This window comes from Corallococcus terminator, assembly GCF_049194865.1.
Taxonomy (GTDB): domain Bacteria; phylum Myxococcota; class Myxococcia; order Myxococcales; family Myxococcaceae; genus Myxococcus; species Myxococcus terminator_A.
In genome coordinates, this window is sequence record NZ_JBLZWL010000064.1 from 1 (window position 1) to 115,343 (window position 115,343).

Sequence of the window (115,343 nt, forward strand, 5' to 3'; positions counted from 1 at the left end):
CAGACCGCCCGAGGACTCGGCCTCGCCGCGACCCCACGTCATCCGCGCGGCCTCGAACGTCCCGGTGCCACCTACCTTGCCGTTGGTGCAGCGCGCATAGCAGCCCGTCACGAACCCGGGCCGTGAGACCTGGCAACCCATGAGCGCCACCTGTCGCTGGGCGTTCGAGAGCTCGAAGCGGTTGGTGAGGTGGAAGCTGCCCGTCATCTGCTGACGGACGAGGGGACGTCCATCCATCGTCCCTTCTCCGCCGCCTCGGGGAACCCGAAGGCTGACGAAGTCCGGGAAGGCGGCCGAGTTTCGCAGGTCCACCTGATAGACACCATGCGGCTCCAGGGCGGTGAGCGAGGCCGTGTCGCACTTCGACACGTCGAACAGCTCGGGAGAATCACAGTCGAACGTCGTGCCTCGGGGGACGGTGGCGGTGCAGGGCGCGTACTCGCCCGGGTCCTCCCAATCCGTGGGGTCGACGAGCGGCGTGTAGGTTCCATCCCACGGGTCCACCGGCGGCGGCGGTGGAGGCTCGGGCTGTCTGGGTTTGTCGTCCGAACAAGCGAAGCACAGCAGCGTGAGTCCGACGACGACAGCGCGAGGAACGGGTGACTCGAGGGCCATGAGGGTGAGGCTCCTGTCGAGAGGCGGCGTCCGGGGTGGACGCCCGCGCCCGCGGGGAAGCGGGTGCCTTGGAATTACAAGCCACGCGCGGAGCAAGAACACCCACGCCCCGAGGAGCACCCTCCACGGGGCAAGGACCGGTTGGTCGACGAGGACAGCCACGCTACACTGGCGGGTTTGTCTATTATTGGACGCCGCTGAGCTCGTGAATCCGCGCGTGGATCCACGGGAGGTAAGGGGAGACACGTGTGTAGACCCCGGGCAGCCCCGGGCGTCCGCAGCCCAGGCCGAAGCTCGTGAGGCCGTGGAGCGCATAGGACCCATCCGGCTCGGCCAGAACCAGGGGACCCCCACTGTCTCCCTGACACGAGTCCTTGCCCCCTTCCGGAAACCCGGCACCCAACATCAGCGCGGGAGCAATGGGAATCCGCTCCTGGGCGTAGGCGGCGACCAGCGCCTCATCACTGACGATGGGAACCTTCACCTGCATCAGGATGCTGGACGTGTCGTAGTCATCCTCTTTCGTCAGCCCCCAGCCCGCGATGGACGCGCTCGCGCCGACGGGGACCTGCTGCCCGGGTGAAGGCAGACAGACGGGCTGGGCCACCGGCCAACCCCTGACAGGGGGATGTGATGACCGCGAGGAGCGGTGCGGACTGGAGGTTCGTCCACAGGACGTCGAGGTCCCGCTTCCGAACGCGACGGGCGTCTCGAGCTTGAGGACGGCGATGTCGTTCTCCGACGTCTCCGGGTCGTAATCCGGATGATAGACAATCTTCGCCACCCGGGTGGTGACCTGCCTCGCCCCCGGTCCTCGGACGTCGTGCACCCCCGCGACGACCCGGAACTCAGGGATGCGATCATCCGCGACACAATGCGCGGCGGTGAGGACGATGTCCGTCCGGGGCTGGCTCCCCACACGCAGCAGACTGCCACCGCAGAAGTGGTACCCGATGGATTGCAGGCTGACGATCCAGGGCCAGGAGTAGGGCCAGGCCTCGATGCCTCCCACAATCCCCCGCGTCCCCTGCCCCACCCTGTCGGGCGGGTCCGGGTCCAGTGATGAACCCTCGCACCCCAACAGCCCCACCGCGACCACCATGCAGCGGGTCGACCCCGACAAGCTCGTTGTGGTCAATGAGACAGGCAGCCGTACGGATAGGACCCGCACGCACGGGCGAGCGCCTGCGGGAGAGCGCCTGACGGGCGAGGCGGTGCCGCGCAACCGGGGCTGCGTGACAACGGTGCTCGGCGCCCTGTCGCTCCAGGGCATCGAGGCCCATATGGAGGTAGAGGGCGGCACCAGCCTGGAAGTCTGGGGCCGCTTCGTGCGAGGCGCCCGAGTCGTCTTCCTGCCTCCCTACAGTCCCGACTTCAGTCCTATTGAGCTGGCGTGGAGCAAGTTCAAGGCGCTGCTGCGCAAGTGGCGGCTGCGTACCCGGTCTGGACTCCGCCAGGGCATCAAACTGGCCCTGGCTGCCATATCTCCGGGAGACACCTTGGGCTGGTCTACCCACTGCGGCTACTCCGTCGCTCAGCCCAACTGAACTACGCTGTCAGGTGGGGAAGAGTTCGACGGGCAGCGTCCTCGGCCCGCGAACGACGAGGGAGGTCGTCCAGTCGATGCGCTCCGTGCGCAGCTCCATCCGGCTCACGTGGGGGATGAGCTCCTCCAGGGCGATGCTCGCCTCCAGCCGCGCCAGCATCACCCCCAGGCAGTAGTGAATGCCATGGCCGAAGGTGAGGTGCTGCGCGTTCTCCCGCCCCAGGATGAACCTGTCACCCTCGGGGAAGAGCTTCTCGTCGCGGGCCGCGGAGGCGAGGGACACCAGCACCACGCTTCCCTTGGGCAGCTCGGTATCGGCCACCGTCACATCCTGCAGACACGTGCGCAGCAGTGCCACGACGGAGGGCTCGTAGCGCAGGGTCTCCTCGACGAAGCAGGGGATGAGGGTCGGCGTCTCCCGCAGGCGGGGGAGCAGCTCCGGGTGCTGGCAGAGCATCCGGGCGCTCTGTCCGAGCAGATAGGTCGTCGTCTCCACCCCGCCGGTGAACAGCACGAAGAAGAAGCTCATCAGCTCCTGTGGGGTCAGGGCCTGCCCGCCCGCGCTGGCGTGGAGCAGGTCGCTCATCAAGTCATCGCCAGGCGTCTTGCGCCGCGCGTCCAGGGCATCCTGGACATACCGCTCCATCTCGTCGAGGGTCTGGCGGCACTGCCCCATCTGCTTCGTGTCCTCCGGGTGGACACCGCCGATGAGGGCGATGTCATGCGCCCAGCGCTCGAAGTGTTTCAGCAGCGCGGTGTCCAACCCCAGCAGCCAGCAGACAACGGTGGCGGGAATGGGAACGGCGAGGGCTTCCATGTAGTCCACCGTCCGTTGCTCCATCATTCGCGCGATGCGCTCCCGGGTGATGGCGCGGATTCGCGGCTCCAAACGCTTGATGGCCGCGGAGGTGAAGTCCCGCAGGATGAGTGTCCGCAGCCGTCCGTGTTGGGGCGGGTCCAGGAAGGGAAGAGACTCCACCAGGGGATTCGAGCGCCCGAGCCATTCCGGCTGGAACGCCAGGCGCATCCCCGTGGAGGAGAAGAGCTGCGGCGACTTGAGCACGTAGTGTGCTTCGTCGTAGCGGGTGACGGCCCACATGCCGCCCGGGTCCACCTGGACGATGGGGCCCTGGCGTCTGAGCTCCGCCAGGTGCGCGTGGGGATTCTCGATGAATTCGCGAGACAGGCAGTCGAGACGGGTCCTCATGCAGCGACGTCCTTCCATGTCCGCTGAACGTTTCCGCGGGTCGTGTGGGTGGCGTGGTTGTCTGGCTTGTCTTGTGGGGTCCGAGCATGTCGTGATTGGATAGGAATTGCGCGGGAAATGGAGGGCCACGAAGTCCGCCACCGGACACCTTCTCTGCTCCGGCCCGGCGAACAGCCCGCGTGTCACCCTCCCGCGGCCCTTCTTGGCCCCTCTTCACCAGCCCGCCGCCCTCAACAGGGCTCCTCTCCGTCCCATGCTTTTGCGCCTGGCGGCCATCAGGTAGTCGCGGTGCCACTTCTCGGGCAGGTGGGCGAGCACGTCGCCGTCCTTGCGCGTCATGGCGATGGACTCGTACTTCTGCTGAATCTGGCCACCACCCACGACGAAGCCGTTGGCGTAGACGACGGTCTGGTCCGAGGCGAGCGCCAGCTTCTCCGCGTCCGAGCCCACCTTGACGTTGTAGACCTTGCCGGCGTACGGCTCGCGGCTGACCTCGACGAGCTTGCTGGGGCCCGCCCTGGTCATGACGACGTCGCCCTTCTTCAGGGCCTTGGCCTGGACCATGCCGCGCGCCAGGACCTGGATGGGGTGCATCTCCGTCATCAGCAGGGAGCGGCCCGCCTCGCTGCGGATGCGGATGCGGACCATGGGGACGGCCTCCACGCCGATGGCGGTGTCCATGACGGTGAGCGCGGGCTGGTGCGGGTTGCGCACCTAGTCACCCGTCTTGACGGACTCGATGGGTGCCACCTTGCCCGCGGCCAGCTCGATTTCGGTCCCCGCCGCCAGGCAGCTGTTGCTGATGATGATCCTCTTGAAGGGAGAGTTCGGCCGGCCGTTGGGGTCGCTGCTCAGGGTGATGGAGGACTGGGCCTTCACGGTGACGGGCCCCACGACGAGCACGAGTGGCAGCGTGATTCGCGGGTCAAGTCCCGAATCTTGTGTAGTTGGTTCGGAGGGGGTTCGGGGGAGGAAGGCTCCTTGGCGGCTTCAAGCAGGGGCAGTGTCTGGGGTTGAGTTGAGCAGGGACATGTCGAGGTAACGGCGGTCATCCCAGACGCCGGTGACCTCGAGGGCGACGGCGGTGATGAGGCGCAATGCGCTGGCACGGTCCGGGAAGGCGCCGACGCCCCGGATGCGGCGCTTGACCTCGCCGTGGAGGCGCTCCAGGCCGTTGGTGCTGCGCAGGCGCTTCCAGTGGGCCTTCGGGAAGGCGAAGAAGCAGGTGGCGGCGGCGAAGCCCTGGCGCAGGCACTCCATGGCCTCGGGCACCTGACGCCCCAGGCCGTCCTGGAGGGCCTCCATTCGCTTCCTGGCGTCCTGGAGGGTGGGCGCCTCGAAGATGGCCGACGTCTCTTTGCCGAGCCGCCCGCGCAGCCTCCAGGGGGCCTTGGCGAGCACGTTGCGGGTGAGGTGCACCGTGCAGCGCTGCAGCTTCGCCTCCGGGAGCGCCTGCCGGGCCGCCGCGGCCAGGCCCGCGTGCCCATCGGCGATGACGAGCCTCACGCCCGTCAGGCCGCGCTCCAGCAACTGGCGAAGCAGCTCCAGCCACGGTAACCGTCCGGCCAACGACGTGGCGTGAGAGGTTGATGACGGACGAGGGCTGTTTTCGGCGCGCGCCGCGATGAGCTCAGAGGCTGGGGTGGAGGTGTGACTCGGGCGGGTCGGTGGTGTGTCGATGCTTCCACTCGTGAGGAAGCAACTCACCGATGCGCGAGTTGGGATGCGCCTGCACGCGCAGCAGGACGTCGGCGAGGTACGCCTCGGGATTGACGCCGTTGGCCTCGCAGGTGGCCACCAGCGCGTAGAGGCCCGCGAGGTTCTCTCCCGCGGCCTCGTGCCCGACGAAGAGAAAATTCTTACGCCCGAGGGCTGCCTTCCTGAGCGCCGCCTCCGAGCGATTGTTGTCGAGGGGCAACCGCTCATCCTCGACGAAGCGACTCAGCGCGTCCCACTGCTTCATGGCGTAGGAGATGGCCAGCCCCAGGGGGCCCTTCGGCAGGTGGCGTGGGGCCTCTTCCTCGAGCCAGGCGCGCAGTTGCGCGAGGACGGGTACGCTATGGGACTGGCGCAGCTCGCGGTGCGCAGCGGTGCGTACCACGCCCGCGTCATGCGCATGGGCCTCCACCCGGTAGAGGGCGAGGATGAGGTCCAGGACTTCGCGGGCCTCGGGGGCGGTGGCGAGCGCGTCGAAGAAGCGGCGGCGGACATGCGCCCAGCATCCAACGCGGATGCGCCCTGCTGGCAGCGTCACCGCGTTGTACCCGGTGTACCCGTCCACCACGAGTGCGCCCGTGGTGCCACCCAGCACCTGCTTGGGCGTCTTGCCCGCGCGCCCCATGCTGAAGCGGTAGCCGATGAGTGTTACTGAGCGAAGTGGTTGATGGAGATCTCGGTCGCGACGAGCGTGCTGGTTGCCGGGAAGGGATGTTGCAGGCCGCGCGGAGTCCAGCAGCGAGCCGGATTCTGGCGCGCCACGCTGCGTGAGGTAGTCCGCAGGGTTCTGAGAGGACGGGGCGCGGCGGTGTTCGCCAGCTCGCGTGAGAGAAAGGTGACCTGGAGCGTGCGCCAACACGCTCACAGGTCGAGCGCCCCGCTTGACGTGTGAGAGAGAAGCGAGGCACCCAAGGAGTCGTACGGACGCGCGTCGGCGTCAAGTCCTGGGCGGCACAGATGCCGTCCGTGTCGGCGGTACGCCCGGCGAGCTGCGCCGCTTGCGGCGCGGCGAGCCGACCTGTGGGAGGGCCTCTGGGGCTTCATGGGCATGGCAGCCGGAGCCGCCAGGTGCGCGGGCCGCTGGACGCTGGTGCGTCGCCCGTCCTCGTAGAGCTGCGCGTGCGACGCTACCGCTGCCGTGCGTGCGGCGTGTCGCAGACGGTCGTGCCCGCGGAGGTGCTGGCCAGAAAGCTGTATTCGCTCGCGGCCCTCGCCTGGGCGCTCGCCCTGTGGGGGCTCGAGTCGCTGACGGCTGCGGCGGTGCGCAGGCGCGTGAGTCCGTGGGACGTGGTGGGGCCAGGGAGCGCCGGGCGCTGGGACTCCCTCTGCCGCTGGGCCGGGGAGGCCAGGCGCGGGAGGCTGCTCTGCTGCGTGCGGCCGGCGCCCGAGGACTGGACGGCGCGAGCGGTGGCCGCACGAGCAGCGACGACAGTCGCCGCCTTTGCGCTACCGGCGACGGGACCGCCCTCGCTGTCCGCCTGTGCATTCTGGGGAGCCGAGCGCGCTCGCTAAGGGACTCGCTCCGCGGCCATCGGCTCGCCCCGCTTTAGAAGTCCGTCCCACCCGACAAGCCCCGTCCTCGAAGGCCTGCCTCCGGCGGGACGGTAGGCGTCTGCTCTCCCAAGAGGCCCATGCCGGGATGAGGGGGGGTACGGGAAGGGAAGTCCGCGCAAAATGAAGAGCCTCACCCCGAAGTCCCACGCCGAGGCGGTGGCGGTGTTTCGCCACGGAGTCATCGGCGTCCTCACCCAGGCGCAGATGGACCGAGGCCAGCTCGCCTCGGCGCTCGAGTCCCTCGCCCAGCAGCGCTTCGTGCCGCCGGGCGCCAAGGCGAGCCACTGCTACTCGGCGGCCACGCTCGAGCGCTGGTACTACGCGTACAAGAAGCGCGGCCTCTCAGGCCTCGCCCCGCGCGGCCGCAGCGACAAGGGCCGCGCCCAACAGCTCTCGGCGGCCCAGCGCGAACTGCTGCTCGACATCCGGCGGGAGTACCCGTCCGCGTCCGTGACGCTCATCCTGCGCACGCTCGTCACCGATGGCCGGCTCGAGAAGGACGCCGTCTCGGCGACGACGGTGCGCCGCCTCTTCGCGGAAGCAGGACTCGACCGCGTCGGAATGCGTGACGGCAGCGGCACGAAGACGCGCCTGCGCTGGCAGGCCGAGCGCCCCATGGCCCTGTGGCACGCGGACGTGCTGTGTCACGGGCCTGGACTCACCGTCGGGGGCAAGTCGCTGCCCTTGCGCATCCACGCGCTGCTGGACGACGCGAGTCGGTACGTCGTGGCGCTGGAGGCCCACCACACCGAGCGCGAGGTGGACATGCTTGGCCTCATGGTGCGCGCCCTGCGCAAGCACGGTCCGCCGGACGCTCTCTACCTGGACAATGGCGCCACGTACCGGGGCGAGACGCTCGCCACCGCGTGCGCTCGCATCGGCACGTCGCTCTTGCACGCGCGGCCCTACGACGCCCCCGCCCGCGGGAAGATGGAGCGCTTCTGGCGCACGCTGCGCGAGGGCTGCCTCGACTTCCTCGGGCCTGTCGCCTCGTTGCACGACGTCAATGTCCGCCTCTGCGCCTTCCTCGACGCGCACTACCACGTCACGTCGCACGCTGCCCTCATGGGCGCGACACCGAAAACCGTCTTCGAGGCCGCGCCCCGGGCGCCCGATGGCTTCGACGAGGCGAAGCTGCGCGAGGCCCTCACCACCCGCATCCGCCGGCGCGTGCGGCGCGACACCACCGTCGCTGTCGATGGCGTCGACTACGAGCTCGACGCCGGCCACCTCGCCGGGCGCCTCGTGCACCTGTGCCGCTGCCTTGTCGACCTGGGCGAGACTCCCTGGGCCGAATTCGAGGGCAAGCGCTACACACTCCACCCCGTCGACGCGGTGAAGAACGCGCGCCGCACAAGGCCTCTGCGTCGGCCGCCCCTCCACGACGAGACGTACCGGCCACATCCCGCGTTTGACCCGCCCCGCGCGCTCCTCGACCGCGCCGTCGGGCGTCCTCCTCGGCATCGCGATGGAGGTGCTTCATGACGCCCGCCTACGTCACCCACTTCGGCTTCCGCGATGCGCCCTTCTCCAAGGAGATTGCCGACGCGGACCTCTGGCTGCCGGCCTCCAAGACGGACCTCGTCGAGGACCTCTGCGAAGCCGTGCGCGAGCGGCAGAGCGTCATGCTGGTGGGCGAGCCCGGCGTCGGCAAGACGTGCGTCCTGCGCGCGCTGCGCCACCGGCTCCCCCAGGCGGGCTTCCGCCTCACCTACTGTCACAACGCCACGCTGGGCCGCCGCGACTTCTACCGCCAGCTGTGTCTTGCCCTCGGGCTCACACCCTCCGCCACCGCGGCCTCGGTCTTCTACGCCGTGTCCAGCCACGTGGAGGACCTCGGTCGCGAGCGCATCCACCCTGTCTTCCTTCTTGACGAGGCGCACCTGCTCCACCAGGACGTGCTCGACCACCTCCACATCCTCCTCAACTACCAGTGGGACTCCAAGGCGCTCCTCTCCCTCATCCTCGTCGGACTGCCCGAGCTCGACTCGCGGCTCGCGATGCGCCGTAACCGCAGCCTCGCCTCCCGCCTCGCACGCCGCCTCACCATCGACGCGCTTGGGCCCGATGACACCGCGGAGTACCTCCGCCTGCGGCTGAAGAACGCGGGCTGCGAGCGAGAGCTCTTCGCCTCCAACGCGATGGCGATGCTCCACGAGGCCGCCTCCGGGGCTCACCGCGACATCGACCGGCTCGCGACCACTGCGCTTCGCGAGGCCGCGCGTCGCAAGAAAAAGCTCGTCGAGCGCGACGTCCTCGCACGCGTGCTCGACACCGACTCCGCCACTCAGTAGGCCGCTCCCATCTCCGAGCGCGCTCGCTCACGCTCGCGCTCGGTGATGCCCATCAACCAAGCGGATCGCTCGTCCATCAACCAGCTCGCCTCGCAACAATGAGCCACTCGCCTCGCTCGTTATGCGTCAGGAATGTCCAAAGGTAGCCGCGCTTCGTCTTCTTCACGTCCAGCACATGCAGCGGCGTCTCGTCCGCCCACACCACCTCGGCCGAGGCGATGCACTGCAGCAGATGCTCGGACAGCGGCAGCAGCACCGAGGCGGACTGGTGGAAGAGGTCCGTCAGCGTGCTGCGGCTCATGGGGAGTCCTCCCCGCTCCAGCCTCTGCGCCAGTCGGTGAAGCGGCATGGCGTCGGCACACTTGGAGACCACCACGTGCGCCAGCAGGCCCGGGCCATACTCGCCCCTGTCCACCACCCTGGCGGGCGCGGGTGCCGTCACCACGCCCGCACCGCACTGGCACGCGAGGACTTCCTGCACGCGCACCTGTCGCTCGAAGCGGGCCGGCAGGTACTCGTACATCTCGGTGGTGCGGCCCTTGCCCAGCGGCTTCAAGTCCTCACTGCCGCAAGCAGGGCAGTGGCGCTCCTCGGCTGGGACAGCGTGGCGAATCTCGCGGGTGGGCGCCTCCTGGGCCCTGCGGGCCGCGCGCTCCCGTCGCCTTTTCAGCGCCGCCTCGTCCCGCGCGGCCTTTGCCTCCGCGCCCGTCTCTTCCTCGCGCAGCTCGGCTGCCACCGTCGGCAGCTTCTCCGCCTTCTTGCCGAAGACATGGCGCTGGAGGGCCGCCATCTGCCCCTTGAGGACATCCAGCTCCCCGCCGATACGGCCCACCTCCGCTTTGAGCTCCTCGGCTTCCTCGCGCCAAGGGCAATGGTGGTCGAGTGGCAACTGACGGGGCACCCGCGAGCAACAACCCGCCGGGTGGACCATTGCCCTCGTCAGGTGCTCAGCGGCCTGCTGCCCGCCCCGGAGGCGCCCAGGCGGGCTGGCGCTTGACCGCAGCCACGTCAATGCCATCCAGCAGCATCGCCAGTTGCGTGGCGTCCAACAGCACCGACTGGGCATCGGCGTCCACCGGCGGCAGCCGGAAGCGGCCCGTCTCCAGACGCTTGTAGTACAGGACGAAGCCGCCGCGGCTGAAGGTGAGGATTTTCACCCGGTCTCCCGGAACCTGTCAACGCGGATGAGACAGAGAATTGGTGAGAATACTGCGTGGTCTACTGAGAGGCGGAGAGCCGCGCGGGGTCGTTTATCCAGACGGCGTTCGGAAGCGACTGAGGCTTGGGAGGGCCGCGGGGGAAGCGCTCGGGGTGAGAGGCGTAGGCGGCAGCGAGCACTGCGGCTCGGGTGGCGATGCGCTGGGCAGCCAGGCCGTGGTGCACGTCGTAGGGCGTGAGCAGGCCGAGGCCCGCGTGGTGATGCTCCTGGTTGTACCAGCCGAAGAAGTCACCGCAGAAGCCGCGAGCGTCGTGGAGGCAGCCGAAGCACTGGGGGAAGTCAGGCCGGTACTTCATCGTCTTGAAGTGCGCCTCACTGAAGGGGTTGTCGTTGGAGACATGAGGCCTGGAGTGCGTCTTGGTGACGCCCAGGTCGGCCATCAGCAGGGCCACCGGCTTGGAGGTCATCGAGGAGCCTCGGTCGGCGTGAATCGTCAACTGGCCGGGCACTATCCCCTGGCGTTCGCAGGTCTGCGCCAGCAGCTTCTGGGCCAGGGTGGCCGACTCGCGATGCGCCACCATCCAGCCAACGACGTAGCGACTGAAGACGTCCAGGACGACGTAGAGGTAGAAGTACGTCCACTTCGTCGGGCCGTGCAGCTTGGTGATATCCCAGCTCCAGAGTTCATTGGGTTTCGTCGCGTGCAGTTGGGGCACCGGGTGGTTGGGGTGGCGCAACTGGTTGCGTCGCTCGCGCACCTCGTGGTTGCTGGCGAGCATCCGGTACATGGTGCGCTCCGAGCACAGGTAGCGGCCCTCGTCGAGCAGCTGCGCGTAGACTTCCGCGGGCGCGGCATCCGCGAATCTCGGCTCATGCAGCACCGCGAGCACCTCGGCCCGCTGCTCGGGCGGCAGGGCTCGCGGTGGGCTGGCCCTGGGCACCGACTCCTGCTTCGGCTGGGCCCCTCGGTAGAAGGTGGCGCGAGCCAGGCCCAGTGCCTGGCACACGGGCGCCACGCCCCACTGGCCAACCGCCTCCCTCGCCACTTGCATCAGGGCTCCTCGTCGGGCTTGGGCAGTTCCACTCCGAGGATTTCCGATACTTTTTTTTGGAGGTCCAGCAGGGCCTCGGCTCGCTTGAGGCGCACCTGGGCCCGGGCCAACTCCTTCTCCAGCTCCGCGACGCGCCGGGCACTCGCGTCGGGGACCTTCGCCGGCGGGCCGCGCTTCTTCGGATTCTGCGCCGACAGCTCCCCTTCATTGCGCTGGCGCCGCCACACGCTCAGCAGCGACGAGTACAGCCCTTCCCGGCGAAGCAGTGCTCCCACTTCACCGGGCTTCGAGCAGCGGTCTGCCTCCGCGAGCACCCGCAACTTGTACTCTGCCGTGAAGCCTCGGCGCCGCGCCTTCTCCTCCACCTCGGTCTCCCTGACCCGCGCTTCTTCCACCACCGGTTTCATCGTCCCTGCCTGGGTCGCCCTGCACACTAAACTGCTCGGTACGGACTGTCTCACTCACGTTGGCAGAGAGGGTCCGCGCCGACTGACGAAAGCGAAGAGGTGGCCTGAGTAGACGTCCTCGCCCCATGCGGTGCGCACCAGCGTCATGAGCCCATCAATCGACTTGCGCATGTCCACCGGCCCGGTGGCCAGAAGGATTCGCACCGAGGCCGGCAGTGTCAGCACGCGGTGCGCTCCAGCGCCGCCACCAGTCGGGCCACGTAGTCCACGTCCGTGCCGGGGGCGAAACGCACGCGCGCTCCAGCGGAGCCAATGACTTCCAGCGCCAACGCCTCGAACGCTGGCTCCCGGCTCACCTGCACCGGGAGCAGGCGCACAGCCGGCTCGACCTTGGTGCTCACCTGGCGCCGATGGCGGTAGACCCATGACTGCACGGTGCTCAGCCGCAGCCCCCGGCGTCCGGCGAACTCCCGCTGCGTCAGCCCGCTCGCTTCGAACTCCTCCGCGACGCGCACCCACTCTGGCTTCTCAACTCTCCTCCTCATCCGTCGAGGGATGACCTGCCACACTCATCCCGGCAACGCCCCGCAGCACGTCGTCCGTCGGACGGATACCTCTCCCACGCCGTAGGCCACCAACAACCTCGCCGAGAGAGACCTGCGCCATGCCGTCATCTGGCGCAAGACGAGCTTCGGCACCCAGAGTGAGGACGGCAGTCTCTTCGTCGCACGCATCCTCACCGCAGTGACGAGTCTCAGGAAGCAGGAGCGCAACGTGCTCGAATACCTCACGGCTTCCGTCGAAGCTCAGCTCCACGGCACTCCCGCACCCTCGCTGCTGCCCGGCACGTAGCCTCAGTTCATCTTTCCAGCGGCCCGCCCCCGTGAACGGTTACGTGTTAACTACACACGATTCGGGACTGGACCCGAGCCCTCGTGAATGCTTACAACTGGGACACGGTGTTCAGAAGCAGGCACCTAGTGGGGTTGGCGGCATTGGTTCAGGTGCCTGATTCCATCGTCGTGTCACTATTTCGCTGCTCGCCATTCTGCTGTCTTTCGGGGATTGAGGGCGGCGTGGAGAAGAACTCCAGCAATCGCTGAATCTTTTCCCGCTTTGCCCCTCCTGTCTTGATCTGATGCTTCGAAAGCACAGCTTCGAGTTGTCGCAGATCAAGCTCCATAAGGAGCGCGGCTTCGCCCAAACGCGACTCTCGGAGCAATCGCACAAGGTGCTCCTTCGTCCCTGTCACGCGGTTCGCGTCGATTCCCGCGAGGATGTCTGAAAGGTCTTGGCCGCGAAACGCACCAAAGAGGGTGTCAAAGGCCGCCGGAGTCAGTACGCGAGGCTCGAGCGGTGGAGGTGGTGGCTCGGCAGGCTTCGGCCGGATGTCGTAAGCGAGAGCAAAATGACGCACCAAACGAGCGATGAGTTCATCCTTGGGGCCAGCCGCACCAAGGTCGAGGTCACGACATAGATCACGCAAGCTTCCGAGCGACACCACCCCAAGAGCTTCCGATGGCTGAATGTAATTCTCCACCAAACGTTGGCACTTCTCGTCCTTCGTGCCAGTCGTCCGAAGCTCCGCTGCGTCTAAGACAGCACTCGTATCGTTGCCGCTCAGCCGCTCAAATAGGCGTTTGCGAGCATCTGCGCCGGCCTCGATCCCCAAAACCTGCCGAGCAATTGCAACAAGGTCCTCGGGAAATACCAATGAGCCGTTGGTGATGTAGGCCACCCCACTCGAACGCAAGCCGTTAAGAGCGGCTAGGAACGCGTGATCCGTATTCCAGAACGAATAGAAGTCGCCGTGATGCTCGATAAGAAAATGTTCCACCTGCCGAATCTTGAGTTCACGACGAAGCACCCCCAGCAAAGCCGCCTCGGAAGCATCTAGCTCGAGTTCGTTCCGCCGCGCCTCAAGCAGGACGTGCCGATAGACGCTAAGACCCTCGTTTCTCCCGAGAAGTTGACCACTACTCACCCGCCGAGAGAGAGCGAGCGTCTCTGCGATGGCATGCTCCTTTAATCCCGAAAGCTGAGTCGAGTGCGCATCAACATCCAAAAGCTTCTCCAGAATCCAGAATGCCGGCGGCTGGAGATTGTAGATCGTTTCCCGCACATGCTTGGGGCTACGCAGTATGTTCTCAAGGTTCACACAAGCAGCCGCACGGGACTCAGCCTCGCCCAGCTCAAGGAAGTGATGAGAGAGGCGCTCAAACGTATCCTGGTCCAACGCTGCGAGAAGGTCCACGAGTCGCATGCCAACGTTCCTCATCTGGCCTCGGCGAGGGCCGAGGGACCAAATTGCTCGAACTGCTTTGATCAGGGAATTGCCTTCGCACCGTGGCGTTCCGTGTAAGTGAACGATGTACCGCACCTCCGACATGCCGTGAAGTGGGGCTTCTCATCCATATCCCGCGTGGACGGGGCCACGGTCAAAAACTGCGGACATCCAGCTCATTCGCCCGTATCAGCGCTGTCGTTGAACACATGCGCGGGTAGGTCCTCGCGCTCGGGAAGGATTAATTCCGGAAAGATGTACGGAAAGTCGATGTCGACCTTAACGGTCTTCCCGATAGCCTTCAGCTTCCGTGAGTCGTCCTTGAAGATGCAGAGCACTGGGAGGCCGGCCCCACGCAGCATCTGAAGCTCGGAGCCGTAGACCATGCCTTCGGTCAATTTATTGCGCTGCGCAACACGTGCATAGAGGTAAGCAGAATTCCCGAAGAGTTTAGTCGAACTCTCTAGAACGCTCTTCATTGCTTCGGGATCCCATTGTTCCGTACCAAGTTCCTGGTACGGCAGGTAGTCGAGCGCGTCTATGACATCGGCAAGTGCGATCCGGTGCAATTGGTCGCGTAGAATAGTCTCGAACTTCTTGTTCGGGAAAAGAGTCTCCACTCGCGCCAGGGCTTTCCTGTGTTCCTCCGCCGGATTCTTCGCATTGAAGAGGGGCGCAGCCGGATAGAGATGTTCTCCAGGCATGTACGCCACGACATGGGACGTATCGAGCACGTTTGTCCGTGTAGCCCGTAGTTTCTTGGCTACTTGCACCGGAACTCTGGCACGCCTGCCGTTCCTTCCCAAGAGTTCCCTCAGGCGCTCCTCGGCAGTGCATATTTGATGAAACCGCAGCGCCTGAAGCTCAGGGATGTACACGCGAAGGAAAGGGCGTGCTCCGTGGCGGTAGCCGAACATGCGCGCATGCTGGAGCATCGTGTCCATCTGCGCAATCTTGGCGGAGCGCAGGTAGTACGTGACCAGCAGGTTATCGATTGTGAGGCCGCGCCCAAGGATGTTCCCGCCAACAATGAAGTTGAGCTTTGGCCCGAACTTTGCGTCGTCCTGCTCGGAGTTCACTACCTTCACTTCGCGGTCTCGCAATCGGCGCCGCACATACAATTCGACGCTTTCCAGCGAGGGGACGGGGGAAACGCTGCGCGACAGTTCGTGGAGACCACGTTGCAATGCAACGCGAGCAATGTCTCGCGGGCGGTCGCCCTTAAGCGACTCGTAGATCTCCATGAGCAACTCGCGAACGCGGTCGGCGGCAATCTGATGGTCGTTCTTCCGGACGCTGGTGTGGCACAGGTAGTTCTGCGGCCCGAACTTCGACTTTTCGTTGATCAAGCCTTGTGCGGCAGCGGCAACGAGGAAGTAGGCCAGCGAGTTCCGCAGACCCTCGGGCATCTGACCGTTGCCAAGCTGGTCTGCTTCATCGGACGCGACGTAGACGAGCGGGGCACGCCCCTCGTCGATGACGTCTTTCGGGAAGAAGAATTCGCCTCCCGTGTAGCCTTGGCCTGGCTCAAGCAGCTCGGTGAAGAGAGGACGAAGCGGACTGTCGGTACTTTGGAGGAGCAGCGCGTAAGGAGTCGCAGTGACCTGAAGGTAGAGATGATGGGGAAGCGTCTGGCGAATGGAGAGCCCCTGTTCCCCTTCGCGCTCGTTGACGTTCGTCTTGGAGAAGATGGCACTCGGGACAGCCTCGACTCTCGTCTTACCTGCTGCGCGCGCACGAGCGCGTGCTGCGACACTGGTATCGAGTGAAGCTTGGTCAGCCTCATCGTCGAGAATCAAGGCAGGGTAGTTCGCTGCCTTTACAGTCCGGAGGAATTCTACGAAGGTCGATAGATGTGAAGTGTTCTTTGCAGTTATCAAGACAAGGCCCGCCTCGGCGATCGATGCGCGGACATGATCCACATCTGCAAGCCACGATCCGATATCCGTTGACTCCTTGACTACGACACCCTGGAGCATCCCGAAGCGTCCGGCGGTCTGCTTCACGAGACTCACGTTGTCCGACGTGAGGACCACGACGATACGGAATCCGTTATCAATCGCCATTGCAGCCGTCGTGATCATGGCGAGTGTCTTGCCACTCTGCACGCGTCCGTAAAGCAGGCCTGTCGGGCACTCCTCACGAACGGGGCGAGCCTCGGCCGATCTCCCGGACCCGGATGGGCCGACCTCCTCCCGCGCAACGTCGATGTCGTAGCTCCTGAGGATCGACGTCATGAGCTGCGTTACCTGCTGCTTTACGCGCTCAAGCGTTTCGAGGGACATCGGCTGCGAATCGTTCGCCCCTGCGGCAAGCGCATCGAGAGTCTCGCGCAGGACAGGCCCGTCGATGCGGGGCACAAGAGTGGACTCCGCCGCCACAATCGTTGCGGTCTCCAGAACTCCGTTCACCATTGCCTCCTCTTGAACTTGAAAAGCATCGTCATCCGAAGTCGCCAATAGGACGGGCTAAGTCTCATGCTTCGCTGAAGGGCTACGCTGGAAGAGTTGCGCCACATCCACCTCGAAGCCTCCGCACAGGCGCGCCAGCGTCGTGAAGGTGGCGTTGACGTCCTCGCCCTCCACTCGTTGGAGGAGGCGCGTCGTCATGCCACAGCGGTGCGCAGCCTCCTCCTGCGTCCAGCCCTTCACCTCGCGCAGATGACGCACGGCTGCAGCCAGCCGCGCCTGCAAGTCGTGGTAGGCCGGGCTCTCGTATTGATCTGCCCGCTCGGGTCGGCGTTTGCGGGACTGCGCCATCTTGCATCCGACCGTAGGAGCGCCTACAAAGGGGGCGCCACGCCTCTAGCGTCGTGTCGCTAGGAGCGTCATCACAACAGCAACACCCAGGAAAGACCCGAAAGGCGCTGATGAAGTAGATGCACTGCGGCAACGACATGGCACCAACGCGGCGGCCTGCCCGGTCTCTTTAACGAGGACTACGGGACGAAGACCGCCCTACCCACCCGGGCGGAGCCGTCCAATAGTAGGAGAACAGGCTCATGATGAGCGTACTGGTCGAGGACTACCAAGTCGACAATCTGTAACTGGCCTCTCTCGCTACTTACGAAAAGCGAGGGCCAGGGCGGCAAGCGATCGAAGCGGCCCTCGGTCCCCATGCGGAGCATGAGGGGTGTCAGACCCGTATGTCATATTTAGCCCATGGAGCAATCGCTGAACGCCTCATGGATAGGCGTAGGAACGAGCCCATTTTGGACAAGGCCAGCGCATTGAGCACGCAGCCGGCCCGCCTACAGGATGCGGCCTCGGTGCATATTGAGCACCGAGTGATAGCAACCGCTCACCCGCAGTTTTCAGCAGCATTTAGAAGTGCTGCACCTGACCTGAGGCCTTCACCGGCCGTTGGTCTGCTGCGCATATTCCTCAGACGGAACTAGGAGAGGCGCATGAATACGGAACTGGAGCTGACAACAGAGGGGTGGGCTATGCCCTTGAATGCGAACACTTTCCATTACTTCCGTGGTGGCCGCTCGCTTTGTTCGCGTTGGATGTTCACCGGTCAGCTGTCCGGAGACACCGGGCAAGCATCCCTGGATGACTGCAAGACCTGCGCGAGGAAGCGCCAGAGCGAGCGAACGGAACCTGTCAACGCGGATGAGACAGAGAATTGGTGAGAATACTGCGTGGTCTACTGAGAGGCGGAGAGCCGCGCGGGGTCGTTTATCCAGACGGCGTTCGGAAGCGACTGAGGCTTGGGAGGGCCGCGGGGGAAGCGCTCGGGGTGAGAGGCGTAGGCGGCAGCGAGCACTGCGGCTCGGGTGGCGATGCGCTGGGCAGCCAGGCCGTGGTGCACGTCGTAGGGCGTGAGCAGGCCGAGGCCCGCGTGGTGATGCTCCTGGTTGTACCAGCCGAAGAAGTCACCGCAGAAGCCGCGAGCGTCGTGGAGGCAGCCGAAGCACTGGGGGAAGTCAGGCCGGTACTTCATCGTCTTGAAGTGCGCCTCACTGAAGGGGTTGTCGTTGGAGACATGAGGCCTGGAGTGCGTCTTGGTGACGCCCAGGTCGGCCATCAGCAGGGCCACCGGCTTGGAGGTCATCGAGGAGCCTCGGTCGGCGTGAATCGTCAACTGGCCGGGCACTATCCCCTGGCGTTCGCAGGTCTGCGCCAGCAGCTTCTGGGCCAGGGTGGCCGACTCGCGATGCGCCACCATCCAGCCAACGACGTAGCGACTGAAGACGTCCAGGACGACGTAGAGGTAGAAGTACGTCCACTTCGTCGGGCCGTGCAGCTTGGTGATATCCCAGCTCCAGAGTTCATTGGGTTTCGTCGCGTGCAGTTGGGGCACCGGGTGGTTGGGGTGGCGCAACTGGTTGCGTCGCTCGCGCACCTCGTGGTTGCTGGCGAGCATCCGGTACATGGTGCGCTCCGAGCACAGGTAGCGGCCCTCGTCGAGCAGCTGCGCGTAGACTTCCGCGGGCGCGGCATCCGCGAATCTCGGCTCATGCAGCACCGCGAGCACCTCGGCCCGCTGCTCGGGCGGCAGGGCTCGCGGTGGGCTGGCCCTGGGCACCGACTCCTGCTTCGGCTGGGCCCCTCGGTAGAAGGTGGCGCGAGCCAGGCCCAGTGCCTGGCACACGGGCGCCACGCCCCACTGGCCAACCGCCTCCCTCGCCACTTGCATCAGGGCTCCTCGTCGGGCTTGGGCAGTTCCACTCCGAGGATTTCCGATACTTTTTTTTGGAGGTCCAGCAGGGCCTCGGCTCGCTTGAGGCGCACCTGGGCCCGGGCCAACTCCTTCTCCAGCTCCGCGACGCGCCGGGCACTCGCGTCGGGGACCTTCGCCGGCGGGCCGCGCTTCTTCGGATTCTGCGCCGACAGCTCCCCTTCATTGCGCTGGCGCCGCCACACGCTCAGCAGCGACGAGTACAGCCCTTCCCGGCGAAGCAGTGCTCCCACTTCACCGGGCTTCGAGCAGCGGTCTGCCTCCGCGAGCACCCGCAACTTGTACTCTGCCGTGAAGCCTCGGCGCCGCGCCTTCTCCTCCACCTCGGTCTCCCTGACCCGCGCTTCTTCCACCACCGGTTTCATCGTCCCTGCCTGGGTCGCCCTGCACACTAAACTGCTCGGTACGGACTGTCTCACTCACGTTGGCAGAGAGGGGAACACGCAATTCCATGTAGCATAGGAGTCTCGTGCCAGTCGGCAGGCTCAAGCCCGGGTATAGAGGCCCCGCAGCCCAAGCTTTCCCAGTGCGGACTGGAATCTAGGGTCGTAAATCCCAAGGGGACCAACGGTCCATGTTCCGGTGAGCACCCCAACGATTGCCTGACCATGGGCATGAGTGAACCGCGGCGGAACAGCCTCCCCAATCATCGCGCGGACATTCGAACTGCCCCATCGATCTAAGGCATCGCCCCAGTCGAAGGACTCGGGAAACGTTTGCAGATGGGCGCACTCCGCCATGCTGAGCACCCGGTTCTCGTAGGGGTGGAGGGTGATGTCACTGCCGACATGCCCGCTCGCCGTCGTGATCGTTGAAGCCGGGGCGTCCGGACTCATACGGCGGTAGCTGGTCGTGCGAAAGCCGCGAACGAGCCGGTAGCGGCCACCGCGCCCCCGGACGACGGGCCGCAGTAGCGGCACCTTACAATTGGAGCACTCGGCCGCGTCCTCATCAGTCACCGTTTCGGCACATGCTCCGCAGGAGTTGTTCTGCCAAGCACTCCCGCCGCTTCCAGGTGGAATTGCCGAAACCATCGCGTAGCGATGATCCCGTCCCCATATGGGCACGGAATGCAATCCGGTCCCTGCCGTCTCCTGAGAGCTAGCGTCCAAGGCACCCAACCGGAGTTCCTGCAGAGCCTCGGCGACAGTGATGTGAGGAAGTCCCTTAGAGTCTGCAGCGTATGAGGGTCGCGGATATGGTGCCCAACCAGATTCTAGGAGACCACGCAGGCCGCCCTCGTCCCGACGCAAGAAGGTCAAGAAAGCGCGCTTACGGTTTTGTGCCACTCCGAAATCGGCCAAGTTCGCGAGGAGTGGGAACACCTCGTACTCTCGCGCGAGCAGCGTCACGAGGAGAGTGGCTGCCGACACACTACGGCCCGTACGTGGGTGACGCACCTTTCGAGAGAGGAAGGCCTCAACGTTCTCTACGACCACGACCCGAGGCTTCAAGGCATTAGCCACCTTTGCCACCACAACCACCAGGAGGTTGCGCGCGTCACGACTCCCCGCGTCGGCGTCGTCCCATGAGCCCCGGCCGCTGCGTGCCGAGCTCATTCCTTGGCATGGCGGACACGCGGCGAGAAGAGCGGGAGGCGTGGACCCAACGACGTCACGATACGCCGAGACAACCTTACGCCAAGTCGAGCGCAGGTCTCCTGGAACGCCGACAGCGCCAATGTGGTTCCGGAGAGCAATCTCCAATCTGCGCGGATCGAGTTCCGCCATCACCCTGAAGCGAAAACCCGCCTGGGCGAAACCCACGTCACCGGCCCCGCAGTTCGAGAAGAGGCTCACTGCATTCAATGCGTCCGGCCCAACTCGAGCATGGTTCGAGCGAGCCGTCCTCTGACTTGACCGACCAGATTCGGCCTTCTTGTTGTTCCGCACGCCCGTTACCTCAGCGTGCTTCTTTGTAAGCGCCAACTGCCCCTCCCACTGACTGACTACGGTGTCGCCGCAGTCACGGCCCTGTCGCGTGCATCAAGGAACTGCTCGTGCGCGACCTTTGCCCTGTTCAGGAAGTCGACCCAAGTGATGCGCACCACCTGCCCCTTTCCAACCAACTCCTTGAACAGGCGCGCCTCCTTCTTCCCTTTGATGTCGACGTCGTCAGCCACCAGATCGATTTGCCACCCGTTGAACTCATCCATGAGGGTGATATTCGCCTCGAAAAACGCTTCGAAGGCCTCGACGTAGTTGTACATCCGATCGAAGTCCGCATCAGTGAAGACGTGGCCGGCAGCCTTGATCTCAACGATGTGCAGCATTCGGTCCGCACTCACCAGCACGAAGTCTGGGCGCTTGGTGGTGTAGGTGATGGCGAGCGTGACGGTGGTTCCGGTTCTCTTCTTCCAGAACTGCTCGAACATCGTCTTGAACGTCTTGAGCCGCTGATTGATGGTGATGACGCTCCAAGTAGGGTGAACGAGCCAAGGCCCCTCCGTAATGATGCGCTGGAGGTCTTCCTCCTTCGAACCAGTAGACTGAATGATCTTTTCCAGCTCTCCGATAATGCGTACGCGCTCGCTCGCAATCTGCACGTAAGAAGCGAGTTCGGCGAGTCGCGTTTTGCCGAAGAGGTCGGCGAGCTTGTTCATCGAAGGCGCTTTTCCCGTCGCGCTCTTGGAGAACTCCTGGAACGCCTCAATGAGGGCCTTGTGCGGAGCGACCGCAAGCAGCACATCGGACAGGTCTTCGACGTACTGGCTGTCTTCAAGCTCGTCCTCTGCGGCAAAGCCCCCCACCTGCTCGGCCAGGGAGACGGCGGCACGCACGATGGAACTGTCGCTGAAGCGTGCCTTAGCCTTGTTCTCGAAGTCCGCCTTCTCGACGAACATCTTCCGTACTCTTTCTCGGCGGGGCTTCCTGGAAGCGGCGCCAATTTCGCGGATGCGCTCACCACCCCACTTCCGCAAGGCGTTGCCGAGTTCGGAGTCCCAAAGAATGCCCTGTCGGTCGGTGCGAACCAAATCCTCCCCTTCGTCGAAGTCCAGCCATTCGGCATGCACCTCACCAACTAAGTACGAACGAGTCGTGAACTCGCCGGTGAAGCCCGCAGGCTGCTCAAAGTCGCGTGTGGTGGCGACGATCTTGTTACGAGCGTAGACACGCACACCAGCCATCTCCTCGTCCTTGTACGCCTCCTTCGCCAAGCCGAGCCACCCAGTCACCTTGAATTGCTGCCCAGTGTCCGTGGAAACGGGGTAGTTCGACACGTCGACCTTTGTCCCATCCATGAGCGGGATTTCGAAGGGGTCGACCTTCTTCCGCGGGTTGTTCGCAGGGTCTCGCGTGTCCTCGATGAAGATCGCGAAGTCTGTCGTCGCGAACACGAACCGACGAGCGAGCTGGCGGTGGAAGATCTTGGTGGCCGGCACACGCTTGTTGGAGAAATCCCTCAGTAGGATCTTCGTCCCCGTTTTGGGGCTGTACGTACGATCCTGCTTTCCCGGCATGAAGGACACCGGCTCATCCGTCTCCTTAACGATGTCATCGAAGCACATCACGAAGTGCGCCGTGATGTACCCCTCCGGCATCTTCGACCCACCCGAGGAAATCACCTCGATGGTGCGGCAGATTCCGAAAGGGGCAAGCTTGCCGATGCCCTTACGGCCCATTACGGGGCGCTTCTTACCCTGCGACACACTCCCTCTCTGCGGGTCCCTGCGCCGGTCGCGGCCGACCCTGAGGAAGAAGTCGATGGCCTCGCTTGGCGTCATGCCATGGCCGTTGTCTTCGACCTCAATGGAGTACCCATGCTCGTCAAGCTTGCCGTCGGGCTGGCGGGCAGCCAGTTGAGTCCCCAACGGGAGGCGGACCGTGACCTCCTCAGCATCAGCGTCGTAGCTGTTGGCGACGAGTTCAGCGACGACAGCGCTCGCCTGGTCGTAGAGCTTGACGCCCAGCTTATCGACCGTGTTCCTGGAGATGCGCATCTCGTATGGACGAGCATCTGGCTTCTTGGGTTCAGAGGGAGTTGCCATCAGGGTGTCCGAAGAAAGGAGCGCGCATCCTACCATTCCCCAGGGATACCTTCGGCAGCGACCTTCGCCTTATTGGTTCGGCAGGCGCCCACCTGCCGGATTATGGCAGCGATTTTCTGAGTGACTTGCTCAGCAAGCTCGTGTTCCCACACCCGAACCGATCTCCACCCATGCTCGGCGAGCTGCCGGTCGGTGTCCTTATCTCGTCGGCGGTCGTAAGCGATCTTCGCTTCCCAGAAGCCCCGGTTCGAGAGAGGAAGGCTCCAATGTTCCGGGCAACCATGCCAGAAGCATCCATTGACGTAGACTGCGACGGGCGCCCTGCGGAACACGATTTCCGCCCGGCGGCGTCCAGGGATAGGCGCCACATCGACCCGAAAGCGTAGGCCGCTCGATGAAGGGCGGAGCGCAGCGCCACCTCCGGAACGGTGTCTCGCTTCCGCACGGATTGCATTCGATGCTGAACCTCGTCATTCGAGGCTGGCGGAGAGGGGGCATGCTCCCGCCGAATCCAGACCAGGACAACTGGTGCCTTCGGCTTGTTGCCATGAGGGTCCTCCTCCCCGAGGGGAACCAGAAGCAACATTCGAAACCATCCCAGGTCATCGGTCTCCAACTTAGACCTCCACAGGAGAGTGCTTCGGCTCAACCCAGAGTTCTGCTCGGGAGAGCCGCCTCTGCTTCTCCTCGCTTTCCGACATCGAACACACTTCCATCACATCGGGGGTGTCCACAGACGCGGGGGACCTCTCAATCAACTCGACTTCACGGCGCCCACCCCAGCTGAGTAAGTTCCCCTTGCGTTGAAGGAGGGCCGGGAAGAGTGCTACCGCCCCGCCCATGAGGCCGCTGAAAACTCTGGACGACTACCTATCCGATTTCTGCATGAACTGCGCCGAGCCGAAGGCATTTCACGACTTCTCAGCCAATAGCGGGATGTGCCACCTCGCCCTCACCAACTGGGCTCCATGTACCGAGTCGGGGTTGCAGCAGTTCCCCGAAACGGCGCGCAGGACGATTGCCACGGCTCTTGCCCCTGAAATCCGGGCCGACTGGAGCGACAGCCTCCGCGCCAACCCCGCGGACACGCGGGCGTTCTACGACCACTATGCAGACCTTCTTCGGCGCCTCTGCGGATGCAGCGGCATGACCTCGCTGTAGGACGGACTGCTTCGTCCTTCTCGAAGACGCCTGCCGGGCACCGACAGCACCGCTACAGGGCTCCACAGGCCCCGCTTGCTGCTGGAATCGAGTCCTCTCCGAGTGATGCTAGTTTGCTGCTGACGGTCAACGTGGGAAAAGAAAAAGCCCAGGAGCCTCGCGAAAGTCCGCGAAACTCCTGGGCCTCTTTGTTGGTCGGGGAGACAGGATTTGAACCTGCGACCCCTTGGTCCCGAACCAAGTGCTCTACCAGGCTGAGCCACTCCCCGATATGTCCGTCCGCCGGTGGGTCTTCTTCGGGACCGGCGAAAAGTGCGGGCGGTAATACCCGTGCCCCTCGGCTGAGTCAACGTCCTCGGATCACCTTTTCGTTCCACGCCCCCTCGCCTGCCCCTTTTTGCGAGTCTCTCCAGACCCCTCCCACCCCCTTCTCCCACCCTCCCCCTTTAAAAATCCCCGACATTCCGGTACTTCCGGATATATTCACTGATTCTCCGGGCCGAAAAAGGCAGTGGGTTGTGCAGGTCGAAACGAAAATGCCCCCCGTCGTCCTCATCTCCGATGATGAACCGCTCATCGTGTCGGCCCTCGCCCGGGAGGCGAAGCGGTCCGGCTTGACGTGCATCTCGGACACGACGTCGGAGCGCGTCCTGGAGCTGGCTCGGCTCCACCGCCCCGCCGTCATCATCCTGGACATCAACCAGCACCAGGACGGCCGGGACCTGCTCGCCCAGCTCAAGCAGGACCCGTCCACCCGCGACTGCAAGGTCATCATCCTCAGCGGCGTCGAGGACCAGTTCACCCGCCACGTCTGCTTCGAGCTCGGAGCCGACGACTACGAGGTGAAGCCCTTCGACCCCACCTTCATGACCCGCGTCGCCCGGCTCGCCTCCACCGTCGCTCGCACCCGCGCCTGACGCCCGCCTACGGCCTCAGCGAACGGATGGCCGCCGCCCGGTCCTTCGCCCCGAAGACGTAGCTGCCCGCCACCAGCACCGTCGCCCCCGCCGCCACGACGCGCTTCGCCGTGTCGGCGTTGATGCCCCCGTCCACTTCGATGTCCGTGTCCAACCCGCGCGCGTCGAACATCGCTCGCAGCCGGCGCACCTTGTCCACCGTCGCCTCGATGAAGCTCTGCCCGCCAAACCCCGGGTTCACGCTCATCAGCAACACCATGTCCACGTCCCCCAGCACCTCTTCAATCGCCGACAGCGGCGTGCTCGGGTTCAACACCACCGCCGCCTTCGCCCCCGCGTGACGAATCTGTTGCAGAGTGCGGTGCAGATGGGGGCTCGCCTCCACGTGCACCGTCAGCACGTCCGCCCCCGCCTTCACGAAGGCCTCCACGTACTTCTCCGGCTCCACAATCATCAGGTGCACGTCCAACGGCTTCGTGGCTGCTCGCTTGATGGCCTCCACCACCACCGGCCCTATCGTGATGTTCGGCACGAACCGCCCGTCCATCACATCCACGTGAATCCAGTCCGCTCCCGCGGCTTCAATGTCGCGGACCTCCTCGGCCAAACGGCCGAAGTCAGAGGACAGCAGCGAGGGGGAAATCCGCACAGGGCGACGGCTCATGGGGGCGCTACATACCCCCTTCCCTCTCCCTCCGGCACGGGCTGAATTCCCGGACGTCCACTCGAAAGCAGGAAACCGAGTAGGTCGGGGCTGAAGACAGTCACCTGGCTGGGCATGTTACAACCTCGACGTCCTGCACGGCCGCAGGCCACGTCGCCCGGAGCCGCCCGGTGCTCTCACGTTCTCCCGCCGTTCCGCAGCCACTCCCCGACCTCAACCGCCGACTGGCGAAGCTCACGTCCATCCTGGACGTCGCCAAGGCCATGAGCGCCGAGCGCGACCTGGACCTGCTGCTCCCGCTCATCCTCTTCGAGGCCACCAAGGTGGTGGAGGCCGACCGGTGCTCGCTCTTCATCCTGGACCGGGAGACGAACGAGCTGTGGAGCAAGGTGGCCCAGGGCTCGAAGAGCGAAATCCGACTCCCCGCGGGCAGCGGCATCGCAGGCCAGGTGGCCCACACCGGCGCCATCATCAACATCCCCGACGCCTACGCGGACACCCGCTTCAACCGCTCGTTCGACATCTCCAGCGGCTACCAGACCAAGACCATCCTCTGCGTCCCCATGCGTGACGCGAATGGCGAAGTGACGGGCGTCATCCAGGCCCTCAACAAGCTCGATGGCCAGGGCTTCAACTCCGAGGACGAGGAGCTGCTGCTCGCCCTGGGTGCCCAGGCCGCCGGCGCCATCGAGAACGCCCTCCTCCACGAAGAAATCAATCGCCTCTTCGAGGGCTTCGTCTCCGCCTCGGTCGTCGCCATCGAAGCTCGCGACCCGACGACGGCGGGACATTCGGGCCGCGTCGCGGACCTCACCGTGTCCCTGGCCCAGGCCCTGGAGCACCTGTCCACCGGCCCCTATGCCCGGACGCACTTCTCCTCCACGGAGATTCAGGAGATTCGCTACGCCTCGCTGCTCCATGACTTCGGCAAGGTGGGCGTGCGGGAGAACGTGCTCGTCAAGGCGGAGAAGCTCTACCCCTATGAGCTCGACGGACTTCGCGCCCGCTTCCAGCTCGCGCGCAAGGACCTCCAGCTCCAGAGCTACCGCCGCCGCTTCGAGGCCGTGAAGCACCGCGGCGACAAGCACCTCGCGGAAATCGAGGCCGAGGAGACCGAGCGGCTCGGCACCGAGCTGAAGCACCTGCACGAGGTGTTCGACTTCGTCCTCACCTGCAACCGGCCCACGGTGCTCGCCCAGGGAGGCTTCGAGCGCCTGCACGAGTTGGGGCACCTCCAGTTCGAGGACGCCGACGGCCAGACGCAGCCGCTGCTCCTGCCTCGCGAAATCCAGTCGCTCTCCATCACCCGTGGCACCCTCTCCACCGAGGAGCGCCGCGAAATCGAGAGCCACGTCGAGCACACCTACCGCTTCCTCACCCAGATTCCGTGGACGCGCGCCCTGCGCCGCGTGCCCGAAATCGCCTACGCGCACCACGAGAAGCTCGACGGCACCGGCTACCCGCGCGCCATCCCCGACCGCACCATCCCCGTGCAGTCGCGGATGATGTCCATCTCCGACATCTACGACGCGCTCACCGCCAGCGACCGGCCCTACAAGAAGGCCGTGCCCCACACCCTCGCACTCGACATCCTCAAGCGCGAGGCCGACAACGGGCAGCTCGACAAGGAGCTGTTCCACATCTTCGTGGACGCGCAGATTCCCCGCCGCGCGCTGGCCCACCCGCCGAAGTAACGGCAGGGCGGACGCGTCCGCGCGGGCTCGCCGGAATCCTCGGGGCGCCCGGGCCTTGCGCTCCATTCCACTCCTCGCGGCCCTATGAAGCACGAAGGGGAAGCCCCGACCACGGGCCTCCCCTCACGGTGCTTCGATTCGACTCCGGCTCAGCCTTCGATTCGACTCCGGCTCAGCCTTCGATGGTGTGCAGCCGCAGGCTGTTGATCTTCCCGGGCTGTCCCACGGGCGCGCCGTACACGATGACGATGCGGTCGCCCTTGCGACCCAGGCCCCGCGCCACCAACTCCTCCCCCACGCGGCGCACCATCGCCTCCGTGTCCTGGATGGGCTCAAGCACTCGCGGCACCACGCCCCACAGGAGCGCCAGCCGACGACGGACCTCCTGGTTCGGGCTGAAGGCCACAATCGGCACCGACGGCCTGTAGTGCGACAACAACCGCGCCGTCACGCCCGACAGCGTGAAGGCCGCAATCAGCGACGCGCCACTCGCCTTCGCCGCCTCGCACGCCACGCGCGCAATCACATCCGGGAAGTGCGTGGGCAGCCCAAGCGGCGCGTCGATGTTGCGCAACACCGGCTGCACCCGCTGCGACGACTCCGCCGCCAGGATGATGCGCTCCATCATCTGCACGGACTCGATGGGGAACTTGCCGCTCGCCGTCTCGCCCGAGAGCATCACCGCGTCCGCGCCGTCGAACACGGCGTTGGCCACGTCGCTCGCCTCGGCGCGCGTGGGCCGCGGGTTGTCAATCATCGAGTTCAACATCTGCGTCGCCACGATGACCGGCAGGCCCCGCAGGTTCGAACGCCGGATGATGTCCTTCTGCACCGCCGGGACTTCCTCGGGCGGAATCTCCACGCCCAAATCGCCGCGCGCCACCATCACGCCGTCCGTCTTGTCGAGGATGGCGTCCAGCCGGGCAATCGCCTCCGGCTTCTCCAGCTTCGCGATGATGGGCACCGTCCGGCCCACCTCCGCCATCGCCTGCCGCGCCGCGTCCAGGTCCGACGGCTGCCGCACGAAGGACAGCGCGATGAAGTCCACGCCCGCCTTGATTCCGAAGACCAAGTCCTCGCGGTCCTTGGGCGTCAGCGCGTCCGCGCGCACCGCGACACCGGGCAGGTTGATGCCCTTGTTGTTCTTCAGCGCGCCGCCGTGGATGACCTGCGTCTTGATGAGCTTCTGCTTGTCCGTGTGGAGGACCTTCAGCTCCAGCAAGCCGTCGTCCAACAGGATGCGGTCGCCCGGATTCACGTCCGCCGCCAGGAACGGGTACGTGGTGGACACGATTTCGTCCGTGCCCGGCACCGTCTCGTCCGTGGTGATGTGGAAGATGCCGCCTTCCTTCAGGTCCGTGCTGCCCTTGGTGAAGCGGCCCGTCCGAATCTTCGGGCCCTGCAAGTCACCCAGGATGCCCACCGCCTTGCGCACCTTCAGCGAGGCCGCGCGCAGCTTGGCGATGTTCTCCGCGTGCTGCTCATGGCTGCCGTGCGAGAAGTTCAATCTCGCGACGTCCATGCCGTTCTCCAGCAGCGCCTCCAACATCTCCTGGCTCTGACTCGCGGGCCCGAGGGTGCAGACAATCTTCGCTCGTCGCATATGGCTCGGGAGGATGGGTGTCCCTCACGAACGCGTCAAGCACGCACCACGCGTCGCTTCGCTCGGTAAAACGGTAAATGAGCCAGCGAGCAACGGAGCCATCAACCGCGCAACAGCACACCCAGGTTCTCCCGCTCCCAGCGCAGCGACGCCGCGTAGTGAGGGTACGTGCGCTCACGCTCCCGGAAGGCGCGCGGGTGATGGACTCGACGCCCGCTTCGCCCCGTGCTCGGGAAGAGCTGATGCAGCATCTCGTGGTAGACGATGAACTCCACGAAGAAGGCCGGCACCTCGGGCCTGTCCAGCGCGGGATGGATGCGAATCTCCCGCGTCTGGTGGTCGTACACGCCCAGGCGGATGGACTTGCGCCGGCGCCTCGGAGGCATCCGCCCCCAGCCGATGCGCGCCTGGATGACGTTCTCGAAAAAAGTGGCGTTGACGTTGTTGTAAAGCGCCAGCAGGTCGAAACAGCGCCCCAACGGGTTCAGGTCCGCGTCCGATTCACGACGCACCTGCCGGATTCGCGGCTGCTGTCCCCGGATGTACTCGTCCAACATCACGCCCGCCGTACGGTGCCCCCGGCCCGCGTAGTCCGCCACCGCGCGGACGATGGTCTCCGGCGCGTCCAGGAACATGTGGTGCAGGCGCAGCTGCAGCGCGTTGCCCCCTCGACGGAAGGACACCATGGTGGAGCGGTTGTCCGTCACCGCCAGCTTCACCGGCATCCCCAGCTCCGCGCTCAGCCTCCAGGCCAGGGACTCCGCGCGGGTCCACATCTCCTCACGCGGAGAGGGGACGGTGAGCATGCGCGGTGCTTCCTCGGGCACCCGATGCCGGGGCGGAGGCGGCCGTTGCTGGGGAACGAGCACGGGCTCGAGCCGCGGCGCGACCTCCTGTTCCAGGACAAGGGGCTCCGCGACCGCCGCCGTGGCCCGACTGGCCGCGGAGAGGCCGCGTGGAAACAGGGACATCTGACGGAAAAACTCGGAGGTCACTCGGGGCGCATCGTACCCGGCAACCTCCCGGACTCAAGGCCGCCGGCCTTTGCCCGCCTGCCCTCCGTCACCCCGTCAACCGCACCCCACCCCCATGCTCGGGTGATTCACACTCCGGGGGGAGGATTCGTCACGGAGCGGGCACCTCGGTGTGACGGGACTTGAGCAGTCGCTCCAGCCGCTCCGCCTCCATGCGCACCACGAAGGTCTTCTCGCGCGTGTACGTCACCTGCCCCTGCGCCCCTCCCTTCACCTTGCGCACGAACTTCACCTGCACGTAGCTGACCTCGCCGCGCGGCTCGCCCTTCGCCCCCGAGTGGTGCAGCGCCAGGTGCGCCGCGTCCAGGAGCACCTCCTGCGTGGGCTCCTGTCCCTTCTCTAGAGGAAGCACCACGTGACTGCCCGGCACGCCGCGCGCGTGGAACCACAGGTACCAGGGCCGGGCCACCTTGAAGGTGAGCGTGTCGTTGTCCTCCGAACCTCGCCCTACCCAGATGCGCGCGCCCGCGTGGCCCACGTACTCCTTGAAGGGCTTGCCCTCCGGCGTGGCCTCGCCTCCCACCGGGATGTGCAGCACCTGGGCCTGCGCGAGCAGCATCGGCTCGTCCATCCGCTCCACCTGCTCCAGCGAGAGCTGCGCGTGAGCCACTTCCCGCGCCAGCTCCGCCTCGCGGTGGCGCGCCTGCTCCACGCCTCGCAGCAGCCGGCGGTACTGGTGGAAGTTCCAGTCCGCCTCCTCCTTGGGGGTGCGCTTCGGGTCCAGCTTCACCTGGACCTCCTCCGCGCCGGCCTCGGTGTACTCGGTGAGGGTGACTTCGGTGGCGCCCCGCTTGAGGCGGAAGAGGTTCTGCGCCAGCAGCTCCCCCGTGCGACGGTGCTTCTCCGCGTCCGGCCCGCGCGCGGCCTCCGCCCTCACCTTCTCCAGCGTGCGCGAGGAGCGCTTGAGGCGGGCCCGGTACGGCTGCGCCAGTCGGCGACGGATGGACTCCGCGCGGCTCGCCTGGTCCTTGGCTCCGAGCAGCTGCTCCGCCGCGTGGGAATAAGGAAGCGTGTCCCCCTCGGCGGGCACCAGCCGCGAGGGCGCGAGGCGCGCCTTGGCCAGCGCCTCCGGGGGCAGCGACTCCGGAGGCGTCCACGCCGCGCCCGGATAGAGATTGCGCCGGGGACCGAAGCCCTCGCCGGACAGCATCAGCACCCGCCCCTGCTCGCTCAAGAGGAGCAGTCCGCCTGGGGAGCCCAGCTCCATCACCAGACGTCGGCGCACCTCCTCGCGCTCGAAGTCGAGCTCCACCACCCGCTCCGCGTCGCGAAAGCGCGCCGCCACGAGCTTCGCGCCGGTCAGCTCGTGCCGCAGCCACCGTTGGAAGGGCGCGGGCTCGCCGGGAGTGGGGAAGCGCGACTCGGCGACGGCCACCCGGGAGAGGTCTCCCTCGGCGCAGAGGCATAAAAGGATGGATCGCCCGGGGACTCGCAGCTCCAGGTACGCCAGCCTCGGCAGCGGGCACCAGGCCTTCTGGGCCACCGCTCCCGTCAGCTTCGCACCCACCTCCGCCACCACCTGCTCCAGCTCCGAGGGACGCAGTGACATGGGCAAGCTCCTGTCCGGACAAAAGAAAAACGGCCCGGCGGGATTCGCCGAGCCGTTCACCGGACGTCAAATACCGTCCGCGAATGACGACGTGCTGCTCAGGACTCCGGGGTCGCCGGGGCCGCCACCGTCTTCGCCTTGCTGCTCGCGCGCTTGCGGGCAGGGGCCTTCTTGGCGGCCTTACGAGCGGTCGTCTTCTTCGCCGCCGGCTTCTTCGCCGTCTTGCCAGCCGTCTTGCGGGCAGTCGTCTTCTTCGCGGCGGTCTTCTTCTTCGCGCTCTTCGCGGCGGTCTTCTTCTTAGCGGCCATCAGAACCCTCCATGTGATTGGCCCCAGTGAACCAAGGGCCTGCACTCTTCTTTTGATGGAGTGAGTGCTTGAAGTGAATGGTACGGGCGACACACCAGTGTGTCAACGCATGGTGATGTATTGCATCGCGCGGCGAGGCCGATTTTTCGGCATCGAGCGGCGCCGGAGGTCGCGAAAGGCGCTTCGCGGACACTTCCGAAGCGATGCGCGAAAACGCGCGCGAGGCCGAATTCTAGGCTCCGGACGCGACGGAGCCGTTCGTGGCGCGCGCCTCGGAAGCGCACTGTCGGATGCCGCGCACTGGCCTTCGCGACGTTCGGAACTTTTCGCGATGGAGGCGCGCGTCTACGGTGCGCGGCCACGATGAGGACCTCCGAGATGACCTTCCCCGCGGACTTCACCTTCGGCGTCGCGACCTCCGCGTACCAGGTGGAGGGCGGCATCGAGAACGACTGGGCCGAGTGGGAGCGCGCGGGAAAGTTGAAGGAGCCCCACGCCCGTTGCGGGCGAGCGGTGGACCACTGGCACCGCTACGAGGAGGACTACGCGCTCGCCCGCGCCGTGGGCGCCACCGCCTTCCGCATCTCCCTGGAGTGGGCGCGAATCGAACCCGAGCGAGGGCGCTTCGACGAGGCCGCGCTGGAGGCGTACCGGGAGCGGCTCCTGAAGATGAAGGCCCAGGGCCTGCGGCCGGTGGTGACGCTCCACCACTTCACCCACCCGACGTGGTTCCACCGGGAGACGCCGTGGCACTCGGCCGAGAGCGTGGAGGTCTTCCGCCGCTATTCCCGCCGGTGCGCCGCGTTGCTGGAGGGCCTGGACGCGCTCGTCATCTCCTTCAACGAGCCGATGGTGCTCCTCCTGGGCGGCTACCTTCAGGGCGCCATCCCCCCCGGAATCGCGGACGGGGCGCTCACCATGAGGGCGATGGAGAACATGGTCCGCGCCCACGCGGCGGCGCGGCGGGAGCTGCTGGAGCGCCTGGGCCGGGTGGAGCTGGGCATCTCCCAGAACATGCTCGCCTTCGCGCCGGACCGCTGGTGGAACCCGCTGGACCGCGCCCTCGTGCGGCTGGCGTCACCCGCCTACAACCACGCCTTCCACGAGGCGCTCTCCACCGGGAAGCTCCGGGTCAACATGCCTGGGGTGGCGACCACCCGCGCCGACATCCCCGAGGCCCGGGACTCGGTGGAGTTCATCGGGGTGAACTACTACAGCCGCGCGCACCTGCGCTTCGTGCCGCGCCCGCCCTTCATCGAGTTCAAGTACCGCGACACCCGGGGCCGGGGCCTCACCGACATCGGCTGGGAGGACTGGCCCGAGGGCTTCCTCCAGACGCTGCGCGACGTGAAGCGCTACGGCAAGCCGGTGTGGATTACGGAGAACGGCATCGATGACCGCGCGGGCGCCCGCCGGCCCCACTACCTGCACTCCCACCTGGGTCAGGTGCTGGCCGCTCGGGCCCAGGGCGTGGACGTGCGCGGGTACCTCTATTGGAGCCTGCTCGACAACTTCGAGTGGCTGGAGGGCTGGGGCCCGCGCTTCGGCCTCTACCACGTCGACTTCGACACGCTGGAGCGCCGCTCCACCCCCGCCTGCGACTACTTCCGCACCATCGCCACCGGCCGCGTGCTCGTGCCGCCGGGCACGGCCCTGTAAGAACTTCCGCGCCGCGTCAGCGTCAGCGGCTCAGCCGAGCGCTGCGCGGTAGTCGACGTCCTGCTCCTCGGATGAAGCCCCGGAGCGGTCCGCGTCCGCGGCGGAGAAGAAGGCGCGCACCGCGTCCGCCACGGCCTCCGGTCCATCCAGGACGTTGGCGCGCGCACGAAAGGCGGCGGCGCCCGCGAGGCCGTGGGCGTACCAACCCAGGTGCCGGCGGAAGGAGCGCACCGCGGCGAGCGGGTCCCCCACGAAGGCCAGGTGCGCGTGGAAGTGCTCCAGCACCAGGGCGCACCGCTCCTCGGGCTCGGGCGCGGCCCCGCCGGCCAGCTCGCGAAAAATCCACGGGTTGCCCAGGGCCGCGCGGCCAATCATCACGTAGTCGCAGCCGGTGGTCTCCAGCATCCGCCGCGCGTCCTCGGGCGTGTGCACGTCCCCGTTGCCGAACAGGGGCAGCTCCGGGAAGTGGCGCTTCAAGTCCGTGATGACGGCCCAGTCCGCCTGCCCCGAGTAGCCCTGCTCCCGGGTGCGCGGGTGGATGGCCAGGCCCGCGCAGCCCGCCTCCTGGAGCGCGGCGGCCATCTGGAGGTAGTTGCGCGACTTCGCGTCCCAGCCCGAGCGAATCTTGCAGGTGACGGGCAGGCCCGAGGCCTCGCGCATCGCCCGGACGATGGCGGCGGCGCGCTCCGGGTCGCTCAACAGGGCGCTGCCCGCCCCGTTCTTCGTCACCTTCTTCACGGGACAGCCCATGTTGATGTCCAGGAGCTGGGCCCCGTGGGACTTGCCGACCTGGGCCGCGAGGCCCATGGCCTCCGGGTCTCCTCCATAGAGCTGGAGCGAGTAGGGCCGCTCCACCTCCGCGTCGAAGCGCAGGTACATGAGGGTGCGCTGGTTGGCCCGCATCAACCCCTGGGAGCTGACGAGCTCGGTGGGGCACAGGGCGGCGCCCATGCGGAAGGCGAGCACCCGGAAGGGCATCTCGGACACCCCGGCCATGGGGGCGAGGACAAAAGGATTCGGGAGGGAATAAGGGCCGAGTCGCAGCATGGGGCGCGGGGAACCTAGCGAATTGAAGAGGAAGCGGTTGCGGGATGTGCGCTACGGACTGCGCAACCGCGCCTCAACGGTTAAGGTCCGTCCCCATGTTCCGCTTTCGCCTCGGGAGCATTCCCGTCGACGTCCACCCCAGCCACCTGCTGGTCTCCGCCGTGCTCGCCTACAGCTCGGTTCGCGCCGCGCAGGACGGCTGGCCCTTCCGCCAGGTGTCCGAGGCGCCCGCCCTGGGCCAGGCCAGTGCCATGGTGGTGTTCGTCCTGTCGTGGATGCTCATCGTCTTCGTGTCCGTGCTGGTCCACGAGCTGGGCCACGCCCTGGCCAGCCGCCTCTTCGGCTACCACCCCAGCATCGCCCTCGTCTGGCTGGGCGGGCACACCCTGCCCACCGACATGCCCGGTCCCCTTCCTTGGAAGCGGGATTTGGTCATCACCGCGGCGGGCCCCCTCTTCGGGTTGCTGCTCGGCGTGGTGAGCCTGGTGGGCTACCTCGTCTTCAACGGGCACTCCCCCGCGGTGGACTTCTTCCTGCGGACCTTCGCCGGGGCCAACTTCATCTGGGCCATCTTCAACCTGCTGCCCGTGCTGCCGCTGGACGGCGGGCGGCTGGTCTCCACGCTGGCCACCCGGGTGCTCGGTCCCCGACGGGGGATGCTCGCGTCCCAGGGCCTGGCGCTGCTGGTGTGCGTGGCCGTGGTCGTCTACAGCCTGAACATCGGCTGGCTGTTCCCCGCCATCTTCTTCGCCATGTACGGCTTCCAGGCGTTCCGCACCCTGGCGGAGGCCCTCGGCTCCGGCGGCGGCGGCGCGTCGGGCCTCGGCGGTGGCGGCTCGATGGACCATCCGCTGGCGGCGAAGCTGCGCGAGGCGAAAGTCGCCCTGGACGCGGGCCGGATGGACGACGCGCGGCGCCTGAGTGGCTCGGTGCTGGAGGGCGGCGACGGCCTCACCCCCGAGCTGGCGAGCCACGCCCACCACCTGCTGGGCTGGGTGGCGCTGAAGGAAGGCCAGGGCCGTCAGGCGCTGGACCACTTCTCCCAGGTGCAGGGGCAGAAGGTGGAGCCTCACGCGGTGGCCGCGTCCTTCTCCCTCGTCGGGGATGACGCGCGCGCGCTGGATTGGTGGAAGCAGGCCTGGCAGACGTCCTCGGACCGCACGGTGATGCACGAGTACGCCGGCACGTTGATCCGCCTGGGTCGCACGCCCGAGGCCCTGAAGCTGCCCAACGTGGAGGCCGCCGCGGCCTTCAGCTGCGCGGAGCGGGTGCTCTTCATCCGGGGCGTCTACTCGGAGGCCGCCGCCATGGGCGAGGCCGCGCTGGAGCATGTGCCGAGCGCCAGCATCGCCTACGACGCGGCGTGCGCTTATGCCAAGGCGCGCAACGTGCCCGACGCGGTGCGCCTGCTGCGGCGGGCCAGCGAGCTGGGCTTCAAGGACGGGGCCTATGCCGCCTCGGACTCGGACCTGGCGCCGCTGCATGGCCACCCCGCTTTCGAGGAGTGGTTGACGGAGCTGCGGCAATCCGCCGCCTCCTGACAGAGCGATGACAGGAGGGGGTGTTGATGCGGGACGAGGCTGCGCACTTTCGGGTGCGCTCCTGCTCCAGCTCAAGAGGCTCCCTTGCAGACTTCCTCTCCTGCTCCCGCCCTGCCCTCGGACAACGAGCGCCTGAACTGGCTGTCGTCCATCCCCTTCTTCGTCGTCCACATCATGTGCCTCTTCGTCCTCTCTGTCGGGGCGAAGCCAGTGGACGTCGCGGTCTGTGTGGGGCTGTACATCCTGCGCATGTGGGGAATCACGGTGGGCTTCCACCGCTACTTCTCGCACCGGGCCTTCAAGACGGGCCGTGTCTTCCAGTTCATCCTCGCGCTGGTGGGCACCCTGTCGACGCAGAAGGGCGTGCTGTGGTGGGCGGCCAACCATCGCCACCACCACCGGACGTCGGACCAGGCGGACGACATCCACTCGCCGGTGCAGAAGGGCTTCTGGTTCAGCCACGTGGGCTGGATTCTGTGTGACAAGTACGGGGCCACGCGCATGGAGGGCATCAAGGACTTCGCGCGCTTCCCGGAGCTGGTGTGGCTCAACCGCTTCCACCTGGTGCCGCCCGTCCTGCTGGCGGTGGCCCTCTACTTCATCGGCGGCTTCTCCATGCTGGTGTGGGGCTTCTTCGTGAGCACCACCCTGCTGTGGCACGGGACGTTCACCATCAACTCCCTGAGCCACATCTTCGGAAAGCGCCGCTACAAGACGACGGACACCAGCCGGAACAACTGGCTCCTGGCGCTCATCACCCTCGGCGAGGGCTGGCACAACAACCACCACTACCACCAGAACACCGCCAACCAGGGCTGGTTCTGGTGGGAGGTGGACCTCAGCTTCTACTCACTGAAGGTGCTCTCCTGGTTCAAGGTGGTGGAGAACCTGCGGCTGCCCTCCGACTCGGTGAGGTACGCGTACAGGAAGTACTCGGCGGAGGAGCGCGCCGCGCTGGCCGTGCCCGCTCGCTTCTTCGGCGCGGGAGGCACACGCGCACAGCTCGTCGCCGCCAGGACGGCCGCCGAGGGCAAGGTGCGCGAAGCGCTGGCCGCCGCCGCGGACCACCTGCCCTCCTCCGCACCCACACCCCAGCCGATGCTCAAGCAGTAGCGGAGACGGAGCAGCGCGGGGAGGAGGCACACCCACCCCGGGTCCCGGCCAACCGGCTAGAGTGCCTCGCGCGTGACCTCGCCTCCCCCGATGAAACCTGCCTCCGCGCCCGTGCGTACCGGAGACGACTCGGGGCGCACCTCCGTCGCCCCCGAGTCCGACGAGGTGCTGATGGCGCGGTTTTGTGAAGGGCGGGCTCCGGCGTTCGACGCGCTCTTCCAGCGCCACTCCCGACAGGTGCGCGGCTACCTCACCCGGTTGACGGGCAGCGCGGCCACGGCCGAGGACCTGGTGCAGCTCACCTTCATGTCCCTGGTCCGCGCGCGCGGGCGCTTCCAGGCGGGCTCGCGCTTCAAGCCCTGGCTGTACGCCATCGCCACCAACGCGGCGCGGGACTTCCAGCGCCGGGGCCGCCGCCCCGAGGAGCTGACGCCCGAGGGAGAGCTGCCCACGGGCATCGCCGATGACAGTGTCGGCCCCCGCGACGTGGGGCTGGAGCGCGCCGTGCGCCAGGCGCTCGACTCACTGCCCGAGGGCCAGCGCATCCCCATCCTCCTGCACCGCTTCGAGGGCATGGGCTTCGCCGAAATCGCCGACACCCTGGGCCTCACCGAGAGCGCGGTGAAGGTCCGGGCCCACCGTGGCTATACGCGCCTGCGCGAGCTGCTCGCCGCGCTTCGAACGGAGACGTTGGAATGACCCCCGAGTGTTCACGGGTGATGGATTGCCTGGGCGAAGCCCTGCCCCCGGAGCTGGCCGCGCACGTGGCCTCGTGCCAGGAGTGCCAGGTGGTGACGGGCGGCTTCGAGTTCATCAGCGGACCGAGCCCCGCCCCACCGGCGGCGCGCGCCAGGGCCCTCGCGTCCTCGTCTCTCGCGGCCTCTCTTGATGATGACGACAACGAGGACACGCTGCCCGGCCAGTCCGACGCGCGGCGCTTCGCCCTGGAGTCCCTGGCGAAGCAGCCCAAGGCGCGTCCCTGGTGGCATGGACTGGCGCTGCTGGTGGGCGTCCACGTGGCGACGGTGGGGGTGGGACTGGCGCTCTTGAGCCGCGACGCCTGGGTGGGCAACGCGTCGCCCTCCACGCTGGTGGTGGGCGTGGGGGTCCTCATCCTCGCGCTGCTGAGCGCCGGCACGTATGTCGCGCTGTCACCCCAACGCCGAATCGTGCCCTCGGCGGCCGTGCTCGCCACCGCGGGAGCCCTGGGCCTCACCGTGGTGCTCACGGGCTCCGGACAAGCGGGCCGGCCCTTCCTCGAGGGCCTCGTCGGCTGCATGGGCACGGAGCTGGCGGTGACGGTGGTGCCCCTGGCCGTCACGCTGGTGCTGCTGAGCCGCTCCGCCTTCCACCCCGTGCGCGCCCTGGCCGCCGGATTGTCCGCTGGCGCGGCCAGCCTGCTCGTCCTCCATCTGCACTGCCCCGACGGCACCGCGTCACACCTGCTCTGGGGACATGTGGTGCCCTGGCTGGCGCTCGGAGGAATCGCGCTGCTGCTGCGCTCACGCCTGCCCACGAGCAGCTACGCACCCTGAGGACAGGCCTCCCACCGGCCTCCTCCTCGCCCTCTCGCGCCGTGTGTCCGCGAGGAGTGCCACCAGCCCGACAAGCTCCCCAAGAACGTTGAAGCTTCCACGTGGGGGATGGGTTAGTGGGAGGACCAATGAATGCCGATGAACCTCCCCCTGGGGTGATGCCCCAGCGCGCGGTGTGGGTCCGCGCTCGGGAGTTGCTGAGCCGCTTCACTCACGCGGCGCTCCAAGCCTCCAACCGCCTGCGACTGCCCGGTCCGTCGGTGCTGCCCGTGGCGGGCGCGGTGGTGGGGCTCTACAGCGGACTGGCCGCGGGCATCTTCTCCAACCTGATTGGCCTGGTGAGTGGGCTGACGTTCGGCGCGGCGGAGCTGGCGCACACGCTGCGCCGCAGCCAGCTGCTGACGTTGATGGACGCGTTCGGCTCGGCGCGGTGGCATCCGGAGTACGCCATCGTCGGGGCGCCGCTGGCGTTCGGCGCGCTGCTGCTGGCGCGGGTCATCGAGCCCGGAGGCCCTCGGGACGAGGTGAAGCGACGGCTGAAGCTGCTGGCGCTGCTGACGCTGGGGGCGCTGTCGCTCTACTACCCCCTGGTGGCGCTGGCCGCGCTCAACAGCGTCTTCGGCCACGCACACACGCTGGCGGAGGCGATTCCCCAGCTGCCCTGGTGGTTGATGCTGCTGGCGCCGACGCTGGGCGGCGTGGCGGTGGGACGGCTGCTGCGGGACAGGCCAGAGACGCATGGCCACGGCGTCCCCGAGGTGGTGCGAGCGGTGAAGAGCGGCGCCAACGTGGTGCCCGCGGACCGGGGCCTCTTGAAGCTGGTGGCGTCCGCCATCACCATCGGCAGCGGCGGGTCGGCGGGCCGCGAGGGCCCCATCGTCTATGGCGGCGCGGCGTTCGCCTCCAGCGTGGGTCGGGTGCTGGGCTTCAGCCGCAGGGAGCTGTCCATCCTGCTGGCGTGCGGCGCGGGCGCGGGCATCTCCGCGTCGTTCAACGCCCCCATCGCCGGCGCGGTGTTCGCGATGGAAATCATCCTCCGCGAGTTCGAGCTGCGCGTCTTCTCGCCCATCATCCTGGCCAGCGTGGCGGGCACCCTGGTGAGCCAGGGCGTGCTGGGCGAGGCGCCCTTGCTGCGCAGCGTGCCGTATGAGCTGGTGAGCGGCTCGGAGGTCCTCGCCTACGCGGCGCTGGGCATCGGCTGCGGCCTCTTGGCCTTCACCTTCGTGAAGATGCTGCACGGGGTGGAGCACTTCTTCCAGGGGCGCATGGGCGGCAAGCTGTCGCCGTGGCTGGGCCGCAAGTCGCTGCCGTTGCGCGCGGGCGTGGGTGGGCTGTGCGCGGGCACCATGGCCTTCGTCAGCCCCACGGTGTGGGGCAGCGGGCACGACTTCATCAACCTGGCGGCGGTGGGAAAGCTGTCCTTCTTCTTCCTCGTCACCGCCTGCGTGCTGAAGCTGGTGGCCACGGCCATCACCATCGGCTCGGGGGGCTCGGGCGGGACGTTCTTCCCCGCGGCCGTCATCGGCGCCATGGCGGGCGGCGCGTTCGGCACGCTGGTGCACTACTTCTTCCCGGCCAGCACCGGCCCCAGCGGGGCGTACGCGCTGGTGGGCATGGGCGGCGCGGTGGCGGCGCTCAACCGGGGTCCGCTCACCGGGATGATGATGATGTACGAGCTGAGCGGGAACCACGACATCATCCTCCCGCTGATGGTGACGTGCACCATCGCCTCCGCGCTGTGCCACTACCTCATCGAGCGCAACGCGCCCAAGACGCCCAGCGACGCGGACCTGCTGGAGCACACGCCCGTGAAGGCGCTGATGGAGCACCTGGCGCCCGTGCCCGCGGGCCTGCCCATGCGGCCCCTGGCGGACCTGCTGCTCACCTCGGAGACGGGCGCGCTGCCGGTGCTGGACATCCACGGCGAGGTCTACGGCATCGTCCAGGTGGAGCAGCTCCGCGAGGTGTGGCGCGACGAGGCCATGTACCCGCTGCTGGTGGCGAGTGATTTGGCGCGCAAGCTGCCAGCCCTGGCCCCCGACACCGACCTGGCCCACGCGCTGCTCCTCATGGACCAGGAGGACGTGGACGCCCTGCCCGTCGCAGCGCCCGAGGGCATCGCCACCCGAGGCCTGCTGACGCGCGCCGCGGTGAGGCGCTTCCTCTTCGCCCAGCACGCCAAGACTCACGCGAGCGGCGACAGCCCCGTCAGCGCCACGGAGACCTCGCACTGAAGGCCTGGGGTCCTGGACACCCCCCTCTTTCTACGAGGAAGGCTCGTCCTGTTCGTGGCGCGGGGATTGGGACATGCTGGGCGCCCGGAGGCGTCCGTGGAGCTACTCCGTGCGAGTCCAGCCGAGCACCCGCTGCTGCGAAACCTGTACCCGCTCTACCTGCATGACTTGAGCGAGTTCGGCGTGGAGTACCGCATGGACTCGCAGGGCCAGTGGGTGCCGAACTTCCTGCCCACGTGGCTGGCGGACTCCAACGAGGTCCACCCGCTGCTGCTGCGCTGGGAGGGCCGCACGGTGGGCTTCGCCTTCGTGGCGCAGGCGCCCTTCCCGTACATGACGCCCGGGCGCGACTTCCGGCTCAGTGAGTTCTTCATCCTGCGGGGCGAGCGGGGCTACGGCCTGGGCCGGCGCGCGGCCATGGCCGTGTTCGACCGCTTCCGAGGGCTGTGGGAGGTGTCCCAGCTCCCCGCCAACCACGCGGCCACCTCCTTCTGGAGGAAGGTCATCCGCGAGTACACCGACGGCCAGTTCGAGGACAGCTACGTGGAGGACTCCCCGGCCCAGCTCTTCGACAACCGGGGACTGCCGCCCCTGCGCTTCACCCCGCCCAAGGACCGGTAGGCTACGGCTTCGGCTTCGCCTCGGGAGCGGGCTCTTTCGCGGCGGGCTCCGGCGCGGCGGCGGGCTTGCCCTGGGAGCACGAGGTGATGGCGCCCGACGGGTCGATGGCGTCACCGCCCGAGTCCACCTTGAGGACCTTGCGCCCCTCGCCGACGACGAAGGTGTAGCGCTTGGACACCGTCACCAGCGGCATCTTCACGTCGTACGCCTCCACGACCTTGCCCTCCGGGTCCGGGATGAAGGGGAACGGCGCCTTCAGCTCGTCCCTGAAGCGCTTGAGCGTCTCCGCGTCGTCCGTGCTGAAGGCCAGCACGCGCCCCTGCAGCTTCTCGATTTCGGCGTGCCGGGCCGTGAAGGCCTTGAGCTGCTTGGTGCACCCGCCCGTGAAGGCCTTGGGGAAGAAGGCGACGATGACGGGCCCCTGCTTCACCAGCTCCGACAGGATGTAGACCTTGCCGTCCGTGTCCTTCACGGTGAAGTCCGGGGCGGTGTCGCCCACGTTGGGGATGGCGCCAACCAGCAGGCCTGCGAGCAGTACGGGAGCGAGGAGCATGCCGGGCATTTGAGCGGGCCCGCTCCTCCCAGGCAAGCGACGCGGCTTGCCTACTTCGCCTCGGCCATTCGCGCCCACACAGCCGCGGCGGCCTCTCGTGCCTGCTCGGCCACCACGGAGGGATTCACGGACAGCGGCCGGCGCGCCCACATGCGCCACACCCCATCCACCATCACCGCCTCCACGTGCCGGCTGCCCAGGCCGAACACCACGTGCCACGCCAGGTTCTCCGCCGTCAGCGGCGTCGCCGGCAGGTAGTCGAGCACCAACAGGTCCGCCAGCGCGCCCTCCCGCATCGGCCCCACCGGCACGCCGAAGTGCTGCGACACCAGCCGGTGCCCGTTGGCCAGGTAGCGCAGCACGTCGATGGGCTGCCCCGCCTCGCGCGAGCGCAGGTACGCCGCCTGAGCCTCCGCGAACAGGTCCGCCGACACGCCGTCCGCCCCCAGCGTCGCGCGCGCGCCGAACTTCAGCGCCGGCGCGTAGCCCACCTCCAGGCCCTGGTTGGCGCGCGGCGTGTGGACAATCCACGCCCCCGTCGCAATCACCTGCGCCAGGTCCGCCCACGCCAGATGTCCCACGTGCGCCAGCTGACTCCGAGGCGACAACAGCCCCGCGTCCAGCAGCCGGGGCACCTGCGAGGCGCCGTGCCGCTCGTTGGACAGCCGCTCATCCAGCGGGTCCTCCGCGAGCGGGATGTGCAAGCCGGTGTTCGCCGCCTTCAGCGCCTCGGCGAGGCCCTGGAGCGCGTCCGGCCCCAGCGTGAAGCAGGGGGCCGCGCCCACCTGGCCCCGGAATCTCCCCTTCGCCTTCTGCGCGAAGCCCACCGTCTCCTCCAGCCCCTCCTCGCGCCCCATCGCCCCGCCGCGGTCCGACACCGCGTAGGCGAGCACGCCGCGCACCCCCACCTCATGGAGCCCGCGCGCCAGCCGCACCAGCGAGCCCGACACCGCCTTGGGCGAGGAGTGGAGGTTGCACACCGTCGTCGTGCCGCACTGGAGCGCCTCCAGGCCGCCCGCGCAGCCCGCCACCTGGACCGCGTCCAAGTCGAGCGCGTCCTCGTAGGGCCAGAGCACCTTCTCCAGGATGTCCTGGTAGGTCTCCATCGCCGCGTTCGGCATGCCCCGACCCAGGACGGCGTGCAGCCGGTGGTGCGCGCTGACCAGGCCCGGGAAGACGAGCTTGCCGGAGAGGGCCACCACCTCGTCGTCGGGCTGGGGCGTCAGGTCCGGGCCCCGCGCGACGATTCGCTCCCCTTCGACGCGCAAGTCCACGCGCTCCACCACCGCGGGCTCCAGCTCGACGACGTAACCACCCTTGAGGACGGTGCCCAACATCCCTCCGAACGAAGAACGACGCGCGTGGCGGGTCAGCGGGTCGCGAGGTTAGCACTCCACCCGACCCATCGCGCGAGCGAGCAGATAGAGCGCCCACACCCCGCGTAAGGCCCACAGCACCATCCGCGCCAGGTTGGTCGCCAGCAGGCCCCGGAGCGCCTCGGAGTCATACCCACCCCGGAGCACCTCGTGCCGAGGCACCTGCCAGAGGAAGGTGGACAACCACACCCCCACCACCGCCGCCAGGCCCGCCCACGCCATCCATGCGGGCACCCCCGGAGGCAGCGGCGTCAGCACCAGCGCCACCGCGCACCCCAGCTCCACCACCATGGGCAGCGCGACGACGCGGGTGATGCGGCGGCCGTGCTCGGCGGCATAGGCGGCGAAGCCCTCCACCCCCACCCGGGCGAACAGCGGGTAGTGCACGCCCTGGACGACGGCGATGACGCCCACCAGGTAGAGCGTGGCCGCCGCGTGGGTGAGCCACAGGAGCGGCGCGCCTTGCGTCATGCGGGCCTCTGACTTTTCTCAAGCACGTGGAAACCCACGACCAGCCTGGGCCCGCGCGGCACGGTGGCGCAAGGGCCGGGCGGCCGAGTTCGGGGCGGAGACGGGCAGGCGTCCACCCTCGAACTTCTGAGGGGGGACGCGGGGCGGCTCTACACATAGACTGGCGCCATCTTGGAGTCGGGTCCGAACACCTATTGGGTCGGTCGCTACCGTCTGTCCGCGCGCATCGCGACAGGCGGCATGGCCGAGGTGTACCTGGGGCGCCGCTTCGAGGATGACGGCGCGCGCGGGCCCGCGGTGGCGGTGAAGCGGCTGATGCCGCACCTGGCCTCGGACCGGCGCGTGGTGCAGATGTTCCTCAACGAGGCGCGAATCACCGCGCAGGTGCGCCACCCCAACGTCGTCGCCATCCTGGAGCTGGGCATGGAGGGCACCGAGCCCTTCATCGCGATGGAGCTGTTGGAGGGACGCTCCTTCGCGGAGCTGCGCCAGGAGGCCGCCGAGCGGGGCCAGCGCGTGCCGCTGGGCATCACCCTGCGCGTGCTGGTGGAGGCCTGCCGGGGCCTGGACGCGGCCCACCGCGCCGTCGACGAGGCGGGGCGCCCGCTGCGCATCGTCCACCGCGACTTCACCCCCGACAACATCCATGTGGGTGTGAATGGCGCGGTGAAGGTCATCGACTTCGGCATCGCCAAGGCGGACGCGCTCGGGGCGGGCACGGAGCCGGGCGTCCTCAAGGGCAAGTTCTTCTACATGTCGCCGGAGATGATCGCCGGCAAGCCGGTGGACCACCGCGCGGACCTCTTCGCCGCGGGCGTCATGCTGTACGAGCAGCTCTGTGGCCGCAGGCCCTTCACCGGCATGACGGCCGAGGAGGTGCTGGGCCGCATCGCCGAAGGGCGCGCCCGTCCCCCCACCGCGTTCGACCCGTCCGTCCCCGCCGCGCTGGAGCTGGTGTGCCTCACCGCGCTTCAGAGGGACCCCGCCGCGCGCTTCGACAGCCTCGAGTCCTTCATCGACGCCATCGAGGCCATCGGCGGCCAGGCCGAGGTCGCCACCGGGGAGCAGGTGGCAGCCTACGTGGACACCCTCTTCCCACCGGACCGGGACCCGAAGCGCCAGGCCCTGCGCCGCGCGCGGATGGCCGACCCGTCCCATGGCGGCACACCGCCGATTCCGCGCGCCTTCGACCCCAACGCCGCGCCCCACAACGCCATGACCGTACCGGCCGCGTGGCCCACGTTCCTCCTGCCCGATGTGGGCGCCACCCTCCACGGTGGTGAGCCCCCGGACTCCGTGCGCCCGCCCACGCCCACGGCCCCTGGCTCCACCGAGGCCGCCACCGTCGCCGGCTTCCGCGTCAGCTCTCCGGGCGTGGTGCCGCCGCCTCGACAGGACTCGACGCCCCCCACGCGCAACCCGACGGACTCGACGCCGCCCACGCGCAACGACTCCGGCATCACCCAGGGCGGCCCGCGACGACGCTCGCGGCTGGGCCAGGTCCTGGCCGGGGTGCTCGGGCTCGCGGCGCTCGGTGCCGGAGGGACGTGGTACCTGACGCGCACGGAGTCGTCGCCCACGGAGCGACTGGCGAAGGCCCAGGCCGCAGGCACGCCCGCCTCGAAGGTGTCGCTGCTGTCCGGGCTCGGCGCGGACCCTCGCGCCACCGCCGAGGAGCTGGCCCAGGCGGGGACGACGCTGCTGGCCGCTCGCGCCCACCCCCAGGCGCTGGAGCTGGCGGAGGCGTACGTCGCGCGCTTTCCGAAGGACGTGGAGGCGCACCTGCTCGCGGCCCAGGCGGCGACGGAGCTGAACCGGGGCAAGCGGGCGGAGCGCGCGCTGGACGAGGCCCTCACGCTGGCGCCGAAGGACCTGCGCCCCTCGCTGATGCTGGCGGACCTGCGCGAGCGCCAGGGAGACCTGTCCGGCGCGGTGGCCGCGCTGGCGAAGGCCTACTCCCAGAAGCCGGGCACGGCGCGGGTGGCGCCTCGCTACGGGCGGATGCTGTCGCAGAGCGGGCGGCTGGACGAGGCCGCCACGGTGCTGTCAGCCTGGACTCGCGAGCACGACGACGCGACCAGCCTGGCGGAGCTGGGCTTCGTGCGCTTCCGGCAGGAGCGCGTGGACGAGGCCGCCACGCTGCTCCGGCGCGCGCTGCGCAAGGATGGCCGGCTGGCCGTGGCGCACTACTACCTGGGGGCCGTCCTCTTCCGTCAGGGCGACAGCACCGGCGCCGAGCGCGCCTACCGGGAAGCGGACAAGTTGGCCCCGGAGGACCCTCGGGCCCTGGCCGCGCGATGCCAGCTCCATGCCCATGGTGGCAATGCGACGGCCGTCGCCGAGGTGAAGCGTACGCTGGAAGAACGATTCCCCGACCGGGCGAACGTCCTCGCGGCGGAGTGCAAGACGGGGAATTAGCTTCCCGTCCATGCCTCGCGGCCCTCATCTCGTGCTCGTCGCCCTCGTCCTGGGGGCACTCGGCTGTTCGTCCTCTCCCGCCTCGCGTCCGGATGGCCCGGGCGACAGTGATGACCCCGGGTCCGGCACTGGGGAGCCCTCGGTGCCAGAGCGTGCGTCCTGCACCGGACTCTCCGAGGGCCCCGGCACCCATGAATGGACAGTGACGCACGATGGACGGGCGCGGACCTACCGCGTCCACGTGCCTCCCGGCTACGACGCCACGAAGCCCATGCCCACGGTGGTCGCCTTCCACGGTTTTGGCTCGAACCCCGAGCAGTTCGAGGCCCAGACGGGCCTGTCCACGCTCGCGGACACGGAGGGCTTCCTCGTCGTGTACCCGCGCGGGCTGAGCGCCCAGGAGATTTCTGGCGGCACGGCCAACCCCCGGGACAACAGCCGGGGATGGAACGCGGGCGCGTGCTGTGGGTCGTCCCAGCTGTCCAACATCGACGACGTGGGCTTCGTGGACGCGCTCCTGGCGGACCTGGACACCCACGTGTGCGTGGACCCTCGCCGCACCTTCGCCACCGGCTTCTCCAACGGCGGCTTCTTCTCCTACCGCCTGGCCTGCGAGCGCGCGGGGCGCTTCGCCGCCGTGGCGCCCGTCTCCGGCAGCTCGCCGCAGAGCGGGTGCAGCCCCTCCCGCCCGGTGCCGGTGCTGCACATCCATGGCACGGCGGACACCGTCATCCTCTACGGGGGAGGCAACAACATCCCCTTCGGCCGTGCCTACCCTTCCGCCGAGGACTCCGTCCGAAGTTGGGCCGAGCGCGATGGCTGCGGCGGCCCGGTGGTGGAGACGTACCGCCAGGGGGACAGTACTTGTAGCGCCTTCACCGGCTGTTCTCCGGAGACCGCCACCGCGTCGCTCTGCACCGTGCAGGGCGGCGGACACACCTGGCCTGGCAGTCCGGTCAGCGCGGGCAACCCCACGCAGGACCTGAACGCCACGCTCGAGGCCTGGCGCTTCTTCCAAACCCGGCCTCGTCACTGATGCGCAGGAGAGTTCTTCGTGAGTACACGCGCCCTCATCATCAACGCCGACGACCTGGGGTATGACCCCGCCGTCACCCGAGGCATCCTCCAGGCCATGCGCGACGGCGTCGTCTCGTCCGCCACCCTCATGGTCAACACCCCGTTCGCCGAGGCCTCCGCCCACGAGGCCGAGGGCCTGTCCCTGGGGCTGCACCTGAACCTGGCCCGGGGCACGCCCCTGTCGAGCGACTTTCCGCGAGAGATGCTCGGCGCCAACGGGAACTTCCTGGAGTCGCGCGCCGCGAGCATGACCGCCGAGGTGGTGGAGGCGGAGACGCGCGCGCAGTTGGAGCGCTTCACAACGCTGACGGGGCGTGCGCCCACGCATGTGGACGTGCACATGCATCTGCACCTGCAGCCCCTGGTGCTGGAGGGGCTGTCCCGCGTCGCCCGGGAGCACAAGCTGCCGGTGCGCTCCATCGACTCCATCATGCGCCACGCGCTCAAGACGCAGGGCATCCCCACCAACACGCACTTCCTGGGCGACACGGGCTCGGACGCGTACTGGACGCTGGAGCGGCTGGAGGCGGAGCTGGTGTCGCTGCCCTCCGAGGGCATCATCGAGCTGATGTGCCACCCGGGCTATCGCCCCGAGACGGTGAAGAGCGGCTACGGCGCGCAGCGCGAGGTGGAGCTGGCCACCTTCAAGAATCCGCGGGCCCGGGAGACGCTGTCGCGGCTGGGAATCACCCCCGTGGACTACCGCGTCCTCACGCCCGCGAGCTGAGGTCCCCGGTCAGCCCGCCGCCGCGCGCCAGGGGTGCCTCCCCGCGTGGGAGCAGCCCCTGACGAGCCGGGCGCCGATGGAGCCTTTGCTCAGGCCCCTTGGAGTCGCGGGCCCAGCCCCCCGTGCGGAGGCAGGTCCCCCACCGCGGGCGTGACTCCGGAGGGCCTGCGCCGCTCCTGCATGAGCACGTTGCGCACGCGCGCCACCAGCTCATCGGCGACGTAGGGCCGCGTGCACAGGGACGTCTCCTCCTGCGCCCACCACGGCCGCGCATCCCCGGCCAGGAGGATGGGCACCGGCCGCGCTCGGGGCAGCGTGGCGAACGTCTCCAAAAACATCCCCGCCTTGCCATGCGTGACAGAGGTGGACAGCACGATGAGGTCCACCGGCAGGTGCGTGGCCCGGCGCAGCGCCTCCGCGCCGTCCCGCGTCGTGAGCACCTCGAACCCCTCCGCGCACAGCACCCGCTCCGCCAGGGCCTCCTGCGCGGAGTCCTCGTCGAGCAGCAGCACGCGCCGGGGCAGCCGCTTCACCTCGTGCGACGGCATGCGCGGCAGGCACACCGTGAAGGTGCTGCCATGCCCCTCCGCGCTCGCCAGCGACAGCGAGCCCCCGTGCAGCCTCGCGATGGAGTGGCTGATGAACAACCCCAGCCCCAGGCCCCCGAAGTTGCGGTGCGACACGTTGCGCGCCCGGTAGAAGCGCTGGAACACCTGGGACTGGTCCGCGCCAGGGATGCCGATGCCATGGTCCTGGACGTGGATGCGCGCCTCCCCCGCGAGCCGCTCCACGCACACGGAGATGGGCTCGCCCGGCGGGCTGTACTTGTGCGCGTTCTCCAGCAGGTTCACCAGCACCTGCTCCAGCCTGTCGCGGTCTCCGCGCACCCACACGCGCTCGCGCGGCACGTCCACCGCGAAGGGCCGGTCGAAGGCCGCGCGGAAGTGGTCCACCACCTCCGCCACCAGCTGCCCCACCTCCAGCGGCGCCAGGTCCAACGCCAGCTTCCCGACGTCCAGCCGCGAGGCATCCAGCAGGTCATCCACCAGCCCCGCCAGCCGGTCCACCTGCCGCTTGGACTTCAGCACCGTGGCCAGCTCCAGCGGCTGCCCCGCGGCGAGCTTGCGCTCCATGGTGAACAGGCCCAGCTTCAGCGGGGTGAGCGGCGTCTTCAGCTCGTGGCTCGCGATGGACATGAACTCCTCGCGCACCTGGAGCGCCGCCTTCGCCTCGCGGAGCAGGCGCGCGTTCTCCACCGCCACCGCGAGCTGGTTGGCCGCCGCCGTCCACAGCTCCAGCTCCCGGGCGGAGAAGGACGTGCCCTGCTCCTTGTAGAGCAAGAGCAACCCCACCGTCCGACGCGGCGCGCACAGCGGCACCGCGGCGAAGATGGAGCCCATCGAATCCCCATACCCGCGCTGGATGCCGAGCTGCGCCTGTCGCAAGGCCAGCGCCTGCCGGAACGGATCATCCTCCGGGTCGAACGAGTCCTCGGGAGACTCGCTCCCGGCCAGGTCCGACACCGCCGAGCGACGCAGCTCCGCGCCGTCCTCCTCGCGAAGATAGACCTCCGCGCGCCGCACCTGGGCGCAGCGCACCAGCGCCACGACGGCCGCCGCGCACACGCTGTCCACCTCCAGCGTCTCGCCCACGGCCCGGGCAATCTCGCGCACCGCCATGGAGAAGGCGCCGTCGTCATCCACGCCGGAGGGCTCCACCACCAGCCAGGCGCCGGGAGACTCCTCCTCCCGTCCCGGCTTCACCTGCACGCGCACCTGGTGCAGCTCGCGGGTGATGACGTGGCCGGTGTGCTGGCGTCCCTCCCGCACGGCCAATTCCACCGCGTCCAGGCTCCGCCCCCGCTCCAGGGCCTCCAGCAGGTTGGTGCCCAAGGGCAGCGTCATGCCCGTCTTGCGGGCGAACCCCTCCTCACGCCACTGGACGCACAGGTCGGGGCCGACGCGCGCCAGGGCTTGGGGGAGACACGAGAAAGCTTCTTCGACGTCGGGGGGAAGCGTCATGTGCTCGGGAAGGTGGCGGGGGCCTCCCCGGGAGTATGAACCCCGCCCCGAGCGCGCAACCGGCCCGCCCCCCGCATTCCCCGATGGTGGACGACCGCCGCGTTGAGGGGCCGACAGAACCCTCCCGAGGCAGCCCGGAGGGCAGGGAACCACGTCGTGGATGACACGTAGCGATGGTGTGCTAGACGACACCGCCATGCCTTCGCAGCCGACCAAGGAACTCCAGACCTTCGCCAACCCGGCGCCCGAGCGCGATTACGAAATCGCGTTCGACTGCCCGGAGTTCACGTGTCTGTGCCCGCTCACCGGGCAGCCGGACTTCGCCCGGTTCAAGATTTCGTACGTCCCGGACCAGCTCTGCATCGAGCTGAAGAGCCTGAAGCTCTACATGTGGGCCTACCGGAACGAGGGGGCCTTCCACGAGAAGGTCACCAACACCATCGCCGACGACATCATCAAGGCCATCCAGCCGCGCAAGCTGACGCTGGTGGGTGACTGGTTCGTGCGCGGCGGAATCGGCACCATCGTCACCGTCACGCACGAGAAGAAGTAGCCGTGGGAGCAGCGAGCGCCGTCCTCCGGCGCTCGCGCCTCACTCCGCCTTCTTGAAGATGGCGTCGGCGTTCTTGTTCAGGTCCGTCTCGATGCGGTCGGCGGCCTTGTGCACGTTCTGCAGCCTGCGGGCGGCGGCCGCCTCCGGGTCCGTCTTGGCCGGGCGGTTGAGGACGTACCAGGCCGCGCCGGCCAGGACGGCAATCCCCAACACGAAAGTCACGATGCGTCCCATGGACTGCCTCCTCCCGCCTCAGCGGGTGAGCTGTTGCACGAGCGGCGCCCACTGCGCCTGGGTGAAGTAGAGGCCGGTCCCCGCCAACGACGCGAGGACGAGCGCGACGAGCGCCCACTTGAGGCCACCGCCGGAGCGAGAGCGCGAGGTGTCGAAGACCTCCACCGCCGCGTCCAGCTCCTGGGGCCGCAAGAGCTGCTGCGCCTCCGTCTCCGTCAGCTTCTGGCGGTGGCGCAGGAAGGCGACCAGCAGCCCCGCATGCGACACCTGGACTTCCTGGGCCAGGAAGACGTCCAGCTCACGGCGCATGGCGGCGGCGTCCGGGAAGCGGTCCTCCGGCTTGACCTCCATGGCGCGCTGGATGACGCGCACCAGGGGCATGGGCACGTTGGGCGCCACCTTGTTGAGCGGCGTGTACTTGCCGTCGCGAATCTTCGCGAAGACCTCGCCCGCCGTCTTGCCGTGGAAGGGCCGGGCCCCGGAGAGGGCCTCGTAGAGCAGCACGCCGAGCGAGAAGATGTCGGTGCGGCCATCCAGCGGCGCGCCCGTCACCTGCTCCGGGGACATGTACGAGGGCGTGCCCACCGCCATGCCCGCCTGCGTGAGCGCCTCCAGCCCGACGTCCTTGGCGATGCCGAAGTCCATCAGCTTCACGTCACCCGACTTGGTGAGCATGACGTTGGCCGGCTTCAGGTCGCGGTGGATGATGTGGCGGAAGTGCGCGTGGTCCAGCGCGCTGGCGATGCGCGCGGCGATGACGCCCGTGACGTCCGGCGGCAGCGGCCCTTCCTTGATGAGCGTGTGGAGCGTGGGGCCGTCCACCAGCTCCATCACCATGAACATGCTGTCGTTCTTCTCCACGAGGTCGTAGAGCGTGACGATGTTCTGGTGACGGAAGGCGGCCAGCGCGAGCGACTCCCGGCGGAACCGGGACAAGGTCTCCCTGTCCCGCTTGCCCTCGGGCAGCAATTCCTTGATGGCGACCTCGCGCTGAATCATCTCGTGGAGGCCGCGATACACGACGGCCATCCCACCTCGGCCCAGCTCTCCGAGCACTCGATACGCGCCAATCTTGCGATGACGGACGGCTTTTTCAGCGGCAGGCACGGGCGAAGGGTACAGAACTGGACGCGCACCGTCGATGTCTCACGTGGCCACCCCCGGCGCCCATGGGTCTGGACCATGGACTCCCCCACGATTCTCCGGCCTCCTCTCACTCATGAACTTCCGTCTCCTCGTCCCGCTCCTCGCCCTCAGCTTGCTCGGAGGGTGCATCGTCCACCGCGACGTCCACGGCCACGACTCGCATCCGCCCAAGTCGAAGAAGTCCAAGCGCAACAGCAGGGATTGCCATCCGAGCCAGTACTGGGATGGCGACGAGTGCCGACACAAGGGCAAGGGCAAGGGCGCTCGCAAGCACGACGGGTGAAGTCCTGGCGCGCGGGACAGGCCCGCTGTCACTGGGGGCGTGTCCCGCTCCGTCCGGGAGAGTTGTAGGGTGGGTGGGCTCATGCGCACCGAAGCCGCTCTCGTCCCGCAGCCCGCGCCCCCGCTGTCCCAGCCTTCACCGGCCCGGGAGCACGCGAGCGAGCACTGCACGCTGTTGGACGGAGGGACGGAGGCGTTTCCCCGGATGCTGGAGGCCATCTCCTTCGCCCGGCACCGCATCCACCTGGAGGTCTACACCTTCGAGCGCGAGGGCGTGGGCGCGCTCTTCGTGGACGCGCTGGTGGCGGCGGCGAAGCGGGGCGTGTCGGTGAAGGTGGTGGTGGACGGCTGGGGGAGCATCGGCGCCAGCAAGTACCTCACCCAGACGCTGCTGGCCGCGGGCGCGAAGGTGCGCGTGTACAACCCGCTCACGTCGCTGTGCCTGGCCCGCTCGTGGCGCAACCACCGCAAGATTCTCCTCGTCGACGACACGGTGGCGTTCCTGGGTGGCATCAACATCGGCGATGCCTACGCGGCGAAGGGCGACGTGCCCGGTTGGGCAGACCTGGCGGTGGAGCTGCGGGGCGACATCTGCCGGCAGCTCGGGGCGAAGCTGACGGCGGGCGCGGCGGCGCTGAAGGCGGGCGCGGTGAGGCTGTTCCTGTCAGGCATCGGCGGAGGGCACCGGCTGCGCAAGCGCTACCTGTCCGCCATCGACGGGGCCCAGCACGAGGTCATCCTCGCGCACGCGTACTTCCTCCCCGACACGCACTTCGTGAAGGCGCTGACGCGCGCGGCGCGCCGGGGCGTGAAGGTGTCGCTGCTGCTCGCCGGACGCAGCGACGTCATCTTCGCCCGCGCGGCGACGATGCGGCTGTACGCGACCTTCCTGCGCGCCGGGGTGAGCATCCACGAGTGGACGGCCTCCACGCTGCACGCCAAGGCGGCGGTGGTGGACGGCAAGACGCTGCTGGTGGGCAGCTTCAACCTGGACCCGCTGTCGCTCGTGAATCTGGAGACGCTGGTGGAGGCGGAGGAGCCCGGCGTGGCGGCGCAGGCGGCCCTGTGGCTGGACAAGCACGTGGCCCTGTCGCGGCACGTGTTGCCCGAACAGTGTGGCCGCTCCGGCCTCCAGCGGTGGCTGCTGGACGTCGTGGGCCTGGCCGTGGCGCGCTTCGCGGAGCGCTTCGCCAGCTTCATCGGGCGGCGGCGCAAGCGGTGAGCCCGTCACGCTTGCGTCACGCGAGCGCATGAGAAGGCCCCCGCCCGGCCGCAGCCCCCTCATGTCGTGCTGCGCGAGCCGCCAGGGCGCTCTACACTGTCGCACGTCCAACCATGCCCACTCGCCGCCCCGCCCTCCCGCCCGTACTCGCAGCCATCGATGTGGGGACCAACGCCGTGCGGCTGGAGCTCGCCCGGCCGGACGCCGATGGGGCGCTCGAGACGCTGCATCAGGAACGAGACCCCATCCGCCCCGGTGAGGGCGTCTTCGCCACGGGCACCATGCCGGAGGCCACCGCCGAGCGGCTGTTGTCCACGCTCCGGCGCTACGCGGCCCTCTGCCGTCGCCACAAGGCCCAGGTGCGCGCGGTGGCCACCAGCGCCCTGCGCGAGGCCCGCAACAGCCCGGACATCGTCCGGCGCGTGCGCGAGGAGGCGGGCCTCAACCTGGAGGTCGTCAGCGGCAAGGAGGAGGCGCGCCTCATCTGCCTGGGCGTGCTGCACCGCAAGCCCCCCGGCACGCGCTCGCTGCTCATCGACATTGGCGGCGGCAGCACCGAGGTGGCCACCGCCGTGGGCGAGAAGCCCGACAACCTGTGGAGCCTGGGGCTGGGTTCGGTGCGGCTCACCGAGGTCTTCGAGGCGTCGCGCGCCGTGACACCGAAGCAGCTGCGCATCATGCGCAGCTTCGTCCAGGAGGTGCTGGGCAAGACGCTGCCGGAGAAGCTGCCGCTCTTGCCCCGGATGGCGCTCGGCTCGTCGGGCACCATCAACGCCGTGGTGTCCTTCGCCTCCAGCGAGAGCAGCGGCAACGCCACCGTGCGCCAGCTCACCCAGACGGTGGAGACGCTGGCGAAGATGCCCGCGGACCGGCGGCGCAAGCGCTTCGACCCCAAGCGCGCCGACATCATCGTCTCCGGCGCTGTCATCCTGGAGGGCGTGGCGAAGTACCTGGGCATCGAGTCCGTCAGCGTCGTCAACCGGGGCCTGCGCGACGGCATCCTCGTGGACCTGCTCTACCGACAGGACGCCCACCACCAGCCCGACGACCACAGCCTCGCGGACGCCGCCATCGTCATGGGCCAGCGCTTCTTCTTCGACGAGAAGCACGCGCGCCAGGTGACCCGCCTCGCGCTGACGCTCTTCGACGACCTGGCGGCCCTGCACCAGCTCCCGCTGTCGGTGCGCCCGTACCTGGAGGTCGCCGCGCTGCTCCACGACATCGGCCACGCGGTGAACTACGAGCGCCACCACAAGCACAGCTACTACCTCATCCGCCACGCGGACCTGCCCGGCCTCGCGGACCGTGAGCGCGAGCTGGTGGCCCGAGTCGCCCGCTACCACCGGCGCAGTCCACCGGAGCTGGCCCACTCGGGCATGGCGGGGCTGACTCCCGCCGAGGCCCGCACCGTGCGCAAGCTCGCCACCCTGCTGCGCGTGGCCAACTCGCTGGACCACAGCCACCACCAGCCCATCAAGGACTTCAAGGCCACCAATGGCCGCGACGGCGTGGTGCTGCACCTGCACGCGCGCCAGCCGGTGGACCTGGAACTGTGGAACGCGGAGCACGAGGTGGTCTCCTTCCGCCGCGTCTTCGGCAAGAAGCTCTCCTTCCACGTCCATCAGCCCGCCGGCCGCTAGCCGCCCGGCTCCCAGGCCGCTGACCGGAAGAGGAACCGCCGCACCCTGCCCGCCTCGGAGTGGATGCCCACGCTCAAGGGCCACGGGTCCGTCTCCATCAGGACGGCCCCTTCTCGGCTTTGAACGCCAGGGCCCCTCCGGGGGGAAGGAGCGCGCGATGAAGGCCATCGTATTCCATGGGATTGGGGACATCCGGCTCGACGACGTGGAGGAGCCGCGCATCGAGAAGCCGACGGACGCCATCGTCAAGCTGTCGGCGAGCGCCATCTGTGGCACGGACCTGCACATGATTCGCGGGACGATGCCGGGGATGAAGCCGGGCACCATTCTTGGGCACGAGGGCGTGGGCTACATCGAGGCGCTCGGCGACGACGTGCGCAACTTCAACGTGGGCGACCGCGTGGTCATCCCCTCCACCATCGCCTGCGGCAACTGTGTCTACTGCCGCGCCGGCTACCATTCGCAGTGCAACGACGCGAACCCCAACGGCCCCTCGGCGGGCACGGCCTTCTTCGGCGGGCCCGCGCAGACGGGGCCCTTCCACGGCATGCAGGCGGAGAAGGTGCGCGTTCCCTTCGCGAACGCGGGCCTGGTGAGGATTCCGGACGGAGTGAGTGACGAGCAGGCCATCCTCGTCTCCGACATCTTCCCCACCGGCTACTTCGGCGCGGAGCTGGCGGAAATCAAACCCGGTGACACCGTGGCGGTGTTCGGCTGCGGGCCGGTGGGGCTGTTCGCCATCGTCAGCGCGAAGCTGCTCGGGGCGGGCCGCATCTTCGCCATCGACTGCCACGAGGACCGGCTGGAGCTGGCGCGCATCCAGGGCGCGGAAATCATCCACTTCGACGAGGAAGACCCGGTGAAGACGCTCCAGCGCCTCACCAACGGCATCGGCGTGGACCGGGCCATCGACGCGGTGGGCGTGGACGCCGTGCACGCGCACGCGGGCCCCGCGGCGAAGCAGGCCAACGCGCAGAAGGCGGAGCTCAAGCGCGAGACGAAGGAAGTCGCGCCGAAGACGAACCCGGACGGCGACAACTGGGTGCCCGGAGACGCGCCCTCGCAGGTGCTGACCTGGGCGGTGGAGACCCTGGCCAAGGCGGGCACGCTGTCCATCATCGGCGTCTACCCGCAGCAGGTGCGCACGTTCCCCATCGGCATGGCGATGAACAAGAACCTCACGCTGAAGATGGGCAACTGCAACCACCGCAAATACATCCCCCGGCTGCTGGAGCTGGTGCGCACGGGCGAGGTGGACCCCACCGCCATCCTCTCGCACGTGGAGCCCATGAGCGGCGCGCTGGACGCCTACCGCAACTTCGATTTGCGCAAGCCTGGCTGGGTGAAGGTGGAGCTGGAGCCCAATCAGCTCCAGTGAAGCCCTCACGCGTCCAGCACCAGGCACGAGTCCCCGAACTCGTGCCCCAGGTAGCCGCGCGCCTCCGCGTGCGCGGTCGCCTCCTTCAAGAGCAGTGACGGCGCGAAGGCCTGGAGCAGCGCATGGTGGCTGCTTCCAGGCTCGTGCATGCCCGTGAGCAACCCGTGCACCACGCGGGGCACGAAGCCCGGGCCCAGCAGGAGGTCCGTCACCGCCTCGCCCGCCACCAGTCGCCCACCGTTCATCTCCGCCCGCCCCTCCAGCGCGCGCACCACCGTGGTGCCCACCGCGACAATCCGACCTCCCTCCGCGCGAGTGGCCTCCACCCGCGCCACCGTGGCCTCGGGGATGTCCGAGCGCTCGGGCCGCAGCAGCGCCGCGTCCAGCACCGCGTCCCCCGTGGAGGACAGCCCCGCCGCGTGGGTGAGCGACGCCAGCTTCACGCCCCGACGACGAAGCTCCAGCAGCAGATTCCACGTGAGGGGCAGTCCCGCCGACGGGGCCTCCGTGGCCCAGGGACGCGCGCCGTAACCCGTCTGCACGTGCCACAGCGACAGCGGGGCCACGGTGTACGCGTACTGCACGGGCCGCCCCCCTTGGTACAGCGCGGACCAGAGCGCGGCGCCGTCCTCGTCGAAGGCCACGCGCACGAGGCGGGGCGAGGGCGGCAGCACCTCGACGACCTGGACGGGCAAGCCGACGACGGTGAAGCGCGAGCCCACCGGCAGCACGGGCGGAGGCGGGCGGTCCTCGGTGCGCTTGCGCCAGTCTCCCGCGCCGAAGAGGACGGCGGTCCAGGTGCCGTCCTGCTCGCGCGCCATCAATCGCAGCTCGATTCGCTCTCCGGCCGCCGTGCGCCCCAGGAGCGAGGCGGGGAACGTGGCGGCGTCGTTCACCACCAGCAGGTCTCCGTCCCGGAGCAGTGACGACAGGTCCGCCACGCGGGCATCGGAGAAGCGGCGGCCCTGGGGCTCGATGTGGAGCAGCCGCCCCTCCTCGGGGTGGTCCACGGGCCAGCGCGCGGGCTTCATGCGGCCTCCAGACTCGCCGCTTCCAGGCGGGAGCCCGACGGCAGCGACTCCGAGCGACGCTCCACCATCGCGACGATGCGGGCCGCCACGTCCTCCGGCCGAGCCAGCGTCGAGCGGTCCGCCTCCGGCATGGCGTCCGAGTGCATGCGCGTGTCCATCTCCCCCGGGTCCACGTTGAGGAAGCGCACGCCCGTGCCCTCCAGCTCCGCGGCCCAGAGGCGGCCCAGGTGCTCCAGCGCGCCCTTGGACACGCTGTAGGAGCCCCAGCGCGGATACGCGGAGAGGGCCGCGTCGGAGCTGATGTTCAGCACCAGCCCGCCCCCTCGCACCACCATGTTGCCCACCACCGCCTTGGTGAGCCGGAAGGGGCCCACCACGTTGACCTCCAGCACGTGCTGGAGGTCCTCGCACGAGGTGTCGAGCAGCAGGGGCAGCGGCGTGGGCCCCAGGATGCTGGCGTTGTGCACCAGCACGTCCACCGGCCCCACCAGCGACGTGGCCACACCCACCAGCCGGTAGACGGACTCCTTGTCCCCCACGTCAAAGGCCACGCCGTGGGCCTCCAGCCCTTCCGCGCGCAGGGCCTCGGCGGCGGCCTCCATCTCCGGGGCATGGCGGGCCACTCCCACCACCCGGGCACCTCTTCGAGCGAAGTGCGTCATGAGCGCGCGGCCCAGGCCCCGACTCGCTCCCGTCACCAGGACCGCTTTTCCGGTCAGATTCATGTGGAATGCCCTCCTTGCCGGGAGAGATAAACGGGCCGCGTTGATGAGTTGGCGTCGCGGCCAATCCTTTGGCAGATTGCCAACCCATGGCCATCGACGAAGAGGACCTGCCGAGCAGACTGGCGCGCAACATCCGGACCTTGCGGGAGACGCGGGGCGCCACGCAGGCCCAGCTCTCCAAGCTCGCGGGGGTGCCCAGGGCGACGTGGGCGAATCTGGAGTCGGGCACCGCCAACCCCACGTTGTCGGTGTTGCACCGCGTGGCGGCGGCGCTCCAGGTGTCGCTGGAGGAGCTGGTGGCGAGGCCTCGCGCCAGTGCACGGCACTACCCGCGCGACAGCCTGACGACGCGCATCCGGGGTGCGGGGCAGTTGCGCAAGCTGCTGCCGGACCCGCTGCCGGGCATGGAGTTCGACCGGGTGGAGCTGCCCTCCGGAGTGCGCATCACCGGCGTGCCCCATACGCCTGGCACTCGCGAGTACCTGGCCTGTGAGTCCGGGGAGATGGCGCTGGTCGCCAGCGGTGAGCGCTTCGTCCTCAAGCCCGGAGACGTCGTCGTCTTCCGAGGGGACCAGAAGCACTCGTACGAGAACCCGGGGACGCGCACGGCGGTCGGCTACTCCGTCGTCCTGCTCGCGCCCCCGCTGTGAGGTGACGGCTCAGCCCGCGTCGCGGCCGTAGTACCAGGCGGTGAGGGCCAGGCGCGAGGCGTGGGCGGGCAGCACCTCGTGCTCGATTCGTTCGCTCAGGAAGACGACGAGCGTGTCGAGCACGGGGGCCACATCCACCGGCGCGGAGTCCTCTGGATGCAGTCGCAGGACGCCGCCGTGCTCGGGCACCCAGCCTGAGTTGGCGTACCAGATGGCGGTGGCGCGGCGGTTGGATTGGCCGGGAAAGGCGTCGAAGTGGCGCGAGTAGTGCGCTCCGCCGCCGGGGTAGCAGGCGAGCTGGAGGTCGAAGCGTCCCAGGCCGAGATAGGCGGCGGACGAGAGCGCGTGTCCCAGCTGGGTGAAGTGTTCCCAGAGGACGCCGAGCCCTGTTCCGGGCTCCGGCTCCAGCCAGCCGATGAGGTCTCCTCGCACGCGGGAGTCCAGGGTGCGTTCGGCGCCCCGGCGGATGCCCGCGGCATGCAGCACTCCGGATTCAGCCCTCGCCAGCGCTTCAGCCCGCGCGGCGAGGGCGGCCACATCCCCGAGGAAGACAGGGCGCGTGAAATAGCCACGCGTCCCCAGCGCCTCCACTTCCACATCGGTCAGCTCCACACGTGCTCCTTCCAGCAACGTGCCGCCCACACGCGCGCACCGTGCCCCAGACGCGTGCCGCGAGGAAGGGGATACACTGGGCCCATGGCGCACCTCTCGCGAATCCTCACGGTCCTCCTCGGTATCGCCGCTGGAGCGCTGGGCGCGGGCTTGCTCTTGCGGCCCACGTCCCCCGCCCTGCCCGACACCACCTCCGTGGTGCAGCAGATGCGCGAGGTGGCGCGGCTGGAGACGCTCGAGGTCGCCCTCTACAAGAAGGTGTCCTTCTCTCCCCAGCCGAAGGCCACGGATGCGCTGTGGAAGGACGTGGTGAACTGGGCGGCGTACACGCTCCAGAATCCGCGCGGCCGGGCCATCGTCTTCGCGGATGCGCACCTGGGGTTCGACTTCCAGCGCCTGGGCCCGTCGAGCCTCCACGTCGCCGGCACGAAGGTGCACGTCGTGCTGCCGCCCATGGACGTGCGCGTGGCGCTGCGGCCCGGGGAGACGGAGGTCATCGACTCCAACCTGGACAGCGCGCAGACGGCGCAGCTCTTGGAGAAGGCGCGGCTGGCCTTCGAGAAGGACGTGCGCGCCGATGCACGACTCCAGCAGCGCGCCCGTGACTCCGCCGAGCGAGCCCTGCGTGCACTGCTGCTCACGCTGGGCTACCGCGAGGTGGTGTTCGTGGACCGCCTTCCCACCAGTACGGCGGGCTGACGGCCTCACGAACCGTCACTCCTCGGGTGGCAGGGTTTTTTCGGCGTCCTGAAGCCAGCTCTCGAACGCCGCACGTTGAGCCTGCGCGTACTCGGGGTCCTTCACGCGGATGTCCGCGTCGCTGAGGAAATGCCAGACGATTTCCTCCACATCGAAGCTCTCTGGAACGGAGCGAAGTCGCACGTACAGCGCGATGGACGCGTCCACCCACGCCTTGAGGCTCTTCTTGTCCGTGGGGTCATGGTCAAAAAGCCTCCTCATCTCCTTTACGGCGGCGGACCACTCGGCTGATGACATAGGTGATCCTTCTCCTACAGGTTGTTCCACCACTGCACAGGGTCCCACAGAATAATGTGCTGCGCCTCACCCCGCTGCGGCGGGCCGTAGTTGATGTGCAGGATGGGTCGCCCCTGACTGTCTTTGAGTTTATGGAAGTCGAGGCGCGCTCCCCAGGTTCCACCCCAGCGAATGCCAATAATTCGTCCATTACAATAGCGAAGGCCCTTCTGGGGTCCATCGATGCGGGCATTCTTCATCACACTCTTCGCGCCCGCGATGACGGGAGGAAGTAGACGAGGCCCCGACCACGCAGCGGTGTGGATGGCCGCATAGGTCCCGCCCACGATTTGCTGAGCGTCATCAACGGCCGATTGCTCGTCCGGACTCATCTGGTTGTAGGCCAGGATGTCGCCCACACCCGTGTCATAGAGCCCGTTCGGGTCCACCCTGTTGATGGGGTTGTTGCTCGCGTAGGCGTAGGTCGGCGTGCCAGTCCCTCGCATCGCGCGAGACAGGATGAAGCTCGGGCTTTGAGTCATCGGCTCGGGCTGCAGATACCGCCCGATGCTCGGGTCATAGAAGCGGTTCCAGTTCTCGAAGAGGTCCGTCTCCGTGTCGTGGTACTGGCCGGGCATGCGCAGGGGAATCCAGAACGGCTGCGCGCCATTCTGGTAGCGCTGGTACTCGTACGCCTCCACCACCACGCCCGTATGCGCGTTGGGCTGCGGGCCCGCGGGGCTCGAGGAGAAGCCCACCCAGATTTCTCCCGTGGACGGCAGCACCCACTCCGTCACCACCCGCCCCAGCTCAGGTCCGCTGTAGCCCGAGAGCGGCACTCCCGTCCCACTGTCGTACAGCGTCACCGAGTCCGGGCCGTGCACGTCCGCATCCGTGTCCACCAACTGGAAGATGGCCCGCATCCGCACCTTCACCAGGCTGGTGTCCGGCGGCTGGCTGAAGGCGGCAATCGTGTCACCGTCGTCGTCTGGATAGGGATGGGCCGTGGCCTCGTGCTGCGCCCTGCGGTTGACGTGGCCGGACGGCTCGTAGTCCGCCGCGCCCGCCACGCGCCCGACGGAGTCCAACATCAGCACCGGCTTGCCGATGTGGTCCGTCACGATGAAGCGCTCACCGCAGGCCACCTGCTCTTCGTCACGTCCGCACTCCGTGGACGTGTCCGGTAGCCGCACGTTCGCGCTCGCCTCCAGCCGGCCGCGCACCACCATTACCGGGCGCCCCGCCAGCCAGATGTAGTCGTCCACCGTGCGGTAGTCCGGGTCCAGCACGTCCTTCCAGCCCTGGTCCACCAGCAGCGAGTTGGAGACGTCGTGGAAGAACTCGTCCTTCACGTCATTCACCGGATGCGACTTCGCGCGGCGACGGCCAAACGCGTCGTAGAAGTACTGGTACGACAGCCCGTTCACCGACACGGTGCGGAACACCGTCTCGCGCGCCGACCCCTTGCCCGTGGCCGCGTCCGGCCCGTAATCCATGTCCACGACATGGGCAGGGAGGTTCGAGTTATAGAGACCTGACTCCTTGCGCGACACCCGTCCGTCCGCGTCGTACGCATAGGACACCCGCTGCTGGGCGTCATGCTGGGGCGTCACACTCAGCAACCGGTCCACCGCGCTCGGAGCGGTGCCATACGCCATCGTCAGGTTGACGAAGTTGGCCACCTGGGATGTGCGGTTTCCACGCCGGTCATAGCCGAGAGACTGTGAGCCGAAGGCGCCCCCTGTGTCGTAGTCGTTCGTCCCGGGCCGCGTCGCCGAGGTCAGCCGGAGCGTCCGGTCATGGCCGTACAGCTCCGTGCGCGGCGTCGTGCCACCCATGAGACAGGTGTCGATGCGGGCCACCTGGTCGGCCTGCCATGTGTACGTCCGCTTGTACGTACTCCCACTTCCCGAGCCTGGGGTGAAGGCACCCGAGGACACTCGCAGCGAGCGCAAGCGGCCTGTCTTGTCCGAGGTCGTCGACGAGGGGAAGGCAGCGGCGCAGCCCGAAGGCGCCACCGAGCCATCTTCGCCCAGCGCGTACTCCACCGCGTGAGCACTCCCGTTCGCGAAGTCCATCTGGTAGCCGCGCAGCCCGCCGAACGGTTCCCAGGCGATGTTGCTGACCACCGTCCGCTCCGCCACGCCGCCCGCCGCGGTGAAGAATGACACGGCGATGGAGGAGACGCGGTGCATCCTCGCGCCCGTTCCGTACACGTAGCGAACAGCGCGCCCATGGGGATGCGTCATCCCAACCGTCCTCCCGAAGGCGTCATACTGGTACATCGTCTCCAGTTTGCGGTCGCAGGCGGCCTCCCCGCTCCGTTGCCGCATCTCTCCCAGTACACGGCCGGAGGCGTCATAGCGGTACCAGGTGCGGCCGAAGGAGTCGTCCCGGAACCTCAGCCGCCCCACGGAGTTCTGGTTCACCACCTCGCCGTCATACCGGTTGCACGAAGCCGGCAGCGGCCCGCCCTCCGAGTCATAGCCGAGCGCATAGAGGTCCTCTGAGTCACTCCCGGGATTGCTGGGGGCTTCGCGCGTGACGACCTTGGGCCGGGAGAGCAGGTCATGGGAGTACTGCTGCCACTCGCCGGCCTGCCGCATGGTCTCCGTCTGCTTCACCACGAGGTTGCCGCGCGCGTTGTAGTCATAGCGCACCGGGCCCAGCGTGTTGGGCAACTGCACCCTCACCACATTGCCGAAGTCGTCGTACTGGTACGTCGACTCGGGCGTCTGGCAGGTGGCCGCGTCGGTACAGCCGGTGCGCACAGAGCGGACCTGCCCCTGGGCGTCGTAAGCAAGGGTGGACGCCTGAGTGACTCCCGCGGTCGGAGCTTCCGTGAAGCTCGTGAGCTGTCCGCCTCCATCATAGCCAAACCTCGCGCACAGCTCGGACAGAGCCTGCGTCTGGGTGTTCAGGCAGAAGTCCGGGGCGCCGTTGAACGGAAGGCCAAGGCCCGTCACCTCGTCATCCTTGTTGAAGGCGGCGACGCTCGTGAACGCACCGCTCCCCGTCCCGAAGCGCGTGTACGTGGGCCGTCCGTGCGGGTCCGGGTGGTACTCCACCACCCTGCGCGTCTCCACCACGCCACTGGCACTCCGGCTGCGATACTCCGCCGTCTTCAGCGGCTCGCCCGTCGTGGTCCACCGCGTGAAAACGACGGCCTCGCTCCAGTCCACGCCCTGCGCGTCGGCGGCGACCGCCTCCCACTGGACGTGACTCGTCTTGAAGCCCGTGTTGCAAGCGGTCCCCGGCGTGGTCCACTTGCGGTAGCAGCGCACCGAGTAGCCCCCCGTCGGCAGCTGCACCGCGGTGACGTCCGCGCCATCATGCAGGTAGTTCGTCGCCAGCCCGTTCACGGTCGTCCGGTCCAACCGCCCACCCGTGTACAGGTACGAGGTCACCACGCCCGACGGGTCGGTGATTTGCGTGGCATTGCCTCGCGCGTCGTAGTCGTTGAAGACCGTCTCGAGCGCGGGCTGGTTCGTGCAGAGGGTCGGCCCTCCGTGGTTGACGAAGTTCTTCGTCTTCCACAGCCGGTTGGCCCTGTTGGACAGCTCGACCGTGGGCCCCGCGTAGAAGTGGTACTGGGTGATGGGGAAGCCATTGCCGGTGCAGTCGATGGCGCCCAGGCCCGTGACTTCGCAGGGCCCATGCACCTCCAGGACCCGAGCATCGCCGGTGTCCGACTGCCCCGAGCACTTGTGGTGGTTGAAGTAGAACGTCCCCACGTAGCGCTTCACCGGGACGCTCCAGGTCTGCGTACCGACGTCGAACTTCTCCGTGTAGCCCTCGTGGATGGTGGACTTCAGTCGGTGCGTCAGGGAGTCGTAGGCGCTGGTCATCACCGTCTCCTGCCCCGGCACCAGCACGGAGGCGCGCACGTCCCGCTCCGTCACCAGGGGCTTGAACGGCTCCACCGGCGCGCCCGAGGCGAAGCTGCCGTACCCGTACTCGGTCCGCTCGCGGTACACCGCCGACAGGGGATTGCCGGGCGCCGCCGCTCCGAAAGAGCGCGACTCCGAGGCCAGCGGCTGGGGAATCGCGGACGACGCGGTGCTGTTCGTCCCCACCACGGGACTGAAGATGTCGGTCCGCCCCGACTTGCTCATGTCGTACCAGTGGTACAGGAAGCTGCCCGACAGGTCCTCTCGCAGCGAGACGTAGGTGCCGGAGGCGAAGCTCGCGCAGTTGCCTGAGACGCACGTCTCCGTGGCCCCATGGACGTCCAGGTAGGGGAGCTGGGTGAGCCACCGGGTGTTGTACGTCCGCTTCACCTCCACTTGAGTGCCGGCGCTGTCGCCCGCGAGCATGGACTGGGTGGCGGTGGGAGTGCAGTCCGTGGACCCCGTGGATTGCGCGAGGGGACATCCTCCCGTCGACGTGCCCATGGACATCGCGCCGCCCGAGGCCGTCGTCGCGGCGGACACCTTGCCGTCCAGGTAGGTGTGGGCGCCGATCTCCTCCTCGTTCGCGCTCACCGCCCAGGTGGTCCCACCATCATCCGCGTACGTGAGGACATCCCCCGTCTCCGGATAGACGACGGACTGGAGCGCCCCCGCGTACTCATTGACGCCCACCTTGACGTAGTTGAAGCGCGCCACGACGGTCTCCGCAGTGCTGCCCGCGTTGGGATTGTCGCGCAGCGCCAACCTGTCGATGACGCACTCGTTGCCCTGGGGGCTCCCCGCCGGGTCCACCGCGTCGTGGTAGCTCTTCACCTTCTTGTAATAGAGCTTGAGCCGCGCTCCATCCGCCGACGTCACCGTGTCCAGGAAGGGCACGCCGTTGCCCGTGGCGCTCAGGCCAGGACAGTCCGTCAACGGGGGCGCCGCGTACTGCAGCGTCAGGCGGACGCGAGGCGCGCCCGCGCCCGTGAGCACCTCGTCCTCCACCCGCGTCAGGAAGTACCGGGCCGGGTAGAAGGGCTGCGACGACTCCCACACGGAGGCGTAGACGAAGCGGCCCACTCCGGGCTGGATGAGGATGAAGCTGCCCGGAGTACCACCCGTCCAGAACAACTGGGAGGAAGACCACCGCGACGTGGGACGCGGCGTGGCGAAGCACCCGGTGGTGCCTGGATCACACGCCGTATATTCCAACGCGGCGCCATCCGTGTCTCGAACAGCCCAGGTGCTCAAGCTAGGGATGAAGCTCTTGGGACGAACGAAGCTGTAGAACCCGTGCCACCAGCGCAGCGAGGCACGGGACGTGGGGCTCGCACCAAAGGGGCTGGCGAGGAAGGGAGCCGTGCCCGCGTTCAAGATGGACATGTACTTCCACGTCCAATCGCTGGAGACGTATTTGCGAACGAAGCTGAGCTCACCCACCGACCCCTGGAGGCTGACATCCACCTGCGCATAGCGGGTGGTCAGGTCGCTCAGCGCGATGCCCGGCGCTTGCGACTGTGCCAGCGCGGAGCTCGAGACGCCTCCCGCCGCCGGGCCACACTGCTCCGGCGAAGGGATGTTCTTGCGGCCCGTGCCACCTCCACCACCGCCGCCACCACCGGAACGCGCCGCGCTCCCGCCACGTGGGCGCTTGTAGTTCAGGGTATAGCCCGGCACGGGGAGCGTGACGGAAGGCATCGCGGAGCAGGCAGCGCCCTCCACGAAGTCGTGTTCAAGGACCACGTCGACGCAGGCCTCCCGGTCCTCCATGGCCCTGACGCCACCCGAAGAGGACGGCGAGCCCAGCCCTCCCTGCGCCGCGGTGCAGGCATTGCGGTGGTCACCAGGCCGGCACACGGTGCCATGCCCGGAGACCTGACCCGTCGTCACGTTGACGCTCGGAGCAAGGGCCTCACAGGAATTGCCGCACTGGTTGACATCGCCGCAGGAGGCCCCGGGCGCGCACTCGTACCGAAGTTGCTGGTTGCTGCCATAGGCGCACTGGAACTCCCCCGAGACGTAACCCCCGCTGGTGCACGGCAAGCTGGAGACACAGCACTGGAAGTTGCCCCCGCCCTGGGGGGCACCGCTCGTCCCGAAGGCCGGAGCCTTCATGCAGCCGTCGGGGCTGGAGCAGGAGTACTGGGAGTCCGCCGAGCCCAGGCAATAGCCGACATTGAGGTTGTCCCGGCATGAGCACGTCCAGCGCGTGTAGCCCCCTCCGCTCTTCGGCTCGCAATAGTCGAACGTCTCCGAGCCGGCACAGGTCTCATCCGCATCGCCGCTGTTGTTGTCGTCACAGGTGTTGCCGCAGATCTCCCCACCCAGGGGCGTCGCGGGCCTGCAGGGGCCCAGCTCACCGAACTGGTTGCAGACGGCATAGCCCCCCGTGCCGCACTGGCTACAGGCCTGGTGCGCGTAGGTGGCGCCACAGTCGCTCCACTCGCCCACGCTGGGCCGCTCCGGGTCCTGAAGACATATCTGCTGCCCGATGCAGCCACCGTCGGTGGTGCACGAGCGCGATGCCGGGGGAGAGCAACGCTGCGCGTTCGCGGACGCCGCGCACAAGAGTACCGCGAGGAGCAGCAAGCTCCTGAAGAGAGAGGGCATGGAAGGTCGTCCTGTTGGGAAGTCTTGTCAGTGAAACGCGACGGTGCTCAACGCGCGAGAGGGAGGCACACCCGTGCCGAGGAGCCCGGCTGAAGCTGGGCACAGCGCCACTCCGACGGACAGTCCGCGGACACCGCGCAGGGCTTGCTGCACACATACCCTTCGCCCGGCTCCTTGCCCGTGTGCAGACAGAGGCCGGAGGCACACCCGGCCTTCCCGCCCACACCACAGTCCATCCCCACCGCCGCCAACCCCTTCTGGGCGGGCTCCCTCACGCGGTGCTCACCGAAGACAGGGGAGGCCTCGATTTCGCGCTCACGCGCTGGCGACGTGGGTTCTTCTCCGCTGCAACCCAGTGACAGGAGTCCCGTCACGACGAAGACTTCCAGGCTTCGGCTCAAGCGCTTCATGTATCCATTCTTCACGACGTGGGGGATTCACACAGAGTCCATGCCATCCACCTGTCGCCAACCTCGCGCAGGGCGCACGGACGGCGCGGCAGTAACATGAGGGCTCAAGCCAACTCAACATTGAACCCGTGAAGACGCTCACACAATCACTGCCAAATCGCGGAGCTTGCAATTCCTGTGCGTTCTTTCCGCGGACAGCCATTGCGCGCTCGCCGAGACTGGGCGTGCGGGCCGCCCCCAGCCAAGGCCCGCCTCAGTCCCCAGCGGCCCAGTCCCGGGTGAGCCCCTCGTCCGACAGGAAGTACAGGCCTTCGATTCCCTCCAAGGTCGGCTCCAGGTCCGCCAGGAGCTCCCACGCCGCGGAGTCGGAGACCCGGGCCACGAGCGCCAACTCGCGCCGCACCAGGGAGCCGTAGAGAGGCTCGTCCCCCGCCTGCGCCGCCAGCAAGCGCCGCTGGGACGCGGTGAGCAGCCGCGCTCCGTCGAGCCCATCTCCCGCCGCCACCGCCCACAGCCCCGAGAAGGTCTCCGCGAGTCGGACCTCGCCCCGGTCGATGACGACGGGCCTCACGGGCGCCGGATGCGCCTCCAGGTTCCGCCACGCCGCCGCGTCCACCGCCTCCTCCGTCAGCCCGGAGACACGCAGGGCGGACTCAGGCAGGTAGCGCACGAAGTCCGCGTCCTCCAACACATAGAAGACCTCCAGTCGCGCCGGCCCCGGTCGATGCAACGCCCCTACCGCCTTCGCCACGAAGTCCGACGGACGCAGCACCGGACGCAGCCGGGCCTCCAGCGAAGCCCCCTCCGCCTCCAGCCCCGAGTCCAACCCGCCCAGGCGCGCGGCCAGGGCCTCCACATAGGGCCCCAGCCCCGCTGACCCGGGCGCCTCGCGATAGGCCGCGTACAGCGAACCCAGGTCCACGCGCCCCACTCCGCCCGAGGCCAGCTTCACCAGCAGGTCCTTGCCCTGTCGCCGGAAGGCCACCCGCGCTCGCCCCAGCGCTCCCGCCAGCGCGGCCGTGAACTCCGGCCGGAGCACCTGCTCCTCCGGCGCGGCCGGAGGCGGAAGCTCCGCCGCCTCCAGTTCCTCCTTCAACAGCCGCGTCTCCACGTCGAACGGGTCCCTCGCGAGCGCGGCCTGGACGAAGGCCTGTGCCTTCTCCACCTCACCCCGGCGCAGCGCCAGCACCGCGAGCACCTTGAGGACCTCCGGGTCCCCGGGCTCCTGCGCGCGCGCCTGCCGCAGCAGCGCCTCCGCATCCCCATTCCGCTCCAACCCGAGCAGCGCCCGGGCGAGCCCCAACATCACCGGCACATCCCGAGGGAAGTCGCGCCGCAGCGCCTCCAGCAACGGCAGCGCCTCGCGGTCCGCTCCCGCGTTGATGAGGGCATGCGCCACCGCCAGCCTCGGCGTCGGCCCCTCACTGCCCTGTGCCTGCGCGCGCAGCGCCTCCAGCTCCGCGTCACTCAGGACCTCGCCCGCCTCCACCTTGCGGCGCAGGCGCTCCACTTCCAGCAAGCCGTTCACCTCCACGACTCTAGACGCCCCGCCCCATTTCACGAACCCACCCCGCACCGGGCCCGCATTCCATTGCCAGACAAGCATTCCACCCCATCCGGACGCGCCAGGGCCTCCCCATACACAAACACAACAATAGACAACACCCACATACCCCCGGGGTGGATGGCCTGCACAAAACCCGGCAGGCAGGATGCGCCTCCTTCCCAGACAATCTCCCCAAAGCCTCTCGAAAACCGAGGGACCCCCATGCCGGACGTGCCTGCTCCGCAGCCCCAGCGTTGGACCCGGGACTATCTCTTCGACATCCTGCGCATGCTGGAGATTGGCTACATCTTCGGCGTCCCCGGGACGAACGAGATTCCCATCATCGACGGGACGGAGACCGCCGAGAACAAGGGCAAGGTCCGCTACATCGAGTGCCTGCACGAGAACATCGCCCTGGGCGCGGCCATGGGCTACGCCCGGATGACGGGCCGCCCCGGCGTGGTGGAGGTCCACGTCACCCCTGGCATCGGCCATTGCATTGGCAATCTCTCCAACGCGTGGAAGTCCCACGTCCCGCTCGTGGTGCTTTGCGGCCAGCAACAGAACGAGCTCGTCACGCAAGAGCCCCTGCTCGCCTCGGACGTCGTCCAGATTGCGAAGCAGTTCACCAAGTGGTCCCACGAGCTGCGCGCCTGGGAGGAGATTCCCCTCGTCCTCCAGCGCGCCTTCAAGGAGGCGATGGCGCCTCCCATGGGCCCCGTCTTCATCTCCCTGCCCTGGGACTTCACCATCCGGAAGATTGGCGCCGACGAGCGCGTCCGGGGCGTCACCCGCATCCCCCAGCGCTTCACGGGGGACTCGGACGCCGTGGCCCACGCGGCCCAGCTCCTCGCGGGCGCGAAGAACCCCGTCATCATCGCCGGCGACGCCGTGGGCTACGCCGACGCGTGGAAGGAGGTGCAGGAGCTGGCGTCGCGCCTGGGCGCCCCCGTCTACCTGGAGGGCTTCAGCAGCCTGGCCAACTTCCCCAACAATGACTACCACTGGCAGGGCGAGCTGCCCGGGGACCAACAACAGACACAGCAGCGCCTGCTGCCCCATGACGTGGCGTTCCTCTGTGGCTTCGGCGCCCAGGCCCAGCTCGCCGTCTACAAGTACTCCGACGGGCCCCTCATCCCCACGTCCGTCAGGCAAATCGCGCTCGCCAACAACACGTGGGATTTGGGCAAGAACGCCTTCGCCGAGTCCGCCATCCTGGGCGACATCAAGGCCACCCTCCCCGGGCTGAACGCGCTGCTCGCCCAGAACCCGCCCCCGGAAGCCGACGAGCGCAACCAGCAGCTCCATGCCGCCTCCGAGGCGCGGCAGGCCGCGTGGCGCCAATATGCGGCCCAGGCCCAGCAGGCGGAGCACATCTGGGGCGTGCTCGTGGCGGACAGCCTGCGAGAGCTGCTGGTGGCGAAGAACCTCCAGAAGCGCTTCGTCTACGTGCACGAGGCGGTGTCCGACGCCGCCGCGTTCCAGATGATGCTCCCCCTGGGCGAGGGCGAGGCGCCCACCAGCTACTACTGCACCCAGGGTGGCTCCCTGGGCTGGTCCATGCCCGCCTCGCTCGGAATCAAGCTGGCGGGGCCGGGCACCCAGGGCATCGAGCCGGAGCTGGTCATCAACGCGGTGGGAGACGGCTCCTGCCTCTTCTATCCCCAGGTGTGGTGGACGGCCGCGCACCGCGAGCTGCCCATCCTCTTCCTCATCATGAACAACCGGGAGTACCACACGCTTCAAGCGGGGCTTCAGCAGGTGGTGACGGCGTACGGCGACGCACCGGGCTTCGGGTGGAAGCCAGTGACGATGACGCCCGAGTACCTCACCCTGCGCAACCCCGAGTTCAGCTTCGTGGACGTGGCGAAGTCCTTCGGCGTTCCGAACGGCCAGGTGATTCACCGTCCGGACGAAGTGAAGGCCGCGCTGAAAGTCGCGGTGGAGCACGTCCTGACCCGCCATGAGTCGTACGTGCTGGACATCCGCACGGCTCAAGTGACGCCGCCACCGCCCGCTGGGGCGGCCGGCAAGGGTCTCAAGGCGACGGCGGCCCCCGTTGCCCCTCCACCTTTGGACTTCTGGTTCCACCAGCAGCACCCCCAGCGCGCCAACGACAGCGACAGCCCCACGCCGCGAGGCGCGCAGGTCGTCTTCTGATGTGAAGCAGCCCCAACCCCCCGGACGTGAAGTGGAGGCAGCACATGGCGGAGACGGTTCTCGATGTGGCCATCGTCGGCGCGGGTGTGTCCGGCGTGTACTCGGGGTGGAGGCTGCTGACCCATGGCGGCGGCGCGGGGAGTGTCGCCGTGTTCGAGGCGAGCGGTCGCATCGGAGGGCGGCTGCTCTCCGTGTCCCCGCCGGGCATCCCCAACATGAAGGCCGAGCTGGGCGGCATGCGCATCCTCCCCGAGGTGCAGCCGCGGATCAGCGAGCTCTTGAAGCGACTCAACGAGGGCGCCTCCCCCGCGCAGCAAATCGAGACGTTCGCCTTCCCCGTCGACAAGCCCGCCAACATCGCCTTCCTGCGCGGCGTGCACCTGCGGCTCGCGGACTTCGCCGAGCACCCGGACAAGGTGCCCTATCGGCTCAACTTCCTGGAGCACGGCAAGACGGCGGGCAGCATCGTCCTCGATGCGCTGGAGCAGCTGGTCCCCGGCATCACCGCGAAGCACCTCACGGAGTACGAGCGCCGGGAGATGACGCGCACGGCGAGCTTCGCCGGCAAGCCGCTCCACGAGCAGGGCTTCTGGCAGGTGCTGGCCCGGGTCATCTCCGGCGAGGGCTACCAGCTCGCGCTCGACGCGGGCGGCTACGAGTCCACGCTCAACAACTGGAACGCCGCGGACGCCATCCCCTGGTACCTGTCCGACTTCGGCGTCGACTCCGCCTACTACGGCTTCAGGAACGGCTTCCAGCAGGTGCCGCTCGTCCTGGCGGAGCGCTTCAAGCAGGCCGGAGGAGCCCTGCACCTCAACAGCCAGCTCACCGGCTTCGACTGGAAGAACGGCCTGGCGGAGCTGCACTTCCAGGACGGCGCGCCGGTGCAGGCCAAGGCGCTCATCCTCGCGATGCCGCGCCGGGCCCTGGAGCTCATCACCCCCGGCAGCCCCTTCCTCCAGGACGAAGAGGTGGTGCGGCTGGTCGGCAGCGTCACGCCGCAGCCGCTGTTCAAGCTGTTCACCACCTACAGCGACCCGTGGTGGAGGCCCGCGGGCGTGGAGGAGGGGCGCACCGTCACGGACCTGCCGGTGCGGCAGACGTACTACTGGCCCACCGACACCGGCGCGTCGGCCAAGAACGGGCCCGCGATGCTGATGGCCAGCTACGACGACGGACTCAACGCGGGCTTCTGGGACAGCTTCCGTCCCAAGCGCGGCCTGGGCTGGCGCAAGGAGGCGCGCAACGTGCCCCGGCCCAAGCGCTTCGTCGGCGAGCGGGAGAAGGCCGGCCAGGGCAAGGAGATGGACCCCGAGTGGCTGGCCAACGAGGCCCCCGAGGCCATGGTGGCGGAGGTGCAGCGGCAGCTCGGCCTGGTGCACGGCCTCATGTACGTGCCGCCCGCGCTGGAGGCGAGCTTCCGGGACTGGGGCGATGACCCGTACGGCGGCGGCTGGAACAGCTGGAACATCGGCGTGAAGAGCTGGGAGGTGGTGGAGCGCATCGTCCAGCCGCAGGCCAACGTCCCCGTCTACATCTGCGGCGAGGCGTACTCCGACGCGCAGGGCTGGGTGGAAGGCGCCCTCCAGACGGCGGACCTGATGCTCACCCGCCTGGGTGTCCCGCCGCTCGTCGCCGCGGGCCTGAAGCCCAGGGGCTGACGCACGGCCCGCGTCCCGGAGCCCTCAGTGCCGTGGCGGCGGGTCGGGACTGTCGCTGGTGGGCTCGGGCGTCTCTCCGGCGGCCTGCGCGGCCTCACTTCCCGAGCCGCCCTGCGTCTGCGCGAGGAAGTCGTCCAACGCGCCCACGTCGATGGGCTTGCGGAACACGGCGTCCACCAGCGCCAGGTTGGCGCGGTTCTGCCCGCGCACGTCCATGCCGGTGACGATGGCGAGCAGCACGTGGGGTGACTTCCCGCGCAGCTCGCGCGCCAGCTCCCAGCCGCTCATCTCCGGCATCACCGCGTCCAGCAGGGCCGCGTCGAAGCGGCGCCGGTCCCACATGTCCAGCGCCACGCGAGGGTCGTGGGCCACCTGCACCTCGTAGCCCTCTTCCCCCAGCACCTCGGCCATCATCCGCGCGTTGTCCAGGTCGTCGTCCACCACCAGCACGCGGCGCGTCAGCTGGAAGCGCCGGGGCACTGCTGGCGCGGCCTTCGGCGCGCTCTCCGCGGGGCGCGTGGGCTCGTACGTCGACGACTGCTCGTGGATGCGTGGCAGCCGCACCAGGAAGGCGGCGCCCTTCCCCGTCGTCGCGTTCTCCGCCGTCAGCTCGCCGCCCCAGCGCTGCACCTGCGCGCGCGCCACCGCGAGGTACAGCGAGAGCTGCGGCGCCCCGGGGTCCCTGCGCAGCGGGTCGAACAGGTGCGTGAGTTCCTCGGCCGCGTACGTCGGGCCCTCGTCCTGGATGCGCAAGGTGAGCCACTCCCGGCCCTCCGCGCGCGTCGCCAGCTTGAGGTGGCCACCCTCCTCCATCCGGTCCCGAGCCGCCAGCAGCAGGTTCACCACCAGCTCGCGGAAGAAGGCCGCGTCCGCGCGCACCGCGCCCGGGTCATGCAGGTCCAGCTCCACGTAGACCGGGTGCTCGCGCTGCTCCAGCTCGCCGCGCGCCAATTCGAGCGACTCGCGCACCGTCTGGTCCACCTTCACTTCGACAGGCCGCTCCTCGGTGCGCTGGACGTTGAATTCTTGAAGCCGCGCCACCAGTTCGCCAATCTGCTGCACCGTCTTGTCGAGTGCGTCCAGGTGCTCGGGCTTGTACTCGCGCTGGAGCAGGGTGATGCGCAGGCGCAGCACGTTGAGGAAGTTGTTGAGCGCGTGCGCCGCGCCGCCCGCGAGCTGGCCCAGCGCCTGCTGGCGGGTGCGCTGGAGCAGCCGCCCCTGGAGCCGGCGCAGCTCGCCATAGGCGCTCTCCAGGGCCTTGGTCTTGTTCGCGGACTCGGTGCGGTCGGTGAAGGTCTGGATGGCGCCGGCCAGCTCGCCCTCCTCCTCCCAGACGGGCGAGGCGCTCATCTCCAGCGTCACCTCGCCGCCGCCGGGACGCTCCACCACCATCATCACCCCGCGCACCGGGCCCTGCTCCTTGAGCGCGCGCACGAAGGGCATGTCGGCGACCTTGAAGGGCTCGCCCGTCACGTGCCGGGCGTTCACCTGCGTGAGCACCGGGGACACGGTATTCGCCGCGCGCCCGCCCACCACCGCGCGCATCGGCACGCCCATCAGCCGGCTCACCGGCGGCGTGGCGAAGGACACGGTGCCGTCCACTTCGGCCAGGAGGATGCCCACGTCCACGTGGTTGAGCACCGACTCCATCACCGCCGCCTCGCGGAAGCGCACCTCCTCCGTCTTCAGGATGCGCGCGTAGGACGCCTGCGCCGCGGCGTCCCCTTCCCACACCAGCTCCGAGATGAGGCCGGCGACCTCCGGCTCAATCAGCCCGCCGTGGTGGCGCGCGTAGACGTGCAGCAGCACCGACTCGAGGGACTTGAACTCGCGCGTCAGGTCCTCGGGCTCGAAGTTCTGCGTGTACCGGTCCGCGCCGTGGGAGCGGGCGACCTCCGGCCACAGGCGCACCGCGTCCTCGCCCCGGTCCTTGAGCAGGCGCGCCATCTCGCTCACCAGTCTCCGCAGCGGGGCACGCAAGTCCCTGCCCGGAATCTCCACCTCGTAGACTTCCGCGCGCAGGCGCTTGGCCCACAGGCGCGTCACGCGCTCCTGCTCTCCCTGGAGCAGCTCCGACAGGGCTTCGATGGGATTGATTCGGGCCACGCTCAAGTCGCCAAGGTGGGCACGCCCGCCCGCCATGGCCACCCGTGCCCCCGCCTGGACGCCCGCTCCCGAGGCACGATGCCAGGGTGCGAGCCCGGTTGAAGCAAGGCCGCCTGCTCGCCCACCAGGGGGCCGGTGCATCCACGCGGGCATGGAGGCCGGGGGCGAACAGCCGGACGAGCCATTGCATCGACCCGTGGCCCGGCCCACCTTCCGGGAACGGATGCCCCTCAACGAGCCCATCAAGAACGATTTGCTGGAGTCGCCCTGGCTGTCGCAGCAGGCCATGGCGCAGCTCTTCCGGGGCGAGCTGAGCCGCTCCGACACCTGGCGCACGCGCCTGGACACGACGACGAACTGGGCGCTGACGACGACGGCGGCCGTCATCTCCTTCGGCTTCGCGACGCCGCAGAGCTCGCACGTCACCTTCCTCGTCGGCATCTGGATGGTGGTGTCGTTCCTGCTCGTCGAGGCGCGCAGGTACCGCTACTACGACTTGTGGAATCGCCGCGTGCGCCTCTTGGAGGACGGCTGGTGGGCCCCGATGCTGCGCCGCGAGCCGGTGGACCCGGACGCCCTGCGCGAGCTGGCGGTGGAGATGTCCCGCCCGCAGATTCAGCTCTCGCTGCTGTCGGCCATCTCCACGCGGCTCAACCGCACCTATGGGCCCATCCTGATGGTCCTGTTGGTGACGTGGTTCTTCAAGGTCTACAGCCACCCGAAGCCCCCGGTGGACTTCCTGGAGTTCGTCACCCGGGCGCATGTGGCGTGGATTCCAGGGCCCATCGTCATGTTGATTCTGGTGTTCATCACCATCGCCGCGACCTACCTGTTCATCTCCTCGTTCTTCATCCGGGCCCCGCTGGGGGAGCTGAGGACCCGCCCCCGGGGGCGACGCGCCGCGCTGTGGGAGTCGTTCTACCGGCCCTACGCCATCCGGAAGCGCCACCGGCCCACCCGGCGGCCCGCTCGGCGGCCAGACTCGGCGTCCGAGCACTGAGGGCCCGGGGCGGCCCCAGGAGGCCTTGGGCGGGGGGCCTGGCTCATGGACCCCATGCCTGGCCCTGTACGCCCGTCGTTTTCGTCCTTTCGGGTCCAGGGGTTTTATGCTGTGAATCCGCACCCATGGCGAACACGCGCACTGTCACTGTCATCAATGGAGACGGCATCGGCCCCGAGGTGATGGCGGCCACCATCCGCGTCCTCGAGGCGCTCAAGGTTCCGCTCGAGTTCGAGCACAAGGACGCGGGCGCGGAGGTGGTGGCCAAGTACGGCACCAACCTGCCGCACGAGACGGTGGAAGCGGTGCTGCGCAGCGGCGTCGCGCTGAAGGGCCCCACGGGCACGGTGGTGGGCGGCGGTCTGCCCTCCGCGAACGTGGGTCTGCGCAAGCGGCTGGATTTGTACTCGTCGCTGCGGCCCGTGAAGAGCGTGAAGAACGTGAAGACGCGCTACGAGGACGTGGACCTCATCGTGGTGCGTGAGAATACGGAGAGCCTCTACGCCGGCCTGGAGCACATCATCGTCCCGGGCGTGGTGGAGTCGCTGAAGATCATCACCGAGAAGGCGTCCACGCGGATTGCCCGGTTCGGCTTCGAGTACGCCAAGAAGCACGGTCGCAAGAAGGTGACCGGCGTGCACAAGGCGAACATCATGAAGCTGTCGGACGGTCTGTTCCTGGACTGCTGCCGCAAGGTGGGCCGTGAGTATCCGGAGATCCAGTATGAGGAAGTCATCGTCGACAACCTCTGTATGCAGTTGGTGAGGGACCCGACGCGCTTCGACGTGATGGTGCTGGAGAACCTCTACGGCGACATCGTGAGCGACCTGTGCGCGGGTCTGGTGGGCGGCCTGGGCATGGTGCCTGGCGCGAACATCGGCGAGCGCACGGCGGTCTTCGAGGCGGTCCACGGCACGGCGCCGGACATCGCGGGCAAGGGCATCGCGAACCCCACCGCGCTGATGATGTCGGCGGTGATGATGCTGGACTACCTCGACATGGGCGAAGAGGCCCGCCGCATGGAGAACGCCCTCCACAAGGTCTACGGTGAGGGGAAGATCCGCACCGGCGACCTCGGTGGCAGCGCGACGACGCGCGAGTTCACGGACGCGCTCATCGCGGCGCTGTAGTCGGTTCGACGGTCCACTCCGTCACTTGAGCCCGGGTTGCCTCTTGAGGCGCCCGGGCTTTTTCGTGGCCGGACTCGAAGAGTCAGGCCTGGTGCCGCTCCACCGCCCGGAAGAACTGCGTGAGCGAGTAGTCCAGCAGGGACTGGCTGGACTGCATGTAGCGGCGAGCGCGGAGGAAGGGCAGCCAGACGAGCTTGCCGACGCGCACCTGGGACTCCTCCAGTTTCTGCCGGGGTACCCACGTCCCGCCCAGCCGCCGCACCAGCAGGCCACCCAGGTAGGCTCCCAGAGCCGGAGCGGTGTGCTTGTCGATGAGGTCCCGCGTGTACCTCTCTGGAAAGTCCTCCCTCCAGAAGTAGAAGTCGAGGTCCGTGAGGGACTCGGGCGTCTCGTTCATGATGGAGGGCACCTTGGTATGCAGTGCCGCCACGAGGCCTTCGGTCAGGCCAGCGTAGTCACCGAGAAGGCGCTCCGGATTCTCCACGTCCGATGGCAGGGCGACAGGAAGCCACTCCTCCGGCTCGGGTGGCCGGAAGGCGTTGAGCTCCGCGACCTTCCGCTGACGTTCGCTGATGGCGAACTCGTCCGGCAGTCGTGCGAGGAGCGGCGCCAGGTCCGGGTGGAAGCGCGGTTCCACAGGAGCAAGCACGACACTGCGCTCACGCAGCGTGCTCAGCACCGTGTCGAAGTCGAGGTCTGGCCGCAGGTGAACATGGACACGGGCCTGGGCGACACGCGCATCGTCACTCGCGAAGTCGGCGGCGATGGGGCGCAGCACCACGAGGACGGAGCCGTTCGGAAGTTCCTCCACGAGGTGCGCCGGGGTCGTCAGCATCCTCTCGCGGCCTACCTTCTCCACCAGCTTCGGACCGAAGACATTGAGCCAGGAGATTTCGTAGATGCTATCGAACCCGTCTCGATAAACAGTCTCATCATCCCGGCCAAAGCTGGGAGCACCCGACAGTTGATCATCGGCCATGCTGTGAGCCGATGCATGGGAGGCCGGGTAGCGCAGGGCCCACGCGCGAACCATCTTCACGAATCGACCACACACCTCGCCCCCAGCAAAGAGCGGGAGTGAGTTGATAAAGATTGAGACACCCAGTTTTGAAGACAGCGGAGAGAGCTGAAGCCTGAGCGTCATATCCAGCGCGGGCTCTTGCGTTCGATAAAGACCGACAGTCGCGGTCCTCTCCCTGCGCTTCTCCTCGAAAGCCTTCCAGACGGCGTCCCTGGAATACTTGCGGTCATGCTTCCCCCCAACGACATCTGGCATCCACTCGCCCGCCTGCGCCTCCAAGGCATCGAAGAGGGGTCCCAACTCATCCTCAACGGGAGCCGCACCACTGAACGTCGCCTCGAACGAAAGCATGAGACAGTCCGCCGCCCTCGACTCCCACAGGTTCAGATGCCTCATTGAAACCCCACCTCCACTCCCTGAACCGCGTGACGAGTGCCATTCAAGGCTTGCTGCAAGACTCTAATGTCCCTGGGTTTGAACTTTCCACCTTCATAAATCAGGCGAATCCTTTGAACCCGCGCATCCATCTGCATGCCAGGCCGGCGGATGCTCAGTGTCTCGCCGTAATATCTCAGGGCGTTGCTTGCGTCCGTGGTCATCTGGCCTTCGAGTGCACTTGATTCCATTCGCGAGAAATCCCGGCTCTTGAAGCTGAAGGTCTCCACGCGAGGAGACCCGCCGGGAGAGGGCCGCGCCTCGATGACGAGAACATCCGCGAACCGCAGGTCCGACTTGGTCACGCCCACATGCGTCTCGATGCGCGGCTGCTCGAAGTCCCTGAGCCACCGCCGCTGCGCCCTCGGCAGGGCCGCATCCGCCTCCAGGAGGACGACCATGTCCCGCTCGAAGGCGAGGCCCCGGGCAAACAGGTCGCGCACGGACTGGTAGCCGGCCCACGGCAGCGGTCCCTTGGATGCCGCTCCCTGCTCGATTTCGGTGGCCCGCTTCTCCAGGTAGGACAGGTAGTCGGGCCAGAGTGGGTGCGCTGCGGCACCAGGAGGCGCGGCGCTCAAGAGCGCCTCGCGGTGCTTCTTCAGGGCTGCCACGTCCGTCGGCAAGCGGGCCCCTCCAGCCTCGGCTTCCACCTGTCGGAACTTCGCCTCCGCCACCTCGGCGGGGAGGCCGGATGACTCGGGAGGCAGAGAGGGCCTGCCGCTGCTCTTCCCTGCTCCACCCCTCGTTGGCGTGGCCCTCGCGGGCTCTTTGTACCGCACCGCCAGCGTGGCCTGCGCTTGAGCCGGATTGCCTCGTGCCTCATGAAGGGCCAGCGCTCCGGCCTCGCCCCACTCCGCCACCAGGAGCGCCGCCTCCCGACTCTGCTGGACGTGGCGGGCCAACTCCCCCACGGCGCTCGCCCCCGCCCGCGCCTCCAACCTGTCGAGCACGGCCGTCAGCGCTTCCACGCGAGACACCGTCGCATGGAGCCGTGTCCTCTCCTGTCTGGCGGGGCCAGCTTCGCGAAAGCCGCGCGCGCCCTTGCCTCCCGTGTACAGGCCCACCATGAGGGCCGCGGGCGCCAGCTGCCGCGTGGCCTCCTCGTACTCTCCCTTCGTCAGGGAAGCTCCGCCGTGCGCCGTCCCGGCCGCCAGGGAGTAGAAGCCCAGCGGCACGCCGAAGGTGAGGTGGTCGAAGGCCGCCAAGGCTACGTTGCCCGGCGCGAAGGCCCCCAGGTACTGCGCCTTCTCCACCTCCCAGTACGCCTCGCGGTAGACAGGCGGTAACTGCTGAGGAAGCGACGAGGCCCCTACGCTTCGGCTCCCACCCACCAGGGGAATCGAGGAGGCGACGTCATCCGTGGCCCTGCTCAACCCGCGTGCGACGTCGCTGGCGCGGAAGTCCCTCTCCGGGAAATCGTCCAGGCCGAGCCCCCTCTGCTGGAGCTCCGCGCGGACGACTTCCATTCCACCCAGAGCGCGCTTCAGCAGTTTGTCCTCGGCCAGCAGGCGCAGCACGTCCCGCATCTCGTCGTCGAAGGCCGTGTGGAGGACGAAGAGGGCGAGGACTTCCGCCTGGCCCGGCCCGTACTTCTCGGCGGCGGTGGCGAGGAAGACGACGCGCTGCTTGAGGAGAACCCTGGCTGCCTTGGTCTCCAACGGGCCCAGGGCGCCCAGCCGGACTGCATTCCAGGCCGAGAGGCTTTCCACCAGCCGGGCCATGTCCAGCGTGCGCTGCAAGGCCAGGAAAGCCGCTGGAGTCGTGCATGCCAGGAAGGGCGCCAGCACCTGCTCGTCCGTGGACAAGCGCGGCCAACCCGAGGGTACCTCTCCGCAGGCGCCGGACAAGACATCGACGACAGGCAAGGCCGCCATCTCACCTCCGCCTACGCCCGCCTCAAAGGCAACCAACGGGCCTCGACGAAAGTGCAACGGGGGCTCGACCTCACCCGCCACAGGGGACGAGTCGTCAAGCGAGTCGTCCTCTGGAAGGCTCGCGACAGCACTGTCCCCCAACGCCGACGTGAGCATTCGGCCCGAGAAGGACGAGAGGGAGTCCCCTGGGCCAGCCCTCGTCGGCTGCGAGGCACATCCCGCAGTGAGAAACGCCAGGGCCAGCGCCAGGACAACGCCGCTGAGTCGCCGCCGATGAGCGCGCATTGTTCACCCCAGCCCCATGGCCGCGAAGGCTCCCAGCGGCGACACAACGGCCCGACTCCGACGCGCGAACATCGACGCCTCCCGTGAAAGCCCCCGATTGGGGCTGGAGAAGAACAGAGGTTCCCAGTCCGGTCCGACACGCTGTCGAGCGACAGGCTGAGGCATGGAATGAAGGTGGGTGCCGATCGCCTGACCGGGTCAAGCCCACCCTCTGCGTCACGGTGAGCTGCGGGAAATGCACGCCCATTGGAACCACGACAAGGTGGGGTCCTCAACGCCTTCCAGCATCACGGCGAGCGGAGGCCGCGGTGGAGTACAGCCGCGATGAGGAGAGGGCGCTATGCGCCGATGACCGATTCCCGCGCTCCGTGATGACCGCCAACAGTCAGTGGGAGGTGGGTTTCGAGGGACGCAGCGCACGCGCCGCATCATCGAAAGCCTTGGCTCCAATGGAGTCCTGAGGGCGATGTGCCTCGATGACCTCCGCGTCCTCTGGAAGCCCGACGGATTGAAGAATGATGGCGGAGCGCAAGGAGAGGTCGGGATCTTGTGATCCGAGCAGCCCCAGTGCGAGGCTGCGCAGCCTTGTCTGGGCATCGTCGGGCAGACAGGGAAGGACGCGCTCCGAGTGGGCCAGCAGTACGGACAGGAGACACTCCACATATTCGCGCGCGCTCGTACTCGAATCCGAAAGCGAGGACGGGATGAACGCGGCCAGCGAAGGCAGCCATGCCTCGGGCAGGTCCGATTCAAGCACCGTGAGGACTCGCGTCTTGTCGGCCAGGGCAACGGACGCGTCACCTGCCCACTCGCTCAGCGACTCCGGCGACTTCGACAAGAGGACTTGCAGCCCCTGAAGAGGGCCCGAGACGGAGGGCGTGAGGGTGCGTATGGCCTGCTCCACGACCGGGAGCAGCTCGGGGTGCCTCCGCTTCCAGAGCGCATGCGCAAGTGTGTACAGCTCCGACGCCCCTGGTGCACCACGTGTCAGCTGCTCGAGTCGACGCGTCAGGCTTCCGCGAGTCTCGGCTTCATGGAGTTCGCCGAGGGACTGCGTCACCACCTCCGCGACGGCCTTGCCATCCAAGTCGGCGCGAGCCTCTTCGATGACGAGCTGCCGCTCCAGACGACGAAGATTGGAGGCTCCTCCCAACACGCCCAATCCGAAGACCGCGGCACGTCGCAGCCGCGCGTCCGGAGACTCCAACGAGCGCGCCAACCACGCCTCCGCGTCAGCGCCCAGTCGGGCGACTGCTTCGCGCGCGCGCGCCTCGTCGCCTTGATGGAAGGATTCAACCAACTCGTCCGCTGCCTTCGCTGTATCGCCACGCGATGCCATGGAAGCCCCGTCCTCGTCCCGAGCACTCAAGGGAAGCTCAATCCCGGAGGGACGTACCGCCGGACCAACGTCCCGTCGAGCGAGTACAACTCCTGGATGGCCTTCCGGTCCGCGCGAACCATGGACTCGAAGGCCTCAATCTCGCGCGCCAGGTCCTTGGGGTTGGAAACGTAATTGGTGTTGTGGCGGACGCCATCGGGTCGTACGGAGGACGCGTCCGGTCTCCGGAAGCGGATGCCTCCTACAGGGCTCGGGTCCTGGACCGGTCGCCCCTGAGCGGTGACCTGTGACTGATTCTTGCGCAAGTCACCGTGCCCCGCGGACTCTCGTCGGGCCAGTTCCTTTTCGATGGTCTCGTTGTGAGGCGGATTTCGTCGGGTGTGTGCACCACCATAGCGCGTCGACAGCCCGGTCTCACTCGCAGGCGAGCCGACCTCGTCCTGCATCGAGCAGACAGCGGTACCACCACACACCGGGGCCACCATCGTCCCAACCAGGGCTCCGGCCACCACGACCGTTCCATCCGCCACGACATGGGCCACGGCACCGGAACTCAGCGACATTCCCTCGGCGAGGACGTAGCGCGAAGGCCCCCACATCGGCGGTCCCAATCCCCCGGCGGAAACAGGGGGCAGCACCTTGGCGACTCCGAAGCTGGCCACCAGCGCCAGCACCCGCAGCGCGCTGGCTCCCACGGCACCACCGAAACGCTCGGCCACCGCCTCCAGTTCTTCCGCAGTCCGAGCGGCCATGGACTCTTCGTAGAGACGCACGCAGATGCGCCCGAGCTGAATCAGCTCATGCACGCCCACGGCGAGCGCCAGTCTCACGGTCACCGCCGTGGCGAAGGCCTTGGAAAACACCGGTTCTGGCAGTGCCCACGCAGCCACATAGACCAACATCGCGAGGGTGACACTCACGAGGAAGGCCGGGGAACGGAACATCTCCAGCGCCGCATCCCGGAGCCCGGGGGCCATGTAGCCAGGTGAGAGCCGCAGCGCGAGGAGGACCGGGCTGTCCTCCAGTGAAGCAGGCAGCGGCAGCCGGGACGGGCCAAAACGCGTCAAGTACTCCTGACGAAGCCGCGGTTCCCAATCCGAGGGACTGGAGTCCACCGAGGCCACCTGCCGCGAGGACGCCCAGAGCCGCCGTCCCCGGACATTCTCCGCGAGAGGGAAGTCCTGCTGGAACACGGCGAGCAGCGCTCGGGCCTCCTCGACAGAAAGCTCTCGCGCATTCGCTACCGGAGGGAGGGGCGGAAACGAGAGCGCCCAACGCCCATCCGAGAGTTCACGTGCCGCGACACGCACCACCGTCGTGGAGGCCGCACCCGACCTGGGGCCCGAGGCACACGACAACACCAGGCAGAGCCAGAGGGCCAGCGCACCTCGCCATAAGGAAGAGACGTTCCACATGTCGCGGAAGCATGCACTTACAACAACTACCTCGGGAAGTGCTCAACGCCTTCCGGCATCACGGCGAGCGGCGGCGCCGGTTCGTCCTGGAGAACCCCGAGCCCTTCATGTGCTCAACGCCTTCCGGCATCACGGCGAGCGGCGGCCCTGAGAACACCGCCGAGCACAAGGGGAACTGCTAGTGCTCAACGCCTTCCGGCATCACGGCGAGCGACGGTACCTGCCCGGCGGCGTCGGCTGCTCGGGCGTGCGGAGGTGCTCAACGCCTTCCGGCATCACGGCGAGCGGCGGTGGCCAGCTTTCTTCGCAACGACCAGGAGGACGAGTGCTCAACGCCTTCCGGCATCACGGCGAGCGGCGGGAATCATCAGCCTCAATGGCAATGGCGTCATCTTGTGCTCAACGCCTTCCGGCATCACGGCGAGCGGCGGTTGCGTGTGTTGCACTTCGCGCTCGGGGTCATCAGTGCTCAACGCCTTCCGGCATCACGGCGAGCGGCGGTATGCCTTCACGGTGCGTCCCTCCAGAGGCGCCGTGCTCAACGCCTTCCGGCATCACGGCGAGCGGCGGCGACGATGGGCAGACACCGGACCGGCCGCTGAACATGAAGTGCTCAACGCCTTCCGGCATCACGGCGAGCGGCGGCAGAATCTGCTGGAGGCTGTTGCTGTTTTTGCAGTGTGCTCAACGCCTTCCGGCATCACGGCGAGCGACGGCACCTCGCCCGCGCTGGTGGAGGCGGTGGGGCCGTTGTACTCAACGCCTTTCGGCATCACGGCGAGCGGCGGTCCCGATCCACGACTGCTTCAAGGTCCACCCGAACTAGTGCTCAACGCCTTCCGGCATCACGGCGAGCGGCGGCTCCATCCACGAGGGCTTCCACTGGGGCGAGCAGATGTGCTCAACGCCTTCCAGCATCACGGCGAGCGGCAGGCACCAAATGGTGACGTTCGGTCAGTACGGATTCAAGTGCTCAACACCTTCCGGCACCACGGCGAGCGGCGGGAGACCAGGGGTGTGCGGCGGCCTTCATGGGTCGTGCGCAACGCCTTCCGACATCACGGTAGGCGGCGGCCGCACGGATTCAAGGAGACGCCGCAGGTCCCGTTGTGCTCAACGCCTTCCGGCATCACAGCGAACGGGGACGGGGACGGGTGTGCTCAACGCCTTCCGGCATCACGGCGAACGGCGGGGCCGCCCTCGAATCTCCGATGGCTCCGCCATCTTGGCCCTCTGTTTTCAGGCACCCCCACCCTGTTCGTGCACAGCATCACCAACGCCGCGTCCGACGGTCATCCAGCTCACTAAAACTCCAGCGCATCTTCCCGTTCAAGCAACTATTCACCTGTCAAAGAGCTTCAAACGAGCGCTGGGGTTCGGCGTTTTGCCCCGAATCCCCTTACATGCCTCCGCCACGCGTCGGTGCTTGAAAGGCCAACACCTCTCAGGACGCGAAACAGCGGCGGCTCCTCCGACCAATCCTCCTGGGAATTGATGGCCCGCCCCCCACTTCACGTACCCGCCGCGCAACCTCATCACCAGCAACACCACGCCTGACAGGATGGCGGCGATCTCCCTCTGGTTCACGCGGAACCGAAGCCGGTCACGCCCCCAAGAGCATCACGCTCCAGACGTGCCACTCCTCGAAGGGCCCTGCTCACGCTCTCCCCATCAGGAGCTGGAGCAGATCCTCGAGATGTTCCTGAAGCTTGGGGCTCTTCACCAGCGCGCGAAGCGCCTGGGCACACTCCGTACGCGCCTCACGCGCCAGTGTCGCCAGCCTGTCGAGCCACTCCGTCTCGAACGCTCCGAGCACCTTGCGCTGCTCCGTCTTCGCCGCGCGCTGCGCCTCCACCCACGCCTTGAACGCGTCCCGCTCCGGCGAGGGTCGCGACACCGCGCGCGGCGGGTTGACGACAACACTCCCCTCGGGTGCCAGCCGCCCATATCCTGCGGCCGTCTTGCCACCCACGCCCCAGTCACGCAGGGCCTCGCACAACCGGTCAGCAGCCCAGCGCAACAGCAAGAGCGTCTCCGCATCCGCCCCCGGGGCCACACTCAGCGCTACGAGGAACCGCCCCTCGGGACGCACGGACAGGAAGGCCACGGGGTTGGGCGACTCGTAGTCGTTGGGCCAGGACTTCGCGTCTCCGTACCAGTTCCGCTGGTGCACCGTGAGAACATCGCGCGCCAGCATCTTCGACTCCGCGCCCTCCTTCCCACGGCTCGACACCCACGGCGCGTCATGGAAGATGACCTGCCCCACGCTCGCTGCTTGGCCGAGTTGCTCGTCCCCGGGCACGCCGAACAGCCGACGACACGCCTCCGCCACCTCGGAGGGCTCGAAGCTCGCGCGCAGGAAGGCCGCGAGCACGCCCTTGAGCGAGGAGCCCGGAATCACCGGCACGCCCCAGGTGTGGTGCAGCGTCAGCCCCACCCCCGTGGGCGAGGCGTTCCCGTGCCCCGCCAACAGCCGGCTCGTCGCCCGCATCGTCACGGAGGCGGTGTGCCATTGGGCCAGCGACTCGCGCCAACGACGGTGCGCCACGCCGTAGTCCTCCGGCTCCCGCGCCGCGTCCATCCAGCTCAGCCAGCGCCGCCACGGCGAGTTGTCTTCCTTCGGCTCGTCGTCCTTCTGGGGCGCATACCGCTCATGGGCCAGCCCCGCATGACTCGGCCCCTTGTCCGTTACACGGGGAAGCCCTCGCAAGGCGTCACGCATCGCGAGCCTCCTTGAACGTGGCCTGGACGGCGCGACGGAACCACACCACCAGCCGCAACATCTCACGCGTGGCCAGCATGTACTCCTCCAGCCCCAGCCCCCGCACCGCACCAGGCAGCGTGTCTCCCGTCAGCGTCGAGGGCAGCCCTGGCAACCGCGCTTTCATAAGCGCCACCGACAGGTCATGGAGCAGCAGCATCGCGGCGTTCGTCTCGAGCGGCTTCGCATCCTTGTCATCCCGCTCCCGCTCCAGGAACGTGAGCGCCGCGGCCAGACCGTCGCGCAGCACCGATGCGCCCAAGCCATGCACGCGCGGCTTGTAGTCCGCCTGGATTCCTGAGGGGACCGCCGTCACGCGGGCATACGCATCCGTGGCCCGCTGCTGCTCTCGCGTCGCGCCGCTCATCGCCGAGCCTCCCCGCCACCGGCCTTCCACGACAACAGCCGGCACCAGCCGCGCCCCACCGTCGCCTTGCCCCCCAACTGGAGCATCGTCCCCTGCCCGCCGAGCGCCGCGTCCAGCACCTCGCCCGCCTCCAGATTGCGCTCCGGATGCCAAGCCCGCGAGGCGGCCATCACCCCCATCAGCAGCGTCTCGGCCGGCAGGCTCTCCTCCGTCCAGAGCTGCCCCTTCGCGGCCGTGCCCGTCACCGGGTCGATGCTCACGCGGGTGTCCACCTGCATCGCCGTCTCCCAGAGGAAGCTCATCGTCTCATCGTCCACCAGCACCAGGCGCCGCGTGAGCATCTCCCGCTCCTCTGTGGGCAGCACGCGCTGGAGCGCCTCCGCCCAGGCCCCGAGCGCCGCGTCGTCCTTCGCGTCCACCTTCAGGTCCAGGTCCTCCAGGTAGACCCGCGCCCCGTCCGCCTGCTGGTGAAGACAGACACAGGACTTCAAGGAGGCCACCCGTGCGCTGTGTTTCGGCAGTGAGGCCACCGGCGGTGGAGCCTCGCCGCCGCCACGGCGTCCACCCCAGTCCCGGCGCGCCAGGGTCAGCAGCAAGGGCGACGTCACCAGCGCGAACGTGCCCACAAAGCTGCGCACCGGCAGCGCGAGCAGCCGCGCGTCCCCCACCACCAGCGCGCCCGCGTACTCACTCGGCTCGTCTCCCGGCGGCCCATTCTGCTTGCGCCGGGGACCGAAGACCGCGTCGGTCCGGACGTTGTCGCTCGCGCTCGCGTCGCGCAGCACGCCCTTGAGCGACGAGCCGGGGATGATGGGGATGCCCGTGGAGCGCATCCGCATCAGCGGCAGGTCGATGACTCCCACGCTCTGCCCCGTGCCCACGTGCAGGGGGGACAGCGCTTGCAGCAGATAGGCTCGGCTTTCCATGCTCACTCTCCACACTCCGGGGGCATTTCCCAGACGCCGGGCAACACCTGCCCGAGCGCCTCGTCGCGACCGCCGCCCCACGAGGCCAGCCACAACGCGCGCAGCTCCTCGGTGGTGAACACGCCACCGCCGCACTTCTGGAAGAAATAGACAGACCCCGCGGGCACCCACCGCCGCGTCGCCCGGGGCTCGCGCTTCACCATGTCCCACGCGGACACGTCCTGCGCCCGAGTCACCAGCGCCGCGCGCAGCACCACCGGCCCCTTCACCCCAGGCAACGTGCCCACGTACTCGGGCGCGCCCCCCTCGGGACACGAGAATCCATCCGGCAACCACCCCCGCTCGAAGCACGCGGGCGTCGCCAGCACCAACCGCAAGCCCCGCGACGGCTCGGGACGGAAGTCGTCAGGACAGGCGAACAGCTCCGCCGTCGAACACTCCACCTCCGTCAAGCGCCTGCGGCCTCCCAGCCCCAGCACTCCCGAGGGGAAGCCCCGCACCGCCTCGCCCTCGGGCTGACTGCACCGCACTCCCAGCGCCCACTCCACCGCGACCGGCGCCTCCGCGCCCTCTCGCTTCTCCAGTCGCAGCAACTCCACGACCTGGCGCGAGTGCAGCATCGTGTCCTCCGCGGTCTGCGTGCCCGGCGCGATGGCCACGTGCACGTCCGTGCGATGACCGGGTCCGGGCGTCGTCGGAGTCGGGACGTCCTCGCGCATCAGCCACGCGAGCATCCGCACCTCGGACCAGAAGGCCGGAGCCTCCGCGGAGGGCTTGCTCATCCTCCCTTCATGGTCGGGACGGGGATGCCACAGCGCCTCGCGGGCCGAATCGTCATCGGGGCCGAGAGAGCTGATGACGCCCTCGGATTCGGGCATCCAGGGACGCAGGCGCTCGACCCTCGCGGGCATGCCCTCCGTGGCATCCACCACCACCGCATCGGCGGGAGCCGGCCACATCCGGTGGTGCGTGGAGAAGGACGCCTCCCCCAGGTCGCGCCGCAGGGCGATGAATCCTGTCAGCGCGAGGCTCGCGGAGCGCTTCTCCCACGCCTCGGGCGTCAGCCGCACGCCCGGCTGCCCCGCCATGAGGTCCTGTCCCCACGCGGCGCGCAGGGCGCCTCGCACCGTCGTGGGCAACGGCCACGGATGCGAGTACCCGCGTCCGATTTCACTCGTGTACCAGCCACGGCCGTCCTTCACGGACAGCCCGTCGCGCGGCAGCAGCGCGAAGCACTCGTCACTCATGCTCCACCTCCCTCTCTGAGCACCAGGTTCCGGCGCGACCGCTCGAGCGTCCCCGCCACCAGCATCCGGTTCACCCACTCGAGCAGCCGCGCGTGGACCTTCGCCCCACCGTCCACCGCCTCCACGTCGAGCCCTCGCAGGCCCACCTCCTCCAGGGTCAGGCCCTTGGCCTTTCCCGACTTCGCGTCGACCGGGGGGTCCTCGGCCCGCCCCTCGGCGCGCGCCAGGATTCGCGCCACCTCGGCCGCCAGCACCCGCGCCTGATCCCGTGACGACGCGGCCTCGACGTTCTCCGGGAAGCGACGCACCATCGCCTCCACCTCGTGCACCTTGCCCAGGGGCAGCAGGTCTCCTCCCAGCAGCGCCATGTCTTGATGCAGTCGGGCCAGCGGCTCGGGGGTGTCACCCTTCGGGGTCCAGCTCGCGGTCCATAACCGCTCGCGCCCCGCATGCTTCGCCACGAGGACCGCGAGCGCGTTGCGCCCCGACTTCTTCGCGGCCTTCTCTGCCCGACGACCCAGGTCCAGCAGTTGCCCGAGGCTCTCCATCACATGGCCGATGCCCAGCCCCACCGACAACGTGGGAACCGATGCATCCGGGTCCGCGACGACTGGCGTCAGGTGCTTCGAGAACGCGGTCGCCAGCGCCCGGGCACACGCGAGCGCGTCCGCCGGACACACGAAGGCGAGGACATCATCGCCCCCCGCGTAGACGAGCATCCCTCGGTACCGCGACTGGACGATGTCACGCGCCTCGTCCGTGAAGCTCGCGAGCGCATGGGAGACCCGACGATGCGCCTCGACGCCCCCTTGCGCAGCCAGACACCGGAGCAGCTCGCCCATCCGGTCCCCGTCGGCGACCAGGCAGGCCACATAGGGAAAGGGAGCCACGGGCATGGCGTCGAGCAGCGGTCGGATGTGCGAGTCCGCGAACCGTTCGGCCTCATGCTTCGCCGCGTTGCGGTCCTCGCCCTCGCGCCACTCCTCGAAGTACGGACGCCAGCGGTCCGGGAGAAGGAGCTGGCCGTCGAACGGGAAAGCGTTCACCCAGGACAGGTCCGTCCGGTGGACAGAAGTGAATCCCCGGTGGCCCGAGCAGGCGCCACGCAGCGCGGAGAGCTTCGCGCCCTGCGTCTGGCTCGCCGTCGCCAGCCAAGCCGCCAGCCCGATGCTCGTCACCGGGACGAACTGGTCCGGCTGGCCGCCCGCGCGCTTGAGCAACCCGAGCGCATCCAGTTCCTCGCGCTCGCCGATGCGCAGCCGCTTCCAGTCTCCAGTCCGAGGACGCTTGCCGCGCAGCACGGACGCGCGTCCACCGTCGAGGCTCGACTTGTGCGTGCCGGCGGGAGGGACCTGGGTCCAGGCCTTGAACTCCCGCAGGCCCCGGCGCGCCTCCAGCGCGGCCTCGGCTTCATCGAGGGCCTCCTGGTACTCGCCGTCGGCCATGGGCGCCCAGGCCGCGTGGAACTCCAGGAAGGTATCGAGCTGTTCGTCCGCCCACGCGTCCGCGCCCTCCGCGAGCAGCGGCCCGCTGTTCTTGCGCACGCGCGCCCACTCGTTCCGAAGAGTGACTCGAGCCGCCTCGCGCGCTTCGCGGGCCACCTTGGCCGCGTCGCCCTTCACCACCGCGAGGACCTTGTTGGGGAAGCCCTTCACCGCCTCGGCATCCGCCAGGGCCTCGTCGGTCTTCGTGGCGCTCTTCGGCTGCGCGCCGGGCTTCGAGGCCGCCGCCTCAAGCTGCCCCGGGTGGGGGAAGATGAGCTCGGCGCCGGCGTCGCGGAGCGCGCACGCCATGGCGCGGCTCAGGCAGGAGAGCAGGTAGCTGCCAAACCAGAGGTCGCGCGTGCGACGGGCCTGGGCGAGGAAGCCCTGCACCGGCCCGACCTTGAGCACGAGCACGTGTGATTGAGTCGTCATGGTCTACGCCTCCCGAGCCTTCTTCGTGTCGCGAAGCCAGGTGAAGAACGCCTCGCGCAGCGACGTCGCGGCGCACAGCGGATTGAAGAGGGGCTGGTCGTCTTTCGCGCGGAGTAGGTCGAAGTCCGCGCGCGTCGCGTCGATGGCGCGGTTCGACTGCACCAGGACGACCTTGCCGCCCTGGGGGTAGCCGCGCTCCAGCCACAGCGCGATGGGCTCGAAGCGACCGTTGGCCAGCGGCATCGCCTTGACGATGAGCGGTGAGGCCAGCCGGTCCTTCGGCTCGCGCTCCCGGTCGCGGACCCACTGGAGCTGCACGTTCTTGGGCTCGGGGGGCTGGTAGGGATTGTCCGAGTCCCGCCGCTTCTGCTGGAAGTGGACGATGATGGGCAGCCCGAAGCCCGCGCGAGGCCACGCGGGGGATTTCGAGTACGCCGAGCGCGGCGCGTGCTCCGCAGGATAGGTGCGCGCGTGGTGACGAATCTTGTCCGCCTCCGGCCAGTTGGAGCGGCCCGCGCGATTGCGCTTGTCTCCGGTGGGGCGTGGGTTGCGCGGACGTTCGCCCTGCACCCCTGTGGTGCCCTGACGGAACGCGCGCAGCCAGCCCAGTGCCTCCAGCCAGGCACTGTTACCGTCAGGCCAGGACTCGTTTCTAATCCCACGCAGGAAACACGCGCCGCGAAGCAGGGGCAGGTCGCTCGGAGTGCCCGCGAGTTCGGGCTGGAGGAGGGGCAGGTCCCCGAAGAGCCGGCGCAGTTCCGCGCGGGCGGCGCTCCTCGGCAGCCATTGCTTGCACTGCTCCTCGGTGGCGAGCGTCACCGTGCCGCAGCCACGACGGGTTCGTGAGCCATACCCACCGAAGAGCACCCACGCGCGGAAGGCGTGGCGGACCTCCGCCGACAGCGCGCCCTCTGGAGCGGAGACCTCCAGGGTGAAGCGCAGGCCGGGCTTCCAGCGGGGCGCGGTGGGGAGCTCTCGCGTGTGACGAGAGGGCCAGAGCGCATAGGACGACGCCTCGTCCTCCGAGACATCGTGAGGGTCCTGCCCGGAGGTAGTGACAGCGCGCACGCACAGGTCCACCTGGGAGCGGCGGGGCTTTTCCTTGCCCAGACTCATGCCGCCCCACAGCTCGCGCTCGCGCTGGGCGAGGTCGAGCCGCTGGGCCTCGCCGTAGCCATGGCCATACAGCGCGCGCCACCAGAAGCGCAGGTGTCCACGCAGCGTGGGCACGCGGATGAGGTCCACTTCGGAGAGCTGACGTGGGACTGGCGCGCCTCCGAGGATGGGCGTGACGGTCTTCAGGTCCACGGAGAAGGTCTCGCGTCGAGGCCCACCGGGCAGTCTGCGCCTCGGGCTCGGGTCCTTGGGTGGCGGGGGCAGGTTCAGGGGCTGCATGAAGACACCTCGGCTCCTCCTCGTCCTGCCGGGGCGGGACGAGGTGGGGGTGAGTGAAGACGCAGGGAGACTTCGCCGGTGGGCCGAGCGAGGGCGCGCGGCTCACAGCGCGCGAACGGCCCCCAGACGTCAGCTACCGTGACAGCAGGAGACCTTCGGGGAGGTCGCCCGGAGGCGGTGGATGAAGCGCGGGGATGGGTGTCGGTGCACATGTCCACCGAGGAAGACGCCAACGCCGCGCGCACCCCTCGCGGCTCCGTGCGTTTTTTCCGGGGTGGCCTGTCGCCACGGCCTGCCGCGATGAACGGAAGCCAGCACGGGTTGCCCGAGCCTCCGCGCAAGTCCCATGAGCGCTGTTCCGCACCGGGGCATCAACGGGCTCACGAACGCGCCCGCCCTACCTGATGGATGTCAGACCCGTGTACTACCTCTCAGGTCCGTCATGAGACCCATCTTCGACCTGGTGCTCCGTGGGCTCGTTCAGCGCCATCCGGAGCAGTTGCTGTTCCTCCTCTTCGGCGAGGGTGCACCGCGCTTCGTGCGTGCCTCGGACACCAGCCTTCCGCAGTCCGAGCGACGCGCGGATGCGGTGCTTGTGGTGGAGACGACCTCGGAGCGCTTCGCAGTGGAAATCGAACTGCAGGCTCAAGCAGACCCGGACTTCGCCCGGAGACTCCTCGACTACACCGTGCGCGTCCATCTGCGCGAAAACCTCCCGGTGTTACCCGTGGTCATCCTCGTGGTCCCCGAGGCGGAAGGTGTCCGTCCTCCCTACGTCATCCGCTGTCAGGGACAACCGAGGCTCACCCTGGATTTCCTGGTGGTCCGTTTGTGGGAGGTGGACTTCTCGCAGCCAGCCCTCCAAGCCGCCACGCCGCTCTTACCGCTCTCCGTCCTTGATGCCCGGGCGGGGCCCGAGCGAGCGACTTGGGCAGAGGCACGTATCCGACAAGCCACCGACCTTTCCACCCACGAGCGACTGGATTTGCTCGTCGTCCTGGGTACCCTGACATCACGCCGCTTCGGCAGCGCTCAGCTCACCCCATCGTTGAGGAACATCATGATGGATTCACCCTTTTGGGAAGAACAGCGCGCCCGAGAAAAGGCTCGGACGCTCATCACCTTCGCGCGCCTCCGGGAGCTGACGTTGCCACCAGAGGCAGAAGAGCGACTGGCCTCGCTTGGCGCGTCCGTCCTGGACCAGCTCATCGTCCTCGCCTTCACCCAGCCGGACTCGGCGTTGGGCGCCCTGCGCGATGCGGCCCGGCCCAGCTCCGGGAGAAGCACACCCTCTTGAAGGGATGGCAGCAACTGCCGCTGGACTCAGAAAGGGCCGTGTCCTTGTCCGGCATCACGGCGAGTGATGGCTGTCCAAGCGGGGACGCTGATTCCAGTGACCTTGATGTGCTCAACGCCTTCCGGCATCACGGCGAGCGGCGGCCGAGGCCGTGGAGCTGCGACCCGGCTTCGCGATGAAGGTGCTCAACGCCTTCCGGTATCACGGCGAGCGGCGGGACTCATGAAAGACATCGCCGGGCTGGTCGAAGAGTGCTCAACGCCTTCCGGCATCACGGCGAGCGGCGGTCGTTTTCAAATCACGTTGCGTTCAGCGCAAGATGCTGAGTGCTCAACGCCTTCCGGCATCACGGCGAGCGGCGGGGCAGCAAGTGTGCTGTCGGTGTCTTGATTCCTCACGGGTGCTCAACGCCTTCCGGCATCACGGCGAGCGGCGGTGGTGAAGCGGGGAGACACCGGACGCCGGGAGTGGTGCTCAACGCCTTCCGGCATCATGGCGAGCGGCGGCTGGGGCGCGAGCTTGACGAACTGGTACGTGCTGTGGTGCTCAACGCCTTCCGGCATCACGGCGAGCGGCGGCTGGAAGCGCTGCGCCCGTTCAAGCCGTTCGCGAAGTCGTGCTCAACGCCTTCCGGCATCACGGCGTGCGGCGGGAGTTCCACGCGGCCACGCGCCAGCCGGCACCCTCGTGCTCAACGCCTTCCGGCATCACGGCGAGCGGCGGATGAGAACCTCGGCGCGCGCAATGACAGCGTTAACCGTGCTCAACGCCTTCCGGCATCACGGCGAGCGGCGGTTCGACAACGAACCCCTGGAGTGGGCCAACTGGCGTGCTCAACGCCTTCCGGCATCACGGCGAGCGGCGGTCACAGAACACCATCGAAGCCAAAGTCTGGGAGACCGTGTGCTCAACGCCTTCCGGCATCACGGCGAGCGGCGGCTCGACGTCGGGCGGGGCCGTCCATGGGATGACCGGTGCTCAACGCCTTCCGGCATCACGGCGAGCGGCGGGGAAAAGGCCCGAGTGGATAAGGCCACGGACTACATCAGTGCTCAACGCCTTCCGGCATCACGGCGAGCGGCGGACGGTGGAAAACCGTTATGGCACGGCGCCGCTCCGGTTGTGCTCAACGCCTTCCGGCATCACGGCGAGCGGCGGGTGTGGCGTGCGACTGCGCCCACGCGACCGAGTGGTGCTCAACGCCTTCCGGCATCACGGCGAGCGGCGGAACTGGTCGTCACGAAGACACGCTGCCCTGCCCTCCAGGTGCTCAACGCCTTCCGGCATCACGGCGAGCGGCGGGCAGGTGCCCGGGGACTACTACCGACGGGCGTGCCTGTGCTCAACGCCTTCCGGCATCACGGCGAGCGGCGGTTGGCGTGTTACCGCTGAAAGTGAAAATCTGAGTGTGCTCAACGCCTTCCAGCATCACGGCGAGCGGCGGACCTTCCATAACTACAAGTACGCGATGGAGTCAGACATGTGCTCAACGCCTTCCGGCATCACGGCGAGCGGCGGGACGACGGGCGAGGTAATCAGGAACTGGATGGGGCGGTGCTCAACGCCTGCCGGCATCACGGCGAGCGGCGGTCCTGAACCTGAACGAAGTGCCGAATGACATCGTGGGGTGCTCAACGCCTTCCGGCATCACGGCGAGCGGCGGTGCGCCGTAGCCGGGAAATCATCAACCGGGGACTCGCGGCGTGCTCAACTGTTGCCGCGCACGCTTTTTGATGGTTCCACGGCGTTCCACGGACCGGCTCGTTGATGGGCACTTCCAGCAAGCGCGCGAAACCACTGGAGTCCATCACGAACGTGCTCGGACGGGTGTCACCGCCGATGATGGCCTCTTCTTGAGGCGATTCCCCTTGGGGAATCGACGGTTGCAGCTTGAGCCGGAGCACGAGGCGGCTCAAGGCTGCCCGGAGGGCACCGCCGCCAGGCGGCCGTAGGGCCTTGAACCGACTCGGGATTCCGGCGTCCATCATCCAGCCGGCTCACCCGTCCATCAACAAGCGTGCTCGGCAACATCAACGCCTTCCGGCATCACGGCGAGCGGCGGTGCTGCAGAAGGACGGGCTTCTTCAGAAGACGTTCTGTGCTCAACGCCTTCCGGCATCACGGCGAGCGGCGGCAGCGCGGGCAGCGAGCCCTTCGCGGCCCCACCGAAGTGCTCAACGCCTTCCGGCATCACGGCGAGCGGCGGTAGCCTCCGTAGGGGTCGTAGCCCTGGTCCTGGGTGCTCAACGCCTTCCGGCATCACGGCGAGCGGCGGGTCGCCTGCGCCTTCTGGAAGCGCGAGGGGCAGGCGTGCTCAACGCCTTCCGGCATCACGGCGAGCGGCGGCTACCTGGAGAGGGAAGCACCTGCCGTCGCCGCGCGTGCTCAACGCCTTCCGGCATCACGGCGAGCGGCGGAACAACCGGCGCGTCCTGCGTCTCCCGAGCATGAGTGCTCAACGCCTTCCGGCATCACGGCGAGCGGCGGCAAATCATCCGCGAGGGGGAAACGGTTGTCTTCCGGTGCTCAACGCCTTCCGGCATCACGGCGAGCGGCGGGGACTCAACCGGCTGGCAGTGGATGCTCGCGCCCATGTGCTCAACGCCTTCCGGCATCACGGCGAGCGGCGGGGTTCGCGGACCCCTCGGACAACACGCGCAAGTCCCTGATGTGCTCAACGCCTTCCGGCATCACGGCGAGCGGCGGGCTGTATTTGAGGTGGAACCATGAGCGCCGAAATGTGCTCAACGCCTTCCGGCATCACGGCGAGCGGCGGTCTCGGAGCGGGCTTCAAGGAAGCGGAGGTCCCCATGTGCTCAACGCCTTCCGGCATCACGGCGAGCGGCGGTCGCTGAGCGAGGCGGGCAAGCTCATGTGGCTGCACCTGGTGCTCAACGCCTTCCGGCATCACGGCGAGCGGCGGACATCGATGGATTTATAGGGTCATCTGATAGTGAGTGCTCAACGCCTTCCGGCATCACGGCGAGCGGCGGAGCCGACTATTCCCGGGCAGAAGCCCAACCGCATCAAGTGCTCAACGCCTTCCGGCATCACGGCGAGCGGCGGTCTTCACCGCCACGTTGGGCAAGACGTCGGTGCAGTTGTGCTCAACGCCTTCCGGCATCACGGCGAGCGGCGGGGGAGTCTCCGCGCGTACCTCTGGCACCCCTACGCGTGCTCAACGCCTTCCGGCATCACGGCGAGCGGCGGCGCCGAGCCCATGCACTGCTGGAAGACCCGCGCGGGTGCTCAACGCCTTCCGGCATCACGGCGAGCGGCGGCCGGACTCGAAAAGAAAAAGTAGCAGGGTGCTTGGTGCTCAACGCCTTCCGGCATCACGGCGAGCGGCGGAGCCGCCCCAGAATCCCAAGCAGTTCCAGCATCTTGACTCCCCCCTTTTCAAGCACCCCCACCCTTCTCGGCGCCATCTCCACCCGCGAGCCATCCCACATCATCCAACCTCCTGAATCTCCAAGCTTTTTCCCCATTCAAGCACCTATTCACCTGTCAAAGAGCCCCAACCCCGCGTTACTCCAGGGCTTTCCGCCCACTTCCCCCATCCCCGCCTCCGCCACGCCGAGGTGCTTGAAAGTCCAATCCCTCACACCCCACTCCCAACGAGCCCGCACTCCACCGTCCCCCAGAAACAAACAATGCCCAGGCGTCTCCGCGCCCAGGCCCGCCTGCTCCCATCTCAAACCCCTACACCGCGCCCGCCACCCCCTGCGGCTCACGCTGCCAGGTCCCCACGCCGACGCGCAGGCGCGTGGGCAGGAACAGTCCGCACCCCATGTGTCGCCTCCCTCCCATCCCCCGCTCCTGCAAGCGCACCGACGCACGCGGCGACAGGTTGCTCAACATCAGCCCATAACCAATTACCTTCTTCCCCGCGATACCCACCACGCGCCGCCGCCCCACGTGCACCGTGGCCTCGCACTCCATCTCCGCCAGGGCCCGCTTCACCGCGCCGCGGAAGCTCGCGTCATCCACCGCGTTCTTGAACGTCACCACCCGCGCGGACAAGGACACCGGCGCCTCCAGCGCGAACACCCGTGGCATCCCCAGCGCCACCTCCCCTCCCCCCACTTCAATCGCAGCGCCCCCCAAAGGCAGCCACACCGGCAGCGCCTCCGTGGGACACCTCACCCGCAGCGTCCCATGACCCACGAGCAGACGCTTCCCGCTCGCCCGAGTCCCTCGCAGATTGAAGATGCCGACGTCCTCGCGCGCATGCAGCCCCGGCAGCCGGTGCGATAGCGCCGAGAACAAAACATACCCATGGTCCAATGGCACCCCACCGCCTCGCGCGGGGTAGACGAGGTCAATCACTGACATGTTCATCCTCGATGGCCCCGCCTCGGCGGGACAGTCCTACGGGGGAGTCCTCGCCCAAACTCCTGACGAGGGCACACAGGTCCCTGCCCCACGAACCGCGGCACGATGCCACGGGCCCACCCTCCCAGAAGGGAGCCCAGGCACGTCCGACGCTCGGGTAGCAGGGGTCATCACGCATCTCCACCGGGAAGACGCCAACGCCGCACACATCCCTCGCGGCCCCTTCATTTTTTCTTCCCACCCCCGCCGAGCCACGCCCCCGCCTCAGCGACCGCCCCGCTTCGAGCCCCGCCCCTTCCTCTTCGCGCCCGCCTCCTCCCCTGCGTCCCCAGGCTCCTGGAGCGCGATGCGCCGCGCCTCCTCCGCCGCCGCGCGGACCTGCGGCGCGAGAACCTCCCCAGGCGCATCTGGCGCTCCCCATGACGCCGGCGCCCCCAACTGCCGCAGCACCGCGCCATGCACCACCGGCGCATCGAACGAGAAGCTCAGAGCCGGCAACGGCACGCGGCACGTCGTAGTCCGCCGGGGTCAGCTTCCCAGGCTTCACACCCGGAGCCTCCGACACGGGCTCCGCCACAGCCCGCGTCCCCCGCAGCCGCTTCACTTGGGTCGACGGCGACGTCGCGGACGGACGCATCCCCCCGCGCGCCGCGCGCAGGCCGCCGAGCACCTGCTCCTTCGTCCTGCCATGCAGTTCGAACAGGAGGAACGGGTCGCGGTCCAGCGCCTCGCCGAGCACATAGTGCGTGGCGGCCACGCGCTTGCACGGGTCTCCTCAGTCCGGACACGAGCAGCTCGTCTCCAGTTCCTCACGGCTCCGGGGGAACAGGCTCACCCCGCCGCGCGGACCACCGCGTCTAGCTCCTGGGGCATCGTCCCCGCGAGCAACTCCGCAGCGTAGCGCGCCTAGCCGGCCAACCTCACGCTGGCGGGAGCCAGAACCAAGTCCCGTTCGAGCGGAGCGCGCCAGCGAGGAACGCAGAGAACGAGGCCACAATCAGCGGGCAGTAATCGGGGTCCGGGAAACCCTCGCGGTAGCCATCGCGAAGGGGATACCGGCCCGACTCCTGGTCGCTCACATCGAGGAGGATGTAATTGCTGTCCCGCACCGCGCACACCGCGTACCAAGACGCGGGACCGGCCTTGTCGGTGTCGCTCTGGCTCATGACAACCCGCGCACGCTGAATCCCCGAAAGGGGGATGAACGAGAACGCAGGGTCCCTGAACGTGGGGACGCGGGGGTCGAAAAGGTCGGCACCATCGCAGTGCAGGTAGAAGGCACGCAGGTCCGGGTCGAGGCTCCACCCTACCCTCTGCTCGAATGCTTCGATTTGCTCGGGCGTCGCAGGAGGGTTGGGGGAGTGGAGGCGCGACACCTCGGCAAGGAGTTCGGCCATGTTCATAGACGACTCTCCATGCCCCGAGCACTCAAGCGATGCTCATTCCGGGTGGGACGTACCCCGCCGGGCCCCACTCAACCCACCGTCACCTTGCGCACCCCACGTGCCTCCAGCAGCGCGGGCAGCCGCTCACGCTGGTCTCCCTGGAGCACCAGCGTGTCGTCCTCCACCACGCCTCCACAGCCCAGCGAGTTCTTCAGCGCCTTGAGCCACACCTCGCGCTGGGGCACGGGCAGTTCCAGGTGCTCCACCACGGTGACTTCCTTGCCGCCCCGCCCCTTGCGCTCCATCCGCACCACCGCGCGCGCCGGGCCCTTCGGCTCAGGCTTGCGCACGGGCTGCGCGACAGGCGCGACAGGCCCCACCGGCAGCGCCTCCCGCTTCGCCGCCAGCGCGGCGAAGGGATTGTGGAACGGCCCCACCGGCGCCGCCGGCTCGTCCTTCTTGTCACGCTTGCCCATGACGAGACGCCCGCCGTTGCTCAGTGGTTGTGGCCCGCGTGGTCGTCCTGCGGCATCGCGCGCGGCGGAGGCAGCACGTCGAACGCGGGCGCGCTCGCATTCCCCTCCGCCATCACCAGCGCGTACAGGAACGGCGCCGACGGCATCGCCTGCCGCCCGTTCACCACCACCAGCGGCGTGCCCGTGAACTGGTAGCGCAGCGCATACGCCGTGTCCTCCTGAATCTTCGCCGCCGTCGCCGCGCTGGAGATGCACGCATCCAACTGCATCCGCGACACCGAACCAGACGAAGCAATCTCCAGCACCCGCTCCGTATCCAGCACCGCCTGCGCCGCGAAGAGCTTCTCCCGCAGCGTCCAGAAGTCCGGCGCGCCCTCCAGGCAGATCTGCGCCTTCGCCGCCACGCACCGCACGGTGGGCGCATCCGGCCCGCGCTTGGGCATCGCCGGATTGCACGAGCCATCCAGCGGGAACTGCCGCGCCTCCAGCGACAGCTTGCCCTCCGGCACGCGCTTCTTCAGCACCGCCAGCTCCTCCACCAGCGACTTGCAGTGGGGACACTTGCTGTCCGTCCACTCGACAATCTTCACCGGCGCGTTCGCCGGCCCATAGCGGTGACGCGCGGGCGCGGCGGCGGCCTGCGGCACGCCGTGCCGGTACTGCGCCAGCGCGTTGGAGATGAGCTGCTGCTGCGCCATCGGCAGCCCGCGCAGGTACGCCTCCAGCGACGCGGGCGTGGCCGGCACCGTCGTCGACGACGAAGCCACGGGCGCCGGAGGCAACAGCTCCCCCACCTTGGGCTGCGGCGTGGACAGCGACCGGCCCGGCAACAGGACAGCGATGAACACCGCGACCGTGATGCCCACCGTCCACTTCAGCCCGGGGACCCACTCGCCCGCACCGGCCGGCAGGCCCTTCCACGCGACACCGGCGATGGCCGCCACCAGCGCGTACGTGCCCAGACACGTGGGGCACACCACGCCCGTCTGGAAGCTCGCGAAGGCGAAGACGAGCACCGACACCACACCCGCGATGGCCGCGAGCCGCAGCCCCTGAGCCGCCGGACCCACTGGCTTCTCCGAGCGCGCGCGCGCCAGATACAGCGCCGACAGCGCCACCACCGTCAGGCCCCACACGAGCCCCATCCCCGCCACGGGGATGCCGAACAGCTCATGCATGCGGGTGGCGAACGGCGAGTTCCACACCGTCTCGCAGTTCACCGTGTCGGACACGCCGCACACGGTGGAACCACCGGCGCGCAGCGTGAGCAACTGGCTCCACTGGAAGACGGACAGGATGCTCGCGGCCACGCCCAGCACCAGCAACACCACGCCGACACGGAAGGGGACGGGGGTGGCGGCCTTCTGGGGAGAGGACTTCGGACTCATGCGTGCTCCGGGGGCGGGGTCATCAAAACGAGCAGTCGGGCGGAGTCGGGGCCATCGTTGGCGACACCGTGCTCGGCACCCGAGGGGGCGAAAACCGCCGCGCCCACACCATGACTCTCCTCCTCGGCGCCGACGCGGAAGCGGCAACGGCCTTCCAGGACGACGTAGACCTTGTCGGAGGTGGCGTGGTGATGCGGCTTCTGGGCCTGGCCAGGCGCCAGACAGTAGACGTCGAGGAAGAAGCGCTCGGACTGGAAGACGTTGAGCTTCCGGAGTTTCTCCGGGGAGAAGTCCTGGAAGGACGACAGGTGCTTCACATCCATCGTGGCATTCGCTCCTTCGCCTCTATATAGCGACGGACATGGAACCGCTGTCTCTGCATTTTCTTCACGAAGAAGCGGGGGCCCGCTTCATCGATGTGCGCGGCCGGGAAGTCGTGGCCGGGTATGGCAACGGTGAGGACGGCTACCGAGCCGCCCGGGAGGCCGTGGCCCTCCACGACGCCTCCTACCGTGAAATCCTCCGGATAACGGGGGAGGACAGGGCCTCCTTCCTACATGGAATGGTGACCCAGGAGGTGAACAACCTCCCCGTCGGAGCCGCCACGTACGCCGCCCTGGTGAATGTGAAGGGAGCCATGGTGGCGGATGCCCGCATCCTCAAGCGGGAGGCGGACCTCTTGATGGATGTGGAGCCGGGCCACGGCGCCAAGGTCCGGGAGTTCCTGGAGAAATACCTCATCTCCGAGGACGCCGAGCTGCACGAGGCGACGGGCGAGTACGGCATCCTCCGGCTGCTCGGCCCCCGGACGGCGGAAGTGCTGGGCGCTGGGTTCGCTCCCCTGGCGCACCAGGCCACCCGGACGGTGCCGCTCGCCGGGCAGGAGGTCCTCCTGGTGGGCAACACCTCGGTGGAGCCCCACGGCGTCGATGTGTGGGTGCCGCGCCCAGGCCTGGAGGCCGTGTGGCGGGCGCTGAGCCAGGCGGGCGCCGAGCTGGGGCTGAAGCCGCTGGGCTTCGAGGGCCTGGAGCTCCTGCGCGTGGAGGCCGGAGTCCCCCGCTACGGGCAGGACATGGTGGACACCACCATCCCCATGGAGGCCAACCTCACCGGGGCCATCTCCTACAACAAGGGTTGCTACATCGGGCAGGAGGTCATCGCCCGGGCCACTTTCCGCGGGCACATGAACCGCAAGCTGACCGGCCTGCTCCTGGGCGAGGTCGACGCCGCGCCGGGCACCGAGCTGCGCCGGGGCGAGAAGAAGGTGGGCTGGCTCACCAGCGTGGTGCGCTCGCCCGCGCAGGGACAGCGCGTGGCCCTGGGCTACGTGCACCGCGACTCGCTGGAGCCCGGCACCGAGCTGACGCTGGCCGGAGGCCCCGACACCGTGAAGGTGGCCCCCCTGCCCTTCAAGGGCTGAGCGCGACACCGCTGTCAGTGATGCCTTGAGTCACTGACAGCCCTGTCACCCGCGCCCCCGGGGACACCCGTGTGGGGCGTGGAGTTACGGGCTGTTGAGTATGGAACGGGGCTTGCTCATGCGGCCCCCGCCCATGAAGCCCTCTTCATTGACGTGGTTGTCCTTCCTCTCGGGTGCCACGGTGATGGCGTCGGAGATGGCCGCCTCGCGACTGGTGGCCCCCTACTTCGGGAGCAGCACGCCCGTGTGGGCGGCCCTCATCTCCCTGGTGCTGGGAGGGCTGGCGTTGGGGGCGCACCTCGGCGGGCGGTGCGCGGACCGCGCCGAGCGGCTGGAGCCTCTGCGCATGGCGCTGTGTGTCGCGGCGCTGCTCCTGGCCGCCCTGCCCTTCCTCGCGCGAGCGCTGCTGCCGGGCGCCACGACGGCGGTGATGACGGGGCGTGTGCTGGAGGCCATGGCGCGCGTGGGGCTGGTGGTGCTGGTGGCGGTGCCGCCGCTGCTGGCGCTGGGCGCGGTGGGGCCGTTCCTGTTGAGGGTGGGACTGGGCGGCGTGGCCTCGGCGGGAGCGCATGCGGGGCGGCTGTCCTCCGCGTCCACGCTGGGCAGCATCGCCGGGACGTTGCTGGCGGCCTTCGTGGTGCTGCCGTGGCTGGGCACCGCGCGCGGCATGGCCTGCTTCGCGGGGCTGCTCGGGCTGACGGCGGCGCACGGACTCGGTTGGCGGTGGCGCCTGGTGGCGGTGGGCGTGCCGGCGGTGGCGCTGGCGTTGGGAGTCCATGCGCTGCCGCGACACCCGCGCGCGCTGGAGGTCGCCGAGTCGCCCCATGCCTTCGTGCAGGTGCTGGAGTCACCCGAGGGGACACGGAGCCTCGTGTTCGACGAGGGCTTCGCGGTGCAGAGCACATGGCTGCCGGGGCAGCCGGTGCGGGAAGAGGTCTTCGCGCACTACCTGCTGACGCCGGCGATGGCTCGCGCGGAGCCTCGGGCGCCTCGCGTGTTGCTGCTGGGGCTGGGCGCGGGCACCAGCGCGCGCGGGCTGCGTGAGACGTACCTGGGGGCACAAGTGGTCGGCGTGGAGCTGGACGCGGCGGTGGTGCGGCTGGCGCGGACACACTTCGGGCTGGGGGCCGAGGTGGAGGTGCACGTCGGGGACGCGCGCGCGTTCCTGGAGTCGGACTCGCGGCGCTACGACGTCATCATCGTCGACGCGTTCCGCTTCCCCTATGTGCCCTTCCACCTGACGACGCGAGAGTTCGCGCGGAGCGTGGCGGACCACCTCGTCCCGGGAGGCGTGGCGTGCTTCAACGTGGGCCGCTTCCGCGAGGAGCGCGGCGTGGTGGACGCGGTGGGCGGCACGCTGGCGTCCGTGTTCCCCAAGGTCCTCGCGGCGGATGCGCGCAACCACAGCAACACGCTCTTCTTCGCGGGTGAGGAGGGCATGGCGGAGCGGCTGGCCTCCAGGACGGAGCGGCTCCCGCTCTCGCTGCGCCCGCTGGCGACTCGCGTCGTCGGAGAGCTGCGCGCGGTGGCCTCGGCGGAGCCGCTGACGGATGACCGGGCCCCGGTGGAGCTGCTCACCGACGCCATCCTCCTGCGCGCCCTGGTGCGTCCGGAGGGGCTGCGGTGAAGGCGCTGCCTCGCATGCCGGAGTTCCTCACCCCGCTGCCCCTGGCGGCCGTGGCGTTGATGGCGGTGAATGACCGCTGGCTCAAGCCCACCTTCCACAACACGCTCACCGGCAAGCTGTCGGACGTGGCCATCTGCTTCTTCCTGCCGCTCTACGTGTCCGCGCTGCTGGCCCTCGCGACGCGCTGGCCCCGAGGTGTCCGACTGGGCGTGGGCGCGGCGCTGACCGCCGTGTTGTTCACCGCGCTCAAGGTGTCGCAGCCCGTCGCTGACCTCTTCTGTCAGTGGCTGCGTCCCCTGGGCGCGCCCCTCGGACTCACCAGCTTCCGCGCGGTGGCCGACCCCACTGATTTGCTCACCCTGCCGTTCATCGCAGTGGCGGTGCTGTACGGCCGCGCCACGGTGCTCTCCCGGACGCCGGCCACGTCCCTCACATCCCCCGGAGCCTTGTCATGAAGCCCTTGCTGAGAAACCTCGCGTCTGTCGCGGTGCTGGCCACCACCGGGCTGCTGCTCGTCGCCGACTCGGCGCGCGAGTGCGAGCACGGCGCGCGCGACATCACCTTCGACGTGAGCGGCAACACCTGCGGCTCCAATGGCACCTTTCACGTCCTGTCGGGCGAGGACTCGTGCGAAATCACCACGCAGGGCGCCGAGGCGCTGGGGTTCCCCACCTTCGGCGATTCGACGCGCGACACCGTGGACATTCCGAGGGGCGAGTGGTCGCTGCATGACCCCAGCCTCACCGTGCACCTGGGCGCGGATGGCGGCGTCGTGTCCCCGGACGCGGGCGGCTCGACCGCCGTCGGCGCCAATCGCCACTGCGAGAATGAGCCGTCGGGGGACAAGCTGTTGCTGACGTGCATCGACCGGCGCGACGACCTGTCCGGCATCGAAGTGGCCCGCTGCACGGCGACGCTCACCCCGCGCTGAGGCGCTCCACCCACCGCGCCTCGCGCCCAGGAGCGGCGAAGGCGCGGGCACCAGGGGTTGCGCTACGAGGCCATCCGCGCTCCGTGCTTGAGCTGGCGGTCGTACTCGCTCGAGTCGTAGGTCCCCGTCGCTTCGACGACGCGCCCGTCGTCTCCGAGCGTCCACTCCTCGAAGCCAGAAATCCGCACGAACTTCCCGGTGCCGCCAGGGCCCGTGTTCGTGCCGGTGAGAGTCCAACGGAACTCGACGGTCTCCTCCTTCACGACGACGTCGTCCATGAACACCTGGAGGTCGGGAAACGCGACCATGAACGAACGCGCCGCCTCCGTAATCTCCGTGCGCGCGCCGCCGTTGATGGCAATCCTCCCGCCGGGTACGTAGTAGGCCGCGACCCTCGAAGGGTCTCCACTGCACCACGCCTCCGCATATCGGCGAGCGAAGTCCCTCACCTGGTCTTCCTCAGGCGCCATCCATGACCTCCCACGTGAGCTGTGATTCGTGGCGCGAGCGTAGGGCGCGGGCACTCGAGAGACCACGTCCGGGGACGCAAGCGTTCAGCAGTGTTCCCTGCGCGCTGCCCGCATGAGCCGTCGCGGTGCGGGCGTGTCGAGCGGAACGTGGGGACAGCTCGCACGCGCACGGGCCTTGTCACCCGGGCCTCATCCTGGATTCATGCCCGCATGACCACCCATGACACCACGCTGCTCGCGGCGGCCGTCGTCGAGAGCCAGGCCGGCTACACGCAGTCGATTCGCACCGGCAAGCACCACTTCCAGGCGGACGAGCCCGCGGCGCTGGGAGGCGCGGACCAGGGCCCCGCGCCCTATCAACTGCTGATGGGCTCACTGGGCGCGTGCACCGCCATCACCTTGAAGATGTACGCCGCGCGCAAGGGCTGGGAGCTGGGCCCGCTCACCGTGAAGCTCAAGCTCTTCCGGGAGAACGACACCGAGCGCGTGGAGCGCGTGCTCTCCTGCGGCCCCTCGGTGAGCGAGGAGCAGCGGGCGCGCCTGCTCGAAATCTCCGCGAAGACGCCCGTGACGCTCACCCTCTCCCGGGCCCTGCGCATCGAGACGACCTTCGCCCCCGCGACGCCCTGACGGCGCCACGAGGAGACCGCCCCCGCTCTCACCTGAGCGGGGACGACCTTCACGCTCCAACTCAGGCCGGCGCCGCGTCGGGCTGCCGGTCCGGGTGCGACGCCTGGAAGGCGGGGTGCTCCGCGCACGCCGCCTCAATCCTCAGCAGCGTGGGGTACGGCGTCATGTCCAGGGAGAACCGGCGCGCGCCGTACAACTGCGGGACGAGGCACACGTCCGCCAGCGTCACCGCGTCACCCACGCAATAACGCCCGGCCGTGGGCTGCACCATCTGCTCCAGCGCCTCCAGGCCTCGGGTGCACCAGTGCGCGCCCCACGCCTTGTCGTCGCCCTTCAGCTCGCCCTTGATGCGCTGAAGCACGCCCAGGTTGTGCAGGGGCTGGATGCCGGAGTTGACGTACTCCGCCAGCATCCGCGCGCGGGCGCGCAGGTACATGTCCTCCGGGAAGAACGACGGCGACGGGAAGCGCTCCTGGAGGTAGTCGAGGATGGCGAGCGACTGGGACAGCCGGCGCACGGTGCCGTCGGCCTCCGTCCACTCCAGGGTGGGCACCGTCCGCATGGGGTTGAGCGCGCGGTACGCGTCCGAGTGCTGCTGTCCACCGTCCTGGAGCAGGTGCACCGGCACGTACTCGAAGTCCACGCCCTTGAGGTGCAACCCCAGCCGCGCCCGCCACGAGGCGGAGGAGCGCCAGTAGTTGTGCAGCCGAAGGGCCTTCATGGCGTCTTCACCACCTTCTGGGAGATGCGACCGAAGACGCTCTGCCCGTCCTCGCCCGTCATCTCGATGTCGATGGTGTCGCCGGGCTTCATGAAGGGCGTCTTCGGCTTGCCCTCTTCAATCGTCTCAATCATCCGCTGCTCGGCGAGGCAGGAGATGCCCCGGGCGCGGTCCACGTTGGACACGGTGCCGCTGCCCAGGATGGTGCCCGCCGTGTAGCCGCGCGTCTTGCACAGGTGCTGGATGAGCTCGAAGAAGGAGAAGTGCATCTCCGGGCCCGCGTCGGTGTCACCCACCTGGACGCCGTTGAGCACCGAGCGCAGGCGCAGGTGGATGCGGCCCTCGCGCCAGGCCGGGCCCACCTCGTCCGGCGTCACCGCGAACGGGCTGAACGCCGTGGCGGGCTTGCTCTGGAAGAAGCCGAAGCCCTTGGCCAGCTCCTCCGGGATGAGGTTGCGCAGCGACACGTCGTTGGCCAGCATCAGCAGCTTGACGTGCTTGTCCGCGTCCGCGGCCTTCGTGCCTCGCGGCGTGTCGCCGAGGATGACGCAGACCTCGCTCTCGAAATCCAGGCCCCACGCCTCGTCCGGCAGGGGGATGTCGGCGGTGGGCGCCAGGAACTCGCCGGAGCCCCCTTGGTACACCAGCGGGTCCGTCTTCAGCGTGGCCGGCGGCTCCGCGTTGCGCGCCTTGCGCACCAGCAGGACGTGGTTGATGTAGGCGCTGCCGTCAATCCACTCGTAGGCGCGCGGCAGCGGCGCATGCAGCGCCGCCTGGTCCAGCGGGCGACTCTGCACCGCGCCGGCCTCCAGCTGCGCGGCGAGCGCGCGGAGCAACGGCTCCTTCGTGTCCCAGTCGTCCAGCGCCGCCTGCAGCGTCAGGGCGACGTTGGTGGCCAGCGCATAGGCCGAGTTGTCCCGCTTGACGACGATGAGCCGCCCATCACGGGTTCCATCCTTGAGCGTCGCGAGCTTCAATCCCGGGCTCCCCGCGGCCCGGTGGAAACAGCGGGGGCCGCCTCATGTGCTCGGCTTTTCCGACGGGGCCCCCAGGGTGTCAAGCACAGGGCGCGAATGCGCCGCGGCAATCGTCACGGCGCGAAAAAAGTGTCCCCATGGCAGCCTGTCGAGCGCGGGCATCTCCAGGCCGCTGAGAAAATGGCGGACCGCTCGCGGCGGAAAACTACCAGCAGCTGGAGCGTGCCGGCAGCTGCGCGAAGTAGTTGTTGCCCAGGTTGCTGTCCCACTGGCCGTGGGACGTCGCGGCCAGGGAGATGTCCCACGCGTTCTGGCTCCCGTTGGAGTTGAAGGCGTAGAAGAAGAGGTCGTTCTCCACCACCGTGGGCTGCTGGCACACCCAGACGCCGTCCTGGCCTCCGTTGGCGAAGTGGTCGCTGCACTGGGGCAGGTTCTGGTACCGCATGCACTTGATGCAGGCGCGCGGCCCCGCGTTCAGGAAGACATAGGCGTCGTTGTTCGAGCCCGCGCTCGCGGCCAGCGTCTGCGAACGGCCGTTGAGATTGATGTAGATGGAGATTTCGTTGTCCGGGTACAGGCCGCGCAGATAGCCCCGGTACGCGACGGTGAGCGTCGCCAGGCGCCCGGGCAGCCGGCGCGTGTGGCGGATGACCTCGAAGGGCCCCGTCGTCGCGGAGTCGTACACGCTGCAGATGGGGTAGTCGGGCGGATAGTCGGAGGCGCGCGCGGCGGAGATGGGGAGCAGCAGGGACAGCGCGAGCGCGGCCAGGAACGTCTGCGAGAGCTTCATCGGTGTGACCTCGGGCAAGGAGCGAAGGGGCACGGAGTTCACGCGCCGGCGTAGCATGCGTCGCCCACGCGCCGGAAGGCCGGGCGCCCGCCTCGTCGGCCGCCGGACGGGGGGCCTCCCCGCACCGCCTTGCATCCTCCGGCGCCTGAGTGGTGGCAAGCCGCCCCCCTGGTCTCCGAGCGGGCGCGCGGCATGCTCGTGGAGCAGGAGGGAAGCGGAGCGCGCGCGGCTGTTGAAGGCTGAGTCGGCACACGGGGGACGTGCGTCGGCCCCTCCCCTTGGCGGCGTCCCGTCCGACACCCAACCTTGCCGGAAGGACGGAACGCGCGGCCAACCGCATCGCAGGGGCGCTGCGGAGGTGGAGTTCGAGGACACTGAATGGCTGAAGGCTTCCAATACGCCAGCGCCGTTCCAGGAGAGCCACAGTCCGGCCGCCGACTGGGCAACCGGTTCGAGCTGGCCCAACGCCTCAAGGCCGGACGTGGAATCTCCACCTGGGATGGCGTGGACCTGCGCACCGCGGAGCGCGTCGCCATCAAGGTGACGTCGACCCTGGCGCTCGTCCCGGCGGCGCGGCACCGGCTGGAGCACGAGGCCTCCGTCCTCGCCCACCTCGACAGCCCCTTCATCGTGCCGGTGCGACACCTGGGCACCTACGGGGACTGGCTCTATCTGGTGACGCCCTGGCTCCAGGGGGAGTCGCTGGAGAGTCGCTTGTCGCGCGGCGTCCTGAGCGTCCCGGAGGCGCTCGCGCTCGGCCGGGATTTGCTGTCCGCGCTGGCCGAGGCCCACCGCCACGGCGTCCTGCACCGGGACGTGAAGCCCAGCAACATCATCGTCTCCGGCCAGCCCCTCGCGCGCGCCACGTTGATTGACTTTGGCCTCGCGCGCAGCGAGCGGCTGGACCCTTCGCTGCGGGACTTGCCGGTGGGCACCGCGCGCTACCTGTCACCGGAGCAGGCCGGCCTGCTGCATCGGCCGGTGGAGGCCACGTCGGACCTGTACTCGGCGGGCGTCGTCCTCTTCGAGGCCCTCTCCGGCGGGCCTGTCTTCGCGGGCGACTCCGTGGGCGAGGTGCTGCGTCAGCATCTGACGGCCCGGCCCCGGCTGCGCGCCGTGGGCGTGGAGGCGCCGCGCGCGCTCGAAGAGGTCCTCTCCCGCCTGCTGCAGACGGACCCGTCGGACCGCTACCAGTCAGCCAGCTCCGCGCTGGCGGACCTGCTGGAGCTGGAGGAGGCGCTCGCGCGAGGTCAGGTGGAGCCGGCGCTCGTCACGGGCGCGAAGGATGCGCGGAGAAGCCTGGCCGAGCCGTCCTTCGTGGGACGTCACGAGGAGGTGGCCACGCTGGAGCGGGAGCTGGAGCAGACGCTGACGGAGCCGGGGCGCCTCGTGTTGGTGGAGGCCGAGTCGGGAGGAGGAAAGAGCCGGCTGCTCGACGAGCTCGCCGCGCGAGCCGCCCGCCACCACGCGTGGGTGTTGCAGGGCCAGGCGCAGGACCAGGCCGCGCGCCGTCCCTTCCAGCTCTTCGCGGGCGTGGCCACGGACATCGCCCAGGTCCTCCAGTCGAAGCCGGCCCTCACGGAGCCCCTGCGCGCCAGACTGGCGGGGCAGGAGGTCAACCTGTGCACGGTGCTGCCGCAACTGGAGCCGGTGCTGTGCGCGGAGTCGAGCGCGCCCGCGCGAGGCCTGGGCCCGGAGTCCCTGGGCGAGAGCCGAAGCATCTGGGCGCTCACCGCGCTCTTGAGCGCGCTGGGCACGAGGGACGAACCCGCCGTGGTGGTGCTGGATGACTGCCAGTGGGCGGATGAGCTGACGTTGAGGGCGCTGGAGGGCTGGTCGCAGGCGCGGCGGCAGGGGAAGGGACGCGTGCTCGTCGTCCTCGCGTTTCGCGGCGAGGACATCGGCCCTTCGCACGTGCTGCGCAGGCTGGCGCCCACCGCGCACCTGAAGCTGGCCTCCTTCGGCGCCGTGGAGGTGACGCGGCTGGCGGAGTCAATGGCCGGCGCGCTGCCGCCAGAGGCCACCGAACTGGTGGCGCGGCTGTCCGAGGGCAACCCCTTCATGGCCAGCGCGGTGCTGCACGGGCTGGTGGAGGACGGCGTGCTCGTGTCCGGCCCCTCGGGGTGGCAGGTGCAGCCGGAGGCGATGGCGCACGCGCGCTCGTCGCGGCAGGCCGCCACCTTCCTCGTGCGCCGCCTGCGCTTGCTGCCCCTGGTGGCGCGGCGGCTCTTGTCGGTGGGCGCGGTGCTGGGCAAGTCCTTCGAGCTGGCGCGGGTGGCGGCGCTGTCGGGCACCTCTCCGGAGGAGCTTGTCGCCGCGCTGGAGGAGCCTCGCCGCCGCCACATGCTGTGGGAGGAGGGCACGCGCTACACCTTCGTGCACGACAAGCTGCGCGAGGTGCTACTGGACATGCTGACGCCGCAGCGGCGACGGGAGCTGCACCGGCTGGCGGCGCGCTCGGCGGCGAGCCAGTTGCCCCAGGACTCGTTCGAGCTGGCCTATCACTTCGACGCGGCGGGCGAGTACACGCACGCGCTGCCCCACGCGCTGGTGGCCGCGGAGCTGGCGCGACGGCGCTTCGCGCTGGAGACGGCGGAGCTGAACTACCGCATCGCCGAGCGGGGCGCCGCGGGCGCTGACGCGGGCACCCGCTTCCGCGTCGCCTCCGGGCTGGGCAACGTCCTCATGCTGCGCGGACGTTATGAGGAGTCCCGCCAGCAGCTCGAGCGCGCCCAGGCCCTGGCGCGAGACAGACAGGAGCAGGCGCGCGTCCTCGGTCACCTGGGGGAGCTGGCCTTCAAGCGCGGCGACTTCGGCGAGGCCACGCTCGCGCTGGAGCAGGGCCTGAAGCTGATGGGGCGCTGGGTGCCGCCCAAGGGCGTGCTCACCGGCGCCAGCGCCGTGTGGGAAATCCTGGCGCAGGCGGCGCACTCGGTGGCGCCGCGCAGGTTCCTCTCCCGCAGGCCGCTGGCGGGGAGTGAGAGCGACCTCCAGGCGGTGCGCCTCTACAGCCGGCTCGCCTATGGCTACTGGTACCGGCGCGGACGCATGGCGGTGCTGTGGGCACACCTGCGGGACTTGAATCTGGCGGAGCGCTACCCGCCGACGCCGGAGCTGGCGCAGGCGTACTCGGAGCACTCGCCCGCGCTCACCACGCTGCCGTGGTTCCAGCGCGCCTTCGCCTACGCGGAGAAGTCCCTGGCGATGCGCCAGGAGCAGAGCGACCTCTGGGGTCAGGGGCAGACGCTGCACTTCTACGGGCTGGCCTGCTACGCGGCCTCGCGCTTCAACGACTGCATCGAGAAGTGCACGGAGGCGATTCGGCTGCTGGAGCGCACCGGCGACCCCTGGGAGGTGAACAACGCCACGTTCCAGGTGGCCATGTCGCTCTATCGACTGGGCCGGCTGCGCGAGGCGCTGGAGACGAGCCAGCGGCTGCACGCGGCGGCGCTGGCGCTGGGAGACCGCTACTCGGTGCGCCTGGGCCTGGAGGCCTGGGCCAAGGCGTCCGGAGGGAGGCTTCCGGGCACGCTGCTGGAAGGCGAGCTGGGCAACGCAGACCAGCCGGACCCGCAGAGCTACGCGGGCGTGCTCCAGGCGGAGGCCTTGCGCCGGATGCGCCTGGGCGACGCGGCGGGCGCGGTGGCCGTGCTGGAGCGCGCCGCGCGGCTGGTGGGCGAGGCGAACCTGCGCCAGGAGTACGTGGCCCCCATCGGCCCCTTGCTGGCGACGGCGCTGCGCCAGCTCGCGGAGGGCACGTCCCCCCTGGCCGCCGCGCGCCGCGAGGCCCTGCTCAAGCGCGCCGACGACACGGCTCGACACGCCCATGCGCTGGCGCGCACCTACCGCAACAACCTCCCCCATGCGCTGCGCGAGCGTGGACTGGTGGCCGCCCTGCGAGGTCAGCCCCGAGCGGCACGGCGCTTCCTGGAGGAGTCGCTGCAAGTGGCCGAGGCCCAGCAGATGAAGCACGAGCATGCCCTCAGCTTGAAGGCCCGGGGCGAGCTGGGGCGCGCGCTGGGCCAGGCCGAAGCGGCGGCGGACCTGACCACGGCCACCCGCGCGCTGGAGGAGATGGAGGAGGGCCTGTCTCCGGAGGTCGCCGCGCGGGGAGGCACCCGCACCCTCTCCCTGGTGGACCGCTTCCCACGCGTGCTGGAGGCGGGCCGCAGGCTGGCCTCCGCCCTGTCGCGCGAGGCCGTGTTCGAGGCCGCGAGGCAGTCCATGCTGGAGCTGCTGCGCGCCGAGCACTGCGCGGTGGTGGACCCCCGGGACCTGCCTCGCGACGAGGACGCGGACGCGGTGGGCATCAGCCGCACCGCCATCGCCCGCGCGCTGGAGACCGGCCGAATCACCGTGCTGGGACAGGGGCTGCCCGGAGGCGTGAGCGAGAGCATGGAACTCCTCGGCGTGCGCTCGCTGCTCTGCGCCCCCATCCAGGTTCGCGGCAAGACGGTGGCGTGCGTGGTGGCCACGCATCGACAGGTGGGCGCGCTGTTCGGCGAGTTGGAGGAGCACCTGGCGGAGTTCGTCACCGTGCTGGCCGGCGCGGCGCTGGAGAACGCGGAGAACTTCGCGCGCATCGCCGCGCTCTCCGAGGAGCAGGGCCGCCTGTACCGCGCCGAGCAGGAGGCGGTGCGCCGCCGCGATGACTTCCTCTCCATCGCCGCGCACGAGCTGAAGACGCCGCTCACGTCACTACAGCTCCACATCCAGGGTCTCCAGGCCCAGGCCCGCGCCACGGGCGGCCACCTGCCGCCGGAGAAGCTCTCCGCCAAGCTGGAGTCCGCCTCCGCGCAGACCCAGCGCCTGGGGCGGCTGGTGAGCGACTTGCTGGATATCTCCCGGCTCGCCCAGGGCCAGCTCCACATCAAGCTCTCCGAGGTGGACCTGGTGGCCCTCGTCCACGGCCAGTTGGAGCGCAGCCGTGAGGCGCTCGCCCGCGCCGAGTGTCCGGTGCGGCTGCTCGCGCCCAAGCACCGCCTGGCGGGCTACTGGGACGTGATGCGCCTGGAGCAGGTGGTGGGAAACCTCCTGTCCAACGCGATGAAGTACGGCGCCGGCCAGCCCATCGAAATCACCCTGGAGCAGCGCAACGGCGACGCGCGGCTGAGGGTGCGGGACTTCGGCATCGGCATCGCCGACGAGGACCTCTCACGCATCTTCGGGCGCTTCGAGCGAGCGGTGTCCGTGCGCCACTACGGCGGCTTCGGCCTGGGCCTGTGGATTGTGCGGGAAATCGTCCAGGCCCTGGGCGGCACCATCGACGTGGAGAGCACACCGGGAGAGGGCTCCACCTTCACCGTCACCCTGCCCTGCTCCGGACCACCCTCTCAAGTCGAGCCTCCCGGGCCGCCCATGCACTGAAGCGCCCCCACGCTCCAAGCTCAGCGGCGGGTGAGCTCCAGATAGATGACGTTGTCCTGGCTGTCCCGGAACAGCCGCACGGAGTCGATCAACTCCAACGGCACCTCACCGAGCAGGGCGCGCATGTCGTCCTCCTCCCGATAGGTGAGCCACCAGTCCATGAAGGCCTCCATGTAGCCCGTCTCCGGAGGAAAGCGCGCGAAGTTGGCCACCAGCAGCCGACCTCCCGAGCGCAGCATGCCGAAGAGCAGTCCGGTGAGCCGCGTGGCGACGGAGGCGGAGAGGTAGTCGTAGAGGCCCGCGGAGTAGACGAAGTCCAACTCGTTGAAGGCCACCTTGCCGGCGAGCAGCGCGCGCACCGAGCCGCAGTGCGGACGTACGACGTCGAGCGGCTGGTGGTGGGAGATCTCCGCGAGGCTCAGCGGGTCCTGGTCGAACGCGATGAGCTCTTGCACGCGGCGCTCCCGCACCGCCACGGAGGACTCCGCCTCGCGCAGGTGGCCACACGCGACGGAGAGGATGCGCGCGCCCTGGGGAACGCGCTCGGCCGTCGCGTCGAGGGCGCGCGCCAGCAGCTCACGGCGCTCTCGCACGCTGACCGCGCTGGGTTGCTGATGCATGTACCGATAGACCTCGCGGCCCGCGTGGAGCTCGTCCGCGGCCCGGTCCATGTAGAGGTAGTCGATGAGGGCCGCGTCTCCCGCGTAGCCCCGGGGGCGCTCGAAGGCCCGCCGGGTGAAGGGACACTGGTGTACGAACGAGCGAAGCGGGTGCTTGCGCGCGGTCTCCATGCAGAAGGACTTCCAGTCCTCCTCGGGCCAGCGTCGTCGCAAGGTGAGCAGGCCCAGGTGGAGTGAGTGCATGTCCTGGTGAAGCACCTCGTCCTCGGCGGCCATCATCCGCTCGTGGATGCCATCGAGCCACCCTCGGGCTTCCGCGAGCGCTTCATGGGCTGGACGCTCCGGGACGGGAAGGACCAGTTGGTTGCGCTGGACGGAGGGGACAGGCGTTGGCCTCGGCGGGCGGGGCATCGTCTGGGGGTCGTGCATCGTCCAACACAACCCGGGAGGGGCATGTATGCACTTCCCACAAGAAGCGTTCTCGCCCGTCCGGTCCTGGAGGCGGGCATGCGAGCGCGCCCCCGGAGCCTCCCTTCCGGTGAGGTGCTCTTCAAAACGCAGCGAGTATTCGTATCCCGGCCCCACTCACGCCACAGTCTCGCGCGCTTTCGGTCCCTGACTCCTGGAGCTGCCCATGACCTCCCGGTCCGCCCTCTCGCGAGCACTCGTCGCCCTCGCCCTCTTTCCCTGCCTGGCCCTGGCCCTCCCCCGCCCCAAGGCCCCGGCGAAGCGCTACACCGTCGAGCAGTTCATGCAGACCACGACGGTGTCCGGCGCGTCCTTCTCCTCGGACGAGCAGCGGGGGCTCTACTCGTCGGACGAGACGGGCGTCTTCAACGTCTTCTCCGTGCCGGTGAAGGGCGGCAAGCCCACCCAGCTCACCCGCGCCAGGGACGCCTCCACCGCCGTCGGCTACTTCCCCACCGATGACCGCGTCCTCTTCACCCGGGACACCAGCGGCCAGGAGCGCCCCCACCTCTACGTACGCGCGCTGGACGGCCAGGAGCAGGACCTCACTCCGGGCGACAAGCACCGCGCGGCCTTCTTCGGCTGGAGCCAGGACGACACCGCCTTCTACGTGCTCACCAACGAGCGCGACGAGCGCTTCCTGGACCTCTACCGCTACGACGCGAAGA

Annotated in this window: 90 protein-coding genes, 1 tRNA gene, 5 pseudogenes and 3 CRISPR repeat arrays (1 of these 99 running past the window's edge); of the genes and pseudogenes, 35 read left to right on the forward strand and 61 right to left on the reverse strand. The window is 68.6% G+C overall.

Annotated elements, in window-relative coordinates:
• A pseudogene (locus ACN469_RS20460) lies at positions 1-615 on the reverse strand (LVIVD repeat-containing protein); the annotation flags it as partial.
• A 184-nt stretch (positions 616-799) separates the two neighbouring features.
• Positions 800-1,717 carry a serine protease gene (locus tag ACN469_RS20465; RefSeq protein WP_498770392.1) on the reverse strand — a complete coding sequence of 306 codons (918 nt, stop codon included), beginning with the start codon at positions 1,715-1,717 and terminating at the stop codon, positions 800-802.
• A 229-nt stretch (positions 1,718-1,946) separates the two neighbouring features.
• Here ACN469_RS20465 and ACN469_RS20470 point away from each other — a divergent pair.
• A pseudogene (locus ACN469_RS20470) lies at positions 1,947-2,073 on the forward strand (transposase); the annotation flags it as partial.
• A gap of 98 nt (positions 2,074-2,171) precedes the next feature.
• Here the strand turns inward: ACN469_RS20470 and ACN469_RS20475 are convergent.
• The 5 genes and pseudogenes from ACN469_RS20475 to tnpC all read right to left on the reverse strand — a co-directional run.
• Positions 2,172-3,368, reverse strand: a complete 1,197-nt coding sequence (locus tag ACN469_RS20475; protein ID WP_498770394.1) for a cytochrome P450 — start codon at positions 3,366-3,368, stop codon at positions 2,172-2,174.
• 213 nt (positions 3,369-3,581) lie between these two features.
• On the reverse strand, positions 3,582-4,082 hold the full coding sequence (locus ACN469_RS20480; RefSeq protein WP_498770396.1) for a Hint domain-containing protein: 501 nt from the start codon (positions 4,080-4,082) through the stop codon (positions 3,582-3,584).
• The gene (locus ACN469_RS20485) at positions 4,083-4,262 is read right to left on the reverse strand and encodes a hypothetical protein (RefSeq protein ID WP_498770398.1); all 180 of its coding nucleotides are present in this window, start codon (positions 4,260-4,262) and stop codon (positions 4,083-4,085) included.
• 96 nt (positions 4,263-4,358) lie between these two features.
• Positions 4,359-4,919, reverse strand: a pseudogene (locus ACN469_RS20490) (IS256 family transposase); the annotation flags it as partial.
• A 79-nt stretch (positions 4,920-4,998) separates the two neighbouring features.
• A pseudogene (gene tnpC / locus ACN469_RS20495) lies at positions 4,999-5,730 on the reverse strand (IS66 family transposase); the annotation flags it as partial.
• 1,028 nt (positions 5,731-6,758) lie between these two features.
• Between tnpC and ACN469_RS20500 the strand changes: the two are divergent.
• Together ACN469_RS20500 and ACN469_RS20505 are read left to right on the forward strand one after the other, a co-directional pair.
• A complete protein-coding gene (locus tag ACN469_RS20500; RefSeq protein ID WP_498770400.1) occupies positions 6,759-8,123 on the forward strand; it encodes a DDE-type integrase/transposase/recombinase in 1,365 nt (454 codons plus the stop codon).
• Entirely contained in the window at positions 8,120-8,932 is an 813-nt protein-coding gene (locus tag ACN469_RS20505; protein ID WP_498770402.1) for an ExeA family protein, read from the forward strand. The genes ACN469_RS20500 and ACN469_RS20505 overlap by 4 nt, the downstream gene beginning before the upstream one ends.
• A 76-nt stretch (positions 8,933-9,008) precedes the next feature.
• Here ACN469_RS20505 and ACN469_RS20510 read toward each other — a convergent pair whose 3' ends face one another.
• From ACN469_RS20510 to tnpA, 5 genes are all read right to left on the reverse strand, one after another.
• Positions 9,009-9,764 (reverse strand): IS66 family transposase, encoded by a 756-nt coding sequence (locus tag ACN469_RS20510; RefSeq protein ID WP_498770404.1) that lies wholly within the window; start codon positions 9,762-9,764, stop codon positions 9,009-9,011.
• A gap of 115 nt (positions 9,765-9,879) precedes the next feature.
• Positions 9,880-10,089: an IS66 family insertion sequence element accessory protein TnpB gene (gene tnpB / locus ACN469_RS20515; RefSeq protein WP_498770406.1), complete on the reverse strand. Its 210-nt coding sequence runs from the start codon at positions 10,087-10,089 to the stop codon at positions 9,880-9,882.
• 61 nt (positions 10,090-10,150) lie between these two features.
• A protein-coding gene (locus ACN469_RS20520; RefSeq protein ID WP_498768365.1) for an IS3 family transposase occupies positions 10,151-11,550 on the reverse strand; the annotation gives its coding sequence in 2 pieces (ribosomal slippage) (positions 10,151-11,193 and positions 11,193-11,550; 1,401 coding nt in all).
• Positions 11,551-11,604: 54 nt separating this feature from the next.
• Positions 11,605-11,775, reverse strand: coding sequence for an IS66 family insertion sequence element accessory protein TnpB (tnpB, locus tag ACN469_RS20525; RefSeq protein WP_498770408.1), 171 nt, complete (start codon positions 11,773-11,775; stop codon positions 11,605-11,607).
• Complete coding sequence (tnpA, locus tag ACN469_RS20530) at positions 11,769-12,065, reverse strand: IS66 family insertion sequence element accessory protein TnpA (protein ID WP_498770410.1); 297 nt, start codon at positions 12,063-12,065, stop codon at positions 11,769-11,771. The genes tnpB (ACN469_RS20525) and tnpA overlap by 7 nt, the downstream gene beginning before the upstream one ends.
• A gap of 118 nt (positions 12,066-12,183) precedes the next feature.
• On the opposite strand from tnpA, the pseudogene ACN469_RS20535 reads away from it, so the two are divergent.
• Positions 12,184-12,402, forward strand: a pseudogene (locus ACN469_RS20535) (hypothetical protein); the annotation flags it as partial.
• Positions 12,403-12,550: 148 nt separating this feature from the next.
• Here the strand turns inward: ACN469_RS20535 and ACN469_RS20540 are convergent.
• From ACN469_RS20540 to ACN469_RS20575, 8 genes are all read right to left on the reverse strand, one after another.
• Entirely contained in the window at positions 12,551-13,813 is a 1,263-nt protein-coding gene (locus ACN469_RS20540) for an SAP domain-containing protein (protein WP_498770412.1), read from the reverse strand.
• Positions 13,814-14,010: 197 nt separating this feature from the next.
• Positions 14,011-16,293 carry a Z1 domain-containing protein gene (locus ACN469_RS20545; RefSeq protein ID WP_498770414.1) on the reverse strand — a complete coding sequence of 761 codons (2,283 nt, stop codon included), beginning with the start codon at positions 16,291-16,293 and terminating at the stop codon, positions 14,011-14,013.
• A 9-nt stretch (positions 16,294-16,302) separates the two neighbouring features.
• Positions 16,303-16,593, reverse strand: a complete 291-nt coding sequence (locus ACN469_RS20550) for a helix-turn-helix domain-containing protein (protein WP_498770416.1) — start codon at positions 16,591-16,593, stop codon at positions 16,303-16,305.
• Between the two features lie 889 nt (positions 16,594-17,482).
• Positions 17,483-18,882, reverse strand: a protein-coding gene (locus ACN469_RS20555; RefSeq protein ID WP_498768365.1) for an IS3 family transposase whose coding sequence is annotated in 2 segments (ribosomal slippage) — positions 17,483-18,525 and positions 18,525-18,882 — 1,401 coding nt in all. Because the reading frame shifts where the segments join, the coding sequence is not laid out codon by codon here.
• Between the two features lie 120 nt (positions 18,883-19,002).
• Positions 19,003-20,409 carry a DNA cytosine methyltransferase gene (locus ACN469_RS20560; RefSeq protein ID WP_498770502.1) on the reverse strand — a complete coding sequence of 469 codons (1,407 nt, stop codon included), beginning with the start codon at positions 20,407-20,409 and terminating at the stop codon, positions 19,003-19,005.
• 56 nt (positions 20,410-20,465) lie between these two features.
• Positions 20,466-22,505 carry an ATP-binding protein gene (locus ACN469_RS20565; protein WP_498770418.1) on the reverse strand — a complete coding sequence of 680 codons (2,040 nt, stop codon included), beginning with the start codon at positions 22,503-22,505 and terminating at the stop codon, positions 20,466-20,468.
• 29 nt (positions 22,506-22,534) lie between these two features.
• Positions 22,535-22,873 (reverse strand): very short patch repair endonuclease, encoded by a 339-nt coding sequence (locus ACN469_RS20570; RefSeq protein ID WP_498770420.1) that lies wholly within the window; start codon positions 22,871-22,873, stop codon positions 22,535-22,537.
• Positions 22,874-23,858: 985 nt separating this feature from the next.
• Positions 23,859-23,935 (reverse strand) — tRNA-Pro (locus tag ACN469_RS20575).
• 267 nt (positions 23,936-24,202) lie between these two features.
• Here ACN469_RS20575 and ACN469_RS20580 point away from each other — a divergent pair.
• Positions 24,203-24,583: a response regulator gene (locus tag ACN469_RS20580; RefSeq protein ID WP_141646077.1), complete on the forward strand. Its 381-nt coding sequence runs from the start codon at positions 24,203-24,205 to the stop codon at positions 24,581-24,583.
• Positions 24,584-24,590: 7 nt separating this feature from the next.
• Here ACN469_RS20580 and rpe read toward each other — a convergent pair whose 3' ends face one another.
• A complete protein-coding gene (gene rpe / locus ACN469_RS20585; protein WP_498770423.1) occupies positions 24,591-25,247 on the reverse strand; it encodes a ribulose-phosphate 3-epimerase in 657 nt (218 codons plus the stop codon).
• Positions 25,248-25,417: 170 nt separating this feature from the next.
• Between rpe and ACN469_RS20590 the strand changes: the two genes are divergently transcribed.
• Complete coding sequence (locus ACN469_RS20590) at positions 25,418-26,941, forward strand: GAF and HD-GYP domain-containing protein (protein ID WP_498770425.1); 1,524 nt, start codon at positions 25,418-25,420, stop codon at positions 26,939-26,941.
• A 172-nt stretch (positions 26,942-27,113) separates the two neighbouring features.
• Here the strand turns inward: ACN469_RS20590 and pyk are convergent, their stop codons facing one another.
• The 4 genes from pyk to ACN469_RS20610 all read right to left on the reverse strand — a co-directional run bounded on the left by pyk (position 27,114) and on the right by ACN469_RS20610 (position 31,435).
• Positions 27,114-28,544 (reverse strand): pyruvate kinase, encoded by a 1,431-nt coding sequence (gene pyk, locus ACN469_RS20595; protein WP_176436764.1) that lies wholly within the window; start codon positions 28,542-28,544, stop codon positions 27,114-27,116.
• Positions 28,545-28,645: 101 nt separating this feature from the next.
• A complete protein-coding gene (locus tag ACN469_RS20600) occupies positions 28,646-29,515 on the reverse strand; it encodes a hypothetical protein (RefSeq protein ID WP_498770427.1) in 870 nt (289 codons plus the stop codon).
• A gap of 154 nt (positions 29,516-29,669) precedes the next feature.
• Positions 29,670-31,127, reverse strand: a complete 1,458-nt coding sequence (locus ACN469_RS20605) for an NFACT RNA binding domain-containing protein (RefSeq protein ID WP_498770429.1) — start codon at positions 31,125-31,127, stop codon at positions 29,670-29,672.
• A gap of 98 nt (positions 31,128-31,225) precedes the next feature.
• Entirely contained in the window at positions 31,226-31,435 is a 210-nt protein-coding gene (locus ACN469_RS20610) for a hypothetical protein (protein WP_498770431.1), read from the reverse strand.
• 363 nt (positions 31,436-31,798) lie between these two features.
• Here ACN469_RS20610 and ACN469_RS20615 point away from each other — a divergent pair, with 363 nt between their 5' ends.
• A complete protein-coding gene (locus tag ACN469_RS20615) occupies positions 31,799-33,094 on the forward strand; it encodes a glycoside hydrolase family 1 protein (RefSeq protein ID WP_498770433.1) in 1,296 nt (431 codons plus the stop codon).
• A gap of 30 nt (positions 33,095-33,124) precedes the next feature.
• Here ACN469_RS20615 and dusB read toward each other — a convergent pair whose 3' ends face one another.
• Complete coding sequence (gene dusB, locus ACN469_RS20620) at positions 33,125-34,141, reverse strand: tRNA dihydrouridine synthase DusB (protein WP_498770435.1); 1,017 nt, start codon at positions 34,139-34,141, stop codon at positions 33,125-33,127.
• 95 nt (positions 34,142-34,236) lie between these two features.
• On the opposite strand from dusB, the gene ACN469_RS20625 reads away from it, so the two are divergent.
• The 6 genes from ACN469_RS20625 (at position 34,237) to ACN469_RS20650 (ending at position 41,185) form a co-directional block, all read left to right on the forward strand.
• Entirely contained in the window at positions 34,237-35,682 is a 1,446-nt protein-coding gene (locus ACN469_RS20625; protein ID WP_498770437.1) for a TPR end-of-group domain-containing protein, read from the forward strand.
• Positions 35,683-35,766: 84 nt separating this feature from the next.
• The gene (locus ACN469_RS20630) at positions 35,767-36,795 is read left to right on the forward strand and encodes an acyl-CoA desaturase (RefSeq protein ID WP_498770439.1); all 1,029 of its coding nucleotides are present in this window, start codon (positions 35,767-35,769) and stop codon (positions 36,793-36,795) included.
• Positions 36,796-36,906: 111 nt separating this feature from the next.
• On the forward strand, positions 36,907-37,494 hold the full coding sequence (locus ACN469_RS20635) for an RNA polymerase sigma factor (protein WP_498770441.1): 588 nt from the start codon (positions 36,907-36,909) through the stop codon (positions 37,492-37,494).
• Positions 37,491-38,330 (forward strand): DUF1109 domain-containing protein, encoded by an 840-nt coding sequence (locus ACN469_RS20640; RefSeq protein WP_498770443.1) that lies wholly within the window; start codon positions 37,491-37,493, stop codon positions 38,328-38,330. Before ACN469_RS20635 ends, ACN469_RS20640 begins: the two co-directional genes overlap by 4 nt.
• Before the next feature lie 128 nt (positions 38,331-38,458).
• On the forward strand, positions 38,459-40,564 hold the full coding sequence (locus ACN469_RS20645; RefSeq protein ID WP_498770445.1) for a chloride channel protein: 2,106 nt from the start codon (positions 38,459-38,461) through the stop codon (positions 40,562-40,564).
• Between the two features lie 96 nt (positions 40,565-40,660).
• The gene (locus tag ACN469_RS20650) at positions 40,661-41,185 is read left to right on the forward strand and encodes a GNAT family N-acetyltransferase (protein WP_498770447.1); all 525 of its coding nucleotides are present in this window, start codon (positions 40,661-40,663) and stop codon (positions 41,183-41,185) included.
• Between the two features lies 1 nt (position 41,186).
• On the opposite strand, the gene ACN469_RS20655 is transcribed toward ACN469_RS20650, so the two are convergent.
• The 3 genes from ACN469_RS20655 to ACN469_RS20665 are packed head-to-tail and all read right to left on the reverse strand — an operon-like array spanning position 41,187 to position 43,585.
• The gene (locus ACN469_RS20655; RefSeq protein ID WP_498770449.1) at positions 41,187-41,747 is read right to left on the reverse strand and encodes a peroxiredoxin; all 561 of its coding nucleotides are present in this window, start codon (positions 41,745-41,747) and stop codon (positions 41,187-41,189) included.
• A gap of 41 nt (positions 41,748-41,788) precedes the next feature.
• Positions 41,789-43,072 carry an amidohydrolase family protein gene (locus ACN469_RS20660; RefSeq protein ID WP_498770503.1) on the reverse strand — a complete coding sequence of 428 codons (1,284 nt, stop codon included), beginning with the start codon at positions 43,070-43,072 and terminating at the stop codon, positions 41,789-41,791.
• A 51-nt stretch (positions 43,073-43,123) separates the two neighbouring features.
• Positions 43,124-43,585, reverse strand: coding sequence for a hypothetical protein (locus tag ACN469_RS20665; protein ID WP_498770451.1), 462 nt, complete (start codon positions 43,583-43,585; stop codon positions 43,124-43,126).
• Positions 43,586-43,756: 171 nt separating this feature from the next.
• Between ACN469_RS20665 and ACN469_RS20670 the strand changes: the two genes are divergently transcribed.
• Genes ACN469_RS20670 through ACN469_RS20680 form a run of 3 tightly spaced genes read left to right on the forward strand, consistent with a single transcriptional unit; the run spans position 43,757 to position 47,807 of the window.
• Complete coding sequence (locus ACN469_RS20670; RefSeq protein ID WP_498770452.1) at positions 43,757-46,003, forward strand: protein kinase domain-containing protein; 2,247 nt, start codon at positions 43,757-43,759, stop codon at positions 46,001-46,003.
• A 10-nt stretch (positions 46,004-46,013) separates the two neighbouring features.
• The gene (locus ACN469_RS20675) at positions 46,014-47,039 is read left to right on the forward strand and encodes an extracellular catalytic domain type 1 short-chain-length polyhydroxyalkanoate depolymerase (protein WP_498770453.1); all 1,026 of its coding nucleotides are present in this window, start codon (positions 46,014-46,016) and stop codon (positions 47,037-47,039) included.
• 18 nt (positions 47,040-47,057) lie between these two features.
• Positions 47,058-47,807 carry a carbohydrate deacetylase gene (locus tag ACN469_RS20680; protein WP_498770454.1) on the forward strand — a complete coding sequence of 250 codons (750 nt, stop codon included), beginning with the start codon at positions 47,058-47,060 and terminating at the stop codon, positions 47,805-47,807.
• Positions 47,808-47,896: 89 nt separating this feature from the next.
• On the opposite strand, the gene ACN469_RS20685 is transcribed toward ACN469_RS20680, so the two are convergent.
• Positions 47,897-49,828 (reverse strand): ATP-binding response regulator, encoded by a 1,932-nt coding sequence (locus tag ACN469_RS20685; RefSeq protein ID WP_498770455.1) that lies wholly within the window; start codon positions 49,826-49,828, stop codon positions 47,897-47,899.
• Between the two features lie 196 nt (positions 49,829-50,024).
• Between ACN469_RS20685 and queF the strand changes: the two genes are divergently transcribed.
• Positions 50,025-50,381 carry a preQ(1) synthase gene (gene queF / locus ACN469_RS20690; protein WP_498770456.1) on the forward strand — a complete coding sequence of 119 codons (357 nt, stop codon included), beginning with the start codon at positions 50,025-50,027 and terminating at the stop codon, positions 50,379-50,381.
• A 39-nt stretch (positions 50,382-50,420) separates the two neighbouring features.
• Here queF and ACN469_RS20695 read toward each other — a convergent pair whose 3' ends face one another.
• Both ACN469_RS20695 and ACN469_RS20700 read right to left on the reverse strand, forming a co-directional pair.
• Positions 50,421-50,615 (reverse strand): hypothetical protein, encoded by a 195-nt coding sequence (locus ACN469_RS20695; protein ID WP_498770457.1) that lies wholly within the window; start codon positions 50,613-50,615, stop codon positions 50,421-50,423.
• Between the two features lie 18 nt (positions 50,616-50,633).
• Positions 50,634-51,644 (reverse strand): serine/threonine-protein kinase, encoded by a 1,011-nt coding sequence (locus ACN469_RS20700; protein WP_498770504.1) that lies wholly within the window; start codon positions 51,642-51,644, stop codon positions 50,634-50,636.
• A gap of 190 nt (positions 51,645-51,834) precedes the next feature.
• Here ACN469_RS20700 and ACN469_RS20705 point away from each other — a divergent pair, with 190 nt between their 5' ends.
• The 4 genes from ACN469_RS20705 to ACN469_RS20720 all read left to right on the forward strand — a co-directional run bounded on the left by ACN469_RS20705 (position 51,835) and on the right by ACN469_RS20720 (position 56,283).
• On the forward strand, positions 51,835-52,044 hold the full coding sequence (locus tag ACN469_RS20705) for a hypothetical protein (protein ID WP_498770458.1): 210 nt from the start codon (positions 51,835-51,837) through the stop codon (positions 52,042-52,044).
• An 81-nt stretch (positions 52,045-52,125) separates the two neighbouring features.
• On the forward strand, positions 52,126-53,265 hold the full coding sequence (locus ACN469_RS20710; RefSeq protein WP_498770459.1) for a phospholipase D-like domain-containing protein: 1,140 nt from the start codon (positions 52,126-52,128) through the stop codon (positions 53,263-53,265).
• Between the two features lie 113 nt (positions 53,266-53,378).
• Positions 53,379-54,905, forward strand: coding sequence for a Ppx/GppA phosphatase family protein (locus ACN469_RS20715; RefSeq protein ID WP_498770460.1), 1,527 nt, complete (start codon positions 53,379-53,381; stop codon positions 54,903-54,905).
• 157 nt (positions 54,906-55,062) lie between these two features.
• Positions 55,063-56,283, forward strand: coding sequence for a zinc-dependent alcohol dehydrogenase (locus tag ACN469_RS20720; RefSeq protein ID WP_498770461.1), 1,221 nt, complete (start codon positions 55,063-55,065; stop codon positions 56,281-56,283).
• A gap of 5 nt (positions 56,284-56,288) precedes the next feature.
• Here ACN469_RS20720 and ACN469_RS20725 read toward each other — a convergent pair whose 3' ends face one another.
• Entirely contained in the window at positions 56,289-57,314 is a 1,026-nt protein-coding gene (locus ACN469_RS20725) for an S-adenosylmethionine:tRNA ribosyltransferase-isomerase (RefSeq protein ID WP_498770462.1), read from the reverse strand.
• Positions 57,311-58,039 (reverse strand): SDR family NAD(P)-dependent oxidoreductase, encoded by a 729-nt coding sequence (locus ACN469_RS20730; RefSeq protein ID WP_498770463.1) that lies wholly within the window; start codon positions 58,037-58,039, stop codon positions 57,311-57,313. Before ACN469_RS20730 ends, ACN469_RS20725 begins: the two co-directional genes overlap by 4 nt.
• Before the next feature lie 92 nt (positions 58,040-58,131).
• On the opposite strand from ACN469_RS20730, the gene ACN469_RS20735 reads away from it, so the two are divergent.
• A complete protein-coding gene (locus ACN469_RS20735; protein WP_163871007.1) occupies positions 58,132-58,689 on the forward strand; it encodes a helix-turn-helix domain-containing protein in 558 nt (185 codons plus the stop codon).
• Positions 58,690-58,698: 9 nt separating this feature from the next.
• Here the strand turns inward: ACN469_RS20735 and ACN469_RS20740 are convergent, their stop codons facing one another.
• Positions 58,699-59,301 (reverse strand): 2OG-Fe(II) oxygenase, encoded by a 603-nt coding sequence (locus tag ACN469_RS20740; protein ID WP_498770464.1) that lies wholly within the window; start codon positions 59,299-59,301, stop codon positions 58,699-58,701.
• A gap of 84 nt (positions 59,302-59,385) precedes the next feature.
• On the opposite strand from ACN469_RS20740, the gene ACN469_RS20745 reads away from it, so the two are divergent.
• Positions 59,386-60,000 (forward strand): DUF4230 domain-containing protein, encoded by a 615-nt coding sequence (locus tag ACN469_RS20745; RefSeq protein WP_498770465.1) that lies wholly within the window; start codon positions 59,386-59,388, stop codon positions 59,998-60,000.
• A 15-nt stretch (positions 60,001-60,015) separates the two neighbouring features.
• Here ACN469_RS20745 and ACN469_RS20750 read toward each other — a convergent pair whose 3' ends face one another.
• From ACN469_RS20750 to ACN469_RS20765, 4 genes are all read right to left on the reverse strand, one after another.
• A complete protein-coding gene (locus ACN469_RS20750; RefSeq protein WP_498770466.1) occupies positions 60,016-60,261 on the reverse strand; it encodes a hypothetical protein in 246 nt (81 codons plus the stop codon).
• A gap of 50 nt (positions 60,262-60,311) precedes the next feature.
• Positions 60,312-66,779: an RHS repeat-associated core domain-containing protein gene (locus ACN469_RS20755; protein ID WP_498770467.1), complete on the reverse strand. Its 6,468-nt coding sequence runs from the start codon at positions 66,777-66,779 to the stop codon at positions 60,312-60,314.
• 47 nt (positions 66,780-66,826) lie between these two features.
• Positions 66,827-67,189: a hypothetical protein gene (locus tag ACN469_RS20760; RefSeq protein WP_498770468.1), complete on the reverse strand. Its 363-nt coding sequence runs from the start codon at positions 67,187-67,189 to the stop codon at positions 66,827-66,829.
• Positions 67,190-67,442: 253 nt separating this feature from the next.
• Positions 67,443-68,717: a tetratricopeptide repeat protein gene (locus ACN469_RS20765; RefSeq protein ID WP_498770469.1), complete on the reverse strand. Its 1,275-nt coding sequence runs from the start codon at positions 68,715-68,717 to the stop codon at positions 67,443-67,445.
• A gap of 240 nt (positions 68,718-68,957) precedes the next feature.
• Here ACN469_RS20765 and ACN469_RS20770 point away from each other — a divergent pair, with 240 nt between their 5' ends.
• Positions 68,958-70,895 carry a thiamine pyrophosphate-binding protein gene (locus ACN469_RS20770; protein ID WP_498770470.1) on the forward strand — a complete coding sequence of 646 codons (1,938 nt, stop codon included), beginning with the start codon at positions 68,958-68,960 and terminating at the stop codon, positions 70,893-70,895.
• 44 nt (positions 70,896-70,939) lie between these two features.
• Entirely contained in the window at positions 70,940-72,556 is a 1,617-nt protein-coding gene (locus ACN469_RS20775) for a flavin monoamine oxidase family protein (protein ID WP_498770471.1), read from the forward strand.
• Positions 72,557-72,580: 24 nt separating this feature from the next.
• Here the strand turns inward: ACN469_RS20775 and ACN469_RS20780 are convergent, their stop codons facing one another.
• Entirely contained in the window at positions 72,581-74,698 is a 2,118-nt protein-coding gene (locus tag ACN469_RS20780) for a response regulator (protein WP_498770472.1), read from the reverse strand.
• Between the two features lie 187 nt (positions 74,699-74,885).
• Here ACN469_RS20780 and ACN469_RS20785 point away from each other — a divergent pair, with 187 nt between their 5' ends.
• On the forward strand, positions 74,886-75,662 hold the full coding sequence (locus ACN469_RS20785) for a DUF2270 domain-containing protein (RefSeq protein WP_498770505.1): 777 nt from the start codon (positions 74,886-74,888) through the stop codon (positions 75,660-75,662).
• A gap of 125 nt (positions 75,663-75,787) precedes the next feature.
• Positions 75,788-76,792, forward strand: coding sequence for an isocitrate dehydrogenase (NAD(+)) (locus tag ACN469_RS20790; RefSeq protein ID WP_163870999.1), 1,005 nt, complete (start codon positions 75,788-75,790; stop codon positions 76,790-76,792).
• A gap of 82 nt (positions 76,793-76,874) precedes the next feature.
• On the opposite strand, the gene ACN469_RS20795 is transcribed toward ACN469_RS20790, so the two are convergent.
• From ACN469_RS20795 to ACN469_RS20840, 10 genes are all read right to left on the reverse strand, one after another.
• A complete protein-coding gene (locus ACN469_RS20795; RefSeq protein WP_498770473.1) occupies positions 76,875-78,209 on the reverse strand; it encodes a hypothetical protein in 1,335 nt (444 codons plus the stop codon).
• Positions 78,206-80,407, reverse strand: a complete 2,202-nt coding sequence (locus ACN469_RS20800; RefSeq protein WP_498770474.1) for a hypothetical protein — start codon at positions 80,405-80,407, stop codon at positions 78,206-78,208. Before ACN469_RS20800 ends, ACN469_RS20795 begins: the two co-directional genes overlap by 4 nt.
• A gap of 385 nt (positions 80,408-80,792) precedes the next feature.
• Complete coding sequence (locus ACN469_RS20805; RefSeq protein ID WP_498770475.1) at positions 80,793-81,746, reverse strand: hypothetical protein; 954 nt, start codon at positions 81,744-81,746, stop codon at positions 80,793-80,795.
• A 26-nt stretch (positions 81,747-81,772) separates the two neighbouring features.
• Positions 81,773-82,813: a hypothetical protein gene (locus tag ACN469_RS20810; RefSeq protein ID WP_498770476.1), complete on the reverse strand. Its 1,041-nt coding sequence runs from the start codon at positions 82,811-82,813 to the stop codon at positions 81,773-81,775.
• 386 nt (positions 82,814-83,199) lie between these two features.
• A CRISPR array of direct repeats spans positions 83,200-84,235; the repeat unit is 36 nt; unit sequence GTGCTCAACGCCTTCCGGCATCACGGCGAGCGGCGG.
• A 583-nt stretch (positions 84,236-84,818) separates the two neighbouring features.
• Positions 84,819-85,883, reverse strand: a complete 1,065-nt coding sequence (gene cmr6, locus ACN469_RS20815; protein ID WP_498770477.1) for a type III-B CRISPR module RAMP protein Cmr6 — start codon at positions 85,881-85,883, stop codon at positions 84,819-84,821.
• On the reverse strand, positions 85,876-86,289 hold the full coding sequence (locus ACN469_RS20820) for a type III-B CRISPR module-associated protein Cmr5 (RefSeq protein ID WP_498770478.1): 414 nt from the start codon (positions 86,287-86,289) through the stop codon (positions 85,876-85,878). Before ACN469_RS20820 ends, cmr6 begins: the two co-directional genes overlap by 8 nt.
• Complete coding sequence (gene cmr4 / locus ACN469_RS20825) at positions 86,286-87,215, reverse strand: type III-B CRISPR module RAMP protein Cmr4 (RefSeq protein WP_498770479.1); 930 nt, start codon at positions 87,213-87,215, stop codon at positions 86,286-86,288. The genes ACN469_RS20820 and cmr4 overlap by 4 nt, the downstream gene beginning before the upstream one ends.
• Positions 87,216-87,217: 2 nt before the next feature.
• On the reverse strand, positions 87,218-88,462 hold the full coding sequence (locus ACN469_RS20830) for a type III-B CRISPR module-associated Cmr3 family protein (RefSeq protein ID WP_498770480.1): 1,245 nt from the start codon (positions 88,460-88,462) through the stop codon (positions 87,218-87,220).
• Positions 88,459-90,378, reverse strand: coding sequence for a type III-B CRISPR-associated protein Cas10/Cmr2 (gene cas10 / locus ACN469_RS20835; protein WP_498770481.1), 1,920 nt, complete (start codon positions 90,376-90,378; stop codon positions 88,459-88,461). Before cas10 ends, ACN469_RS20830 begins: the two co-directional genes overlap by 4 nt.
• Before the next feature lie 3 nt (positions 90,379-90,381).
• Positions 90,382-91,773, reverse strand: coding sequence for an RAMP superfamily CRISPR-associated protein (locus ACN469_RS20840; protein ID WP_498770482.1), 1,392 nt, complete (start codon positions 91,771-91,773; stop codon positions 90,382-90,384).
• 442 nt (positions 91,774-92,215) lie between these two features.
• Here ACN469_RS20840 and ACN469_RS20845 point away from each other — a divergent pair, with 442 nt between their 5' ends.
• Complete coding sequence (locus tag ACN469_RS20845; protein WP_498770483.1) at positions 92,216-93,070, forward strand: RpnC/YadD family protein; 855 nt, start codon at positions 92,216-92,218, stop codon at positions 93,068-93,070.
• Between the two features lie 107 nt (positions 93,071-93,177).
• Positions 93,178-94,734: a CRISPR direct-repeat array (repeat unit 36 nt; unit sequence GTGCTCAACGCCTTCCGGCATCACGGCGAGCGGCGG).
• A 362-nt stretch (positions 94,735-95,096) separates the two neighbouring features.
• Positions 95,097-96,421: a CRISPR direct-repeat array (repeat unit 36 nt; unit sequence GTGCTCAACGCCTTCCGGCATCACGGCGAGCGGCGG).
• A 351-nt stretch (positions 96,422-96,772) separates the two neighbouring features.
• Here the strand turns inward: ACN469_RS20845 and cas6 are convergent.
• The 6 genes from cas6 to ACN469_RS20875 all read right to left on the reverse strand — a co-directional run bounded on the left by cas6 (position 96,773) and on the right by ACN469_RS20875 (position 100,977).
• Entirely contained in the window at positions 96,773-97,405 is a 633-nt protein-coding gene (gene cas6, locus ACN469_RS20850; protein WP_498770484.1) for a type I-MYXAN CRISPR-associated protein Cas6/Cmx6, read from the reverse strand.
• A gap of 264 nt (positions 97,406-97,669) precedes the next feature.
• The gene (locus tag ACN469_RS20855; protein WP_498770485.1) at positions 97,670-97,909 is read right to left on the reverse strand and encodes a hypothetical protein; all 240 of its coding nucleotides are present in this window, start codon (positions 97,907-97,909) and stop codon (positions 97,670-97,672) included.
• A 416-nt stretch (positions 97,910-98,325) separates the two neighbouring features.
• Complete coding sequence (locus ACN469_RS20860) at positions 98,326-98,808, reverse strand: SMI1/KNR4 family protein (RefSeq protein WP_498770486.1); 483 nt, start codon at positions 98,806-98,808, stop codon at positions 98,326-98,328.
• Between the two features lie 71 nt (positions 98,809-98,879).
• Positions 98,880-99,266, reverse strand: a complete 387-nt coding sequence (locus tag ACN469_RS20865) for a translation initiation factor (protein ID WP_498770487.1) — start codon at positions 99,264-99,266, stop codon at positions 98,880-98,882.
• A 20-nt stretch (positions 99,267-99,286) separates the two neighbouring features.
• Complete coding sequence (locus ACN469_RS20870) at positions 99,287-100,654, reverse strand: vitamin K epoxide reductase/DsbA family protein (RefSeq protein WP_498770488.1); 1,368 nt, start codon at positions 100,652-100,654, stop codon at positions 99,287-99,289.
• On the reverse strand, positions 100,651-100,977 hold the full coding sequence (locus ACN469_RS20875; RefSeq protein WP_498770489.1) for a cupin domain-containing protein: 327 nt from the start codon (positions 100,975-100,977) through the stop codon (positions 100,651-100,653). The genes ACN469_RS20870 and ACN469_RS20875 overlap by 4 nt, the downstream gene beginning before the upstream one ends.
• A 38-nt stretch (positions 100,978-101,015) precedes the next feature.
• Between ACN469_RS20875 and ygfZ the strand changes: the two genes are divergently transcribed.
• The 4 genes from ygfZ to ACN469_RS20895 all read left to right on the forward strand — a co-directional run bounded on the left by ygfZ (position 101,016) and on the right by ACN469_RS20895 (position 104,632).
• Positions 101,016-102,074 carry a CAF17-like 4Fe-4S cluster assembly/insertion protein YgfZ gene (gene ygfZ, locus ACN469_RS20880; protein ID WP_498770490.1) on the forward strand — a complete coding sequence of 353 codons (1,059 nt, stop codon included), beginning with the start codon at positions 101,016-101,018 and terminating at the stop codon, positions 102,072-102,074.
• 133 nt (positions 102,075-102,207) lie between these two features.
• Positions 102,208-103,701 carry a spermidine synthase gene (locus ACN469_RS20885; protein ID WP_498770491.1) on the forward strand — a complete coding sequence of 498 codons (1,494 nt, stop codon included), beginning with the start codon at positions 102,208-102,210 and terminating at the stop codon, positions 103,699-103,701.
• The gene (locus ACN469_RS20890) at positions 103,698-104,156 is read left to right on the forward strand and encodes a hypothetical protein (protein WP_498770492.1); all 459 of its coding nucleotides are present in this window, start codon (positions 103,698-103,700) and stop codon (positions 104,154-104,156) included. Before ACN469_RS20885 ends, ACN469_RS20890 begins: the two co-directional genes overlap by 4 nt.
• Positions 104,153-104,632, forward strand: a complete 480-nt coding sequence (locus tag ACN469_RS20895) for a hypothetical protein (protein WP_498770493.1) — start codon at positions 104,153-104,155, stop codon at positions 104,630-104,632. The genes ACN469_RS20890 and ACN469_RS20895 overlap by 4 nt, the downstream gene beginning before the upstream one ends.
• 62 nt (positions 104,633-104,694) lie before the next feature.
• On the opposite strand, the gene ACN469_RS20900 is transcribed toward ACN469_RS20895, so the two are convergent.
• Positions 104,695-105,102, reverse strand: a complete 408-nt coding sequence (locus tag ACN469_RS20900) for a nuclear transport factor 2 family protein (RefSeq protein ID WP_498770494.1) — start codon at positions 105,100-105,102, stop codon at positions 104,695-104,697.
• A gap of 210 nt (positions 105,103-105,312) precedes the next feature.
• Here ACN469_RS20900 and ACN469_RS20905 point away from each other — a divergent pair, with 210 nt between their 5' ends.
• Positions 105,313-105,732, forward strand: coding sequence for an OsmC family protein (locus tag ACN469_RS20905; protein ID WP_498770495.1), 420 nt, complete (start codon positions 105,313-105,315; stop codon positions 105,730-105,732).
• A gap of 61 nt (positions 105,733-105,793) precedes the next feature.
• Here ACN469_RS20905 and maiA read toward each other — a convergent pair whose 3' ends face one another.
• From maiA to ACN469_RS20920, 3 genes are all read right to left on the reverse strand, one after another.
• Entirely contained in the window at positions 105,794-106,453 is a 660-nt protein-coding gene (maiA, locus tag ACN469_RS20910; protein ID WP_498770496.1) for a maleylacetoacetate isomerase, read from the reverse strand.
• The gene (locus ACN469_RS20915) at positions 106,450-107,430 is read right to left on the reverse strand and encodes a fumarylacetoacetate hydrolase family protein (protein WP_498770497.1); all 981 of its coding nucleotides are present in this window, start codon (positions 107,428-107,430) and stop codon (positions 106,450-106,452) included. Before ACN469_RS20915 ends, maiA begins: the two co-directional genes overlap by 4 nt.
• A 205-nt stretch (positions 107,431-107,635) precedes the next feature.
• Positions 107,636-108,220 carry a hypothetical protein gene (locus ACN469_RS20920; RefSeq protein WP_498770498.1) on the reverse strand — a complete coding sequence of 195 codons (585 nt, stop codon included), beginning with the start codon at positions 108,218-108,220 and terminating at the stop codon, positions 107,636-107,638.
• A 378-nt stretch (positions 108,221-108,598) separates the two neighbouring features.
• On the opposite strand from ACN469_RS20920, the gene ACN469_RS20925 reads away from it, so the two are divergent.
• On the forward strand, positions 108,599-113,587 hold the full coding sequence (locus ACN469_RS20925) for a protein kinase domain-containing protein (protein ID WP_498770499.1): 4,989 nt from the start codon (positions 108,599-108,601) through the stop codon (positions 113,585-113,587).
• Between the two features lie 20 nt (positions 113,588-113,607).
• Here ACN469_RS20925 and ACN469_RS20930 read toward each other — a convergent pair whose 3' ends face one another.
• A complete protein-coding gene (locus ACN469_RS20930) occupies positions 113,608-114,636 on the reverse strand; it encodes a class I SAM-dependent methyltransferase (protein ID WP_498770500.1) in 1,029 nt (342 codons plus the stop codon).
• Positions 114,637-114,841: 205 nt separating this feature from the next.
• Between ACN469_RS20930 and ACN469_RS20935 the strand changes: the two genes are divergently transcribed.
• Positions 114,842-115,343 carry part of the coding region annotated (locus ACN469_RS20935; protein WP_498770501.1) for an alpha/beta hydrolase family protein on the forward strand (this coding region is incomplete at its 3' end). Its footprint extends 1,349 nt past the window's final position, so 502 of the 1,851 annotated nt are shown.

Excerpts from the sequence above, each read along its gene's own strand:
- ACN469_RS20900 (WP_498770494.1), bottom strand. The coding sequence starts at position 105,102 with ATGGCGCCTGAGGAAGACCAGGTGAGGGACTTCGCTCGCCGATATGCG.
- dusB (WP_498770435.1), bottom strand. The coding sequence starts at position 34,141 with ATGCTGCGACTCGGCCCTTATTCCCTCCCGAATCCTTTTGTCCTCGCC.
- ACN469_RS20705 (WP_498770458.1), top strand. The coding sequence starts at position 51,835 with ATGAACTTCCGTCTCCTCGTCCCGCTCCTCGCCCTCAGCTTGCTCGGA.
- ACN469_RS20625 (WP_498770437.1), top strand. The coding sequence starts at position 34,237 with ATGTTCCGCTTTCGCCTCGGGAGCATTCCCGTCGACGTCCACCCCAGC.
- ACN469_RS20685 (WP_498770455.1), bottom strand. The coding sequence starts at position 49,828 with ATGACGCTTCCCCCCGACGTCGAAGAAGCTTTCTCGTGTCTCCCCCAA.
- ACN469_RS20655 (WP_498770449.1), bottom strand. The coding sequence starts at position 41,747 with ATGCCCGGCATGCTCCTCGCTCCCGTACTGCTCGCAGGCCTGCTGGTT.
- ACN469_RS20760 (WP_498770468.1), bottom strand. The coding sequence starts at position 67,189 with ATGAAGCGCTTGAGCCGAAGCCTGGAAGTCTTCGTCGTGACGGGACTC.
- ACN469_RS20695 (WP_498770457.1), bottom strand. The coding sequence starts at position 50,615 with ATGGGACGCATCGTGACTTTCGTGTTGGGGATTGCCGTCCTGGCCGGC.
- ACN469_RS20820 (WP_498770478.1), bottom strand. The coding sequence starts at position 86,289 with ATGAGCGGCGCGACGCGAGAGCAGCAGCGGGCCACGGATGCGTATGCC.
- ACN469_RS20500 (WP_498770400.1), top strand. The coding sequence starts at position 6,759 with ATGAAGAGCCTCACCCCGAAGTCCCACGCCGAGGCGGTGGCGGTGTTT.
- ACN469_RS20780 (WP_498770472.1), bottom strand. The coding sequence starts at position 74,698 with ATGGCGGGCGGGCGTGCCCACCTTGGCGACTTGAGCGTGGCCCGAATC.
- ACN469_RS20600 (WP_498770427.1), bottom strand. The coding sequence starts at position 29,515 with ATGTCCCTGTTTCCACGCGGCCTCTCCGCGGCCAGTCGGGCCACGGCG.
- ACN469_RS20905 (WP_498770495.1), top strand. The coding sequence starts at position 105,313 with ATGACCACCCATGACACCACGCTGCTCGCGGCGGCCGTCGTCGAGAGC.
- ACN469_RS20610 (WP_498770431.1), bottom strand. The coding sequence starts at position 31,435 with ATGGCCGCTAAGAAGAAGACCGCCGCGAAGAGCGCGAAGAAGAAGACC.
- ACN469_RS20875 (WP_498770489.1), bottom strand. The coding sequence starts at position 100,977 with ATGGATGTGAAGCACCTGTCGTCCTTCCAGGACTTCTCCCCGGAGAAA.
- ACN469_RS20580 (WP_141646077.1), top strand. The coding sequence starts at position 24,203 with ATGCCCCCCGTCGTCCTCATCTCCGATGATGAACCGCTCATCGTGTCG.
- ACN469_RS20475 (WP_498770394.1), bottom strand. The coding sequence starts at position 3,368 with ATGAGGACCCGTCTCGACTGCCTGTCTCGCGAATTCATCGAGAATCCC.
- ACN469_RS20465 (WP_498770392.1), bottom strand. The coding sequence starts at position 1,717 with ATGGTGGTCGCGGTGGGGCTGTTGGGGTGCGAGGGTTCATCACTGGAC.
- ACN469_RS20725 (WP_498770462.1), bottom strand. The coding sequence starts at position 57,314 with ATGAAGCCCGCGCGCTGGCCCGTGGACCACCCCGAGGAGGGGCGGCTG.
- ACN469_RS20640 (WP_498770443.1), top strand. The coding sequence starts at position 37,491 with ATGACCCCCGAGTGTTCACGGGTGATGGATTGCCTGGGCGAAGCCCTG.
- ACN469_RS20830 (WP_498770480.1), bottom strand. The coding sequence starts at position 88,462 with ATGAGTGACGAGTGCTTCGCGCTGCTGCCGCGCGACGGGCTGTCCGTG.
- ACN469_RS20795 (WP_498770473.1), bottom strand. The coding sequence starts at position 78,209 with ATGAGGCATCTGAACCTGTGGGAGTCGAGGGCGGCGGACTGTCTCATG.
- ACN469_RS20870 (WP_498770488.1), bottom strand. The coding sequence starts at position 100,654 with ATGAGTCCGAAGTCCTCTCCCCAGAAGGCCGCCACCCCCGTCCCCTTC.
- ACN469_RS20505 (WP_498770402.1), top strand. The coding sequence starts at position 8,120 with ATGACGCCCGCCTACGTCACCCACTTCGGCTTCCGCGATGCGCCCTTC.
- ACN469_RS20700 (WP_498770504.1), bottom strand. The coding sequence starts at position 51,644 with ATGGCCGTCGTGTATCGCGGCCTCCACGAGATGATTCAGCGCGAGGTC.
- queF (WP_498770456.1), top strand. The coding sequence starts at position 50,025 with ATGCCTTCGCAGCCGACCAAGGAACTCCAGACCTTCGCCAACCCGGCG.
- pyk (WP_176436764.1), bottom strand. The coding sequence starts at position 28,544 with ATGCGACGAGCGAAGATTGTCTGCACCCTCGGGCCCGCGAGTCAGAGC.
- ACN469_RS20550 (WP_498770416.1), bottom strand. The coding sequence starts at position 16,593 with ATGGCGCAGTCCCGCAAACGCCGACCCGAGCGGGCAGATCAATACGAG.
- ACN469_RS20775 (WP_498770471.1), top strand. The coding sequence starts at position 70,940 with ATGGCGGAGACGGTTCTCGATGTGGCCATCGTCGGCGCGGGTGTGTCC.
- ACN469_RS20665 (WP_498770451.1), bottom strand. The coding sequence starts at position 43,585 with ATGACGCAAGGCGCGCCGCTCCTGTGGCTCACCCACGCGGCGGCCACG.
- ACN469_RS20805 (WP_498770475.1), bottom strand. The coding sequence starts at position 81,746 with ATGGCATCGCGTGGCGATACAGCGAAGGCAGCGGACGAGTTGGTTGAA.
- ACN469_RS20790 (WP_163870999.1), top strand. The coding sequence starts at position 75,788 with ATGGCGAACACGCGCACTGTCACTGTCATCAATGGAGACGGCATCGGC.
- cmr6 (WP_498770477.1), bottom strand. The coding sequence starts at position 85,883 with ATGCGTGACGCCTTGCGAGGGCTTCCCCGTGTAACGGACAAGGGGCCG.
- ACN469_RS20885 (WP_498770491.1), top strand. The coding sequence starts at position 102,208 with ATGAAGCCCTCTTCATTGACGTGGTTGTCCTTCCTCTCGGGTGCCACG.
- ACN469_RS20865 (WP_498770487.1), bottom strand. The coding sequence starts at position 99,266 with ATGGGCAAGCGTGACAAGAAGGACGAGCCGGCGGCGCCGGTGGGGCCG.
- ACN469_RS20925 (WP_498770499.1), top strand. The coding sequence starts at position 108,599 with ATGGCTGAAGGCTTCCAATACGCCAGCGCCGTTCCAGGAGAGCCACAG.
- ACN469_RS20710 (WP_498770459.1), top strand. The coding sequence starts at position 52,126 with ATGCGCACCGAAGCCGCTCTCGTCCCGCAGCCCGCGCCCCCGCTGTCC.
- ygfZ (WP_498770490.1), top strand. The coding sequence starts at position 101,016 with ATGGAACCGCTGTCTCTGCATTTTCTTCACGAAGAAGCGGGGGCCCGC.
- ACN469_RS20800 (WP_498770474.1), bottom strand. The coding sequence starts at position 80,407 with ATGCGCGCTCATCGGCGGCGACTCAGCGGCGTTGTCCTGGCGCTGGCC.
- ACN469_RS20895 (WP_498770493.1), top strand. The coding sequence starts at position 104,153 with ATGAAGCCCTTGCTGAGAAACCTCGCGTCTGTCGCGGTGCTGGCCACC.
- ACN469_RS20645 (WP_498770445.1), top strand. The coding sequence starts at position 38,459 with ATGAATGCCGATGAACCTCCCCCTGGGGTGATGCCCCAGCGCGCGGTG.
- ACN469_RS20845 (WP_498770483.1), top strand. The coding sequence starts at position 92,216 with ATGAGACCCATCTTCGACCTGGTGCTCCGTGGGCTCGTTCAGCGCCAT.
- ACN469_RS20715 (WP_498770460.1), top strand. The coding sequence starts at position 53,379 with ATGCCCACTCGCCGCCCCGCCCTCCCGCCCGTACTCGCAGCCATCGAT.
- ACN469_RS20730 (WP_498770463.1), bottom strand. The coding sequence starts at position 58,039 with ATGAATCTGACCGGAAAAGCGGTCCTGGTGACGGGAGCGAGTCGGGGC.
- rpe (WP_498770423.1), bottom strand. The coding sequence starts at position 25,247 with ATGAGCCGTCGCCCTGTGCGGATTTCCCCCTCGCTGCTGTCCTCTGAC.
- maiA (WP_498770496.1), bottom strand. The coding sequence starts at position 106,453 with ATGAAGGCCCTTCGGCTGCACAACTACTGGCGCTCCTCCGCCTCGTGG.
- ACN469_RS20565 (WP_498770418.1), bottom strand. The coding sequence starts at position 22,505 with ATGGCAACTCCCTCTGAACCCAAGAAGCCAGATGCTCGTCCATACGAG.
- cas6 (WP_498770484.1), bottom strand. The coding sequence starts at position 97,405 with ATGTCAGTGATTGACCTCGTCTACCCCGCGCGAGGCGGTGGGGTGCCA.
- ACN469_RS20770 (WP_498770470.1), top strand. The coding sequence starts at position 68,958 with ATGCCGGACGTGCCTGCTCCGCAGCCCCAGCGTTGGACCCGGGACTAT.
- ACN469_RS20540 (WP_498770412.1), bottom strand. The coding sequence starts at position 13,813 with ATGCGACTCGTGGACCTTCTCGCAGCGTTGGACCAGGATACGTTTGAG.
- ACN469_RS20920 (WP_498770498.1), bottom strand. The coding sequence starts at position 108,220 with ATGAAGCTCTCGCAGACGTTCCTGGCCGCGCTCGCGCTGTCCCTGCTG.
- cmr4 (WP_498770479.1), bottom strand. The coding sequence starts at position 87,215 with ATGGAAAGCCGAGCCTATCTGCTGCAAGCGCTGTCCCCCCTGCACGTG.
- ACN469_RS20720 (WP_498770461.1), top strand. The coding sequence starts at position 55,063 with ATGAAGGCCATCGTATTCCATGGGATTGGGGACATCCGGCTCGACGAC.
- ACN469_RS20750 (WP_498770466.1), bottom strand. The coding sequence starts at position 60,261 with ATGAGGAGGCTTTTTGACCATGACCCCACGGACAAGAAGAGCCTCAAG.
- cas10 (WP_498770481.1), bottom strand. The coding sequence starts at position 90,378 with ATGACGACTCAATCACACGTGCTCGTGCTCAAGGTCGGGCCGGTGCAG.
- ACN469_RS20860 (WP_498770486.1), bottom strand. The coding sequence starts at position 98,808 with ATGAACATGGCCGAACTCCTTGCCGAGGTGTCGCGCCTCCACTCCCCC.
- ACN469_RS20785 (WP_498770505.1), top strand. The coding sequence starts at position 74,886 with ATGCCCCTCAACGAGCCCATCAAGAACGATTTGCTGGAGTCGCCCTGG.
- ACN469_RS20745 (WP_498770465.1), top strand. The coding sequence starts at position 59,386 with ATGGCGCACCTCTCGCGAATCCTCACGGTCCTCCTCGGTATCGCCGCT.
- ACN469_RS20675 (WP_498770453.1), top strand. The coding sequence starts at position 46,014 with ATGCCTCGCGGCCCTCATCTCGTGCTCGTCGCCCTCGTCCTGGGGGCA.
- ACN469_RS20605 (WP_498770429.1), bottom strand. The coding sequence starts at position 31,127 with ATGTCACTGCGTCCCTCGGAGCTGGAGCAGGTGGTGGCGGAGGTGGGT.
- ACN469_RS20930 (WP_498770500.1), bottom strand. The coding sequence starts at position 114,636 with ATGCACGACCCCCAGACGATGCCCCGCCCGCCGAGGCCAACGCCTGTC.
- ACN469_RS20755 (WP_498770467.1), bottom strand. The coding sequence starts at position 66,779 with ATGCCCTCTCTCTTCAGGAGCTTGCTGCTCCTCGCGGTACTCTTGTGC.
- ACN469_RS20840 (WP_498770482.1), bottom strand. The coding sequence starts at position 91,773 with ATGCAGCCCCTGAACCTGCCCCCGCCACCCAAGGACCCGAGCCCGAGG.
- ACN469_RS20615 (WP_498770433.1), top strand. The coding sequence starts at position 31,799 with ATGAGGACCTCCGAGATGACCTTCCCCGCGGACTTCACCTTCGGCGTC.